Origin of the sequence: Methylophilus sp. OH31 (assembly GCF_000576615.1) — a bacterium.
Classification (GTDB): Bacteria; Pseudomonadota; Gammaproteobacteria; order Burkholderiales; family Methylophilaceae; genus Methylophilus.
On sequence record NZ_BAUS01000007.1, the window covers coordinates 1 to 112,401 of the forward strand.

Genomic DNA, 112,401 nt, shown 5'->3' on the forward strand with positions numbered 1-112,401 from the left:
GTTGGTCGTTATGCTGGCTTGGCGTGGTAATTAGGAGTTTTCCAGGCGGGAGTGACAAGCGTTGATAATCAGGTTCGATTGTTAGGTGGGCAGTGCAGGATTAGAGACTCAAAGTTAACGCCTTGGGTCTTTTTTATTTTTAGGTAAGGTCGGCTATATCAGAAAACTTGAAACTAGTGCACAGTGAATAGCCATTACTTTATGGATATGGAGTTTGCCATGATAAGCAGTACAAAAAGAATTGGTATCGTTTGCATAGTATGGACACTTAATTTATTTGTGTCTCAAGCCTTAGCCTTCGATTATCAGATAACCGAATTAGAAACATTGGGCGGTCGGGAGAGCGCAGCGTTGGATATTAATGATAATGGGCATATTGTTGGCTATGCTTATTCACCCAATGACCAACATGCCAGTATGTGGGTGGATGGAAAAATCTTTGATCTAGGTTTTAGAACGGCCAATAGCATAAATAATAACAATGAAGTTGTGGGTCTGATGGCCTCGCCATATACAGCAGTTATATGGAGAAATAATCAAATAACAGTCCTTAGTAATGAAACTCAGTCTGAGGCGATAAAAATTAACGATGCTAGTCAGGTTGTTGGTACCTCTACACCTAAAGGAAGTCGGCACTGGAATGCTACATTATGGGCTACTGGGTCTTCCAAAGACTTAAGCCCGCTACCGAATAAAAATAGCATTGCAAACAGTATTAATAAGCATGGCGTGATAGTTGGGTTTTCTAATTTAACTGAAAATAATCTTCGCCATGCTACGGTATGGACCAACGAAAAAGTTACATTACTCGAGGCCTCTGGAGATATTGAAAGTGAGGCAAAAGATATAAATAATAACGGGGACATTGTAGGGCATATGCAACCCAAACCTGATGGCTTGGATTACGCGATGTTATGGAGCAGAGGAGAAGCGATAGTTTTAGGTAGGGGCTCAGCATTAGCAATTAATGATAATGGAGATATAGTTGGTGTCGCTTTTCAAAATCAAAGAGCAATGATGTGGTCAAATGGATCAGAAATAAATCTAAATTCAGTAATAGATCCATCACTGGGTTGGAATCTAGTTATAGCAAACGCTATCAATAATGCAGGGGTTATTGTAGGTAAGGGTTATATTCATGGTCATTGGAGAGGTTTTGTCATGACTCCAAAGGAATCGACTGTTCAAAAATAGTATTAACTTTCCCACTTGCTGCTACATCTCTTATCCATAGCCGCACGCCTTGAGTCATAGCCAAACAATCACGGGCTGGATGACACGACGGTAATTCCGGCGGCAATCGTTGGTCGTTATGCTGGCTTGGCGTGGTAATTAGGAGTTTTCCAGGCGGGAGTGACAAGCGTTGATAATCAGGTTCGATTGTTAGGTGGGCAGTACATTATGAGACTTGAGGCTAACGCCTTGGGTCTTTTTTGTTTGGGGGGTAAACTAGCTCTCAAGTTAAACTACTGTTGAGCTTTTATGAATATAGACCTTCAAAAAGCAGATTCGCGTTTGCTCCATGAACCATTTGCACTACAGCTCCGTGAAAGTGGACCACAAGTTGCACTTTCGTGGTTGACTGAAGTGCTTTCCGGTCAGTCTTCTGGTTTGCGTTCATCCAACTCCTATTTAGTCGCATACACAGGATGTCCAGAAGCTATTGACTGGCTTGAGGTTACAGTAGATTCGCCGGTTTCTACGCATTGGGGAGAAGGCGCTGCTTTGTTGGGGACGCCTTGGTCACGCATAAAACTATGGTTGTCTTCTGAAGCTGCAAAACAATTGATGGCACTGGATACATTAATTGCATATCGAGCACCATCACCAAATATGTCTCCTTTAGCGCAGATAGCTGCTGCTACATTACCTGATGCACCTTCTATAATAGAGTACGAAATGGTTCTGAAGTCTGTTATTACAGAAACTAGTTCATTTCGATTAAGAAAGTCTGTAGAAAATGCTCTGGCTTATGCTGATGAAATTCTTTCGCGCCAAAATCGTGGTGTGGTAGTTGCTGATCTACCTTTATTGTTTCTTCAACCTGAACTATTTGCCAACGCATCTGAAGTTTTAAGAAAGCACGAAGTAGTTATGTCTGGTATGCGGCAATCAATCCAAAATCTGCTCAAGAGTTTCAAGCTGAAAGGATGATAATCAACTTCGATTGCTAGGAGAATAGAACATCATGAGACTTGAAGTTAACGCCTTGGGTCTTTTTTGTTTAATAGGCCTAGGATATATTAGGCTCAAATTACTGCAATAGCTTGAATTTGTCATGATCAATAGAATAACTAAATTACTCGCCTTTGCTATTACGCTTTCTTTTTCAAATTGCACACCTGCGGGTAGTTCTAGCATGCGTGAAGGTCCTTTAAAGAAGCTTCCTAATATAGTTAAGAGCGAAATTGCTGAGATGACCTCGGCTTGTCGGCAAGTGGAAGGTAAGCCTAGGACTTCGCCAGACTTTTTATTAATTGCAGATATAAATGGCGACAAAATTTCAGATTACGTTATCAATCCAATGGCATTTAATTGCATTGGTGCTGAGTCGCTTTTTTCAGGCTCTGCAGGTACTAACATAGAAATTTATATTGGTACTACCGATGGACAAGCTCGCAAAGCCTTCATGTCAACTGCTCATGATGTAGAGTTAGACATGAGTACTAAGCCAGCAAGAATTCGCATGCTGGTTGAAGGAGCCCTTTGTGGCCAAAAGCTCACCTCTGAGACGGCTCATAGTGATTATAAAGCTTGTTGGAGACCAGTCTTATGGAGTAAGAGTAAGCAAAAATTAGAGTTTGCACCCTTATCACAAGTTGATTTCAGTGATTTCGAGTAATTTTTTAGATGTACTCAACTCTGCCTAAAGTCGCACGTCTTGAACCATAACCAAGCAATCATGGTCTGGCCGATACGACGGTGATCCCGGTGAAATAATTGGCCGTTATGTTGGCTTGGCGTGGAAGTTGGGATTTTTTAGTCAGAGGGTTATCTAGGAAGAATCCGCTTAATACCATGCATGATACTTGTATAACTATTCGGCGCGAATTTTGGAATTACTGACGAACCAATTGCGTTATTTGAAGCTGCAATTAATACTTCTGTATCACCTTTAATTGATTCGCGTACTGAGGCTGATGGCAAAATCATGAGAGATCTGTCTGCTGATACGATAGCTAAAGTTTCCCAGTCTTCAGTATCGTGTAGTGTAAGTTTGACCCATAACCAATTATGGCGTTTTACTATCTGCTCAGCCCAAGTGATTGCAATTGCATATTCAAATTCCTTGCTCTCAATGCCTTCTGCTTTTGGAGGTTTGCCTTTTTGCCAGTCATATGTGACTGAATCCGCCCAAATTAATAACTCTTCGGACGAGCTGTTCTTTGTTTCAGGATTCAGTACAAGTCTAATGTCTTGTGCAAATGTGTGAAGTTTTTCGATTTGTACATTTTCGAGTAATTCTTCAGTCACGGTCGCATCTTCTTTTCCTGATATAGACGGGGATATTAACAGTATGCAGAGTAAGAGTATAAATTTCATTGAATGTAGTTATTTTAAAGTTTCATCATATTCTAAACCTTAAAACTCATAATCTGTTGGTGCTGTGTTCGACTCACAGAGGGGGCCACCATTTATAAAGAGACTCAAGGTTAACGCCTTGGGTCTTTTTTGTTTTGTGGTAATTTGGACTTCAGAGTATTGGTGAGTGTTATGCAAACATAGTTTGGCTTGGTGGTTGGTTTTTTGCCTTATTAGGTTTTATATGTGCAATCGCTAGATGGGGGTAATTTACACTGGTGATTTTATTAAGTGTTAGTAGTTAGAGACACAATAATACTTTTGCTTTATCAAATCCCCCGACGCACTCGATGACTCGTCGCCTTTCGATGCGCTATATAGCTTTCTTGCTGGCGTCGATTTAGTCAGGTCGTCGAGTCGTCGTTTTGTTTGATTACTTCAGTGGTAGATAGATATCAGTCACTAGATCTGCCTCAGCAATATCTGGTAGTAAATTCAAATATTGAAAGTAAAGTGGGAAGTCACGTAATTCTTCGCCACTATTAGGCAGCCATTCTCGGTATAAGGGATAGATTGACTCTCCCAAACGGTTATGTGATCCCAAATGTCTTACTACTGCGCAACGGCCACCTGGGATAGTTTTCATAACGATTCCATGCGTATTTTCTGGGACATCACTTTTAACTTCGCCAGCAATGTCAAAGCGAAATTGTGATGGTTCGGTTGTATCTGGATTGTCATAAGCAATACCAAACGTTTTACTTGAGTTTTTCGGGGACAATCCCGTTGCTTTCCTCCAAGCGATGAATTGACCTACCGTATTGTTGAGCTTCTCGACGGGGCCAAGATGTTCTTTTACGGCAATAAGCGTATTCTCAAAGTTAGTAATATCGACTTTCACTTCGTAATTCCTTTCAGGTAACCGAAAGTCGAATACTTTGTGCCAGGCTTCCCAATCAGGATTGTTTCTAAAAGCAGAGGGAGACTTGCCAACTGCATTTTTAAAAGCACGCGTAAACGACTCAGGGGTTTCAAAGCCGGCATTAAGTGCGATATCAATAATCTTGACTGACTCTTCGAAAGCAATCCTGTATGAAGCTTGCTTAAGACGAAGCAATAAAACATATCTAGCCACAGTAATGCCTATGTAATTGGCAAATTGCCTATGGAAATGGAATTTGGAGAAGTTAGCGATTGAACAAAGCTGATCAACAGTTAGTTCTTCATCGAGGTTGTGTTCAATATAACTTAGAACATTTTGAAGTCGGGCCGCATACAACTTTGATTTTTGCTTATTCATCATATTTTCCTTAACCACGAGCAGAAGTATGATGATTCATAGAAGGCTATACCTGACAGAAATTGCTAACTTTGACTGAATGGTTTCATTTTTATGTGATAGACAGTACAACAGATGCATGCGCGTCAGAATTTTGGGATTTGGCACTCTCGCAGCCCGAAACTCAGCCCATATTTGCACGTTTTGAGCTATAGCCAAGCAATCAGGGGCTAGTTAGACAAGCAGTCTCAATGGCAATCATTAGCCGTTATGTTGGCTTGGCGTGAAAAGCGGGGTTTGTCCAGCTGTGAGTGATCTAGCTTGATGCTCAGATTGGACTCACAGGGAGTAGTCATTTATTTATAGATTCATTTAGGGCTACTAGATGCTTCAAACATATATTGTCCAAGTGACCAACCAATTCGAAAGTTATAGACTCTTTCCGATTTGGCATCAATTTCAATGGAGCGCACAAGGTCATTGGGTTCTTTGTGAAAGTTTTGTTCTCCAGCCATGTTGACTGAAATGGTATGTATTCCAGGTTCTAACCAAATTGTGAGCATTTCACCATGATCGAGTTCAGCAAATCTTTCACCATCTATAAATAGTGACGAATAAACAGCGCTACCAACAATACCTGAGTCTCTTAAAAATGAAATTTGGGCGTAATTTGCCTTGGGTGCTAAAAGCTCTCGTTTGACTACTCTTCCGAGGGGAATACCTCTGGCACTTTCTTTTGTCATTGGGGTGGTGGAACAACCAGCAATAAAAAAAGTTGTAATTGTTAATAATGTAAGAATTCTCAGAGGGTTTTTCATAATAAAAATTATCGTTTTAGCTAAATTAATATATTTATTGCAATGATATCAGTTGGTATCATTTCTCCGTGTATAAACTATTAACCGACAGCAATCTTATTGTCAAATATGTTGCAGTCGGGCCGTGTTCGCACGCCTTGAGCCATAGTCAAGCAATCCAAGGCTGGTTGAGCCGGGCGGTAATCCCGGTTGTGATCGTTGGCCGTTATATTGGTTTTGCGTGAGAGTTGGGATTTCTTCAGACGCAGCTATCGTTATAGCTGGTTCTAATTTAAGATGAACGCGGCTAGAGTCGAATTCGGTAAAGGAGTTAGGTTGAAACTTGCAAATAGGTTAGGCATTCGAGTGATTGCATTGTTTGAGGGCGGTAAGGCCATGCTCATGTTGGTTGCCCTGCTCGTTTTTATTTTGGATTTTCATCTTAATGCCTATGATTTAGCAGAAACACTCGTCGGCAGACTCCATCTCGATCCTCAAGGTCATTACGTGAGTCTGCTGCTCAAGGTGGCTGAGAATTTTAGTGGAGGCGAACTCGCCGCTGTTTGCGTGTGCGCATTGATGTATTCTGTAATCAAATTTTCTGAGTCTATTGGGTTATGGAATCAACGCCCATGGGGAAAGACTTTGGGTATTGCCAGTATAGGTGTGCTTATACCGTATGAGGTTTACGCTTTATTCCACCAATACACTCATTTCAAGTTAATGGTTTTACTAATCAATACTTCTATTGTTTTGTATCTATTCATGTTTTTCAATAGACATACAATTCTATCTTCATCTGAACTCTAAAATCCTGCTCTAGGTGCGCATTGTGAGTCATTGGCAGGCAAGATTGACTGATGGTGTGATACCGATTGAGATTTTTGGCCGTTATGTTTGCTTGGCGTGGTAATTGCCTCTGAATCAGGCGGAAGTAACTTAGCGTTAGTACAAGATTCGATTGTTTGGTGGGCCGTACACATGAGAGACTCAAGGTTAACGCCTCGGGTCTTTTTTGTTTTGTAGACTGCAACAAATGGAAGAACGATTCATTTGCTTCATAAGCTAGCATGCAGTCAATATATTCAATAAAGCTTCACCGCCTCTCTAAAACAATTAACTATCAATACGATTATCCCTCTGTATAATTCAGCCATGCTTTCAAAAAGACTTTTTCAACTCATGCATAAAATCGCTTTTCTAGCGGTATTGTTTGCGTCGCTTGCTCCAAGCGTATCGCATGCATTGGCTGGGAAAAGTCGCACCAGTAACTATATCCAAGAGATTTGTGGTGTTGCTGGTAAAAAGCTCTTCATTCAGGTAATTACTACTCAGGGCAATGTAATTGAAACAGGCTTGAGTATTAAACCCCGCGATCATTCAAAGACAATAACTCATCAAATCGACCACTGCCCATTCTGTCACGCAGGAGTATCAGATTTAGCAGTGCTTGAATACAACCCTGCATTCATAGCTTATCTTGAAGTGCTAAAGAATGTAGTTCGTGTAGATGATATTGTTTTCGTACAACCCCAGATTCTTCACTCTGCGCATTTATCACGCGCTCCTCCCGTTCTAGCCTAAGTCTGTTTGTTCAATTATCCCTAGCTCACTCACTTGGGCATAGGAGGTTTGTGCTTGGCAGCTCTATTGCTCCGCAAAGTTACTAGATTCATTTGAAACATCATCTCAACTCTCATCGTGATGTGTTGGATGATTTAATCAACAACGGTAAATCCTAGCTGTGATGGCGTTGCAAAGCACAACACATAACTAACTATAGGTAAGAAGTCTTTATGAAAAACAATAATCCCGTTATCTTAACCCCTCGTTTGTCGATATTGAACGTAGCGATTGGTTTGGCCTTATGCTCAGGTGCTTGGGCAGAGGAGGTCATGCAACTGCCAGAAATCAAAGTCATTGGCGAAAGGCTGCCTGCGTTTGGTGTTTTATTAAATGGTGAAAGTTTGAATGCACGTCGTTTTGCTACTAATGACACGAGTACATTATTGGATGGCGTACCTGGCGTCAGTTTTTATACAGGGGGTGGTGTGTCTAGTCTGCCTGTGATCAATGGCTTGGCTGATGACCGTTTAAAAATCACCGTGGATGGCATGACCATTACCTCTGCATGTCCAAACCACATGAATCCGGCATTATCGTATATTGACCCGGCAGCATTAGGCCAAATCAAGGTGTATGCAGGGATTGTACCTGTTAGCCAAGGTGGCGATAGCATTGGCGGTTCGATTGCCGTTAAATCTGCACCTCCTGCGTTTGCACAACCAGGTGAAGGCATTAAGACATCTGGCAATGTCACTGCTTTCCATCGCAGTAATGGCAGCGTTGATGGCGTAAGTGTACAAGCCAACGCCGCTACCGAAAACTTTAGTATTGGCTATGTCGGCAACACAGTTGATGCTGGCAACTACAAAGACGGTAATGGCAATGAAGTTGTGGCTAGTCGCTACAAAGTGCGTAATAACACGCTAAAGTTTGCGGCTGTTTCAGGTTCACATTTGTGGACTGTCGCTCTAGGTTGGCAAGACATCCCATTACAAGGCTATCCTAACCAGGCCATGGATATGACCTACAACAAGAGCTTTTCTTTCAATGCTGGTTATAGTGGAAACTTTGATTGGGGTACGCTCGAAGCACGGGCTTTCCGACAGCATGTACGCCATAAGATGGACGTCCTGTCAGACAAAGCGGCTGCCGCAGGATTTGCCGTTGCTAATTCGTATATGCCCATGGACACCGATGCGGTTGATCTTGGCTACTCAATCATTGGTACAACCCAATTAAATGAAAATCAAACGGCTCGTTTAGGGCATGAGTTCCATCGCTATAGTTTGGATGATTGGTGGCCGCCATTGGCTGGGTCTATGGCGATGGGGCCTAATACTTTCTGGAATGTCAATGGAGGTCGGCGTGATCGGTTGGCGTTGTTTTCTGAGTTGGATACCAAGGTCAGCAATAAGCTATCCACGCAAGTTGGCGCTCGAGTTGAGAAAGTCACCATGAAGACAGGGGACGTTCAAGGCTATTACGATGCTAGCGCACCATTTGGCGATGCCTATGAAACGGATGCGAATGCTTTCAATGCCCGAGAGCACAAGCGAAGAGACTTGAACTGGGATCTGACTGCTTCAGCACGTTATGTAGAAAACGCAAACGAAACCTACGATATTGGATTCTCACGCAAGACGCGCTCACCCAATTTGCATGAACGTTATACATGGTCCAGCGAAGCCATGATGGCTGGCCTGATGAATAACTGGTTTGGGGACCTTAACTCCTATGTCGGGAACTTGGATTTAAAACCAGAGGTGGCTTATAGCATTAAAGCAGGTGCTGATTGGCATGACACGGAACGTCAGAATTGGCAGTTGAAGGTGACCCCTTTCTATACTTACGTTAAAGACTTTATTAACGCCACTGCAAATACCTCATCCAACCCCTATAACATGAGCGGGATATTGGGGCGTCAGTCTCTCACATTTACTAACGAAGATGCACAACTTTACGGTGTTGATATTTCCGGTAAGAAGCTGCTTGGCCAGGCCTATGGCGAATGGACAGCGCGTGCGGCTTTGAGCTATACCCGTGGCAGAACGACTAGCGGTGACAACCTTTATAACATTATGCCTTTGAACACGCGTTTGGCGATTGACCACAGCCTTGGTGAATGGTCTAACACGTTTGAAACTGTCATCGTCAGTGCCAAGGATCATTTGAGTACTGTTCGTGCTGAGCAAGGCACGGATGGTTATTCTATTGCGAACTATCGCACCGCTTATAAGATAAATAAATCTGTCAGGCTGGATGCCAGCATAGACAATGTCTTTGACCGTCAATATGACTTGCCATTGGGGGGATTGGAGTATGTCAGCGGCAACATGACGACTGCTCCTAAGGCTGTACGTGCGATGGGACGTTCAGTCAACGTTGGCGTATCTGTTAGCTTTTAAAAAATAAGTCGCCCACTTGTGCTCTCAACCCCGCTCTTGGTTGCTCGTTTTGAACCATGGTTAAGCGTCAGGAGGCTAGTGAATACGACGGTAATCCCGGTGGCAATCATTGGCCATTATGTTGGCTGGGGGGAAGTTGGCGTTTGTCGAGGCGGCAGTGGCTTAGCATTGATAATCAGATTCGATTGTTAAATGAGTAGTACCTCATGAGAGACTCAAGGTTAACGCCTTGGGTCTTTTTGTTTTGGGATTCGATCTTAGTTAAATACAATCTTACGTACGTTTGGTTGCTGCTGTTCTGAGTCTTGGGCCTTATCGTAAGCTGATTGCGCTGCCAGCACTTCCTCAATATGTGTTTCAGACCAGACCCGAATGGCGGCCAAGGGTGCCACCAGTGTGAAACCGAGCGGTGTGATGCTGTATTCCACTTTTGGTGGCACTGAGGCGTAAACAGTCCGTTGTATCAAGCCATCACGTTCCAGGCTGCGCAGTGTCTGTGTCAGCATTTTTTGCGAAATCCCGTCAGTTTCGCGCTGCAAAGTACTAAATCGCTTGGTTTCCCGCTCGAGTAATCCTAAAAGCAATACTGCCCATTTATCAGCAATTCTGTTCAACATCAGGCGGGTCGGGCATTGCTCGTTATATGCGTTCCAGCTAGTCGAAATGTTTAATTCATTTTTTTCTTGATCACTCATGATGTACTCAGAATTAAATTCATTGGTTACTTATAGGTTCCTACTTACTAATAGTAACTATTGGGAATAATATGCGCAACTCCATTTTATGATTTGTTTGAAAAGGAGTGTTTATGAAGTTATTGAAAGTGATACTGAGCGCATTTATTTTTTATTTATCGTTTATTTATGGAGCGTCTGCTATGGCCCAGGATTTATCGCAACAGAACAAACAATTACTAGCCAATTTTGCTAATGAGGTATTTGTAAAAAAAGATTTAACGAATTTGCAAGAGTACTTGCATGATAACTATATCCAGCACAACCCCATCGTGCCGCAGGGGTTGTCAGGTTTTAAACAGTTTTTTGCCGACTGGTTTAAAGCTGTGCCGGACTGGCAATATCGGCTGGAGAAAATCGTGGCTGAAGGCGATACCGTGTGGGCCTATGGTGTTTATTCCGGTACCCAGCAAGGCGACTGGTTAGGTATCCCATCTACAGGCAAGCATTACAGTATTCATGCTGTAGATATCTTTCGTATCGAGAATGGTAAGCTGGCCGAACACTGGGATGTGATTGACACCTATGGCTTGTTCAAACAGTTGGGTGTCATTCAGTAGTTACTGGTTTTGGGTATCCTTTGATCAGGTAGGCGGATTTTTAATCCGTTTGTTGTGGATTGGATCCGCGCATACCAAATATTAAAAGACGGTTCGCAGCAAGATGAGCCGTCTTTTCAATATTTCAACTTTCCGCCTGTCAGCGTTCTTGGCCGTTATGTTGGTTTGGGAGGCTGATGATTGTTAAATACACATAAAACACACGGTCACTTTTTTCGATTCAAACGCTCTAAGAAATAATCGATAGAAACCTTACCTGCACCACCAATGGCAAGCCAGGTAAATACTGCAAAGTAGGTCGCCTCTTCAAAACCCAGCAGGGTTTCCACAGAGTCAATGTCAGCCAGCCTGGCTGAAATAATCGCCACGACCATCACCGTAGCAAGTGCGCCGCCGCAGATTCTGGTCATCAGCCCCAGTATTAAGCCCAATCCGCCCAGGAATTCCCACCCTGCGACAAAGGGCGTCAGCAATTCCGGATAAGGAATGCCCCAGCTTTTGAAGTTTTCTATGATGGCGGGCAGATTCGTGAGTTTACCCCAACCGGTCAGCATAAAGGTGTATCCGACGACGATGCGCGCGATCAATGGGCCCACCCATTCAAAATGCGAGGCAATTGTTTTAGGCCACCAGATCAATATGTTCATAAGAGCGTTCATGTGTATTTCCCCTTTATAGATACTCGTAGTGATGCGATGCCAATAAGCCGTTTCGCATCCATTTTGAAAAATATGCCGTGATCTTGTGTTGCTCGGTTTCATGTACGTCAGAAAGTGTCTCACCGATGGTGGCGCCATCAAATAGTTTGGAGAGCAACCCAAACTCCTGTGCCTCCAGCTCCATACGCCAGACCACGTCCTCATGCCTGAACACGGCCAGGTAAACGGCCTCATTCACTGGCACCACAGGCCTATGGTCATCCATGACGGCCTGGTAATAGGCATTCACCTGCTGATCAAACTGCATCAGGGCCAGCGCTTGCCGAGGATAAAGTGTGAGGTCCAGAAGTGTCTCGGCAGTCAATCCTTGAATATCCGCTTCATGGAGTGCTGCGGTTTCTGTAGGATCAGTCATTTGTGCAACAGCGGTTTCCAGCTGGCACAAGGCATGCGCAAAGACATCGTTGGGCAAGGTTTTTTGAATAAATGCTGGTAGTTTCAGCGCAAAGCGGCCAATGTTAAAGTGATCCGGCAACACTTCGCCCACAAATGCCCAAATGAGTGCAGAGAATCTTTGTTCGGTCAGGTAATGCATTAATACCGGGTAGTCTTCCGCAACCACATCATACAAGCGGTAGCGGTAAGCGTTTGCGTACACCGATAGCTGCTCATGTGGCGCAAACGCATTCTTGGCCCGTATCCACTGATCAGGGACGCTATCAAAGCGGTCGCCAAGCATCACCGCCTGTTGCATATGCGTTTGTGCCTCTGGCAGAGTGACATTTTTCTCAATAAAAATTACGCTGTCAGCCTGTGCAATGTGCGGTAGGGTAAATTCGGTCGCATGTTGGGCAGCTTCCCTGGCTTTGTCCAGTTCCGCATACAACACCGGAAATTCGGGGATATGGTCGTCCCATTCAATCATGGTGTTCGGAACACGCCCGGCGCGGTTGACCGCATACTTGTACAGGTTCCACACCTCATCAATGACATGGTCATCGTGGGTATCCACAATGTAATGCCCTTTATTGCTATGCCCTGAAAGATGCATCTGTATCACCCGGCCCAAAGGCAGCGCATCCAGGTAGTTTTGCGGGTTCAGCCTGTGGTTAAAGCAGGTCACATACACATTATTTATATCCAGCAGCAAGTGGCAATCAGCCTCTTTGGCCATGGCCGCAATAAACTCTGCTTCTGGTATGGTGGAGTGCTTAAACTCTAGATAAGTCGACGGGTTTTCCAAGGCGACTCTGCGCCCCAGCCGGTCTTGTACCTGTTGAATACGGCGAACAATGTGCTTCAGCGATTCTTCGGTGTAAGGCAGCGGTAGCAAGTCGTGTGTATTCTTATGCGCGACGCCAGTCCAGCACAGATGATCTGAAATCCAAGCGGGGTTCAGCCAGTCCATCAGTGCTTTCAGTTTTGTCAGATACTCGGAATTCAGCGGATCCACACTGCCAATCGACATGGAAACCCCATGCATCACCACTGGATAAAGCTCCTTGATGCGCGCCAGGTTGCGTTTTGGTTTGCCGTCGGTATCCATAAAGTTTTCGGAAATCACCTCAAACCAGTCAAGCTTGGGCTGATGTTCAAAAATATAAGAATAATGCTGTGGCCTAAGCCCGAGCCCGAAACCGAGCGAAAATGATGAATTAACTAAGCACATTTAAGAAAAGGCCTCCTCAAGAAAGCAGGGTAACTCTCCCTGCTTTCTTGGTGCTGATTGAGATAATTGCTCAGTTATTTACTGCCGTCTGTTGCGCAGGAGCCGTGACCTTTGCATGCATTTTTGCCATCACCGCCCTGGCCTTTGCATGAATTTTTGCCCTTACACGCATGCTTCTCTTTGCCATCTGCCGTTTTGCAATTGGCTTTTTCCATCTTGGCATTATCTTTGCCGTTACAGCTAGACTTAGCATCTTCTCCTGCAAATGCTGGAGAGGCCGTCATCACTGAAGCTGTAAAAAGACCCAAAAGTGCGGCAGTAGCCAATTTGTTAGTAGTTTTCATAACATCTCCTAAAAGTAACAATCAATAAAAATGAATCAATAACCTTGTAGTGCCAGCATTAGTCAGTTGGAATAGGCAGCCCTTACATTTATTTTGAAAGTTTTTTTGATTTTGCTTATAGGACGTTAAGCAAAAAATAAAAACAATTGATTGCGCCATCTTGCCTCTTATCGCTCCTCTCGAACCATCGTTCAGAAATCAGCGATGGTATCCATTACTTGCGTTTGGGCCTTAAGGCAGAAACATGTCCCAGTTTATGAATTTGACCGAAGTGCATATGTACGACAATAAATGGTCTCGCCAGTAGCGGTGACTATGTAATATTTATAAGTGCTCATCATTGAGCACAAATCGTTTGTAAATCAAAAGGGGAAATTATGTTTTCAACTACAACACGTTCTGCGTTGGTGATGACCGTTGTGGCGATGTTATTGATTCCGTTAGCCGCGTCCTGGTTTGCTTATCCGACTACGCATCTACCGCCAGGTTTTGGCGTTTTTCCACCCCAGTTTGTTGCAGAGCCGCCGGGGTTTAATCTGATTGTTTTTATTGCGGTTGCCCTGCTCGAAGCAGCATTTGCTGCTTTTTTAATATTCCCACAATGGTTCGGTTTTAAACCGGCCGCCCCATCTCCGCGGCCTACACTGCAGGCGTTGCCTTGGTGGTTTTGGGTGGGGGCAGTTGTCACACTGTTCTTTTGGTGGTTGATGTGGACGCGTACGACACCGTTTGGTGATTTGGTGTATTACGCCTTTACGCCGATGTGGTGGGGATTTATCTTTGTGCTTGATGGCTTGGCATACCGCTATTCTGGTGGTTACTCGCTGTTTGCAAGTCGTCCTAAAACATTTCTGATTAGTGCGGTTGTATCGATCTTTGGCTGGTATTTCTTTGAATATTTCGATTATTTTGCTTTAGGTAACTGGTATTACCCTAATACTGACATCCCTGGTTTAAGCCATGCCAAGATTGTGTGGATTTTTATTTTTGCCTACACCACTGTTTGGCCTGCCATTTTTGAGTGGTATACCTTGCTGAATGCTTTTCCTAAAATTGCAGGGCGCTATGCGCAAGGCCCCAAACTGGCCCTGCCGGCAAAGCCAATGTTATATCTGAGTTTTGTGTTGTTTGCCGCCGTGCCGTTCTGGCCTTATCCGTTGTTTTGGGCCATGTGGATTGCGCCATTGATAGGTATCGCTGGCATATTGATGATGCGTGGTATCTGGACACCATTTACCGATGTCGCCAACGGCAATTGGAGTCCGGTTCTTTTGATGGCGCTCAGCTCATTGTTTAACGGATTTTTCTGGGAGGTTTGGAACTACGGCAGCGCGCATCCGGCATTACCGGTCACCAACCCGAATTACTGGGTCTACGATATTCCTTATGTGAATGTGATTCATATTTATGCTGAAATGCCACTGTTGGGATTTGCAGGCTATTTGCCTTTTGGTGTGCTGGTGTGGGTGGTATTTATCTGGGCGGGTAAGGTGCTTGGTTTTAATACCGATATTCTTCCGAGTGGTAAAGGGCATTGATGCGCCCGTCATTCACTCACCTGTAGTTTTGGGTATTGTAAGTACTCGACGCGTTAGGTAGGCAATGCATCCTAAGAGACTCAAGGTTAACGCCTTGGGTCTTTTTTGTTTCGGGGTGTTAGTATTCATGCTCATCAAAAGCCAAGGATACGCTGTGAATCAGAAAGGAACGTTAACTTTCTTTTGTGGAAAAATGGGCGCTGGAAAAACGACAAAATCCAAGACGCTTGCGCTAGAGAAAAACGCTGTATTGATATCAGAAGATGATTGGTTATCTGCACATTATCCCGATCAAATTTATTCATTTGACGACTATATGACGCACTCCGCCCGGATAAAACCTTTTGTGAAATTGCATGTTCAATCCATTCTTAAAACAGGCACGAATGTTGTGATGGACTTTCCAGCCAATACGATTCACCAAAGAGCCTGGTTTAATCAACTGTGTAGTGAGGCTGAATGCAATCATGCGCTGATCTATCTGGATTTAAGTAATGAGCAATGTCTGTTGCACATAGCCAAGCGAAGAACGGAACAGCCAGAACGCGCACAGTTTGATAATGAGGCGGTGTTCTACCATGTGACTAATTTTTTTGAGCCACCTTCACAAAATGAAGGTTTGAACATGGTGCATATTGAGTATTGATCTATTACTGAATGCTCATGGCAATACCCAACTTTTGGATGACTGGCAGTGGTCGATGTATTTGCATGGGGAAGTGAGTGCATTTTTAGACGTCTCAAATATGACCAATCAGCTGTAATGCCTGCTTTAGTTTTTCTTTATTATTCAGGCAGTCAGGACTCAGGTTCAGGAATGCCTCAATCCTTGTGCGTAGAATCGAGTATGCTTGGGTGAATGCAGCCTCTATTTCAGCGTCGGTACCAGTTGCTTTGGCGGGGTCATCAACGCCCCAATGCGCCCTTAGTACGTTACCAAGGTATGCCGGGCAGGTTTCCCCCGCCGCATTGCTGCATACGGTAATCACAATGTCTGGTGTCACTGGCAGGTTGTCCCATGACTTGCTGTAATAGCCCTCTGTGGCTATGCCCTCACGCTTGAGCAGGGCGATAGAGCGCGGATGCACTTCACCAGTAGGCTGGCTGCCTGCGCTCATGGCTTGCATGCTGTCTGGCGCTAATGCATTGAATGTTGCTTCAGCCAGGATGGAGCGGCAGGAGTTGCCTGTACATAAAAATAGGATATTCATTGCATGCTTTCGATAATTAGGCGTTCTCGTACCAATCACGGCTACGATTGACGATTGCGACCACAGACAACATGACGGGCACTTCAATGAGTACACCGACCACGGTGGCGAGCGCCGCACCTGAGTTGAACCCAAACAGCGCGATAGCCGTTGCTACCGCCAGCTCAAAGAAGTTTGACGCGCCAATCAGTGCCGATGGGGCAGCGACACAGTGAGCCACCTTCAGTTTCTTGTTTAGCCAGTACGCCAGCATAGCGTTGAAATACACCTGAATGGTAATGGGCACTGCTAACAAGGCGATCACGAAGGGCTGCGCAATAATCTGCTGACCCTGGAAACCAAACAGCAAGACCAGCGTTGCCAGCAATGCAGACAGGGAAACAGGCTGGATGCGTTTGAGTAATGTGTCCAGCGTTTGCTGACGGCCTGACAATATCACTTCACGCACAAACTGGCTGATCACCACAGGGACGACAACGAAGAGCAGCAGAGACAAAAAGAGCGTGTTCCAGGGGACGACGATACTGGATAGTCCCAACAATAATGCGACCAGTGGCGCGAAGGCAAACAGCATAATGGCATCATTAAGTGCCACCTGAGAGAGAGTGAACTTAGGCTCGCCGCCGCATAGCCCACTCCAGACAAACACCATCGCCGTGCATGGGGCTGCCGCTAACAAAATCAGGCCAGCGATGTAGCTGTCAATTTGCGCCGCGGGTAACAAGTCACCAAACAAGTGGCGAACAAATAGCCATGCAAGCAAGGCCATGGAGAAAGGCTTCACTATCCAGTTGATGAACAATGTCACGCCTATGCCCTTGCTGTGCGCCAGGACATCGCCCATGGTCTTGAAGTCAATCTTTAGTAGCATCGGGATAATCATTAGCCATATCAGGACAGCTACCGGGAGGTTCACTTCAGCGATTTTGAGACTGCCCACCGTTTGGAAGAAGCCAGGAAACACCTGACCTAATGCGATGCCGGTTACGATGCACCCAAGCACCCACCATGTCAGGTGGCGTTCAAAGTTGCTCATCGGGCTGGTTTGCGTGATCTGATTCATTAGCAGCACTTCTTACGGGTAGCCATTTCAATCTTTTGCGCAGCCGGAATGCAACAGGCAGCACCAGGCGCTGATGCTTCTTGCCCGCTAAAGGTGGGCGCACTGGCTAATGTGCGATAGGTTTCCCAGGCGATCCCAGAGGGGTCTTGCACCCAATGCTTGTCAGACTTTGCATAGCAGCAAGTCGTACCCTCTTCAGTCACCAGGCTAAGCTCGGCTTTTTCTAAGCGCGCTTTGATTTCATCAAGCTCAGATTCATGCTCAACCTGAATACCAATATGGTCTAAGCCAGCTTTGGCACCACGTTTGCTGATAGCAAAATTGACTAACGGGTCATCCAGCATCCACTTGGCATAGTCGGGTTTAGAGACGGTTGGAGACGCGCCAAAGAGCTTGCTATAGAAGCCGACACTCTGATTGATATCGTCAACGGAGACATGCAAATGCATACGTTTCATTATTCATTCCCTTTCTCGGGATTGCAGCTAGTGACATCGGGGCAGCATTCAGTGACACCGGCACAGCAATTTTCAGTGAGATACGCAAGCAAACCATTCATTGCGGCATAGTTGGCCGTGTAGTAAATGAATCTGCTGACCTGGCGCGAGTGAATCAGTCCGGCATGGCTAAGCTCTTTGAGGTGGAACGAGAGTGTGCTGGGCGGAATGTCGAGTTTCTTACCAATACTGCCCGCTGGTAGCCCCTCAATGCCTGCTTGAACAAGCAGACGAAATATCTCCAGGCGTGCCTCTTGAGCGATTGATGAAAGCTGCGTCACTGCTGATTTAATGTCCATGTATTCCATATTTCCATAAATATGGAAATAATGCAACCATCTGATAATTTAATTGCATCAGATGGGTGTGTGTCAGCTAACGATACGTATTGAGCGAATGGTTACCGCTGGCAATAAAGGTTGGGGCGGTCATTCCGGTGGAGAGTGTTGGCGTGGTGTGAGCGTTGGCATTTATCAGGGCGAGGATGGCAAGCTGTAGTGCTCGCCTCGCCTCATAGTGGCCGCTATTGATAGAAGCTGCCCTGATAGGATTTTCTATGAATGCTCTTCTATTAGGCCAAAGATTTGATGATAAATGGCCGCAGTAATATGGACTGCAAATAGCGGGTAAATCATCACCGAAATTAAATAATGAAAGCCTAATAAGGTTTGGTGAATGGGGTGCGCTTTTTCAAGTAATGGCGGCAATTCTAATATGTCGGAAAAATACAGTGTTTCGCCGCTGCTTAGCAACATCAATATCCCCAAGAAACACTGTGTCATGATGATGAGGTATATGGATCTGTGCAAGGAAATCGCCACCAGCTTTTGCCAGGTTTTGATACTGTAAGAGTGAATAGGATTTGGGTTCAGGTTTCGCCATGTCAGCCTGGCAAGCATCAATAGCAGCAGCAGAATGCCGATTGAAGCGTGCAGGGAGATTAGTGTCAGTTTGTCAGCGTTGGCGGCCTTGTCTGTGAACTGGCTAGCCACCACGATGATGGTTAACAGCATCGCTACACTGGTCCAATGCAGAATTCTGGCGATCAGACCATATTGTGTATACGAGTTCTTAAGATTGATGCCCATGGTGAGTATGCGCCCAAATGCTATTGCTTTACGCTAGCGTTAAGCTTACTTCAGAGAGTATCTAAGCGTTTTAATCGCAGCCATGCCAAACCCAAAGGTGGTTAACGATAATGTCGTATAGAGAAACACAATATAAGGCAATGAGTGAATTTTGGGGGCAATCGCTAACACGAGAAATGCCGTTGGGTTACCGATGGAACCTAATGCCATTGGCCATAGGACAAACTTGGGCAAGCTAATTTTTGAGGCATAAAAACCTAATAACAACATGGTCATCATTAAGTAGTCTAAATGGCCAGATAGCAGGTTTTCGGTGCTGGTAAATAGATTGAGCATGTAAGGAATTTTCATGCCGCGGGTCATCACCAGGCACCATGCCAGCACTAAACCCAATAGCAATGTCATGCAAGCTGTCCTCAGTAAAATCACATTGCCTGCATGTTTATCTTCATTCATCTTTATTTCCCCTTGAAGTCTTTGTTTTAATTCGCCACACCACTAAAGCTGTCTGACTAAACCTAATGCGAAACACTCAAATTAGGATAGATCCCCAGTATAGGCAGACAGGTCTGTATGTAGTGTATAAACTTTTTTGGGGTAATGCAAGAGGGGGCTGGTCAGGGGGGGGTATTGATGCGACTAATTGATGGTCATTTGGAGTTAGATCGTTGGCTGATCTGTCGGCTTGGCCTTATGGTACTTGATTTTCGCGCGCTCATTGAAGGGCTCAAGAGCGCGGCAGTGACGGTATCCATTCAGATTTCTAAACCTGATTCATCTCATTTTATAAGTGTCGGTATGAGTGACGGCGACTGATGGAGATGCTGCCCCTAAGAGTATGGCCAGCAAGTGATACAAATAAGGCACGAATGAAATCGCTGCCAGGGCTGGTGTCAGGTCGAATACAAAGGCGACAGACGGGATGAGCACCAACCAGTTTTTGCCGATAATGGTGCCTCTGATCAAGCAGATTCCCCATATTCCGACCATCGATAAAATGTAAAGTATAGAGCCATTTGCAATAGCGCCAGCATCAGCCAAATAGGTTGGCAATATCAGGACAAGATAAGTCATCACGAATAATCTGGTATTGGAAAATGCTTTATACATGGCTCAACATCCTTGTTTATGCTTCATTTTTAACCTTCATCCAAGTCGTATGTTATACATTTCTATGGATAAAATTAGTCCTTCAGATTGCATATAACTGTTTCTTATTGGGATACAATCAGCTGATGTATGATTTAAACCTGATGATCATTTTTGCGCATGTAGTCAATGAGCAAAGCTTCTCGGCTGCAGCCAGGAAGCTGGGCATGACCAAATCCTCCGTGAGCAAGGCGGTCGCGAAGTTAGAGCATGCCTTAGGCGCCAGTTTACTTAACCGCAGTACCCGGCATCTCAGCTTGACCGAAATTGGCACTGGCTTTTATGACTATTGCACCCGCATCAGTTATGAAGCCGAAGAAGCACAGCAAATGATTGAAAGCCTGAATGCACAACCGCGCGGCGTGCTTAAAGTAGCCGCTTCAGTGGCTTTTGGCACCTTGCATATTGCGCCTGCCATTGCTGAGTTTATGGATCGATATCCGCAACTGGAAATCGACATGACGATTACCGATCGCTTAGTGGATTTGACTGAAGAAGGGTATGACGTGGTGATTGCAATCACCAGGGATTTGCCGCAAAGCCTGGTGGCGAGAAAGCTGGCACCGATTCGACGAAACCTGTGCGCAACCCCCAAATACTTTGAGCGCCATGGCATTCCCGTCATCCCGCAGGATTTAGTCAATCATAATTGCCTGGATTATATTCACTCGGGAGATAAAGGCCTGTGGCGCTTTAACGGGCCACAAGGCGAGGTTGCCGTTAATGTCTCTGGCAGGTTGCGGATTAATGACGATGAGGCATTGTCGCAAGTCGTTTTAGGCGGCTTTGGTTTGGCGCTATTACCAACGTTTATTATCGGTAAGGACCTGCAAGCCAAACGTCTGAAATCGGTCTTGTCTGAATACATTCCTGTAGAGCAACATGTCTACGCATTGTATTTGCCCAAGCGGAATCTACCCTTGAAAACCCGTGCCTTTATTGACTATTTGTCTGAGCGATTTGGCGCAGAACCTTATTGGGATAAAGCGTCGCCATCCGACTTGGATTGAAAAAGCAGTTCTTTTCTGATGCTTGATCACTGCAACATAGAGTGATTGTAGTCATATAGGAAACAGTGATGTTCTATTGCACAGGCTTATTTTTTCCACCTATAGCTATTATTCTGTCCGCTTGCCCTTGGGGATGATTAGCATTTTGTATGGTTGGAAAATATGGAATCTGAAAACTTAATATTGTCGGATCAGGACTATGCGCGCTTATCGACGCTGGTGAATGATGAATTGTTACGGGATGAGCTAGGCAGGGCGATTGTCGTTGCCGCGGATCAAGTGCCTGTGGATGTCGTGAGGATGAACTCACGTGTAATTTACCTGGATAAAAGCAACGATTTAAAAAGAGAAGTTGAGTTATGCTTTCCAGACGAAGCTGATTTTAAACTGGGAAAGATTTCTGTATTTTCACCGGTGGGCACTGCTTTACTCGGGTTAAAAGTCGGCCAGGAAATTGACTGGCCATTCCCGAATGGCGAATCCAGGCGGTTGAAAGTGGTGAATGTGATTCACGCACCTTAAAGTTTTTCGCGTTGATACGAAGCGCCTTCCCGGCACATTCGGGAAAATTTCCCATATGAAAGATAGGCGCTTCCCGGCATTATTCAGTCAGGGCATGCTTTGCCACTAGGACCGTTTAAACTGAGGTGACTTATTTTAAACGGGGTAAAACATTCCCTATCCGCATTCGATTAACTGCATATTGATTCAGTGCTAGAAAAGGCATCTCTTCGGAGGTGCCTTTTTACTTTTCGAGCTTATGTGCACCTGTGCATTTATCTTTAAAAGAGAGAAGCGTACTGTCGAAAGATTTTTTGCGTTCATTAAACGCACTGGTTTTGCTATTTAATTGGTCTAACTGGTTTTTTAAGCCTTCTAAATTGTCATTAAATTGCTGCTGTTTTGCTTTTAATTGCTGTGTTTTTTCTTTTAATACGGATGAGTCAGCATTAAATTTAGCAATGTCTTTATTGAATTGGTCGACCTGTTGATTGATTTTCTTTGCTGTTGGTGCATCCACTCTCTGGCGCGTTTGCACAGAGAGCGCTTGTTTTCTTTGAGAGAGCTGATCATTCAGCGCATTCATTGCTGCAATCTCTGACTGCACCGCACTTGCCTCTTTTTCCAAAGTCAGCCTGGCATTCTGGTTTTCCTGGACACTATTCTCGGCTTTTAACACTTCTTCGTTCATCTGTTTTGTTTCAAGTTGGAAGCTATCAAATCGCTGTCTGATCGTGACATCAGAACTCATGCATTCTTCTAGTTCGTCAAAAGTAATCGAGGGCATGTCTTTTGTCTCTTTGCCCCATACATGGTAAATGCCAGGCAGTCTGATGGTCGATGGTTGCGGCATTTCTTCGGCAGCTAAACGAGCGTTTGCAATGACAGAGAGCGCAACCATGGCGGCTGCAAAAATATGAGTCAGAGAGTTATTCATTTTTTTCGACTAAGTATGAAGTGGTTTTTATGTGCTTAAAATGACCTGGCATGATGAAATGCTCGATGCGTCATGCCTTACTTTAATGCATTTCTCATGGTATTTGTTATGGCGGGATAGGATGCGTAAAGTTGATTTACCTGGCTTGGCAATCCCAGCTTTTCAACAGGTGTCTATCATATAATGCCGGGCAATTAAGTCAGTCATAGTTAGTCCATGTCTTCCAGTAGTTTGCACAATACCTCAATAGACAAGAATCGTCGCTCGTGGCACAAGAAATCTCAGTTAGTCGATAGTACGGGCTGTCAATATATCGTGTTTACGCACGATATCTCTTTGATGGGAATGAGCCTCTTCGCCGACAAGCAATATAAACCCGGGCAGATATGCAATGTGCATGTGCCGGTATTTGTCGGGTCGGCACTGCGTAATTACCGGTTTAATTGCCGGGTGACGTTCTCTTCGCTGTGTGGCATGAAGGGCTTTAGAACCAATCTGGAGTTTCTGGACGTCTCTTCAGAAAATCGAAGCTTGATTCAGTCGGTGATGGCGCAATAAGCTGCATTCACTGAGCGCGATCATCACATATTCAGCCGGGCATTCCGGTGGCCCTGATCCCTTGATTTCTCTCATCTGTTGTTTTTTTTCATCCATCATTTTGCAGCTCTCCAGAGAGGATGACTTTCTCGCCTGACACAGCAGGCACGTGCGTCACCAGGCATGCTGCCACTTTAGAGGCCTCTACAGCGCGCAGGTGTATGGGTAAGAGCGGTGCTAACAGTTTGAAAATAAAAATACCGAGTTTTTCAGCATGTCGTTGCGGCTGCTTTAACGCGTCACGGTCACCTAGCAAAAAAGAGGGGCGCGCGATCACCAAGGTTTCAAAGGGCAGCGTGGAGAGCTCAGCTTCGAGCTCGCCTTTAATGCGGTTATAAAAGAGCATTGAATCAACATCTGCCCCCATGGCGCTCACCAAGCCGAGTCGTTTTGCGCCAGCGGTGAGTCCGGCGTTTGCCACGGCCACATTTGCGTCCAGATCTATGGCTTCAAAAGCTGCCCGGCTACCAGCTTGTTTGATCGTGGTGCCTAGTGCCAGATAAATTTCATCTAGCGGCGGCAGTGGGGGTAATTGCTTGAAGTCTACTTGATGCAGGTGGAGCTTGGGGTGTTGGCGCGCGAGATCGCGTCTGGACAGCAGATGGATTTCTGAGACCGTATCGTCTTGTAACAGGCGCTGCAAGATATGCGAGCCTACCAGGCCTGTTGCACCAGCAATTAATACTCTGCGATGGGTCACTTGATTCTCCTGCGCTTAAGTCAAGGGGTGATAGACAGCCAGGCCGTCGCTACATGGCCAAAGGCTTGGCTTGACGATATTGCAAATCCTCGAGGGTGACATCCATGCCACCCACCTGGATGCCTAGTAAATTCAGTAGCGGGTCTAGCAATACACGTCCGATCTCTGCCAGCAGCGGGCTGACCAGTGTGGAAATCACATTATTCACCAATCCCAGATTCAGTACACTCAGAATGGTCACATTGAGCGCGTTCGATTTTGACAGGGCGTTTTCCAGGCTGCTGCCCACCGGGCTGGAGACTGACTGCATTTGGGGCAAGTGATTCTCCACCGGATTTGCTACTGAATATTGAAGCGTTTGGGCATTGGCCGGTTGAATAGGCAGGTTTAAGCCGATATCTGCAATAGGAATACTCAATAAGGTGGACACTCTTGCTGGCCCCGTACCGGCATTGTTGGTGAGCGTGAGCGCCGCGATGCCGGGGCTGGCGTCTATTTCAACCTCTGATACGCCATCATTTTGCTGTATGGTACGCAGCCCGGCAGAGCCTTGTGCGACTTCGGTATTCAACGCAAGGTCTATGCGTGCCAACAGTGGAATGTTGACCAGAACGCCAACCCTGGCCCTGATTTGCGCCGTTCGCGCGATAGCACATAGGTTGCCACTGCCCGCTGCCGGGCCTACACTCAGTTGGGGCGGTTCAATGACCGTCACTTGCGCGTTGATATTGGTGATAGAGGCCAGGTTGAGTGTTAAAGGCAGGCTGATCGCATTGGTGCCATTGGCAATCATGGCGGCCGTGGTAATCATGGATAATGCATTCAGGGCAACAGCCGCCGCGGCATTGGTGTCAGGTGTAGTCACCGCCAGTACGTCGCCCAGCTTGATGGGGACATTTTTGATCGCAATCGCCGCGATACTCTGCATGGCCGAGACCGCTTGCAGATTTGCCGCCCCACTCTGGCCTGCCGCACTGGCGAGCAGATCGAGTAAATCGCCAATTTGCATATTGGTATTGAGTAAATCCTCCAGCGTACCGGCTTGGCCGGACACGGCCAGGATATCGTGCAGCGTGATTTTGGTGGCTGCGATGCCTCGATAAGTCACTGCATCCAGGTTGAGTGGCCCACCCAGCATGCCTCCGAGCAGCCCGTTCAGCAGCACGGATTGCTGGCTGCTGAGGCTGGTTGTAAAGCTGCCCACACTAAACACGGCTAATGGCGGATCGGACACTGACACCGCTTCCGCCCGCAACAGCATGGTGCCACCCATCAGCCCACCGGCGACCAGGCTTTTGGCGACTTCTTTTGTCGCCCTGACATAAATCGCCTGATGACTGCCATCGGCAGTAAATTGCCGTATGCCTTGTACGGTATCCAGCCTGCCAAGCAGGACTTGGTTGGGATTGCTGGCAAGTTGTCCGCCGTAGCCATTATTTACTGCTGCTTGCTGCGCCATTTGTACGATATTTTGCAGATTGGCCTGGCAGCCAAGATAGCGTGAGGCATGGATGGCAGACATATCTGCAATCGATTGCAATTGCTTTTGCTGCATCCACAGGCGGCCACTGTCTACCACCAGGGCAGTGAATAGCAAAGCCATCAATAGCAGCAAACCGCCGGCAAGGCCGATCGCTCCGCGCTGGGATTGCGCGCTAGCGGGTGGTGGGCATTGCATGCTCATAATACTCTGGGATGGGTTTCTCAAAGCTCTTGATGTAGCGGTTATGCACTTTATCCATCACCTCGCCAGAGACCGGCTGGGCTTGGGGCGAGGCCGCTTTGCCAGAGCGTTGCAGTTCCAGCCATTGTTGGGTTGGAGATAGCTCACGTGCAGGTGTCTGTACGATGGCCTGGTTGTCTTCCGCCATGGCATGGGTGACGCTGAAAAAGCCGTAGAGGGCGAGCGTAATAAATCGTTTCATGATGCACTCCTTGCGGTTTAAGGGCCTGCTCGACGGTTTTCCGGGGTCATTTTCTTAAGTTGCTGCATTTCCTCGGCGTCGACGCCAAATTGCCTGGCAAAAGCCTCGGCCCTGGCGGTGTCGCCTTGCTGGTAAAGCAGCAGGATGAGGTTATGGGCCGCCTGCCGGTAGTCCGGTGCAAGTTCCACTGCGGTTAAAAACTCGTGCAAAGCCGGTTCCGTTGCGCCCGATTGCATCAGGACGTAGCCATGATCATTACGGATGGTATGTTCCGTTGGCAGTGCATCACTGGCTGCCTGCAAATAGCGCAGTGACTCTTGCAAATGACCGGCATTGCTGGCAATCAGCCCCAGGCCGCGATAGGCGTACCCGGAAACGCAACTGGTGGTTAACTGCTCATAAATGACCTGGGCCTGCAAGGCGCGCCCGGTTTGGCGTAAGCCATGGGCACGCAGCAAGGCCGCCTGTTCATTTTTAATGTTGGCCGCTTCCAGGTGGGCGAGTGCAGCGTGCGGTTTGCCTTCGGCCAGCATCTGCTGAATGAATCCGAGCTTTGTGGTTTCTTCAGCAGAGACTTCTGTGCAAGCTTTATTGGCTGGGACTTTGATCTGTCGCAGCGATTTTGTATCGGTATCAGCAGCGAGCGCATGTGGCAAGCCATGTAGCCAAAGCCCCGCTAATACCATCATGATGGTGATCGATTTCATAAGCCGTTTGCTCCTTTCAATGCTTTCGCCAGCCCGATAAATCCTGGTCCGGCCAGGAAAATCATCAGTGCTGGAAACAAGAACAGAATCATGACCACTGTCATTTTTGCCGAGAGTTTGCTGACATATTCGCGCAACTCCGAGACCTGGCGTTGCTCGATCAGTGCAGTATATTCAGTCAGTGAATCTCTGATATTGCCGCCATAACGCGTGACCTGCTTAAGCATGGCAATCGTGTCGTTCAACTCCATCACTTCTAATGGCGCGGCCATTTCGACCAGCGCATCCGACCGGTCTTGACCCGTTTGTATGCGTTTGATCACCAGGCCGAGCTCTTCGGCAAGGTTGGGAATCAGGTCTTTGCCCTGTTGCTCGATGACCAGCAGAATATGCTCCATGGACAGGCCTGCCTCAAACAGCATGCGCAGCAGGTGCAAAAACGGCACCACCTCTTTGCGGATGGCATCACGCCGGCTTTGCGCTTTCCAGCGCAGCGAGCGGCGAATGAGCACAAAGGTGGCTGCAAACACAAAAAGCAAATGAAACAGCACATTGATCAGGCTGTCCTGGTTCAATATGGCATACATGGCAGAAAAGGCACCAAGTACCGTGGGCAGTCCCCATGCGATTAGCAAGAACGTACATTTTGCCTTGGCCCCGGGCCAGCCTGCCTGTAGCAGCAAACGCTGCATTTCCTCCATTTCGCTGCGCGAAACCTTGTCCAGCATGTTTTGCAAGGCCTCTTCAAGATCGAGTGATCCTAATTGGGCAGAGATATGAATGCCTTCCTGGTGCAAGGCTTCGCGAAAGCGTCGCTGGATATGTCTTGGGTGGCTATTTTTTTGGGCCGTGTAAAGAAATAGCCCCGCCGCCAGTAACATCAGGATAATAGAGATCGACCAGGCCATATTCATCGTCAAACACTCCGCAACATGCGCCAAAGGATGAGTGCCCCCAGCCCTTGAAATACCATGGCGGTCACTATCATGGTTTGCCCTGAGGCATCCTCAAGTAACATGTTCAGGTAGTTGGGGTTGGTTAACATGATGTAGCCAGCGATGACCAGCGGCGTCACTCCCAGCACCCAGGCCGACATTCTGGTTTCGCCGGTCATGGCGGCCAGTTCCCGCCGCGCCAGCTCCTGCTGACGCACCATTTTTACTACGCTCTCCAGCATGTCACGCGGGCTGCTGCCGTGGTGATTGCTGATGCGCATGGCCAGCGCAATCAGGTTCAGTTCACGCAGATTATGTAGCTTGGCTGCCTCTGACAGGCTTTCGATCATATCTGCACCCAGGTCCGCTGCGCGCACCACGCGATCCACCACGTCACGTAATGGTGTCAGTGCCTCGCTTGCGGCAAAACGCATGGCGCTTTCCAGGCTGCGGCCGGTACTGAGGCTGCGCAATACCTGATCAATAAACAGGGGAATCTGGGCAACCGTTTGTGCCCGTCGCCGATGCAAGCGGCTGTATGGCAGCAGAAAACCGAACACAAAGATCGCGGCACTGAAGATCAGCACGGCGCCCACAAAACCATAGATGAGCCACCCCACCATGCCGGTGAACATGAAGGCGATCGGGATACCAACAACATGCTTCTTTTGCAGCTCGAACCCGGCATAGATAGAGGCGCGCACCTTAAGCAGGTGCCAGTAACTTTGCTGGTCGCCGGGTGCGACGCCGGAGACGGTACTGCCATACGGTAGCACCTCTCTGAAATGCAGCATCATGCGTTCGCGCAAACGTTTCTGCTTGCTGTGCCTGAGCATCCACACGGCGAGTAGCAGCATGCCTATGGCGCCGACAATGAACGAGATGGCCAGTGTATTCATCACAGCTTCCTGAACGCCAGGTCTTGTAACTTTTTATTGCAGGGGCGGACCATCGGGTGTGCAAAATACCCGGTGTTGGCGTCATAAGCATAGAGTTCATTCAGCACGAAATGACCATCCCGTACCCCCGCAATCTCGGTAATTGAGGTTACTTTGCGTTGCCCGTTGGGCATGCGGGCGATTTGCACCACCAGCTCAATCCCGGCGGCGATCATTTTGCGCAAGGTGGCTTCTGTGCCATGAAATTTGGCTAATCCCGCCAGCATTTCGAAACGCAACATGGCGTCTTCCGGACTGTTGGCATGCACGGTACTCATACATCCGTCATGGCCGGTATTCATTGCCTGTAGCACATCCATCACTTCTTCGCCGCGCACTTCGCCCAGTACGATACGGTCTGGGCGCATGCGCAAGGAGTTTTTCACCAGTTCACGTGCAGTGATTTCACCATGGTCGTCGATATTCGATGGCCGGGTTTCCAGCCTGACCACGTGTTCGTGCTCCAGTTGTAGCTCTGCGGCATCTTCAATAGTGACGATACGCTCGCTGTGGGGAATAAAGCGGCTCAGGACATTCAATAAGGTTGTTTTACCGGCGCCGGTGCCGCCACTGACAATCAGGTTGCAGCGACGCTCAACAGCGGCGGTCAGAAACGCCAGCATATCGTTGTCTAAGGTGCCGTATTGCAGCAAATCACCAGACAGCAAGGGTTGCTTGCGGAATTTACGAATAGACAGGCAAGGACCATCAAGCGCCAGTGGCGGAATAATGGCATTGACCCGGCTGCCATCCGGCAAGCGGGCATCCACCATGGGGCTGGCTTCATCAATACGACGGCCCAAATGCGCAAGAATGCGGCGAATCACACGTAATACATGTTCGTTATCAATAAAGCGCAACGAGGTGGTTTCGAGTCGCCCATCCCGTTCTACAAAAATCTTTTTAGGGCCGTTCACCAGAATATCGTTAATACGGTCATCCTTGATCAGGCTTTCCAGCGGGCCAAAGCCTGCCAGCTCATCGACGACTTCCTCGACCAGGTTATCCAGGTCGTAGCCACTGATGGGCAAGTGCCGCTCGGCGACATAGCTGATCACCTTCTCCCGCACATAGTCTGCGATGTCACTGCGGGCGAGGTCAAGCAGGCCGATATGGTCACGTTCAATTTCTGCAATCAGGTGCTGATGGAGTTGAAACTTGAGCTCCTGATAGTCTTGCGCCTGTTTCAGGCCGTAATCAAATCCACGTAGCTGCAGGTTCATCATTGCCTCTCTAGTGCTTTTCACGCAGAGGCGTGATCGCAGCAATCAGTTTGTGAAGCAGGCCGTCCTTTTTCTCTGAGGCAGAGATGGGGGCGTCCAGTAGTTTGTCAGCCAGTTTGCGTACACTGACGCTGTATGGGTCATTGGGCGACAGCTCAAACATGCTTTCCCCTGAATTCATGGTGGCCAGGCGCGCCATGCCTGACGAGGATAGGGTGGCCAGCAGCGGCAGGCCAAAAGACTGGGCAATACTCTCGGCATCAGGCGGCATTTTTGACAGGTAATGGTCTACCACGACACCTGCGCCACTCAACGCGACTTTTTCTTCTCGCAGATGTTTGATCAGTTGCATGTTTTGCCGGCAGCTAGGCACACTTTGTTCGACTAGCAGCAGTACTTGATCGACATTGCCTAATAACAGCAGCAGGAAATCCGAGCCGACCATGCCACCAAGATTGACGATGATTCTGGGGAAGTGTCGACGCAAACTCCGTAACAGCACGCAGACATCTGCCGCCGTGAATTGTGCGCCTGCCCAAGGGTCTTCCGGCATTGAGAGTACGGTGAGGCCACTTTTATGCCGGCCAAAGCCAGTCTGGATCAGTGTGGAGTCAATTCTGCGCAGGCTGCGAATCGCATCAATAAAACTATAGGATGAGGTCAGCCCCAGATATAACATGGCATCTCCGTGCGGGACGCCGAGGTCAAGCAGTAGGGTAGGTTCCGTCTCTTGCACGGCCAGGGCCAGGTGTAGGGCCAGCATCGGTGAATCACTGCCAGGTCGCGCACTGATCACAGCAGTGATTTTGCCGCCATGATCTGCTTGCGGTGCATGCAGTGCCGCATCGCGAGGTGTCAGGCGTTTGACTTCAGCCACCACTTCGCTGGCACGGGTATCGGTTTTGATAAAATCGCGCGCACCCAGGCGCATCACCGTTAATAGCAAATTCTGGTCAAAAGAGTCTGCGACGACGATCACCGGCAAGAATGGTTTGGCTGCAATAATGCCTTCAATCAGCTGCGCCTCTTGCCGATAGTCGGCGGGATTCAGCTGTATAAAAATGGTGGTAGCCCCCACCGCATCCGAGAGTTGTACCACGCGCTCTGTCGCGGGGGAGTCAGCGGGAATCACATCCCCTTCATCCTTGAGTGATTGGCTTAACCATTGCAGGCATTCCTGGGTCTGGGTGATGGCAATATAGCAGTTGCGTTCACTCATCTCGATTACCTCGAAAAACCGGTAGCAGGGATACCAGCATCTGGCTGGGGCCCTTTTTGGAAAAACAAGTCACTGAAACTGGGGTTGTAGTCACGCAGGTTGCCGCCCGGCAATACGGGCATGGCTGCATCTTTGGCAATGGGGCGCACCAGGTGTGGGGTCACGATCATCAACAATTCCTTATCTTCACGTTCGAAGCGGGTCGAGCGGAAAAAGGCACCGATAATTGGTAAATTTCCCAACCCTGGCAATTTGTCCACGTTTTGCAGCGTATTGCGGCTGACCAGCCCGCTAAGCACAAAACTTTCGCCATCACCTAAGGCAACGCTGGTGTCCGTCCTGCGCACACGCAGGCCTGGCACGGCCACGCCGCCACTTTGCACCGCATTGGAAAAGTCGATCTCACTGACTTCAGGCGACACCTTAAGGAAAATTCTGTTTGCATCCAGCACGGTGGGCGTGAGCATGAGGCGTACCCCGTATTCTTTGTAGCGTATGGTGACGGTGCTATCGCCCCCGGCGCCAGCGCGGATGGGGACCGGAAACTCGCCACCCGCCAGGAAGCTTGCACTTTGGCCAGAGAACGCGGTCAGGCTGGGTTCTGCCAGGGTGTAGGCAAAGCCATTGGACTCCAGAATGCTCAGTGCACCGAGTAAACCCCGACTGGCATTCCCAGCCACAAAATTGAAGGCACTGGCTGTAGGCAAAAAACCTGAGGCACTATTGAGGATGAAATCTTCACTAGGGTTACCACTAAAGGTCCCTGTCGGTCCCTTGTTAACACCGTTAAGATTGCCTGGGGACCCTAGGGCAAGCGTGGAGTTGCGACCATTTTTACCCAGGAAAAAACCTGCGCGCATCATATTCTGGCGGCTGACTTCTACCACCTTGATATCAATCTGTACTTGGTTGTCAAAGTTGCTCAACGTGGCGTCCATGGGCGCCTCGGCCTTTTTATCTATCGCCTGGCGTGCTAATGCGTGTTCTTCCAAGGAGTCTGCATCGCCAGCAATGGCTACCTGGCTGCCTGCTGGTAATAGTTTGATCGATTTGGAAAATTGCAGCCTTTGCTTTTCAATAGCCGTGCTAATGCTCACGCTGACCTTGATCTGCTTGGCGGGCGCTGCCGCCTGTTCGCTCTCCCAGATTGAAATCTCGGTCGCACCCGGCTGTTTACCTGTAATCATGAGATTGCGCGATGTCAGCATAGTGATATTTGCAATGTCCGGGTTACCTACCGCGACACGTTTGACCGCTTTGGCATGCACATACACCTGCTGGGTCCCGACAACCAGGCTCAGCTCATTTGGCTCCTCCGCCTGCGCAAGCAGCGCCAGGCTGCATAGGCAACTCAGCAGCATTGACCAGGCATATTTCATTGTTTGCATGATGTGTCCTTGGCTTTCTTATTGTTATTTTTTCACGTTGACAACGTCTACCTGCTCACCGCGATGAACAATAATGCGTTGCCGTTTTGTGGCAGGCGTATGCTGTTTCACGGCAACTTTGGTGGTCTCCGCTGTGGTGCTAACCGGAGTGGCGGGCGCTATCCCTGCAGGCTGGGAAACCTCGCCAAGGCGGACAAACTGGTTAGTTGTCGTCGCTGATGCATCTGTCCCAGGCAGTGGTTCGCCGCGCAGGGCTAAACGCAATATGCCCGTGCTATCTGCCAGCATCAGTTTTGACGTATCTTGTGCGTGTACCGCCAGAATGGCAGAACGACTGTCCCGGCTATTTTTGCTGTCGATCCGGCTATTGCTCAGCCCCAGCTTGTTTGGTGTTGCTTGAGCGACTTCTTCCTGTGGGATGGGTTCAGGCTCTCCCGTCTGTGTACCATAGGCCAGCACTTTCACATTGGTCAGCACCACTTGGCTGGAACTCACTTGCCCGGTTTCCTGGTCTCTGTGCAAATACAGCAGCACGTCTACACGATCTCCCGGCTTGATAAAACCACCGACACCGATCACTTCATTGACCTTGATGGCAACTGCACGCTCATCAGGCGCAAGTCCCTGGCCAAATACATTCTTGGCAGGAAAGTGGGAGGTTTTGAATGGTGTATCTTTCATGATTGTGCTGGTGGTTGCTTTACCTATCAGGTGTTGTGGATCACTGAAGGCCTGCTTGTCATGTTGCTGCGTGGTAGCTACTTTGAGGTCTTCAGCAGTCAGCACGTGCCCGGCGGCAATATCGTTTGTGGCCAACACGTGTGAGTACGAGGGCACGACAACGGTTAATGACTCCGCAGGTTTTTTGTTGCTGATCCGATAACCGAGATAGCCGGTAACGATGGCGGCGATCACCATCAATGCCGCTAATATACGCAGGAATGTACTGTTCATGATGTCATCCTCCGTGTGGTGTCTTTTTTAAAGTTCGATCACTGCTGTGCCCGCCAGATCGGCAGGTACCCTGGGGATCTGGCCAATCACAGGTAAGGTCAGCATGGGGATCAGGGGGTCATTGGCATAACTGCTATACACCACGCGAACAGTCAGCTGGTTGCCATTCATAGACAATTGCACTTTGCTGTTAGCGGAACCCAGTACTTTATCTTTTGGCTTGGCAGGCAGCCAGTTCAGTGAATTGCCAACCACCGTTCTGACTCTTGGATCTACGCCATTGCTGAGATAAGCCGAATTATTGGCATATGCCAGACGATCCACTGCAATCGCCGCCCGCGCGCCTTCTTCCACTGCATGTACAAATGCAGATTGCATGAGCATCACAATGGCGTAATTCACCATGGCGTAGAACAGCGCAAAGAAAATAAGAAACAGCATCACAAACTCAATCGCAACCGATCCTGTTTGTGTGCCCAATCGTGGCAGGCGGAAAATTTTATTGATTGGTTTTATCATTTCACCATTCCTATGACACAGAGTAGTCCCGCGCTTAAGGCTGCCCCAAAAGGCATCCACCGTTTGGGGATTGCTTGGTTTGTCCTTAATCGAATGAATAGCATGTACACCAGCCCGAATACGCTTGCCAGCATGGCTGCAATTACGAAGGTGAGCAGCATCGTGTGCCACGGGCCAAGTAAAGCAATGACCAGCAAGCATTTGACATCACCGGCGCCCAGCATGCGTGCAGCATAAGCTGGCAATGTCAGTAGCAGGCTGGCAACGACACCAAGCGCGACAGATTGCCAGTTTGCGCCAAGCATGGCTTGCCCTGTGATCAGCAACCAGCCTATGGCGATCAAGCCTAACCCAAGCGTTAAGATGTTTGGGATACGCCTTGCATACAAATCCGCCAGGCCGATCCCCAGGCACCAGACAATGATGATTGTTTCTGCGATAGGCATAGGCTGCGTTCAGTGTGCAATTGCCTGATGTTCGCAGTGATTATGGAGTGAGTGCTGTTGAAATCTGGGTAAAAATGTCGGAAATGAGGCCGTTAATCGGCTTCACGAAAGTGACCAGGGCAATGGCTACCATCGCTGCAAGCAGTGCGTACTCAATGGCGCTGGCACCCTCTTCGTCGCGCAAAAATTTTGAAATGACTACTTTAATCGTGTTGTGCATTTTGATTCCCCGAGTATTTTTTTGGGCTTGTTTTGACTTTAAGTTGTCGGCATAGACCCAAATTAATTTTACAAATGACAAAACCAACTTCTAAAGAGCGACTGAAATGATTGCTGCAGCGGGTCAGGCTTAATTGCTTTACCCAAAAAAACATTTATGTAATTTTTATAGCAACTAATGTGCCCACTTTACAACTGGTATGAGCATTATTTAAATGGTTTTTTTATAACTGTTTGATTTTTAGTGATTTTTGTTGAAAATTATTTGCGCTGTCTTGGCTGAAAATGCATTGCCCTTGTTTACAACTTTTGTCTAGGGATGACAAAATATGACAGAGATGTAAAAGTCTTTGTAACATTCGAGGGCATGAAAGCCCTTTAGACTTCTTTTGTCGGGCTTAATATTTGCCATTCGGCGCGATTACGCCCATTTTCCTTGGCGCGATAAAGGGCTTTATCCGCTTCTTCTATCAGCTGTTGCATGCTGTTTTCCATCGTTGGCACGATGGTTGCAATGCCCATCGAAATGGTGACAATTTGATGCGTTGATTGTTCGTGCCGGATATTGAGCTTCTGGACGGCAGTCAGCATGCTATCGCTGATATTGCGTGCTTCGTTCAATGGCGTGTGAAACAACACCACCGCAAACTCCTCGCCACCGTAGCGGGTGACTGAGTCGCCTGTTCTGCGCGCGCAACTATCCAGTGCTGATGCGACCTGCCTAAGGCATTCATCCCCTGCCTGGTGACCATAACTGTCGTTGAATTTCTTGAAGAAATCCACATCCACCATCATTAATGACAGCGGCACTTTGGCGCGGGAGGCTTGCGCCCAAGTGGTTGCCATGTTGGCATCAAAACTTCGACGATTGCCAATTCCCGTCAGTCTATCTTCCCAGGAGGCCTGTTCCGACGATATTTGTTTGAGCAAGACATCAATCAGAATTTTTCGTACTTCGCTTGCCGATGCCCACAGTGTTGCGCCAACCACCACCAAGATGACCAGCACCATATGCAGAGTCTCGAAATCCAGAAATGGTGTCGCCAGCAGCAAGGGCGCATAGACGCCAATCGCAAAGGCAAAGAAAATCGGCAGGAATACGACCAGACGCGGCAGTGCCACGATGACCGCGATGAGCATAATGATCAGAATAGCGGCTTTGCTAGAGCGACCCAATAGTGGCAGTGCGATAGAGAGCGCACCCCAGCCCAGCCCAGCCATGCCTGCGGCCATGACATGGCGGTTGATACGCGCTAACTCAATACTGACATTGGCCGAGAGGAAATCCAGGCGCCCCAGCCACCAGTGCCAGGCATGTGCAACCAGCAGCCAGGCGTACCATGCGCCTGCATATACGCCGCCGATGTCCCAGGCCAGCATGGCAGCAGCCACCAGACCACTGAACAATACAATCAGCTTGCCACTGTTTTTGCCGCGATAAACGTGGCGCAGCTCTTCACAGGCAAGATCATGCGGATTGAACTCCAGAGTCTTAATGGCACTTTCTCTTGTTTTATTGACCACGTTCAATCCTGTTCTAATGCGTTGATTATTTGAGTGTGGCAATCGGCAGGTACAGCACTGAACATGACCGGATGCCAACGATTTATCGCATGACGAGTGTGCTTATTATGCTGCATTTTGTAGGACTGTGCCTGTTAGCTTGCTGCAAATTGTACGGCTAGTCCGGTCTAGGTCTGGTCAGGGCAATCTATGGATATTGTGCCCTTTAATCGCTGCCAGTCAGCCTGCCTTTGATGGCTGCCTTCATCAGCCTTCTGAAGGATGGGCATTCCAAGTGTGAGGGCGCTTGACACACAGCAGCATGCTTGAGGCAGTTGCTCATGATGGTGAGTCGTTGAATGGTCTCGTCGATATGTGCCGCTTTATCCAATAGCTTATTGCGATCCACCAGGTGTTGTTGGTTTGCGGCAAACATGGTGCTGATTTCTTGCAAGGAGAAATCAGCACATTTGGCCAGGGAGATCAGGGCCAGTTGATCCATTACATCCGCTGAGAAGTATCTTTGCAGGCCTCTTCTGCCCAAGGATTTGATTAATCCTATTTCTTCGTAATACCTGAGCGTCGACGCTTTGATCCCTGTCTTTTTCACGACTTCAGAAATGTTCATTTCAGGCTTGACCTCAAGTTAACTTGAACTTGTATAGTGCTTTACACGGTATGTATTCGTCAATAAAGGGAGTGATATGACAGTGACTATTTTATACAATGGGGTGCTAGTCGGCCTGCTAGCAACCGCGTTGTTTGATGGCTGGTTATGGGGGCAGAAACAATTGGGGTTAAAAACACTCAATTTTGCCTATCTTGGCCGCTGGTTCGGACATTTCACACAGATGAAATTCGTGCATGACAATATTGGGAAATCACCAGCATTGGCTCATGAATGGGGTATGGGCGTGGCCGGGCATTATGCCATTGGCATATGGATCGCTGAGCTATTACTACTGGCTTGTGGTGAGCAGTGGATGCGCGAGCCGGAAATTGGCGCAGCGCTGGTGGTTGGAATGCTCACGGTTGTTTTCCCACTGTTGATTATGCAGCCAGGCATGGGCGCTGGCATCGCATTTAGTAAAACGCCGAAACCACTCATCAACTGCCTTAAAAGCCTGCTTAACCATACTATTTTTGGCTTATGTATGTTTTTGGCCGCAGAATTGATGAATCTATTGCATTGAATAGAACGGAGGATACGAAGATGCGTTACAAGCTAGCACGTAAATATACACCGGTTGTATTTGCTTTTTATATGTCTGCTGTCATGGCCTTTTTAATGTGTATGGTGATTGTTGCCATCAATACAGGTGTGGATGGGCATTATTTCATCAGGGTTATCAAAGCCTATGCACTGGCGATGCCGAGCGCATTTGTCTTTTTGCAATTGGTGAGGCCGCTCGTTGTGAGGCTGGTGAATGCAACAGTCGCAAGCTGATCATATAATAAATGCATATGATATTCGGGAGTGGTCATGGGTAAGCAGTTTCAAGTATTAAGTGAGGCACATACGCAGTTTATTGCCGAGCAGAAAGTGTTTTTTGTTGGCACCGCGGTGGATCAAGGGCGGGTGAATATTTCTCCCAAAGGCATGAGCACGCTTAAAGTGCTTTCGGCGCATCAGTTGGTTTGGCTGAACGTGACAGGGAGCGGTAATGAAACTGCCGCCCATGTGCAGCAGAATGCCAGAATGACGATCATGTTTATGGCGTTGTCGGGTGATCCATTAATTCTGCGTGTATACGGTCAGGCCAAGGTCATCCATAAACATGACACTGAGTGGGGTGCATGGATTAGTCGATTTGATCCCTTGCCTGGTGCACGGCAAATATTCGTATTGAATATTGAGCTGGTACAAACCTCTTGTGGCATGTCAGTGCCGTATATGGATTATGTGGGGGAGCGTGAACAGCTTAATGATTGGGCTGCGGCTAAAGGTGAGGCCGGGATTGCGGACTATTGGCAGGCAAAAAACCACACTAGCATCGATGGGTTGCCTACCTATATTCAAGGCAAAGGGCTTGATTGAGCGTTAGTGCGCCACCGCTTTTGAGAACACATTCATGATGATGACTCCAGCCAGAATAAGCGCGATGCCGATCAGGGCAGGGGTATCCAGCGTTTGGTCAAAGAATACGCGGCCCACCACGGCCAGCAGCACGATGCCCAGGCCTGCCCATACCGCGTAAGCAATGCCGATAGGGATGGCTTTTAATACCAGCGATAAAAAGTAGAAGGACAAAGCATAACCGACCACCACAATCACGGAGGGAATCGCTTTGGTAAAGCCCGCGCTGGCTTTGAGTGATGAGGTCGCGGTCACTTCGCTGAGAATCGCCGCGAACAAAAACAACCAATATTTAAACATGACTCTTTTTCCTTTATGATTTCTTTGAAGCCACAGACTTCTTCCAGGCGCCGGTTTTCTTCCAGGTAAAGGTGCCGCAAGTAATCAGGTACAAAATCGCCGAGAAAATATTCAGCACGGGCACCATGCTTCTGAACGCCAGAAAGAATGCTTTGCTCAATGCATGCCTGGGCGTATCAAATTCACAATTTTTGAATTCAATTAAGCCGCCGATTGCCGAGATCAATAGCGGTACCAGATAGAAGGCAGAAAGCACATTGAAGTCCATGGTTTTTCCTTGTGAAAATACGTCTGTATTGCATAACGATGTTCATTATAAAGCGATCGCGATGATGGCGGCGCTTCTGGTTTATTACTAGTGGTTCATGGCTGGCGGTTCATGGCTAGGCGATGTCCGATAATTCCTACAACAGATTCAGCGCGAGTGGGATAGGGCGACGCTGTGCAGTACGGCATGATGGCACCTGTATTGATTTGACCAAAATCTAAAAACCGGGAGGCTGTTCATCATGAAAAAACCCAATCCAGTGCCAGGTGCGACCAGTGCTATGTCTTTGATCGCGATCACGGCAGGAGCGGTTTCCGCCGCGCTGGTGATTATGTTTATCGGGATGTTTATGACCGTGGTCTCGATTGGATCCAATCCACCAAGCGATATGCATGCCGGGGGCCCCATGGTTGCCAGCCATGTGTTGGTGGTGGATGCGGTGAGTAACAGGGCTGGTCAGCGTGCACACAAAGCTGAAAAAGGGCATTTTATGGATGCTTTATTGCGCGAGGATATGCATAACCCCTCTGCAATGGCTGCCGAGGGGCATGGCCAGCCAGCGGCAAAAGTGACACGTATTTTCGCGAATCCGATGTCGATGCCATTTGTGTCAGCAAAATCCCGTGTGACCAGAGTTTAAGCCAGTATCCTTAAAATATTTGGACTTCTTGAATCTTGAGCATTTTTAGTGCATTGTTCGACATTGAGCGGAAGATTGGTATTAGCACACCTACAACAGTATTTATGAGAGATATGCTTCATTCTGGAAATACACATGCATCCCTCGACCAAGTGTCGCGGTCGGCGGCAGACGAAACACGCTCTGAGAAGTCGCCAGGTGCTGAGCGCGGTTCAGTCGATTTTGGCAAAGTTAATCTCATTCTCATTGGTCTGATTGTGGTGATTCTGTTCGGCCTGCTATCCAAGGAGGATGGGAATACCGCCTACTCCAGCCACGAAATGCGCATGCAGACGCAAGTGGTGTCAGAAGCTGGGCCTGAAACGAATGCCTCCGCCGCCGAAGCCTATGTGCCTGAAATTACAAGCGCAAGCGCGGCCAAAAACGAGGTGAGTGCCACGCCAGCGGCGCCAGCAAAATCCTCAGCTAAACCAAGCAGCAAGAAATCTAAAAAAACTGAAGCAGTAGAGCCTGAGCCGGTGCAAGCCCCGGTGGTAGAAATACATGCCAGCCAGGCACTGCCAGTGGTCGAGCCTGTGCAGCAAAAGGATACCTCAAGAAAAATGCTGGTTTTTAATATCTGGAGTGTTTCTGAGCTGAGATTAAGAAGTGCTTACACCACATTTATGAACGATAGTTCTATTCCTGCTGCGCAACTGGAGGCCAGGAAAAAAGATTATTTGAGTTTTGTGAATCATCGCGCCAAAAAATGTGGCGAGCTCGACAATAAATTTGCTGGCAATATCAACACGGTTGAGCGGCTCACGTTTAGCAAGGGTGATGTCGACATTTTGGAGTGTCACGCGGCAGAAAATAATAGTGAGTTGGATAAGCTGCACGCTTCCCGCGAGCAGAGCTTCTAGTCTGTTATCAGCGTACTTGTGATTGATCAAAGACTCCAGGTTCAGGCCTAGAGTCTTTTTTATTGATGGGCTTATAAATCCTCCAGATCAGATGGCCGCGCGCGGTAATAGCCTTGTGAGTACTGGCAACCCATTTCTTTCAGTATGTGTTCCTGCTCCAGTGTTTCAACGCCTTCGGCAATCAGCCTGATATTCAGCTGTTTACCCATAAAGATAATGGTTTTGCATAAGGCCTGATCATTCAGGTTCACTGTAATATTCTTGATAAATGATTGATCGATTTTGACATAATCAATTTTGAATTTATTGAGGTAGGCCAACGAAGAATAGCCAGTGCCAAAGTCGTCAATCGCCAGTTTGATGCCGTGCTCATGAATGCTGTTCAGGGTTTCAACCACGTTGCTGGAGGGTTCTAACAGCAGCCCTTCGGTGATTTCAAAGCAAAAGTGGTCGCCAGAAATACTGCGGGCGGCCAGGTTGGAGATGAAATGGTGAATGGGCGCGGACTGCGAGAATTGCAAAGGTGAAATATTGATGCAGATTTCTACCGGACCAAAGCGCTGCTTAATCTGCTCAAAGTCCCTGATTGTTTGGTGGAACACCCATTCGCCAAGCTCAATAATATAGCCGTTCTCTTCGGCGATACTGATAAAGACTTCTGGTGAAAGGGTGCCAAATTCAGGATGCTGCCAGCGTAACAGCGCTTCTACTTTTTCACAGCGTAAATCAGTTAAATTAAAAATCGGCTGATATTGCAGATGTAGCTGATTTTTCTGTACGGCATAACGCAACTCATTGCTGAGATGTGTTTTTTTGGTAAAAGCATCGTGCATGCCTTCGTTAAACAGAATGAATTTGTTCTTGCCCGTGCGCTTGGCCTGGTAAAGCGCCTGGTCCGCAAACATGATCAGTTCTTCTGCCTGCAGGCTGTTGTCTGGAAACAGCGAGACACCAATACTAATGGAAGCCACAAAAGATTTTTGCTGAATCGTAAATGGCGGTGCCATCGCCGTCATCAGCTGCGCACAAAGCTGGCGCAGCCTCTCCTCACTGGCCTCCTGTTGAATCACGATTAAGAACTCATCCCCACCAAATCGGGCTGTGAGGTTAGGCGGCAAGATAATGGACTGGATACGCGCCGCTACTTTAATCAGTACCTCATCGCCCACGGCATGGCCCGCCGTATCATTAATTTCCTTGAAATTGTCCAGGTCAATAATCATCACCCCCAGCTTGTTGGGGTGGTGTGTTGCTGCCTGTAGTGCCTGGTCAAGCTCATGCTTGAGTTGAAACCGGTTCGGCAGCTTGGTCAGAAAGTCATGGTTAGCCTGGAACCAGATGGCATGTTGTGCCGCCACGGCTTGTTTTTTGTTGGCCTGGTACAGTTTAAGTAGTTGAATCAGCAACAGTACGGCAAAAAAGGACAGGGCGGAGACCAGGTATGGTGTGAATGGATTCTCGGGTGATCTGCGCCACACTTCCAGGATGTCCGGCGGATTGGTGCCAATCTGCAGGGTCGCTTTATTCAAAATACTGCGTAACATGGGGTCGGTATCGCTGGCCGCCATAAAGACTGTGCTGGTGATAGCAGTGATGCCACTTTTTCTGATGGCCTTGATTTTGTGGAAGTCCAGATGGTAGTCAAGCACCAGTTCATTGCCGACATAGGCATCTACCAGGCCAGCGTCCAGGTATTCAAAGGCTTCATCTGCAATATCGACCAGTTTGATTTTGACGCCGGGGATCAGCTCCCTGAGCTTTTGAGATAAAGGCCCATTTCTGAAGACGGCCACGGTTTTGTGGGAAAGCTGGTCCAGTTGAATCTCGCTCTGATACAGCTTGTTGTGAGACGCGACATAAATGGCATTAGGCGTTTCCAGGTAAGGCGTGGCCAGCAGGCTGAAGCCCGTAGGCATATGCTTGCCACGGATACCGGTGACGAGCGAGACCTCATTGCTGGTGATATTGTCATGGTAATCGACGAGGGTGAATTTTAAGCCCGTGAGCTGGCTAATTTTTTGCAGATATTGAATCGAAACACCTTTGTGCTTTTGACTCTCCAACTGAAACTCAATCGGCATCCAGCCGTTTCTCACGGCAACGCGTATATTCCGATGCTGCTTTATCCACTCTGCTTCTTGGGCTGAAAGTTGCAACCGTTGCAAATTGTCTGCGGCATACAGGCTGCCAGGCAATATTTCTTGTGCTGGTAGTGACAATGACAGGCATGTTGCGATGAGTAAAAAGCATTGTTTGATCATGCTGAAACTGGATGTGGTTGAGCGATTCAGTCGCATCCGCTCTCTCCCGAAAATACATTCTTTTATGCAAATTAAATTGTAAGTGATAGTAACGCATTGCACGGTTGAATGAGAAAACTCTTTGCGTGCCTGCTGTGTTTTCGTGTGAGGGCCAGAGAGGGGCAAGTGGTGAATGGTGCGAGATTATCTCTTATTTATGTAAATGTATTTGTTTATAATTTAAAGTAAATTTACAATTATTATCAAAGTCTGTAATATCTGTCAGGTATGAGTAAGTGCAGGGTTCTTTGGCGTTATTTTTTATTATTAAACTGAGTGGAGAAACAAATGAAACAACTGAGTAAACTTGCAGTAGCCATGTCCATGGCAGTCGGATGCTCGCAGGCATTTGCGGCGGCTTCTATTTTTGTGGTTGAGCCAGGCAGTGATGGATTTAACATCCATACTGCGGCATTTAACGGGTCCAGTTACGACATTACTAAACTTGTATTCGATTTCACGACTACCGTGACTAGCGATGCGAGCCATCTGGTCATTGATGGCTCACCTAGTTCGATTGGCGCACCTGCTGGCGGTACCGCGACTTTCTTTGGCAGCGGTGCAGTGTTCGGATTTGACTTTACGAGCTTCAATTCATTTGAATCTTTTAACTTTCAATGGGATCCAGATTCTGCGATTAACGGCGCTTATGGTGCCACAGGGGCGGATTTCATCGGTGGAACCGTGACTGCGTTTACAACCAATGGCCTTTATAAGGGTACGTTTGAATTGGTTGGTACTGGGCCGGATGTGGCAGCAGGGCTTTCACCTTATACGTCATCCGTGGTGCCGGAGCCAATGACCGGTGCAAGCTTGCTGGCTGGTTTGGGCGTGTTGGGTTTGGTTGCTCGCCGCCGCCGATCATAAGCGTTGTTTGTTTTTAACGCCTAAGCCCATCGAATTTATTGGTGGGCTTTTTTATTTGAGGCCGGTATTTGGTGATTGATTGGCAAGCCGTTTTTTTCCGGATGCGGTACCATAAAGGTCATGAATGACATGGGGTCACGAAATGCTGGGTATGGAGTCTGGTGCATGAAAAATTTAGGTGTATTGTTCGCTGTAGTTTTGGTGTTATCAGGGTGCTCAGTTAATATGGTGAAGCTGGGTGTTTATAAAAATAAGGCGCAATTAATCGGTCCGGATGGAACAGTGTATGTCGGCAGTATTCTGATCAACGACATTAGCAATGATGGCGATATTGAGTTTGAAGAGTCCCCTTATGGCAAGCTGGCCGGGAAGTGGACAGCAACCAGCGCAGCAGCGCCGGTGGCAAGAACGGGTGCCGCTGACGCACAAGCTGTTGATGCCGTGGTACGCCGGGCATACTCGGGCAAGAGTTTTCTGGTTGCCAATCAGAAAGCGGTACTCAATTGCGACTTTAAAGCCAACATAGAAGGTGATGGTCTATTGGGTAGCGTGTATGTGATTGGTGATGGTATCTGCATTGATGACCAGAAGCGTATGATTCCGATTCAGTTTTTCAAGTCATAGCTGCGTGCAGCGTATGTGCTTGTGCCACCATAGCCCGCTGATAGCGGGCTTTTTTATGACAAGTCACTCGCTGAACCTTTACGCGCACAGCCTCATTCAGCGGCCGGTTCGGATGATCAGACTATTCCTACAATAAATTCAGCCGTCGTGACATGGTATTGGGCGCTGTGTGCCTGCATGATGGAGCCTCACGCATTTAATACCAACACGCTGATTGCCCGCGCAGCTGGCAATCTTTTGCTTGAGGAGCACATACGATGCTGAGAACCCTGTTGCTGGTCATTTTGATTCTGGCTTTAATCGGTGCATTGCCTGCCTGGCCTTATAGTTCTGGTTGGGGTTATTACCCAAGCGGTGGCCTTGGTTTGGTCGTACTGATATTGCTTATTCTTGCACTCACGGGCCGGTTGTAGTTTGATGGTTGTAATGTGCCCAATTCATTCTCTCTATAAAGGAAACTAATCATGATCATGGCTAAACGTTTTTTGAGTGCTTTTTTAGCAGCTTCGCTCTTATTTACTGGATCGATGCAAGCCGTACAGGCCGCCATGATTGGCACTGAGCAAGTCGCCGAGTCTACAATATCGGCCAAAGGTGCGCAGGACAGGGCCAAAATTGTGGATATGCTTTCACGCGATGAAGTGCAGTCGGAATTGGTCAAGCGAGGAATCGATCCTGTGGAAGCCAAGTCACGCGTGGCCGCATTGACTGATGACGAAGCCAGCAATATGGCTTCTCAGCTGGATAAAGCGCCTGCTGGCGGTGGCATTATTGGTGCCATTGTGCTGGTGTTTTTCGTGTTGCTGCTGACGGATATTTTAGGGTTTACAAAAATATTCCCATTCACACGTTCAGTACGTTAATACACTTTTATCTGGATATGCATTTAACTTTCATCCATTTAACGCTCATCAAAGCCAGCCTGCGCCGAATAAGCCTGCTGGCTTTTTTGTGCCTGTTGAGTGCTTGTGCGGCGACCGGGGTGCGTGAAGCCACGCACAATACGCAATTGCCCCGTCACGCTGAACTGACGAGCACGCCTTTTTTCCCGCAGGCACAATACCAGTGCGGCCCAGCCGCATTGGCAACTGCATTGAGTGCAGCCAATATTCAAGTGACACCAGACCAGCTGACACCAGAGGTATATGTGCCTAGCCGCCAAGGCAGTTTGCAGATTGAAATGATGGCGGCAGCCCGACGGCACGGCGCGGTTGCGGTAAAAATCCCGCCGCAACTGGATGCAGTGATGCAAGAAATTTCCGCTGGCAATGTGGTGGTGGTCATGCAGAATCTTGGTTTTTCATGGGTCCCCTCGTGGCACTATGCCGTGGTGGTTGGCTATGATCTGGATAAGGAATTGTTGTGGTTGCGATCCGGTACTTATGAGCGCTTTGAAATGTCCTTAAGTGCTTTTCAGCGTACCTGGGCGCGTAGCGAGCATTGGGCATTTGTGGCATTGCCACCAGGCAAATTGCCCGCCAGCGTCAGCGCAGATGAGGTCGCCAAAGCCTTGGTAGCTTACGAGAAAAATGCCTCTGCTGCGGCGCGAAAACAAGCCTATCAAGCAGCTGTCAGTCGGTGGCCAGATCATCAGGTACTGTTGATGGGCTTGGGCAACGCCGCCTATGCTGCTAATGATTTACCGCTGGCAGCAGTAACCTTTCAGCATATGATTGAGGTGCATCCGACTTCAGCGGCAGCCTATAATAATTTGGCCAATGTACTGCTGGCACAGAAGCACATTACACAGGCAGAGACGGTCGCCGAGAAAGGGCTGACTGTGGCTGGGGACGACGAAAAGTTAAAGTCTCAACTTGCACAGACGCTGGTTGAGATCAGGCAGTCTCAAAAATAACCACCTGTAGTGTGAGTGCTTGCTTACGTTAAAGGATAGGTTTAATCAACAAAAATCATTCGACTGAAGATTCTTCTGTCGGCGGATGTTTGTCCAAATAAGCGTAAAAATCTTTTCGCTTGAGTGATTTTGAGAACAACCAGCCTTGTACATATTTGACGCCACGTTCGTGCAGAATTTTCGCCTGCGCTGCTGTTTCTACGCCCTCGGCCACCATATCCAGTTGTAGCGTTTTTGCCATTTCAATAATATGAAAAGCAACATGGCTGGTGACCGCATCGGTACCCACAGAGTCCACAAAAGTCTTATCAATTTTAAGGTAGTCGAGTTGGAACTTGGTCAGGTAAGACAGGCTTGAGTAGCCGGTCCCAAAGTCATCAATAGCCACCCTTACGCCGCAATCCCGGATATCCTTGATTGTCGTCAGCGCTTCATCATCATCAAGAAACCCCCGTTCAGTGACTTCAATCAGGATTTGATTGCCCGTCGCCCCGCTGGATTTGATCAGAGTTTGAATCAGCGATAATAAGTCGCCTGACCGGATGTCGTGCGAGGAGATATTAATGCCGACATGAAAGTCCGGATGGGTATTAAAAGCGTTGCGCATATCTTTCGCTACCAGCTCAAATACGCGCTGTGTGATTTGGCAAATGACGCCAGCCGCTTCGGCAGCAGGGATAAACGTATCTGGACTGATAAATGTATTATCCGGCGTTCGCCATCGAATCAATGCTTCAGCGCCCACGCAAGTGTTGTGATGCAAATGCATGATAGGCTGATATTCCAGGTAAAACTCATCGTTCGCCAACGCGCGCAAAATAGCGGATTTAGTCGAGTACCTGGTGCGCTGCATATAGATAAATAAGCCGCCCAATAACAAGCCGACAATGATGGCTAGCGGAATCAGGATTTGAATAAAAGTCACGATATCATCGTTGATGTCCTTAAGGGGGATGGCGGCGACCACTGCCGTGACATTCAGCTGGTTGGGGGCGATATACACCAGCATCTGCCGCTCTTGGTCAATAAAAGTAAGTGCTTGCTTCCCTTGGTATCTTTCTAGCCAGGCAGTGGCGATCTCGCCCTTGCCGGTATACAGCCGGTGTGACTGGATGCTGAATACGCCGATGGCAACCTCCGAGTTGTCTAGTGCCTCGATCGCGTGACTGGGCACAAACATGATGGCCCAGCCTGATTTCTCGAAAATCACCAAATGCCGGTCTTGCCAGTCAGCGATCTTGATGTTGGACCACACCTTGGTACCATCCGGCTCGGTCCGGTAGGGCTTGCCCAGCACCATGCCATCCAGCAGTTCTGAGATGGAGGAACAGGCGATTTTATTGTCGCGGATATGTGCAACGCCTTGCAGAAAGAATCCTGATACATTGAATTCCTGCATTTTTTGTACCTGTTGCGGCAGGCAAGCATCTTTTTCAGCCACTGACGAAAAGTAATTCACGACATTGGCAAACTGCTGGCGTGTCGTACTCATGCGCATCAATACACCAGAGGTGATTTCCCGCAGGTGTTTCGTTTCTTTGGAAACCGCCTGGTTATGGGCAATGATTAAAGACAAGAAGATGGAAATCGAGGCGGTGATCGCAATCAGCAGCACCGTAATGCCAGTCACAATTTTTTTGTTACGCCAGCTTTTCTTTAATACGTGATCCATTTGATGCCTCCTCCCAAACGTCAGTTTCATCGCTATCGTGTCTATTGGCCAATCGGCATTATGGGATAGGCGTATGCAACCTGGAGGTGATCGAATGGGCGCAGAGTGCAAGAGTGATAAGCATAGTTTTTTTCGTTAGTGTTATTTGAATATCGATCTTGATGCTGTGAGAGACGCATGAAGCTGCGTTACTTTTACAACGCGAGAATAAACGTTAATCTGAAGAATGTCATTGTTACTTATCGTCGTGAATAATACTGAGCTGACCATCTGACTCTAATTGTATTTGTTTGACTGCTGAAATATGCGCAATGCCATCTTCACGTAGCTTGGCCAGGATATCGTCTTTGGTAATAAATTCGCGACGCATGGCACGTGTTTGCAGCACTCCGTTACGAACCAGCACCAATGGTGGTGCTTCCATCACGCGTCTGATCCATTGATTTTTGTAGCTGAGCCAGTCAATCAAGATATTCCAGCAAACCAATACGCTGATCAGCACCAGGCCGTCCATGATCGATTTAGCATCCCCGCTCATCGCGTTTTGAGAGGCATCGGCCACAATGACCACAAATAAGAAATCACCGACACCGACGCTGCCCATATCCCGGCGCAAGATGGATCTGAAGATAAGAAACAGGAACCAATAGACGATGGATCCTCGAATCACAATCTCCCACAAGGGAACGCTTAAGCTGAACGCCTCTGTATCCATGTCATTCACCCCATTGCATGATGTGCAAAGAGTCTACAGAAATAAAGCAATTGTCTTTATCAGCGCCAGATGTACTTGTTGTAGGAAAAACAAGCTATATCAAGGATGCAAAAAAACGTGCCTTATTCATTCCTACAGCAATTTCAGCCGCAGTGTCATGGTCAGCGTATCGCCATGACGGCATGATGAAGCCTTACTCATCTTGAGTATTACTTAGCCTGGGTATTCTTAATTTTTATATTCTGAATCTCGGTATTCAGGCCTGCTGTTGAGGCCGGTTTGAATCAATGACTGGAGCGTATGATGTTCAGCACTGTCCTGATTGTTATCCTCGTTGTGGCACTGATTGGCGCCTTGCCAGCCTGGCCGCATAGTGCAAACTGGGGCTATTTTCCAAGCGGCGGCTTTGGTTTATTACTGTTGGCATTGCTGTTACTCACATTTTCTGGAGGGTAAGCGATGCATGGAGCCACTTTAAAAAATTCTACGTACGTTGATTGCCAGTAGTTAATCATTGAGCACGCAGGCGCATTCCTACAAAAAATTCAGTATAAATCTCGTCGTTTTTCCTGATGCCATGCTGCATAATGAAGCTGGCAATAGAGTTAACTATTTCTCGCTTCAACCATTCAATATGTCTTTGCTGACTGCATGTGCTGTCAGTAAGCGTTGGATTGCAGGAGAACGACATGCTGGGTACGCTGCTGATAGTGATTTTCACGCTCGCTTTAATCCATGCTTTTCGTACCGGTTTCTACCGCGTGAGTTGGGGCATGGATCCAGGCCGTGCGCTGACTGTGTTGATCGCTGTGTTGATTATGATGGCGTTTGCGATTGGTTTCGTTGATCTTTAACGTACGATCAGCTGCGTGATAACACTTTTCGAGGAGATAGTGATCGCGTGAATCATTTTGAATGATTAAAGAGTAAACCTGTTGTTCTTTCTCAAAAAGAGTGGCATGCGCCTGGCGTAGAATGCAACATGGAACCTTTTGTGAAATGAGCCAGTGCGCCCAAAACTTAGCCAAACATTTAAAAGCCAACTGATTGCAGCATTTGCGGCAATGTTGGCTTTTTTGTTTTGGCATTTTCTGCTGGATTACCAACGCCAGAAAGCAGAGGGGGAAGCCTATCTGGAGGCAGCCTCTTATGGCAGTTTGCTGCGCGCTGAGCTGGATCGCGAATTAAATTCCCTGCTATTTATTTCTAATGGCCTGTCCAGTTTTATCAAGGTCTATCGCAATGAGCTGAAGCAGGACAAGATGCAGGCGATCTTAGCCGACCTCTGGTCCAACGCCCATCATGTCAGGAACCTGGCAGTGGCCGTGAATTACAAACTGACTTATGTCTATCCTGAAAAGGGCAATGAGCAGATCATCGGTATCGATTATCGTGAGGTTGCCTCGCAATGGCCCAAAGTGAAGCTGGCGATTGAGTCTCATGAGGGAGTGCTGGATGGCCCGCTGGATTTGATACAGGGTGGTAACGGCATGATTTATCGCTTCCCGATTTTTGTCGATGGCCATTACTGGGGCATTATGTCGACGGTGATTGATACCCATAGCTTTTTACAGGCGGCTTTTCAGACGGTGCAAAATCCTCAGTTTTCATTTGCAATCAGGACGGTAGAGCAGAAGCGCGTGTTTCATGGCGATGCGGCGTTGTTTGATCAAAAGAACATTTTTATTCAGCAAAGCGAAGTGCCCAATGGCAAATGGGAGTGGGCCATCGAGAATAAAAATAGCCATCATCTGCCTAGTCGCAGCCTTGGCATGGTGTTGAGTGTATTGTTAAGCCTGTTGGTCGGCGGTGTTGCCTATTTCTTCGCCCAGGAGCGCTATTATTTGTCGGAAGGGGCGCTCATGGACAGCCTGACCGGTTTGCCGAATCGCCGCTTGCTTGAAAGTCGTTTGAACTATGCACACTCAGAAGCCAAGCGCGATCACAAGCGATTCGGCCTCATGGCACTGGATGTGGATCATTTTAAAGCCATTAACGACCAGTATGGCCATGATGTGGGCGATGAGGTCATTAAAGCAGTGGCGGCCAGGTTGAAGTCCAATATGCGCGATATGGATACTGTGAGTCGGCTCGGTGGTGATGAGTTTGTGATTGTGGTCAAAGACCAAATGTCTGAGCAAGGGTTGGTCAGAGTCGCGACCAAATTGCGGGATATTTTCAATGTACCTATGTTGATTAATGATAGGGAAATCGCCGTGCATTTGAGTATTGGACTCACTTTGTATGATCCTGCATCCGATGTCACCTTAAAGCAATTGCTTAAGCAAGCCGACATGGCACTTTATCAGGCCAAGCATAGCGGCAGGAATACTTACAGCGTCTGGAAGTAAACCAGCATTTGTTACACGCGCCCAGCGTGTTAGTATGGTATTTTTATTGACGTAAATGTATTAATGAAATGCGCTCATACCGTTGTTGTTTTGTCGCTTCACCTCGCCATCATCCCACGGCTTAATGCTTCAGAAATCATGCCCGAGCCTGCGTTTATTGAACCTGACGCAGCGCACAGTGACCGCTTGTTAAGGATTCCCGAACCCATGGTGTATGACTTGGTGCGTCCATTGGGTGTCAGGCAGGGAGAAATGGAGATCAATGCGCTAGGTGACTATAACCCTTATAACGGTGATTTTAGCTGGGCACCAGAGTTGGAGTATGGACTGGCGGATGACCTGGCGATGGAGGTCGAGCTGCCGTTTGAGGATGCCAGCCATGAACGCTACAAAGTGGCGATCCAGCAAACACTGGGGGTCGACTATGCGCAAGGCACGGCCAATGGCTGGCAAGCATTTGTCGATGTGAACAAGCATAGCAAAGCTGTGTCTGTTGACGCGACATATATCCATGCCCGGCAGTGGGCAGACCAGTGGTCGTCGTTAAGTATGCTGGGCTTGCGTGTACACAATATTAACCGCAGTGCACAAGTAGACTATTTGCTGAACAATACGGTGTTTTATGATGTCTCACCGCGGTTGACACTAGGCCTGGAGCTTAATCAGGAAGTCAGCACTGGCGGCACCTGGCGTTATCGGCTTACACCGCAGGTGCATTACGACGCCAGCCAGTATTATACTTTGCAGATGGGGACCGCCTGGTCGACGCTGGATCATCCGGAAAAAACACAGCGGTTGTGGAGTTTTCGCCTGATCCGGGTGTTTTAATGACAGCATTGCATGGACGTCCTACAATGGTGCCGTCTGGGTCAGACTTTAGCCAACATGCCATTAAGCATAGTGTTGTCACGTGTTTTTAAACCGTATCATTGAACAGAACCACTGAATAAAGTCGTAGGGGGAAATATGAGTCGTTTGTTTGGAGAAACACACCGCAAGGTGCAGGACCAGCAAGGCACCAGAAAGCTGGCAGACCGCATTGAAGAAATCGCCTGCAAGACCGAGATTGATGAAGATGCCAAAGGATTTATAGAGTCGCTGGATATGTTCTTTTTATCCACGGTGGACCACAACGGGCGACCGACCGTGTCATATAAAGGTGGGTTTGCCGGTTTTGTGCGCGTGATCGACGACAAAACGCTGATTTTCCCGATTTATGATGGCAACGGTATGCAGCTATCTGTTGGCAATATGGTCGAGAATGCAGAGATTGGCATGCTGTTTATTTCGTTCGAGCGCCCGCACCGTATTCGCTTGCAAGGCGTGAGCAGCGTGTCTAATGAGCCTGCTTTGCTTGCCATGTATCAAGAAGCCGAGTTTGTGGTGAAAGTGACGTTGTCCGAGCTATGGCAAAACTGTCCGCGCTATATTCACCGCTATACCCGTGATAGCAGCTCGCGTTATGTGCCTGTGGCTGAGTGCCAGACGCCGTTGGCGGAGTGGAAGCGCCTGGAGTTCGTGCAGGATGTGATTTCTGACGAAGATGCCAAAAAAGCGCAAGACGCCGGATTTATTCAGGTAGAAGACTGGATTGCCAAGATTAAGGCTGGAGCGCCAGACGTTTAGAGGGCATTAAAGGCCAGGGTTGATACAAGCGCAGGCGTTTTCCTGCGCTTTTTTTATTGATCAGTATTCCTGCAAGCACCAATCTGGTGCCAATGAAAAAAGATTTTTGTGGTAAATATCGTCAGCATCACGTTGTACAAAAAGACAATTGCCGTAAATGTTTGTATTATTCTGTCGATAGTATTGTTAAGCTTTTTTTGACTCAGCCTTTTTAACTAATCTCAGGGTCTAGATCTGATTACCCATGAATAAGTTTGCAGCCATGTTTACACGACACTTCTATCGTCGCGTCATGACCTTGCTTTGCCTGCTGGGTTACAGTGCTATGCTGTTCAGCCTGCCTGCGCGCGATGCCCGGGCAGAGGCGATTACTGTGATTAGCGATGATAATTACCCGCCTTATTTGTTTAAGGATGCCAACGGTAACACGGTAGGCATCGTGGCTGATTTCTGGAAGTTGTGGGAGCAGAAAACCGGCGTGAAGGTGACGCTGGTATCGACCGCTTGGGAGCAGGCGCAGCAGCAATTGCTGAGTGGGCATGCTGATGTGATTGAGATGATTTTTCGCGACGCCGAACGCGAACAACGGTACACCTTTACCAAGGCTTATGCCACGCTGCCGGTGGGCATTTATGCGCACGAAAGTCTGAGCGGTCTGGCATCCCCTGAGGTGCTGAGTGGATTTACTGTCGGTGTACAAAAAGGCGATGGCTGCATCTTCAAATTAAAAGAAGCGGGTGTGAAATCGTTTCGCCTCTACAACAATTATGAAGAAATCATCCAGGCCACGTTAAGTGGGCAAGTCAAAATCGTCTGCATGGATGATTACCCGGCGCATTATTACCTGTATCGCATGAATGCAGATAGCCAGATTCTGCGCGCGTTTACCTTGTATCAAGGGCAATTTCACCGCGCCGTCAGAAAGGGCGATGTGCGCACACTGCGCTTGCTTGAGCGTGGTGCCGCTGCCATTAGTCCGGCTGAAATGACGGCGCTGGAATCTAAATGGAAAGGCAGTTCTCTGCAACGCGGGGTGTACTCCAAGCAGGTGATTTTGACATTAGCATTATTGCTGGTGGTCGGCTTAACGTTGCTGTTGCTGATTTTCATGTTGCGGGTCGCCGTGAAAAGAAAAACCGCCGAAATAGAAAGCAAGCGCGAAGAGCTGGAGCTTGAGCGCTTGCGCCTCACCAACATTATTGACGCCACCCGTGCCGGAACCTGGGAGTGGGATGTACAAACGGGGATGTTCCAGTTTAATGAGCGCTGGGCAGAGATACTTGGCTATACCCTGGAAGAGCTGGTGCCACATAATCTTGAAACAGCGAAACGCTTAACGCACCCCGATGACTGGCAAACCTCCATGACGCTGGTAGCGCGTCATTTACAGGGAGAGATTGAGTTTTATGAGTGCGATATCCGCATGCAGCATAAAGCCGGACATTGGATCTGGATTGTGGATCGTGGCCGCTTGATTTCACGCACGCCTGCGGGTGAGCCTGCGATGATGCGCGGGACGCATATTGATATTACCGATAAAAAACAGGCTGAAGCTGCGATCTGGCAGCAGGCGAATTATGACAGCCTGACCCAGCTGCCTAACCGCCACTATTTTCATCATCAAATCAAAGAGGCGATTGCTGCGGCTGCGACAAGGCAACAGCGGTTGAGCCTGCTATTACTGGATCTGGACAGGTTTAAGGAAGTGAATGACAGCCTTGGTCATCGGCGTGGTGACGAGCTATTGATGGAGGTTGGCCAGCGTATCCGCCAGTGCGTATCGTTGCCAGCCACCGTGGCCAGGCTGGGCGGCGATGAGTTTGCCATTATTGTGCCAGAAGGCTTGCATGCCGATCTGCAAGGCTTGGGTAATCAGCTGATGCAGGAGATTTCCAAGGCGTATATTCTGGGCGGTGAGCGCGTGTTTGTCACGGTCAGTATCGGCATTAGCCAATATCCTGAAGACGCATTGCATGCCGAAGAAATAATACAGCACGCAGACCAGGCTATGTACGACGCAAAAAGCCGCGGACGTAATAGCCTGCGCTTCTTCTCATTGGCGATTCGTGAGGCACTCTCGCAACGCGTGAATTTGGCGCGTGATTTACGCATGGCTTTGGACAATGGCGAATTGCGTGATTATTACCAGCCGATTGTCAGTTTGCATAATGGCAAAATCGTCAAAGCAGAAGCACTGATGCGCTGGCAGCACCCTGAGCGTGGCCTGATTAGCCCGGCATTGTTTATCCCGGTGGCAGAAGAAACCGGTGACATTATTGCCATGGGTGACTGGATTTTTCATCGCGCTGCGCAACACGCCATGCAATGGCAACCCTTGATGGGCGATGACTTTGCCATTAGTGTCAATAAATCGCCGGTGCAATTTGTTGAGCAACTCAACTTGCAAAGTGATTGGGTGCATGCATTGCGCGCGATGGGCGTAGAAGGTAAGCGTATCGTCGTGGAAATTACCGAGGGCTTATTGCTCAATCCGGATCCGGTGGTCGAAGAGCGCTTATTACAGTTTAGAGACATGGGCATTCAGGTGGCGATTGACGACTTTGGCACGGGCTACTCTTCGCTCTCCTATCTGAGCAAGTTCGATATCGACTATCTCAAAATAGACCAGTCATTCACGCGTAATCTCAATGCGGGCAATGAAAGCTATGTGTTGTGCGAAGCGATTATTGTAATGGCACATAAACTCGGCCTGAAAGTGATTGCTGAAGGCGTAGAGACAGCGCTACAACGTGACTTGCTGATGGATATTCATTGCGATTACGCACAAGGTTTTTTCTATTCACCCCCCGTGCCAGCGGATGCATTTGAGCAAATGCTGGTGCAGCAATCGCGCGAAGCTGCCATTACCAGGTAGCCACGTTGACTGCCGTACGGCTTAGGTTTACCCGAATGGGCTATCTGATGCGAGAGGTAAAAGTGTTATAAGTCACTTATACGATCATGAAAGATTAATTATCATGATCATTATTTGACTATCAAAGGGTGATGTATGAATTGGATGTTCAAAAGTGCGGTTATTGCCACACTTGCAATGCAAAGCATGGCAGCCTCGGCCGATGTGCTGGATTTTGGCGTAGCTGGCCAGTTTAATGTATTCGTGTTTAACAACTTTACAAGCAGCTATAGCGATGTTGAAGGTGCGGTAGCCGTGGGCGGTAACTTTAATGTGACTGGCTATGCGGTGAATGAGCTCAACAAAGCGGTCGCTGGTAATTCGCTGGTGGTTGGCAACAATCTGACCTATAACAACGGCAGCGTGAAGAACGGTAACATTGATGTGGGTGGTACTACCAGCACTTCCAGCTTTGGTTTTACTGGCGCTTATACTGATAGCGATCCTATCAATTTCACCAATGAGCGCACTTATTTGCTCAACCTGTCTGCCAGCCTGAATAACCTGGTGAATACTGGAACAGCGACTTACAACTATAGCGGCTTGCAACTCACTGCCAGCAACAATAGCAGTGCGCAGATTTTTGATATTGATGGCAGTTTTTTCAACTCCAGAAACAATACAACCTTTAGTGGTTTTTCAGCAGGCCAAACCATTATCCTGAATATTTCCGGCAGTGGCTTGACCTTTAATGGCGGCACCGGCACCGACTTTGCCAGCTATGGCTTTAATGTGGTTTATAACTTTTATGAAGCCACGGCATTGAGTACTGGTTCTGGTGCAACAGGCACCATACTGGCACCACTGGCGGACATCACTGGCGGTTTTACGGCGATCAACGGTAACGTCATTGCCAATAGCTGGAACACCAATACCCAGGTCAATGTAAAAGGCATGTTCAAGCCAACAGAAATCACCGGCCTGGTGGTAACGCCGGTGCCAGAGCCTGAGTCTTATGGCATGTTGCTGGTGGGTTTGGGCGTGGTGGGGTTGCTGGCCCGCAGACGCAAATATCACGCCTGATCCGCGTAGTGCTCATAAAAAAGCTCAAGCATAATGCTTGAGCTTTTTTTATTTCAACACTGGCTTTAGAACTTCATGCGTAAACCGGCACCGTAGCTGGTCACGTTCGTATAGTTCGAGGCGCTTGGATATTTATCGCCTGAAAAGTGGTTGGTGGTATAAGCCAGATAAGTATCGAAACGCTTATTCAGTTTATAGTCCACCATCGCCGTCCAGGTATCAATCTTACCCTGCGAGTTGGTGGATACGGTAGGGCCGTCAATAGCATCCGCCTTGGTCAGGTAATAGCCGATGGACGTTGTCAGGCCAGCCAGTGCAGGCACGCGTTGCGCAAAGTCAAAGTTGGCACCCAGGTAATATACATAGTTATCCTGTTTGTAGCCTGGTTTCAATGCCGAGTTAGCTACGCCACCAAACACGGTTTGATCATAGATAGAGTGATAATCAATCGAGCGTGAGGAGGATGGTTGTAATTGATACCATTCCACACCACCGATGATTTTCAAATCTTTCGTTGGTAACCATTTACCAGTGAGCAATACAGCTTGCGTGTTATACAGTGACACCGCAATGGTGTCATTCGCCAAAGGATTGCCAGCTCCGGCAATCCCAGACTTCACTGAATCGAAGAATCTATCGTAGGCCAACTGCACGCCGAATGCACTGCTTTCGTAGCCCAGTTGTGTAGTGTAGCCATTGCCGTGCGAGGTGCCTGCTGAGTTACCGAATTGGTTTATGACAGCATAGTTGATTTTGTCATGGCTCTCCAGCTCGTAAGTGTTCGCATATTTGAGAGAGTTTTTCATGCGTGAGTTTTCAGACACGCCACCACCGCCACCGACAGTGCCGCTTTCACCCAATGGTGAAAAACTGTCGGCCTTACCGTTAGGATCATAAGTCACTGTGATCTCAAAAAACGGGTTGTACTGCGTACCATAGGTCAATTTACCCCATGAGCCCGCATCAATCCCTGCCCAAGCCTGGCGGGTAAACAATTCACCGTTCATGGAAGAGTTCGCGCTGACGCTGGAGTTGGCGTTGGTACCTGAGTTATCTGCTAGCGTTTGTGCCGCATCATGCAATTTCATATCCAGCGTATTAAAGCCAGCTTCCAGTTGGTAGATAAATTTAAAGTCATGATCCCATGCTTGCAGCTTGGCGACTTCGCCTTTAAAGCCCAGACGTGAACCTTGCCAGCCACCATTCACCCAGTTGGTTCTGGAGGTTGTTCTGTCGGTTTTTTTTGCGCCCGAATAAGGATAAAAGTTATTCGCTAACTCATAGTTCTCTGGCAAAGAGTGATTGATATGCGTCAGGCCGATATCGACCAGACCGTAGACCTGAAAGTAGGAAGGATGATCACCCAGGTCGAAATTGATGCGGAACGGGTTGTCCTCGTTCATAAAACGTGACACCAAAGAAGGGGATTCTTGTGAGGTCGTGCTGGATTGGTCTGCCTGGGCTGCGAATGCCTGGCTAATCGCCAGCGGCAGTAATGCCAGTTTGAAAAAGTGCGCTATGGTCATCTTCTATCCTAAAAAGCGATGTTTCGGGTTGTTTCAAGACAGGCATTTTCAATCTGGTAGATGAAGTTTAAATGACAAGCGGCTTACACGAAACTTACAAGGTAAAATATGCGCTTGTAAGATGCCATGCGAGCCAGCCGTGATGCTATAAACAATCACGGCTGGATAAGGGAGTTTCCAGGCCCGGAGGGGCTTAGAACTGGTGTGTGAGTTGCAGGCTGAGAATATCAGCGCTGCCATCGTATTTGCCAGCAATCAGACCTTTACCTGGTGCAGGTGTTTGCTGGTCATCGTAAATTCTGGCTTCTTTAATGAAAAGATGCGCATAGCCCACGTCGAATTTAGTCTGCGGACTATATTGCCAGCTGGCACCCAAAGACAGCCAGATGCGGTCATTGCCAGGAATGCGCGCGGTTCTATGGTTGTTATCGATGGCCTCTTCATCATAGGCGACACCGGTACGTAGTTTTAAGGTATCGGTATAACGATAGTTGACGCCTACAGAATAGCGTAAGGTGTTATTCCAATGCTCCTCGGTAGAGCCCAGCATGGCGTTGGAGCCATTATCACGCATGATAGTGAGCGTCTTAAATTGGCTCCAGCGGGTCCAGGTCACATCCGCTAGTAAATCCCAGCGCTCATCCAGGCGACTAAAACTGCTGAAAGACAGCGTTTCTGGTAAGGTTAAATCCGCAGTGATATCTGTATTCAGGGTCCGGCCAGGAATGCCGTTTAACGTTGTAAAAGGTGAGCGTGCATCACCTTTTAAGTGTTGCTCTACTTTTGAGCGAAATGCCAGACCTAATCGCGTATCAGGTGTGACTTGATAAATCGCTCCCAAGTTATAGCCGAAGCCCCAATCTTTGCCCTTGTTGTTAATCGAGGACTCTGCCGCCCCTAAATTGACTGCGCTGGTGAGTTCTGCCTGTGCCCACATGGCCGAGACACCAAAGCCAAATGACCACTGATCATTCAGTTTCCAGGCTAATGATGGGTTAATGTTGACCGTTTTCAATTCTGATTTAATCGCCTGAAAACGGCCTAGCCAGTTTTTGTCATATTCGGTTTTTAAGCCAAAAGGTGTGCCTACACCAATGCCGACTTTGAGTTGATCGCTGATATCTTGTTTATAGTAAAAGTTAGGAATGGCAGCCAGGCTGCCAATTTCACCGCCCTCGCCCCCCAATGGTCGCGTACCTGCGCGCTCACTGGCCTTGTCATCAAAGTCGCCATTGGTCTTGATCACATGCAAGGCCCCGACGATCTGACGGCCTTCCAGATAAGTCATCCCGGCCGGGTTGAAGAAGATTGTGCTCGCATCTTCGGCGACGGCAGAAGCACCGGCGTAGGCGTTGCCCAGGCCGCTCGCGCCTTGCTCAAACAGTGCAAAGCCGGCAGCCTGGCTGGATAACTGGTAGCCTGAGAATAGCAAGCCAATGAGTAAGTAAGATGGTTTTAAACGTAGCATATATCTCCCTGATGGCTTTTTATTGTTTATTTTTATATAACGGCTAAATCCGACTATTTTTGACTGTCGATGCCTGTATTTTTTAGACTTCTGACCCTGCAATTTTACGAAAAACGCTCGGAATACTTTCCGGAAACTCGGCCATGAATGCTGTGGTCTGGCTGGCAGACAAGGCGGCGCTAAATAAATAGCCCTGCACATGGTGGCAGAGTTTGTATTGCAGGTATTCAAACTGGATCGCGCTTTCTACGCCTTCAGCAACCACTTTCAAATTAAGGCTGACAGCCAGGGCAACCAGGGCATCGACAATGGCGATATCTACTTTGTCTTGTGGGATGCCCGCCGTAAACTGCTTGTCAATTTTGAGGATATCGACCGGTAATTGCTTGAGGTAATTCATGGACGAATGGCCAATGCCGAAGTCGTCGATGGCAATGCCTATGCCCAATTGTTTGAGTGAATAAAGAATTTGCTTGGCCGACTCAATATTGCGCATCACCATAGACTCTGTGATTTCCAGGTTGAGCGTGCGTGGTGACACATGGTAAAAGTCCAGCGCATGGCGGATGGTATCCGACAAACTGTCATCATCCAGTTGGCGCGAGGAAATGTTCACGTTCATGAATAAGTCACGGTCGAACATTTCCTGCCACATTGCCAGTTGCTTGAGTGACTGGTGGATGACCCAGGCGCCAATGCTGATGATGAGGCCGGAGCCTTCTGCCAGGTGAATAAACTGGTCTGGCGTCAGCAGGCCTTTGGTCGGGTGACGCCATCTGAGCAGGGCTTCAAAACCGATGGTTTTCAGCAGTTGTGTGTGGATGATCGGCTGGTAATACAGCTCCAGCTCCTGGTTCTGCTGGGCGAAGTGCAACTCTTCACGCAGGTTGCGCAACTCGGAGGTGTTTGCCTCATCAGACTCACTGTAAAAGCGGAAGGTATTGCGTCCGGCATCTTTGGCCTGATAAAGCGCCACATCCGCATTTTTCATGACTTCCGTTTTCGAGTCAAAACCGGGCCGTAACAGCGCAATTCCGATGCTGACACCAATATGGATTTCATGGTCGTCGACGATAAACTGCGCAGAAATGGTTTGGATAATGCGTTTGCAGACCTGCTCGATCAGCGTGCGTCCGGGCGCATCCAGCAATATGGCAAATTCGTCACCGCCCAGGCGGAAAATAGCGTCTTCTTGCGACATGTTGCCGCGCAGCCTGTGAGCCACTTGTTGCAGCAGTTTGTCGCCAGTATTGTGGCCAAAGGCATCATTGACGATTTTGAAGCGATCCAGATCTAGCAGCAGCAGGTAAATATGTTTGCGGTCATCTGGCGTGGCAGTGATTTTACGTGTGATCGCTTCTTCAAACGCATGGCGGTTCAGCAGCTGGGTGTTTTTATCGTAATGGGCTAAAAACTGCAGTTTTTCTTCAATAACTTTGCGATGTTCCAGTTCGGCCTGTAACTGGGCATCACGCTGGCGAATGCTTTCCAGCATATTGTTAATATCATGGCTCAGCATGCCAATTTCATCGGCGCTGCTTACCTTGATGCGCTGGTCGTAATGGTGGTTGCGTGTGATTTTGCTGACAAAGCTTTGCAGTGCATGAATCGGGTCCACAATATTGCGGTTCAATCGCCACATAATCAGGCAGCCGACCAAGGCCGCCGCCAGTACGGCAATGGCATTCGACCAGGCAAAGCCAATTAATACATCGACAATTTGTTCTTGTTTGATGGTGGCATGCAAACTGCCCACGGTTTTTTCATTGACCACAATCGGCGTGTGCACTTCCATGTCGCCAAAGTAGGGATATAACCATTGCCAGCCCGCTGGGCTTTGGGGGTGCTGTGGGTGCAGGCTTTGCAGCGGTTGTTGTTGCTGGTTAAGAATGACGACACTGCGGATATTCTGGTTGTCTGTGAGTGGCTCTAGTGTTTTGGCGGCTGAACTTACCTCGCCAAACATGACGGCGGGGCCGATCGAGTTTGCCACCACATTCATTTGCACCAGGATATCGCGAATCAGGTGGGAGCGCAGGCTGTGGTAATGGCTACCAAACGCAAAGACAATAAACACCAGCAACATACTTAAGGTCATCACCAGTTCGGTGAGCAGCAGTTTGTGTGCAATTTTGAGGTGAGGTAATAGTCTTAACATACTCAAATTAATTAATGATATTGGTCGCCAGTTTCATCAGTCGCGTGTCAAATACAATGCCGGCCTGTTTTGCCGAGGTCAGATGCAAGGCGAACTGGTAATGCTTATCCTGCTCATTGATTTCTACATGCCCATACTCAGAAAATTTATTACCGTTATACACCACGGTCAATACGGATTCTTTCTGAATGATTTGTTGTAATTCTAGCGGCTTTTGTGAGCCATAGTCTTGAATATATAACAGATTGCAGCGCTTGACGTCGGTCGGTGCTTTTACCGTGACCAAAAATATCTGCAAATTCTGTAATTTTTGCGATTCCAGCGCGGTGGCCTTCAAATGGCCGATATCTTCTTCAAATGCACAAATCGCATAAGTGTCTTGCGGCTGGCGGTTGGGCATCTGGCTCAGTAGCGCCAGGTTAAACAGTAATTCACTCTTGGTTTCGCGGACTTGCTCAGCCCCCGCCTGGGACAGGCCGCTGGCACCCATGCCGAGCAAGGGGAGTAATAAGCATGTCCGGCGCACTGAAATCATATTGAGCTGACTCCATCAGAGTTGGTTGAGGTGACACGCGATGAGGTGTATTGCAGTGCAATCTTTCCGGATGGTTGCATCAGTTGCAACCCCTGTTTCTGTGCCGGTTTAAATAGCCATTCCTCATCAAGTATCATACCTTGCGCCATGGAATCTACAATCAGCAATTTTGATAAATTCTGTATCAGTTTGATAAGCCAGTCACAGCATCGTGGCTGTGATAAACGTTGGATATGTCTCTTGGCTCAATACTGGCTGCGTGCGGTTGGCAGGTGTGCGGCAGGTTTCAAGTCAAATGCCACGCAAATGCGCTCTGCTTCTGCGTGGAAGGGGATGGTTCTGTGAAACAGCGATGACGGAAATAACACAATATCGCCGACGGCTGGTTTGATAAAACGCGTTGGGAAATTTTCATGTAATTGCGGGTATTGGTCGCCATGTGTGCCATACTCAAAAGCACCTTCCTGCGGATCTTCCGTCTCTGGCATAGCGAGATAAACGGCGCCACTGAGCCAGCCAATTTCATGAATATGGGCATCCAGATGACCGCCTTTTTGCATGTTGACGTACCAGGAGCTGGTGAATTCCAGTGATTCTGGGAAGTGGGTGATCAAGGCACAATCAGCCTGGCTGAATTGGGCCTGGTAATGGCGGAACTCACGTTTAACCAACTCGCCCAGCGCCCTGAAGGCCGCTTCAGGGCGCTTGAATAAATTGCCGGCGGACTGTTTGCCATTGGTCAGACGCGCTTGCTTGCGCTCGGCGATATCGGCCTGGGCAATATTGGCCAGTAATTCTGCTAGTAACGGGCTGCCCGGTGCCAGTTCTGGCAGGCTGCGGTGATAAACAAACGACAGGCCATCCGGACAAAACTGGTAAGGGTCCGCCTGGTCGTGGTTGAGGCTGTAATGTGTGGAGAGTGTCGCAATAAACGGTGCGGTATGTGGCCCTTGCTTAATAATGTCATCGCGTAACTGCTTGAACGCTTCGAACTTCTCGGCACGGTATAAGCAGTAAAGTACCCTGGATTGCCAGTCATCCAATTGCGAGGCCTGAAAGTGCGGAATCGCCTCTTCAAATCGCTTGGTCAGGTATAAAAACTCGCCCATATTGTAGTTGGCACCCGGGTGTTGTGGATTGCGTTGTAGTGCCTGCTGGTAATGTTGCACCGCTTTGGTCATGTCGCCCTGGTCGCGCCAGGTTTCGCCGAGATTGTTATAGGCGTCAGTGTAGTTGGGAAATAATGCGATGGCACGTTCATAACTTTGTACGGCTGCCGGCAATTGCCCTTTGTCACGCAATACCGTGCCCAGGTTGAAATGGCCGCGCGCATCTTGTGGCTGGATGCGCAATCCCTGCTGGTAACTGGCCATCGCCTCATCTAGTTTGCCCTGTTTTTGTAGCACCGTGCCTAGGTTGCCATGCGCTTCAAAAAACTGCGGATTCAGCGCAATGGCTTTGCGGTAAGCCTGTTCGGCGGTGGCTAGTGCATCAAGCTGGGTTTGTACAATGGCATAGTTAAACCACAGTTCTGCGGCTTTCGGGTTGAGTTGCAACGCTGTTTCGTATGCACTTGCTGCCTCCGGGTACTGCTGGGTCTGATCCAGCGCCAGTGCCAGCAGGTGGTGTAAGACAAACTCTCGCGGATGCTGTGCCGCCAATGGGCGTGCCCGTTGAATGACGGCAGTAAATTGTCCGTGATTCAACTGTTGTATCAGCGTATTGATTTCTTGCGAAAGTGGGATGGCCATGGTGCAAAATTCCAAAGATAGTTACAATTTTGTAACACATATTACAATTCTGCAATGGTTGTGTGACTTGATTTAGCGCAAAACGCGGCTGATCTATGTTGTTTATTCAGGCACTGGGCTGTTTATACGGCGCTTGATGATACAAATGTGTTCTTTACCTGCGCATGATGGGAGAGTTGTTTTAGCAGGCGCACGGCAATATGCGGGTCTTCCTGCAACAGGTTCTCCATGCAGTCGGCATAAATTTCAATCACTGATGCTTCTGGCGAGACGACCACTGCGCTGGCCGTTACGGGTTGCGCCGAGAACAGGGCGATGTCACCAAAAAAATCACCGTACTGCAAGATACGCAGTATTTTCTCACTGCCGTCAGTGTGTTGTTGCGTCAAATGCAAGTTGCCATCGACCACCATATAGTAGTGATGGCTGGTATCCCCCTCTTTCAGCACATAACTGCCTTGCGCATAGGTTTTACCGTATTTGCCCATTAGCGCCTGCAAGTAGTGTTGCTGGTTGGGGATATCTTCAAACAGGCCTTTCAGCAGCAAGACGTCTTTTTGCCTCAGTGTGACCATTAACTCTATGCCCACCAGAAACACGGCAAAATTAAGATAAAGCCAGCTGATGGAGACAAACATGGCCTTCATGCTGCCGAACACGGCGCCAAAGTTTTTATTCACACTTAAAAACAAGCCAAAGGCCGGGCGCATCAGCATCCACAAGGTGGCGGTGAGCAGGGCGGATAACAGCAAGTGGCGCCAGTGCACATTGAGCGGGCAAAAGGTGTGGTAAAAACCTGCAATCAATAGCGTGGTTAAAGTAAGCGATAGTAGTGAGCCGACCACATTGATCGATGCGGATGGCAGATGGTTGGCTAAGAAAACAATAATAGACTCCAGCACAAAGCCGGCGGCGGTAAACAGGAAAAACACGAGTAATACACCCAGCACGGCGACGACATCGCGTAACTTTTTATGCCAGAAAGAAGGCACGTCATTGCGGCTGGCAATCAGGTGAAAGCTGGCGCGCATATGTGTTGCCAGTGGCGTGATAGTCCACAGCAACACAAAAAAGCCAACCGCACCCCAGGCAGCTTTGGTGCGCGTATTTTCATACACTTCTATCATGATGCGCTGGCTGAATTCTGGCAGCAGATTGCTGGTCAGAATGGCCAGTTTCACAATGGCGTAATCAGACGAATACACCAGGTGGCTGATTAAAAAGAAAATCAGCACGATCAGCGGAATCAGTGCGAACAAAGCGTAAAAGGAGAGGGCGGCAGAAAGCCCCATTAACCTGTGCTTGGCTACGCCTTGCCAGGTTGTTTTTATCACGAACAGCGGCGTGCAGTAGCTATAGGCTGATAATTGCTGCTTCAGGCCGCGCCACTGTGCTTGTAATGTCGTCCATAACGCAGGCATACACTCCGCTTTCATTGGGGATGATTGTTAGGGGCTGAGTTGCTTGTATTGTTCCGTCGCATTCAATAAAGCCTGGCACGTACCAGCTTCCATCGCTGAGTGACCGGCATCCGGCACCATGACCAAGGTCGCGTGTGGCAGTGCTTTGCTTAATTCCCAGGCAGTTTGTGGCGGACACACCATATCATAACGCCCTTGCACAATGGTTGTCGGGATGGATCGCAGTTGCTCAGCGGCTGCCTGTAACATTTGATCGCCATCGACAAAGCATAAATGTTGAATGTAATGAATTTGTACACGCGCCCGTGCCAGTTCGACGGCGCCATTGACTTCTGTGCTATCCGCTTTAGGGATCAGGCTCATAATGCTGGATTCAAACGCGTTCCAGCGAATGGCTGCTGGAATGCTGATGGCCGTGTCAGCGTCAAATACTTGTGTGGCATAGTAATCCAGGACATTTTCCCGATGGCTGGCTGGCACTGGTGCCAGCAGTGTCTGCCAGGCCTCCGGGAAGAAAAGCGCTACCTGGCCCAAAAACCAGGCTATTTCATGCTGCCTGCTCAAAAAGATACCGCGCAAAGTCAGGCTGATCACTGTGTCAGGATGGCCGTTTGCATAGGCTAATGCCAGCGTGCTCCCCCATGAGCCTCCAAACACATGCCAGCGATCAATATTCAAGTGCTGGCGTATCGCCTCTATATCTGTCACCAGGTCTTGCGTCGTATTGTCTATGGTCTCCCCAACTGGCAGGCTGCGACCACATCCGCGTTGATCAAACAAAATGATGTGGTAATGCGCAGGGTCAAAAAAGCGTCTTTGTCCCGGATTGCAGCCGCTGCCAGGGCCGCCATGTAGAAAAATAACGGGTACGCCATGCGGGTTGCCGCATTGTTCAATATAGATTGAATGTAACGGGCTGACTGCAATATGGGTATTTGTAAACGGCTGGCATTCAGGATAAAGATAGAGGGCGCTCATAAATTATTTTCTTAACTGTATGATTTTTAATGGTAATTTATTTTATGACAAGCTTGCTTAAAAATAACAAAAAATATTTCGAAATATTTGTAACCGATTTGTAACCAAACTGTTGCAATTGAAAACAAATTGTTCTATATTGCAATCCTCACATGCGGCAAGTGATAAATTCTAAGGTGTTTCAGGAGTTTTTCCCTTGTCTCTGGAGTGAAAAGTATGCGGGAGATTTGGTTTGCCAATCCTAGTGGTGGCAGAATTTAACGTGTACTTAATATTAAACCCTTAGTTCTAACTTTGGAGATCAATATGCAAGTTAACAAAATCAAACTGGCCTTGGGTCTGGTAGCAGCATTGCCATTGGTTGCTTTCGCAGCAGCTGACCAAGAAGCCGCGTTGAAAGATGCCAACAACTGGGCACATCCACGTGGTCAACACAACAACAACGGTTACAGCGCCTTGGCACAAATCAACAAGGGTAACGTTAAAAACCTGAAAGCAGCTTGGACATTCGCTACTGGTGTAAACCGTGGTCATGAAGGTTCACCAGTGGTTGTGGGCAACATGATGTACGTTCACACAGCTTTCCCAAACAACGTATACGCTCTGGATCTGAACGACAATCAAAAAATCGTTTGGTCCTATTTCCCTAAACAAGACCCAAGCGTTCAAGCAGTTCTGTGCTGTGACAACGTTTCTCGTGGTCTGGGCTACGGCGACGGCAAAATCTATCTGCAACAAAACGACGGTATGTTGGTTGCTTTAGATGCAAAAACCGGTGCTAAAGTATGGGACGTTAAGAACACTGATCCAAAAGTTGGTGCAACTAACACTAACGCTCCACACGTGATCAAAGACAAAGTATTGACCGGTTGCTCAGGTGCTGAGTTCGGCGTACGTTGCTTTATCGCTGCATACAACCTGAAAGACGGCTCTCTGGCATGGAAAGCATTCTCTACAGGTCCAGACAGCGAAGTATTGATCGGTGCTGACTTCAACAAAGAAAACCCATCCTACAATGCTCTGTCAGTTTACGAAGATGTAAACGGCGGTAACAAACAAGGTGGTTCTTTCAAAAAATTGGCTAACGACAGCCTGAAAATTGGTGAAAAAGAACTGGGTACACGTACTTGGTTGAAACCACAAGCTGTTAAAGACGGCTGGCAACATGGTGGCGGTTCCGTATGGGGCTGGTGGCCATATGATGCACGTACAAACCTGGTTTACTACGGTACTGGTAACCCATCCGTATGGAACCCAGATGTACGTCCAGGCGACAACAAATGGTCTATGACAATTTTCGCTCGTGATTTGGACACTGGTGTGGCTAAATGGGGCATGCAAATGACTCCACACGATGAGTGGGACTACGATGGTATTAACGAAGTAATCCTGTTCGACAAAGGTGGCAAAACTTACGCATGGCACCATGACCGCAACGGTTTCATCTACACATGGAACGCTCATAACGGTTCATTGGTTGCAGCTGAAAAAGTACACCCATTCGTTAACTGGGCAACTGATGTTGACCTGAAAACAGGTGTGCCAAACAAATTGGCAACTGCTTCTACTCACCAAGACTACAACGCTAAGGGTGTTTGCCCAGCTGCTTTGGGTACTAAAGACCAACAGCCTGCTGCTTACTCTCCAAAAACTGGTTTGGTGTACACGCCATTGAACCACGTATGTATGACATACGAGCCAGTTGAGTCTAAATACGTTGCTGGTCAACCATGGGTTGGTGCTACTTTGACTATGTTTGCTGGTCCTGACGGCGTAATGGGTGGTTTCGGTGCTTACGACCCAATGACCAACAAAAAAGTTTGGTACAACAAAGAGAAATTCTCTGCATGGGGCGGTGCTCTGACTACAGCTTCTAACATCGTGTTCTACGGTACTTTGGATCGTTGGTTCAAAGCTGTTGATGCACAAAACGGTAAAGAACTGTGGAAATTCCAAGTTGGTTCCGGCGTGATTGGTAATGCATTCACATACGGCAACAAGGGTAAACAATACGTTGGCGTACTGTCCGGTATCGGCGGTTGGGCTGGTGTTGCGATGAACTTGGGTATGACCAACGACACAGACGCACTGGGTGCTGCTGGTGGTTACAAAGAGTTGACTAAGTACAACGCTGCTCCTGGCGGCGGTGCACTGAACGTTTTCTCACTGTAATTTGAGCTTGTCTTAAGTTACACGTAGTAATACGTTGACTCCTCTAACACCCTGCTTCGGCAGGGTGTTTTTTTTCATGAATATCATGATTCAAAAGTATCGCAATAAAATTAAATGTGTTTTGGCTACAAATGAAAACGCATTCACGCTAAGATGATTCACTTTGTCGTTGATTGGTAGAACTTTTGAGCGAAGCCAGGCTCCAAAAACGACAGGAAACAATCACAAAAAAGGATGAAGTCAAAATGAGAATTACATGGAATATTCTGGGTGCGTTTGCGATGATGTTTGCCACACAAAGTGTGGTGTTTGCTGAAGAGATTGACATCCCCTCTCTGAATCCGGACGAAGGCCGTATAGGTGAAGTGCGCCGTGTCGCGGATGAGTCCGAATTTAAAGTCTGTTCAGACCCGGACAATATGCCTTACTCCAATATCAAACTGGAAGGCTTCGAAGACAAGATTGCCAAGGTACTGGCAGATGATCTCGGTAAAAAATTGACCTTTCAATATGCCTATAATCGCCAGGGCTTCTTGCGTAATACGATCAACGCCATGCGATGTGATGTGATTATCGGCATGACTTCTGATTTTGATGGTTTGAGAACATCCAAACCTTACTATCGTTCCGGCCATGTGTTCGTTTGGCGTAAAGACAGTAACTATGACATTAACAACTGGGATTCACCGGATTTGAAAAAAGGCATTATCGGCATTGTTGATAAAAGCCCGGCAACGATTCCTTTGAACGATTACGATTTGATGACCAATGCACGCCCTTATCGCTTGCAGCGTGATTTGAATTTGCCAACCAGCTTCATTATTGATGACCTGGTGAAAGGTGATATTGATGTTGCTGTGATGTGGGGCCCAATTGCTGGCTATTTTGCCAAGCATTCTAAAGTGCCTTTAGAAGTACGCCTGATTCCTGAATACAACAAGGTGAATCTTAAAGGTAAGGAATACTGGAATATTTCTGTAGCTGTGCGCATGAAAGATAAAGACCGCATCAAGATGATCAACGAAGCTCTGGAGCGCAACAAAGATAAGATCGATGCAATCCTGAAAGATTACGGTATTCCAACGGTGCCAGTGGTTGAAGGCGACAGTGTGTATAAAAAGTAACACACATAGTGAAAAAGTTTTAAAAACAGGCAGTTGCTAATGACAAGGTAAAAGAAACGCAGTAGAATCGTGGCCTTGTTTTGAGATGGCTAAGTGAAATATTCTGTAATTAATTTCGGAAATATTCGTCAACCGTTTCTGGAACGATTCGTTAAATGAGCATACGTTAATGTTGGTTGGGTCTTGATGTTAACGTCGCTCATTTTGTTTAGGATTAGGAGAAAACATGTTAGGCAACACATTTAAATCAGCATTGTTGATTTCCTTGATGGCATTTGCCACAGGTGCGATGGCTGATATCACTTTTTCAGCTACTCAAGACGGCTCAACCATCAGTATCGATAAAGCAATGTTTGATACAGACGCTTCAAAAGAGTTTTTAGCTACAGGTAAAAACCCTTACATCGGTAACGATGAAGCGATTAAAAAAGGCAAAAAGATTTTCAATCTGTACTCTTGCGTGGCCTGTCACGGTGGTAAAGGTGAAGGCGCAGTAGGTCCAGGCTTGATCGGTTCAAACTTCCGTTACGCGAAAAACGCAACGAACAAGGGTATGTTTGAAACTATCTGGCACGGTACTAACGGTGGTATGGGTGCTAAAGGCTTTGGCTTGATGGCTCCAGATGATGGTATCAAACCAGATGAAGTGCTGAAAGTGATTGCTTTCATTCGTAGCAATAGCAACGTAGGCATGACAGGTAACGAGTAATTCGTTACGAATAAAAACGGTCACTGAGGTGACCGTTTTTTGTTTTTGTGGCACAATAAATGCAGTCGGTTTGATTATAAAAAACAATTAAAAACCGTTTTATTTCAAAGAACATGGATCTTAGGAAAGATGGGGGTAATCATGAGAAGTATGCTTTTAACTACACTGCTCGCCGCAATGCTGGCAGCCTGTAATAACGGTGGTCAATCTGGTGCTGCAGCGGATGCTGGTGGTGACATCAAGGCGATTCAGTTTGTGGCAACACAAGATGGTCAGCCGCTGACAATTGACGTGAAAATGTTTGATACACCAGCAGCAAAAGAGTTTTTGGCAACGGGTAAAAATCCTTACATCGGCAATGAAGAGGCGATTAAAGAGGGTAAAAAAAGATTTAACCTGTATTCTTGTGTAGCTTGCCACGGTGGGCATGGTGAAGGCGCAGTTGGTCCTGGTTTGATTGGTGAAAATTTCCGTTATTCCAAAAATGCAACCAACAAAGGAATGTTTGAAACGATTTGGCATGGTACCAATGGTGGTATGGGTGCTAAAGGTTTTGGTTTGATGGCGCCAGATGATGGTTTGAAACCGGATGATGTGTTGAAAGTTATCGCGTTTATTCGTAGTCATGCCAAAATTACTGGTAACGAATAACGGTATAATTAAGTTGTTGTGCGCGCTTGGCAGTACGGCAGGCGCGCTTTTTTATTGAAGGATAGAGCGTGACAGACGAAAATGATTTACACCATGTCATCATTGTAGGTGGCGGTGCAGGTGGCCTTGAGTTGGCGACCAAACTGGGTGACTCTCTGGGCAAGAAGAAAAAGGCCAGAATTACGCTGATTGATGCCACCAGAACCCATGTATGGAAACCATTGCTGCATGAAATTGCAGCGGGCAGCATGGACCCTGACCGTCATGAGCTGGAGTATCTGGCGCAGGCGCACTGGCATCATTTTAAATTTCGTCTGGGCCGTATGGATGGCCTCAACCGTAGCACACGTGAAGTGTTGCTGGCGCCGGTGCATGATGAAGATGGTAATGAAATTATTGCGCGTCGTTCGTTCAAATACGATACCCTGATTATTGCCGTGGGTAGCACGACCAATGATTTCGGCATTAAGGGCGCACGCGAGTTTTCAATGGCGCTGGACACACAAGCACAAGCGCAGAAATTCCATCGATATTTGCATAACGCTTTATTGCGTGCGCAAACCCAGCCTGAGGCATTAAAGCCTGGCCAACTGGAAGTGGCCATTGTTGGCGCGGGTGCGACAGGTGTTGAGTTGGCGGCAGAATTACATAATACAACGCGTGAGTTGGCCGCTTATGGCCTGGACAAAATTGATGCGGACCGTGACGTCAAGATTTCCTTGATCGAAGCCAGCGATCGTATCTTGCCTGCATTACCGGCTAAACTATCTTATGCGGTAGACGTAGAGTTGCGTAAGCTGCGTGTCAATGTGTTTACCGGTGAGCGCGTGACCGAAGTGTCTGAAAAAGGCATTACTACACACAGTGGTCGCACCATTCCGGCAGAACTCGTGGTGTGGGCAGCCGGTATCAAGGCACCGGATTTCCTGAAAGATATCGATGGCCTGGAAACCAACCGTATTAACCAGTTGGTGGTCAATCAGCATCTGCAAAGTACGCGTGACGAGAACATTTTTGCTTTCGGCGACTGCGCAGCTTGTCCATGGTTAGGCCATGACACCACTGTGCCGCCACGTGCGCAGGCAGCGCACCAACAGTCCTCTTTGCTGGTGAAAACAGTCAAGGCGCGGGTGGCCGGTAAAACGCAATTGCCAGAGTTCCACTATACCGATTATGGTTCATTGGTGAACCTGGGCAAGTACTCGACTGTTGGTAGCCTGATGGGCACCGTTGCAGGCGGCAGTATGTACATTCAGGGCCTGTTTGCGCGCGTGATGTATCGCTCTTTGTATAAGATGCATTTGATGGCATTGCACGGTATTTTTGCCGTGATTGTGCATACCATCGGCCGTATTATTTCAAGACGTACTGAACCGCATGTAAAACTGCACTAGTGTTATAAAAGTGCACTAATGGCATGGCAATAAAAAAGGCGCTTCAAGCGCCTTTTTTATTGGGTGAACATTCTGCGCTGCTATTGCTGGATTTGTTTGCGATAGATCAGGGTGATCAGCGACATGCTAACGATGATAAACACGCCGAAAATGGCAACGATCGTGTTGATCTCCAGTTTCGCCCCCACCATCCAGGTGTAGGCGCCTAGTAAGAGCAATATGCCTATATTCTCGTTAAAGTTTTGCACCGCTATTGAATGGCCTGCGCCAAGCAGATGATGCCCGCGATGTTGTAGCAACGAGTTAAGCGGCACCAGGAAATAGCCGGAGAGCACGCCAATCACAAACAGCAGAATGCCGGCCAGAATAGGGCTGTGGATCACTATCATGCTGATGACCAAAATACCCATGTATATGCCAGCAGGCAAGACTTTAACGGCATTTTCCAGCTCGACATAACGCGAAGCGATGATGGAGCCAACAGCAATGCCGACGGCCAGAATTGCAATCAAATAGGTGGCTTGCTGTTGCGAGAATCCGAGCCTGACATCAGCCCATTGCAACACCACAAATTGCAGTGTTGCGCCTGCACCCCAAAACAGTGTTGTCACTGCCAGCGATACCTGGCCTTGCGGGTCTTTCCATAGCGTCACAAACGCATGCCAGAAGTCCTTGAGCAAAAAGCGCAATGTTTTTTGCGCCACTTTATGGTCGATGGGTACTTTAGGGATGTAATAGTTAAAGCCTGCGGCCAGCAAATACAGCAGCATGATGCAGGCAATGCCTATGTATGGATTGTTGATCGACAGCGTAGAGCCTAAAACCGGGCCGAGGATGATGGCAGTCACGGTTGTGCCTTCCATCCAGGCGTTGGCCTTGATCAGCAACTTCGACGGTAGCATCTCAGTCAGGATGCCGTATTTTGCTGGAGAGTAGGCCGCTGCGCCGACGCCGACCATGGCATAGGCATACAATGGCGGGACGCCGACCAGGGCCATTAAACAGCCGATAAACTTCAAGCCGTTACTCAAGAACATCACGCGGCCCTTAGGGAGCGCATCGGCAAACGGGCCGACAAAAGGTGCCAGCACGATGTAGGAAATGACAAAGAACTCTCGTAGCAGCGGTTCATGCCAGCTCGGTGCGTTGAGCTGAGCCAGCAGCGCAATCGCTGCAAACAAGAGTGCATTATCAGCGATTGCCGATAAGAACTGGGCAATCAGTAAGGTATAAAAGCCTTTAACCATCACATTCAAGCAGACTACGTCTACAGGACCTCGGCTGCAAAATCTGCCAGGCGTGAGCGTTCGCCACGAACCAGCGTGATATGGCCATTATGTGACCAGTTTTTGAAACGATCGACCACGTAAGTCAGGCCAGAGCTACCTTCAGTCAGATAAGGCGTATCGATCTGGGCGATATTGCCCAGGCACACCACTTTAGTACCAGGGCCTGCACGTGTAATCAAGGTTTTCATTTGTTTTGGCGTCAGGTTTTGCGCTTCGTCGATAATTAAAAATTTATTGAGGAAAGTACGGCCACGCATGAAATTCAATGATTTGATTTTAATGCGGGTGCGGATTAAGTCCTGGGTGGCAGCACGCCCCCATTCACCTACGTCCTCATCTGTTTTGTTCAATACATCAAGGTTGTCTTCCAGGGCGCCCATCCATGGTGCCATTTTCTCTTCTTCGGTGCCTGGCAAGAAGCCGATGTCTTCCCCCACCGGCACGGTGACGCGCGTCATGATGATCTCGGAATAGCGTTTTTTATCCAATGTTTGCGTCAGTGCCGCCGCCAGGGTCAGCAGGGTTTTACCTGTACCGGCCTGGCCTAACAGCGTGACAAAATCTATGTCAGGATCCATCAGCAAGTTCAAGGCAAAGTTTTGTTCACGATTGCGTGCCGTAATGCCCCAGACACTGTGTTTAGGGTTGGCGTGGTCATGCACCACTTCGAGCACGGCTGAATTGTCTTCAATTTTACGCACAATCGCATGGAACGGTTTGTGGTACTCATAAAACAAAAACTCGTTGATTAGTAGTGACTTGACGATAGGGCCGCTGATTTTATAAAACATGCGGCCGGCTTCTTGCCAGGAGTGCATGTCTTTGCTGTGGGCTTCCCAGAAGTCTTCCGGCAATTCGCGCAGGCCGGTATACAGCATGTCGCTGTCTTCCAGTACTTTATCGTTAAAGTAATCTTCAGCCGGCACGCCCATGGCGCGGGCTTTAATGCGGATATTGATATCCTTGCTGACCAGGATGACATTACGTTTGGAAAACTGTTTTTTCAGGGACAGGGCGACGCTGATGATCTGGTTATCCGCCTTGCTGCCTGCCAGGCCTGGCAGGTCAGTCGGCACATGCTCCATCTGGAAGAACAGCTTGCCGGTCAGGTGGCGATTACCCTGAATACCCAGTGGACAGCCTTCTTCCAGTTTGTCCGTGTCTATGCTGCCGATGATTTCTTCCAGAAAACGGCTGGCCTGACGGGCGTTACGGGCGACTTCAGTCAGCCCCTTCTTGTTATTGTCTAGTTCCTCCAATGTCACCATCGGCAAATAGACATCGTGCTCTTCAAATCTGAATAGCGACGACGGGTCGTGCATCAGAACGTTGGTATCAAGAACAAACAACTTGGTGTGTGCAGCACGGGCCATAGAAAATCACTTTTATGAGTGGGAAGACTGAATACTGGCGTATACCTCGGCGGCATGACCATCCACTTTGACACCACGCCATTCGCGCACAATGATGCCTTGTGGGTTGACCAGGAATGTACTGCGTTCAATGCCTCGTACCTGTTTGCCGTACATGTTTTTCATTTTAATTACGTTGAATGCCTGACAGGCGATTTCTTCGCTGTCAGAAATCAGCTCAAACGGAAACGTGTACTTGGCTTTGAAATTTTCGTGTGATTTCAGGCTGTCGCGTGAAATGCCAAAGACCACGGCATTGGCTGCAGCAAACTGCTCATGCATATCGCGAAACTGCATGCCCTGCGTAGTACAGCCGGGCGTGGCATCTTTGGGGTAAAAATAGAGAACGAGAAACTTACCCAAATAGTCTTTGCTATTAAATTGGAGGCCAGAAGTGGCCGGTAAGATGAGTTCTGGAACAGGTGAATTCAACATAGTAGTCATGACAATCACTTAATCACATTGTTGATAAAAATACAAAATTAAGCAAGCACAAAACGAAAATTCTCATGTCAGCCGCAGGTCTAGCCCGTTATTGCGGTAACGTGATGGTAATGTGCGTGCCTTGGCCAGGCTCGCTGTCAAAGGTCATAGCGCCGCCCAACTCCTCGCATACCTTGAACGCAAAAGGGATGCCCAGGCCGGTGCCAAAGCGTTTGGTGGTCGGGCCTGGCGTCAGCGCATGAGGCTCCGGCTTGAATGGCATGCCCGGCCCTTGATCGATAATGGTGATAGTGAGCAGGTTATTAGCCAATCTGCATGTTAACTGTATTTCTGTGCCTCGCGGTGAAGCCTCTGAGGCATTTAGAAGCAGGTTGTACAGCATTTGTTCCAGTAAATGTTCGTCTGTGAGCACCAGGCGTTTGATCGTCGTGCTGTTTTCAATGACCCTGATCTGCTTTTCATTGAGTTTTGGCTGCAAGGTGGTGATGGCACCCTGCACAATAGAGGAAAGCAGCAACTGGTTGAGCATGGGTTTGATCGGGTGCAGGTAAGACAGCAGGCTGCCTGTCCAGCGCTCCAGTCTGTCCACCGTATGGATAATGCCTTGAATCGACTCCAGCGTGTCTTTATCCAGCAAGGGGTCGTCAATGACTTGTGCGGTCGCACGTATGCTGGCCAGCGGGTTGCGGATGTTATGCGCCAGCATGGGCACCAGCAGGCCAAGTGCCGCCTGTTTTTCGCTTTTAACCAGGGCGTCACGACTGGCTGCCAGGTCTTCGGCCATTTTATTGATTTCTCTCGACAGCACCGCCAGCTCCTCTGCACCGGCCTCCGGTACCTGATGGCTCAGGTTGCCGGTACTGATGGCATTGGTGGCCTGCATGATGTCGTTAATCGGCCGGACGATGGAGTTTTTCAGAATCCGGCGTGAATACACAATCAGGATGCAGGCCAGTAGCAGTGGTAATGAGAGCACCGCAATCGAGTTGCTTCTGGCCTCGTCCAGGCGTTGCTTGATTTCACCCTGTTTCACAAACAGCAAGTTTTCGGCACGCTTGGAAACCTCTTCATAGTGCCTGAAAATGCCGGTTTCAATATCCTGGTAAATGGACTTTTGCGCTTTGCGATCAGGGTTATTCTGATAACGATAAAACAAGGCCGGTGCTTCATTGACCAGGTTGCGGTATTTCAGCTCTATGTCCATCAGCGCATCGCGCTCTTCCTGATCGATGGCGACATTTTGCAGGCGCTCCAGGTGATCCAGGATGGAGGTAGTGTATTGGTTGTATTCATGTAATGCATTCTCTTCCTGCAAGAAAAACGCATCAAATAACTCTTTGGTTTGACGATACAGGTCGCCGCGCACCAGGTAGATTTCCTGAATGACAAAGTTAATGCGTTGTGATTGCTTGGAGGCTTTGTCCCACAGATAAATACCGTAGCCGCCGCTGGCAACTGCCAACACGATCAGTGCAATAAAGTACAGGTCATGAAACAGCAGTAAGTGCCTGAGTGGCTTGTCGTGGGCTCTGGCTGAGGTGCCTAAGGATGTACGCTTGAAAAACATGGCAGCTTAACTTGCCAGCTTGAAGCTGACTGGCACATTGGTTGATTTCAGCCTGCCGCGCAATAAATCGTTAAACAGAGATTTCAACTGCGACTTCTTGATGGTGGCAATGGCAGCCTCATCGATGGCCTTGTTGCCGCTAGATTCCACCACTTCAATGCTAGTCACGTTGCCATGGTCGTCAAAGGTAATGTGCAGATTGGTCACCCCTTCAATGCCGCGCTCCAGCGCAATTCTGGGATAGCGCAGGTTCTTTTGAATTTCACGTTGAGCAGCCTCTTTAAACGCATTGCGCGCAGCCTCAATATCGCCTTCGCTCGGTCCACTGGCTTTGATCGGCTCAGGTAGCGGTGCAGGCGGCGCTGGAGGCGCAACCATCTCAGACTTTGCTTCGCTAACAGTTGGTTTGGCTGTAATCACTGCCGGGGCTGGGGACTCAACGACCTGGCGCGGTGTCTCTGTGGGAGGCTCCGGGGTTGGGGATGGTTTTTGCGGCGCGACTGGTTTTTGTTCCACCGGCTTTTGCTCAACCTGTTTGGGCTCGCTCTTTACCGGTTGCGGCTTCGGTGGTTCAGCTTTTACGGGGGTAGGCTCCGGCTCGGCGACTGGCAGCGCTGGTGCAGGTGGCTGCTCTTTCACCAACTCAATGCGGATTTCCTGCTTTTTGGGCGGTGGCAGGTCATAGTCTGGCTTGGGCATGGTAAACATGATCGCAGCATGGATAAGCAGTGAAGCAATCAAGCACCACTCTAATACATGACTGAACTGTTTAGACTCTTTTAACACGGCTTGCACGCCAACACCCTTATGATTAACCCCCGCTGCGACCCGACACTATAAGCTATTTTTTATGATTCATGCCAGCTTGTGTGGGTCGGGCGGATTAGCAAATGCCGCTGAAAGGTTGCACCTCAACCAGCGTGCCTGCTGCCAGTGTGCTGGTTTGATCATCCAGCACAATAAAGCAATTGGCCTGGCTCATGCTGCTCAAAATCCCCGAGCCTTGCTCACCGGTGGTTTTCACCTTCCAGTCTTCGCCTGCTTTAAATAAGATGCCACGCTGGAACTCGGTGCGGCCGGGCGCTTTTTTAATGGCGCTGACACATTCGACCTTGAATGAGGGCTGGCTAAAGGTATTCGAACCCATCAGGTTTTTGAGGGCTGTTTGTACAAACTGGTAAAAGGTCACCATGGTAGACACCGGATTGCCGGGTAAGCCAAAGTAATGTGATTGGCCGATTTTGCCGTAGGCCAGTGGGCGGCCCGGTTTCATATTGATTTTCCAGAATAATACCTGGCCGTGTTTTGCCAGCAATTGCTTCATAAAGTCAGCTTCGCCTACCGATACGCCGCCACTGGTAATCACCACATCATGTTCGGCAGCCGCTTGTAGCAATGTTTTTTCCAATGCATCTGGGTCATCGGCGACATTGCCCAAGTCATGCACGTCTACCCCTAGTGCTTGCAACATGCCCCATAAGCTATAACGATTACTGTCATAAATCTGGCCCGCCTGTAATGGCTGACCGACACTGACCAGCTCATCGCCGGTGCTGAAAAAAGCCACTTTCAAGCGGCGGTAAACCTGGATTTCTGCAATGCCCAGCGAGGCCAGTAGCCCCATATCGGCCGGTTGTATTTGATGGCCGCGCGCCAGCACGGTTTGACCAATCGTGATGTCTTCCCCTGTCAGGCGAATATTGGCACCTTGGGCCGGGATTTTGAGCACTGTGACCATTTTACCTTCAGTCGCGGTGTGCTCTTGCATGACAACGGTATCCACGCCAGATGGAATCACCGCACCTGTCATGATTTTGACACAACCGCCTGCGGGTAACTCACCGGTAAATGGATTACCCGCAAATGCGGTGCCCACGATTTGTAGTGGTTGCGTCGCCTCTGCATGGCGGAACGCAAAGCCGTCCATGGCCGAATTGTCATGGCCAGGCACATTGAGGCCAGATGTCACAGACGTTGATAGTGTGCGCCCCAGCGCTTGCTTGATGCTAATGGTTTCGCTGTCTTGCACGGGCGATAAAAATTGCTGGATATACTGGCGCGCTTGCGTCACAGACATGGCATTAGGGTCATAGTCATCTGCGCAGGAAGGATTGCTGGCCAGTTGTTGCAAAAGGGTTTGGTTAGTCATGATGGCTAAGGCTAAGAGGGGTGGTGGTTGATGTTAGTAAACGCTTGCTCATCTTCAAAGCTCACGAATACATGGGGATGCTGGGCTTGCCAGGCACTCACTTTGCGCTGGCCTTGTTGCAGAAAAGCATCGAGGTCGACGCTCAATTGGCGTGGCATCAGGCAAAACACTGGGTGCGTGCCACTGGCGCTGCGCGCAATGGCCAGCAGGGCGTGGGTGTGATTAATTGCCGAAGCTTCGCTGATGGCGCGACGCAGTCGACTGACTAAATCCAGTGGCAGCAGTGGTGAGTCACAAGGGACGCTGAGTATCCAGTCTGTCGTGGCATGATGCATGCCTGCTTGCATACCTGCCAGTGGGCCATCAAACTGATTGTTGGCATCGGTGACCACCGGGACGCCAAATCCCTGGTACTGCTCTAAATGGCGGTTGGCATTGATGATGACATGATCCACCTGTGGCTGTATGCGTTCCAGCACGTGTGCGACCAGGGGCTTGTCTTGATAATTCACTAAGCCTTTATCGGCACCGCCCATGCGCATGCCGCGCCCGCCGGCCAGGATGACTGCAGTAACCTGCATTAACCACCCGTATGCGACATAAAGCGGACAACCGCAGGGGCTGCACGCCGTAAATCGAAATCGTGCCCTTGAGGCTTGATACGCATGCCATGCAAAATGGCGTCTACCAAGGGTTGGTCGTCGTCAGGATGCGCGCGTAGCAATGGCAGCAAATTGACTTGATGGTCTTGCCCCAGGCACAGGAACAGTTCTCCCTGACAGGTGATGCGCACGCGGTTACAACTCTCGCAAAAATTGTGGCTATGCGGTGAGATAAAGCCAATCCTGGTTGGCTGGCCATTGACTTGCCAATAGCGCGCAGGGCCGCCTGTCCTGTGGGTGCTCGGCGTGAGTGAGAACTTACTTTTTAGCAGAGCAAGCGTTTCGGTGTTGCTGACACAGCTTTGTTCGCGATCATGCTCCACTGCCCCTAGCGGCATTTCTTCAATAAAGCTGATATCGACCTGTTTTTCAATCGCAAAGTTGACCAGGGCTTCGGCTTCATCATCGTTGATGCCACGCATCAGCACGGTGTTGATTTTAATATTGTCAAAGCCTGCAGACCTGGCTGCGTCCAGTCCGGTGAGCACTTTTGATAATTCGCCCACACGGGTGATGGTTTTAAAACGGTCTGCCTGCAGGCTATCGATGGAGATATTGATGCGTTTGACGCCAGCGGTTTTCAGCGCCGTGGCATATTTATCCAGCTGGCTGCCATTGGTGGTGAGTACACACTCATCTAGGCCGGGCAAATGACCAATTTCCTCAAACAGCCACATGGCATTTTTGCGTACCAGCGGTTCACCACCGGTGATGCGAACTTTACGCACGCCCATACGGACAAACAGTTTAACGAGGCGTGCACATTCTTCGAGTGATAACACGGCATCGCGCGGCAGAAACGTCATGTCTTCTGCCATGCAGTATTGGCAACGGAAATCACAACGATCGGTGATCGACAGGCGGATATAGTCCACGCGCCGACCAAACTGGTCGATCAATTGTGTAGGAATGGTGGCCGCTGTTTGCATGACTATATTAAGGTCTAAAGTAATTCGTATTTTATGCCCTTTTTAGGCTTTCACAAGGCATAAATAGAGGATATGATTCGAGGGTGATAGAATGTAACTAAATTGTAACCAGTTAAATGTGAGGTCGGTTTGGATAACACATTAAGCCACGAGCAACACGTGCAGATACAGGCGCATATTCAAGCACACCAGCATGTGCCGGGTGGGCTGATGCCTTTGTTGCATGCGATTCAGGACGATATTGGCTATGTGCCGGAAGCCGTATATCCGGAGATTGCCAAAGCGCTGGCCCTGTCTGTGGCCGAAGTCCACGGCGTCGTCAGTTTTTATCATCATTTCCGTACCCATCCCATCGGCAAGCACGTGCTGCAAGTGTGTCGTGCCGAGTCCTGTCAGTCCATGGGGTCTGCCAAGCTGGAAGCCGAGCTAAAAGCGAAACTAGGTGTGGATTATCACCAAACCACGGCTGACGGCGAAGTAACACTGTTGCCGGTGTATTGTCTGGGTAACTGTGGCTGTTCGCCTGCAGTGATGCTGGATGATGAAGTGTATGGTCGCATGAGTACTGACAAGGTCACCGCATTGATTAGCGAGGTGTGCCATGGTTAAGGTGTATGTACCTATAGACTCCACCGCGCTTTCCCTGGGCGCCGAGCGTACGGCTAAAAAAATAATGCAAGAGGCGCAGGCACGAGGTGTTGAGATGACACTGGTGCGCAACGGTTCACGTGGCTTGTTTTGGCTGGAGCCGCTGGTGGAAGTTGAAACCGCGCAAGGCCGCGTCGCCTTTGGCCCGGTGCAGCCCTCAGACGTGGCTGGCTTGTTTAATGCAGAGTTTACCAATGCACTCGCTGACAAAGCTAAAGCGCATCCTTTATATTTAGGGTTGACCGATGAGCTGGCCTGGCTGAAAAAACAGCAACGTTTAACTTTCGCCCGCGTGGGCATTACCGATCCGCTTTCGCTGGAAGATTACCTGGCGCATGATGGTTACAAAGGCCTCAAAAATGCTCTGGCCATGTCAGGTGCTGAGATTGTCAAAGCCGTGACGGATTCTGGGTTACGTGGCCGTGGCGGCGCGGCTTTCCCCACAGGGATCAAGTGGAATACTGTACTCAATGCCCCGGCTGAACAAAAATATGTTGTTTGTAACGCTGACGAAGGCGACTCGGGCACCTATTCTGACCGCATGATCATGGAAGATGATCCTTTTGTGCTCATTGAGGGCATGACCATTGCCGGTATTGCCGTAGGCGCTACACAGGGCTATATCTATTTGCGTAGCGAATATCCGCATGCGCTGAAAACACTAGATGAGGCCATCCGTAAAGCGAATTTAGCGGGCTACCTGGGCGAAAATATTCTGGGCTCGGGCCATACTTTTCATCTCGAAGTGCGTCGTGCCGCGGGTGCCTATGTCTGCGGCGAAGAAACCTCCTTGCTGGAAAGCCTGGAAGGCAAGCGTGGCCTGGTCAGGTTTAAACCACCGCTGCCTGCGATTGAAGGCTTGTTTGGCAAGCCGACCATTGTTAATAATGTGATTTCACTGGCGACCGTGTCAATTATTCTGGATAAGGGCGCGCAATATTATGCCGATTACGGCATGGGCCGTTCACGTGGTACTTTGCCTATTCAACTGGCCGGCAATTTAAAACAAACCGGTCTGGTCGAACTGGCTTTTGGGGCGACCTTGCGTGAGTTGCTGTATGACTATGGCGGAGGCGCTGCGTCGGGTCGGCCTATCCGTGCCGTACAAGTCGGTGGCCCATTAGGGGCTTATCTGCCCGAGAGCCAGTTTGATACGCCGCTGGACTACGAAGCATTCACCAAGATTTGGGCCGTACTGGGGCATGGAGGTATTGTGGCATTTGATGACACGGTAGACATGGCCAAGATGGCGCGCTACGCCTTTGAGTTTTGTGCCGTTGAAAGTTGCGGCAAATGTACGCCGTGCCGCATTGGTTCCACGCGCGGCGTAGAAGTGATGGACAAGATTGTACTGGGCAAAAATCACCCGCAAAATGTGCAGTTGCTGCGCGATTTGTCCGACACCATGCTGAATGGTTCCTTGTGTGCATTGGGGGGCATGACGCCTTATCCGGTGTTGAGCGCCCTGAATCATTTCCCTGAAGACTTTGGTCTAAGCAATAAAGAAGCTGCTGCCTAAGGGCGGCGAAGGATGACATTATGGATGACATCAAATACTCCTCTTCACAGCCGCAAGCACTTAAATACGATGCGGATACCGATTACGGCACGCCCAAGTCTGACAGCACCACCATGGTGACGCTGAATATTGATGGCATAGATGTGACCGTGCCTGATGGGACTTCTATCATGCATGCCGCGCAACTGGGCGGTGTGACCGTGCCTAAGTTGTGCGCGACTGACTCATTGGAGCCGTTTGGCTCTTGCCGTTTATGCCTGGTCGAGATCGAAGGCCGCCGCGGTTACCCGGCGTCTTGTACCACGCCAGTGGCGCCAGGGCTCAAGGTGAAAACGCAGACACCTAAACTGGCCGATGTGCGCCGTGGCGTCATGGAGCTCTATATTTCAGACCATCCGCTGGATTGCCTGACCTGTGCGGCTAACGGTGATTGCGAGCTGCAAGATATGGCGGGCGCGGTAGGTTTGCGCGAAGTGCGTTATGGCTATGATGGTGAGAATCACCTCGGTCAGGCCAAGGATGAGTCCAATCCCTATTTCACATTTGATGCTTCTAAATGTATTGTCTGTTCACGCTGCGTGCGTGCGTGCGAAGAAACACAAGGGACATTCGCACTGACCATCCAGGGCCGCGGCTTTGATAGCAAGGTCTCTGCCGGCGGCAAAGACTTTCTGGAGTCAGAATGCGTGTCTTGTGGCGCTTGCGTCCAAGCTTGCCCTACCGCGACGCTGATGGAAAAAACCGTGATTGACGCCGGTACGCCAGAACACAAAATCACCACCACATGCGCTTATTGCGGCGTGGGTTGCAGCTTTGACGCCGAAATGAAAGGCGAGCAAGTGGTACGTATGACGCCGACCAAAGAAGGTGGTGCCAACCACGGTCATAGCTGTGTCAAAGGCCGCTTTGCCTGGGGCTATGCAACACACGCTGACCGTATTACCACCCCCATGATCCGTAAAAGTATTCACGACCCTTGGCAAAAAGTGGGCTGGGATGAGGCGATTAATTATGCCGCCAGTGAAATCCAGCGTATTCAAAAGCAATATGGCAAAGAAGCGGTCGGGGGGATTACTTCCAGCCGTTGTACCAACGAAGAAGTCTATGTGACACAAAAGCTGATCCGGGCCGTATTTGGCAGTAATAACGTAGATACCTGCGCACGCGTCTGCCACAGCCCCACTGGATATGGCTTGAAGCAAACCCTGGGTGAGTCTGCCGGTACGCAGACCTTTGATTCAGTCATGCAGTCTGACGTGATCTTTGTCATGGGAGCGAACCCAACCGACGGTCACCCGGTCTTTGGCTCCTTGATGAAACGCCGCTTGCGTGAAGGGGCCAAGCTGATTGTGGTCGATCCACGAGAAATTGACCTGGTGTCTAACTCGGCGCATGTGCGTGCGGATTACCATTTGAAACTGCGTCCTGGCACCAATGTGGCCATGATTTCTGCCATTTCTCATGTGATTGTGACTGAAGGTCTAGTGCAGGAAGAATTCGTCAAAACACGTTGTGAGTGGGATTCGTATATTGCCTGGCGTGACTTTGCGGCCAAGCCGGAAAACTCACCAGAAGCCTTGGAAAAGGAATTGGGTGTGCCTGCCAATGAGGTGCGTGAGGCTGCACGTTTATATGCCACTGGCGGTAATGCTGCGATCTACTACGGCCTGGGTGTCACCGAGCATAGCCAGGGCTCCACCACCGTGATGGGTATTGCTAACCTCGCCATGGCAACAGCCAACATTGGCCGCGAAGGCGTAGGCGTCAACCCATTACGTGGTCAAAACAATGTGCAAGGCTCTTGTGACATGGGTTCCATGCCACATGAATTCCCTGGTTATCGTCATGTGTCTGATGACGTAACACGTGCGCAATTTGAGCAGGCCTGGGGCGTGACGCTGAGTGCAGATCCTGGCTTGCGTATCCCCAATATGCTGGATTTAGCCGCAGAAGGCAGCTTTAAAGCGGTGTATTGTGTGGGTGAAGATATTGCCCAGTCTGATCCGGATACCCAGCATGTGACCCATGCGCTGGAAAGTATGGAGTGCGTGATTGTGCAGGACTTGTTCCTCAACGAAACGGCTAAGTTTGCTCACGTATTTTTCCCTGGCGCGTCTTTCCTTGAAAAGAATGGTACCTTTACTAATGCTGAGCGTCGTATTTCGCCTGTGCGTAAAGTCATGACGCCAAAAAATGGTATGGAAGATTGGGAAATTACTGCCAAATTCTCAGAAGCCTTGGGTTACCCCATGCATTATGCGCATGCCAGCGAAATCATGGACGAGATTGCTGCGTTGACGCCGACCTTTACCGGTGTCAGCTTCAAAAAACTTGATGAACTGGGCAGCATCCAGTGGCCATGTAATGACGAAGCGCCTAGTGGTACGCCAACCATGCACGTCGATGAATTTGTGCGTGGTAAGGGCAAGTTCTTTATTACTCAATATGTGCCAACCACAGAGCGCGTGAACCAGAAATATCCGCTGATTCTGACCACTGGCCGTATTCTGTCGCAATACAATGTGGGCGCGCAAACACGCCGCACAGAAAACGTGGCCTGGCACCATGAGGATCTGATTGAAATTCATCCGCACGATGCTGAAGATCGCGGGATTGCCGAAGGCGACTGGGTAGGCATCAGCAGTCGTGCCGGACAAACGGTATTGCGTGCCAAGATTACCGAGCGCGTACAGCCTGGTGTGGTGTATACCACGTTCCATCATCCTGAATCCGGCGCGAATGTGATTACCACAGACAACTCCGACTGGGCGACCAATTGCCCGGAATACAAGGTGACGGCGGTGCAAGTGTCTAAAGTCAATCAGCTGTCGGATTGGCAGCAACATTACCGTTCGTTTAGCGACACGCAAATTGAATTGTCGGGGATGGATCCGCACACGGTTGTTTCTTGATGACAGTTGAAGTTGATGTAAAAGGTTGTCCGCTGCCTGCGAGTAGTGAATGGCAAGCCATTGCGGCTGAACAGGCGGTGAGTACATTGCATGTGACCCGCTGGCGCGAAGGGGTGTCATCTGCCCTGCCGGATGCGGTGGCAGAAGAGGTGCCGATTGCGCTGGTGTATAACGGTATTTCGCATGTGGTGATGCTGGCGACCCCGGCTGATCTTGAGGATTTTGCCTATGGTTTTTCGTTTACTGAAGGCATTATCAGTCATCGTAGCCAGATTTATGGCATAGATGCTAAAGCCTTGTTTCATGCGAACGGGCCATTGCAAGGCATAGAGTTACATATTGAATTGGCCACAGAGCAGTTTGCCCTGCTCAAGGCGCAGCGCCGTAATTTAACCGGGCGCACAGGGTGTGGTTTGTGTGGTGCAGAGAGTTTGAAGCAAGTGTTTAAACAGCCGATGTCGGCGACTGGGCGATTGGTGACGGTGTCATTGTCGGCCATTGATGCGGCGCTGGCCGGATTGAAATCACAGCAACCCTTGCAGCAACTGACGGGCGCTACGCATGCGAGTGCGATTGCTGATGCCAGTGGGCAGGTGGTGTGTGTGCGTGAAGATGTTGGCAGGCATAATGCACTGGATAAGCTGGTTGGCAGCCTGTTGCGCCAGGGCTGCGATTTTTCGACCTTCTGGGCGCAGCACTGGGTGTTGACGACCAGCCGGGCCAGCTACGAAATGGTGCAAAAAGTTGCGATGTGTGGCGGGCAAGTACTGATCGCGCTGTCTGCCCCCACTGCGTTGGCAGTCAATTTGGCGCAGGAATATGGTTTTTTGCTGGTTGGCTTTGCCAAAGCCGGGCAGTGCGTGGTGTATAGCGGCGCACTGTCAGAATCAGATGCGCGTGCGTTTCGCTAGAAAGAGTGTAAGCCTATGGAAGTGGAAAAATTAATCAAGATGGCCAACCAGATTGGCGACTTTTTTGAAGCGAATCCAGATGTGGAAGAGGCTAAGCTGGAAATTGCCAGCCACCTTAAAAAGTTCTGGAATTCAGTCATGATCAAATCGCTGGTTGCCCATGTGCAGCAACATCAAGGTCAGGGGCTGCATCCGCGAGTGATTGCCGCTATCCAGCAACACGTGCAGGCATAGTTAGCATAAGCGCGGCTGCGCGCGCATTATTGGGGGCGTTTGCCCTGTCGCTGGGCTGCTAGAAATCAGCAGCCATCTCGAGTCTTTAGTGGCGCTGCAATAGCCTGAAAGATTCCCGGTTCTGGCGGGTTTGTTCGCCTTCCCAGATCACACGCCATTCTTCACCAGGCAATATGTGGCGCTTGCCTGGCTGGTCTTCAATCAAATACAAATCGCACTGCGTAGACTTGGCTTGCTCGTGGTCTTTCAGGTGTATGCCTGCATGCAAGCGTATGCCAGAATGATAGTGCAGCAAGTCTTCTTGTGACGCACCGATATTTTGTGCGTGGATGCAGTTGTAATGCGCAGGCAGGTGTTTGCGTAGGTCTTCAAACAGTGGCTGGTAGGTACGTGCGGCTTCTATCATTGGCAGCCATAAGCTCATAAACACTGTCCAGGCACAGGTCATGCCGATGGCCCAGTTGGTGGCGCTAGAACGGTTGGAGTGCTTGGCACGCAACACAATTGACAGCCAGATCAGGGTCACCGCAACGGCAATCGCGCCGTATAACAGGCTGAAATGGATGGTTTCCAGTCCTGACAGGTAACTCAGGCGCTGGTAGAGCTTCACTGGCGAGCCGTTGAGCATGGCCCACCAGCCCAGCCAGGCCGTGGCAATCAGAATGCCAAACAAAATCAGGCCAAACCAGTTTAAAGCACCGGCGGCGCCGCGTTTAAGGGTTTCGATGCTGCCTGCGGCCAATACGGTCAATGGCACCAGTAGTGGTAATGCACTCACTTCGCTGCGGTCGCTCATGAAGCCGATCAATATAAAGGCAATGCCGAAGAAAATCAGCCCGAGCTGAAAGCGGTAAGTGGTCAGCACGGAGTGCCTGAATCGCCAAACGCCCCACATGGCGAACGGCAGGGCTGGCCAGGCATACCAGGCCAGTGTTCTTAAAAAGTAGCCATGATTGCCAGGCAGCTGGAGTTGCCATTGCGATTGCCACCACGCGTGCCACAGGCCAGGCGCCCATTGCTGGCATAACCAGCACCATAGCCAGATCCCGGGCATGGCAAGCAAAGTGCCCGCTAACATGGCCCGGTAAGTGGGTTTGTGCTGGCGAATGGCGGGGACCAATAACAGGCCAAGCACAGATAACATAATCGTGAGAGCAGGCACCACGCCACCTGCCAAAAAGGCGATTAACAGGCCGGTGCAAAGTAACCACATGGCGCGTATCGGTTTGCGCATCACCAGGGCCAGGGCGTAAAAAGCCATGGTGATACCGCTGAGAGCGGCAACGGCAGGCATCATGGTATGGGCGCTGACGACCAATCCCAGGCAGCCGATAAAAATAAAGTTGGTTTGACGACCTACGCCCAGATTCCATAATTCGCGACCACTCAGCCCGGTCATGATCAGGGTCAGCAGCATCCAGAGACCTACACTGAGCCTGGCAGCGTCGTGCGTTGGTAGCAAGGGCGCGAGTAAATGGGCAAAGCCGGTGGCTGCCCAGTAAAACAATGGTGGCGTTTCCAGTAAGGGATGTCCGGCTGAGACTGGCGCAATCCAGTGGCCGTGTGTCCAGCTGGTCGCAGACAGGAAAGGGTGATCGATCAGGCTTTGAATAATGCTGGCCGATTGCGATTCAAACGGTTTCCATGGTGAGTGGCCAATCAAACCCACGCACAGCCAGATGGCGCATAGCAAAATCAGCAGATGCGTTTTGGCGCGCTCCCCCACCTTGGCGCGTGGGGTGGCCATGTTCTCTTGCCAATCGTGATCAATATAAAACTGCATGGTTGGGTGTGGGTCGCGGGATGAACGCATGATCAGAGTGTGATATTACCCCTGAAATGCCTAGCTATAAAAACAAAAAAGGCAGCCATGCTGCCTTTCTGGACCATATTCGCCGAAATTACATGCCGTATTTTTGGCGGAATTTCTCAACGCGACCAGCAGTATCCACGATCTTCTGTTTGCCAGTGTAGAACGGGTGGCACTGTGAACATACTTCAATGTTCAGGTCTTTGCCTGTCGTAGAACGAGTTTGGAATTTGTTGCCACAGCTACATGTGACGTTGATTTCCGGGTAATTTGGGTGAATATCAGCTTTCATGCTTTCTCTCTAATCTTTAAGCAGTTGCAGTAAACGCGCGATTATCTATGATTTTTATTGATTTATCAATAGCAGATCGATAAATAATTGCATCCAGGGTGGCGTTAGCCTCTACGCATACTGTCGAAGAAGTCGTTGTTGCTCTTGGTTGCCTTGATTTTGTCGAGTAAGAACTCCATCGCCTCGAGGTCATCCATCGGGTAGAGCAGTTTGCGCAATACCCATATTTTCTGCAGTACGTCTTTGTCCAACAGCAGTTCTTCGCGGCGGGTGCCAGACTTGTTGACGTTGATCGCAGGGTAAGTACGTTTTTCGGCCATGCGTCTATCCAGGTGGATTTCCATGTTGCCGGTACCTTTAAATTCCTCGTAAATCACGTCATCCATGCGCGACCCAGTATCTACCAGCGCAGTGGCGATAATGGTCAGTGAACCACCTTCTTCGACGTTACGTGCCGCACCAAAGAAACGCTTTGGTTTTTGCAGGGCATTAGCATCCACACCACCGGTTAATACTTTGCCAGAAGAAGGAATCACCGTGTTGTAAGCACGTGCCAGGCGGGTAATCGAATCCAGCAGAATCACCACGTCTTTTTTGTGTTCTACCAGGCGTTTGGCTTTTTCCAGCACCATCTCGGCCACTTGCACGTGGCGGGTCGCTGGTTCGTCAAAGGTGGATGCCACTACTTCGCCGCGTACAGAACGTGTCATTTCTGTCACTTCTTCCGGACGCTCATCAATCAGTAACACGATCATGATACAGTCAGGATGGTTGGCGGTAATCGCATGGGCAATGTTTTGCAGCATGACGGTTTTACCGCTTTTCGGGCTGGCAACCAATAGTGCACGCTGACCTTTACCGATCGGCGCAATCATATCGATCACGCGGCTGGTAATGTTTTCTTCGCCGCGGATTTCGCGTTCCAGTGTCAGTGGTATGGTTGGGAATAGTGGCGTCAGGTTCTCAAACAGGATTTTGTGTTTGGTATTTTCCGGCGCTTCATTGTTGACGCTATCCACTTTCACCAAGGCAAAATAGCGCTCACCATCTTTAGGCGTACGAATTTCGCCTTGAATGCTGTCACCTGTGTGCAGGTTAAAGCGGCGTATTTGCGACGGAGATACGTAAATATCGTCCGGGCCCGCCAGATATGACGTATCCGGGGAGCGCAAAAAGCCGAACCCGTCTGGTAATACCTCCAGCGTGCCATCACCAAAAATGCTGTCGCCTTTTTTGGCCTTGTTTTTAAGGATCGCAAAAATAAGATCTTGCTTGCGCATGCGGCTGGCATTTTCAATGTCATTGGCAATGGCCATGTCGACCAGTTCGGTCACGGGGAGATGTTTGAGGTCGGATAAGTGCATTGAGTAACTCGCTAGACTGAGAAACGGCGGAGAGATTGAAAAGAAAACCCGGTTTCGCAGACTGGAAACCGGGTAAGTAGATTAAATGTTGCTGTCGATAAACGCGCTGAGTTGAGATTTGGACAATGCACCGACTTTAGTCGCTTCCACATTGCCATTTTTAAACAACATCAGGGTTGGGATACCGCGAATGCCGTATTTTGGCGGCGTATTCTGGTTATCATCAATGTTCAGTTTTGCCACTTTCAGGCGACCAGCATATTCTTTGCTGATGTCATCCAGAATCGGCGCAATCATTTTACAAGGGCCGCACCATTCTGCCCAATAATCAACCAATACTGGCACTGTGGATTGCAGTACTTCTTGTTCAAAGCTGGCGTCGCTTAAATGGGTAATGTTGTCGCTCATTATTGCCTCTTAAGAATGGTGAAGAATTTAAATCAAATGTAGACTGGATTTAAACAGAATTTTTTTGAAAGTGTGGCTAAATTTTGTTTGAATTAGTAATTTGCTGAAAGATGAAATTACCAAACGAGATAACAACTAGTATAGCAACAGTTTTCCCGCATAATCAAGTTTTTTCCGTCTATGCTATTCAGTATGGGGAGCGTTTTGACTAAAAACAAGGGCTGCAGCATGTTATTTCATCTATTAAAGGTTGTGTTGGGCCTGTGCCTGACAACGCAATGCCTGGCTGCAGCACCCGTGACGAACTGGCACATGCAAGATATGGCAGGTCACAGTCATCAGCTTTCGCAGTACAAAGGCCGGTGGCTGGTAGTGAATTACTGGGCGCCCTGGTGCCCGCCATGTCTTGAAGAAATGCCGCAGTTGGTGACTTTTTATGATGCCCATGCCAAAGAGGGGGTGATGGTGCTGGGGGTGGCTGTAAAGTATGAGTCCGTGCAAAGCGTGCAAAAATATGCGGACGACATGCTGATTTCTTACCCGATTGTGCTCGGGGAGGCGCAAAAGATGGCGATACCAAGCCCTGAGGTGCTGCCGACGACTTATATTTATGCACCGGATGGTTCGCTGTACAAAGTAAAACGCGGCGCCTTAAGCAGGCAATGGTTAGAAGGCTTGCTTAAGGAGGCCGCGTCAGCGCCTAAATAACGTTTACAACTAGATAGTCACCGCTTCCCCTGCCGGGTTAATCACGCTGAGCTGATTCTCTTTGGCAAACTGAATCAGTTGCTCAAAGCCTGCCGGGTTAACGTCTTTCAACTTCATGTCTACCGACAAGCTGCGCACGTTATTGACCAGTTTTGGCTTCAGGTAAGGCGAATAACGCAACTTTTTGTCGTCGCCAAACGTGGCGTAGGTACTGCACATGCGGTCCACCCAGTCACTCGGGCGAAAAGGCTTTCCGGCCAATGTAATGCCCTGAATAATAATTTCCTGATTTTCCATGCAGATTCCTTAAAGCGAAGTTAACAATTAATTGGTGTATTCAAATACTTTGACGACTTTAGTCACGCCTTCTGTCGTTCTGGCAATTTCTACGGCGTCGGTGGCTTCTTTCTCAGAGACAATGCCCATCAGGTAAACCACGCTGGCTTCAGTGACCACTTTCACCACATTGGCCGGGAACAGGCGCTCACTGACGAAGCGCGCTTTCACTTTAGTGGTGATATACGTGTCATTGCTGCGATCACCAATGGAGGAGGCCGGGGCAACGGTCAACCCGTTGTGAATGTTGCGCACATTGGAGATTTCACGCGTCAGCGTTTCTGCCTGTGTGAGCTGGGCGACATTCGGTACCTCGCCAGACAGCAGCACAATGCGGTTGTAGCTGGTGACATTGATATGCGATGCTTTGTCCATGTATTGCGACAAACGCTTCAGTGTTTTTAATTCGATATTTTCATCTTCGACATAAATGCCAGAGGTACGACGATCTGCTGCCATCGCGCCACCGGCTGCTGCGCCGCCCACGACTGCAGGAAAACAGCCACTCAACTGCGTGCTGATCAATAACAAGGCAATAGCAGAGACTTTTCTGGTGAAAATTTGTTGGGTCATGAAACTTCCTTGATCTACGAGAAAAACTTAAAGATGTTGGGTGTGACAGCAGAGGATAAATAAAATTCTACGCTTTTTATGTGTCGATTGCATTACGAATCCAATTCGGCGCGCGGTATTGGGGGTTATCAAACAGGATCGCATCGAAGCGACACGGCGTGTTGAGGTCGTTTATTTGTAAGTAATGCTGGGCAGCGCGGATGAGTTTTTGTTGTTTGCGATGGTCTATGCTGTCGGCCGCACTGGCAAATGCCTGGTGGCTGCGTAAGCGCACTTCAACAAAAACCAGGGTGTGTTGATCGCGCATGATCAAATCAATCTCACCAAAGCGGCAACTATAGTTTTGCGCCAATAGCACCAGGCCTTGCTGCTGCAAGAAATGCACAGCCGCCACCTCTGCGGCCAGTCCTTGATTATTAGCGTTGAGTTTCATGATGCCTTTGGCTTTTGTCGCATCACGCAGCCTGCTTTAGTGCTTAGCGAAACTGGCGCGATGGCATAAAATACGTGCATGAACGAGATTGGTACATTATATGTGGTGGCAACGCCCATCGGCAATCTGGGGGATATCACCCAGCGCGCACTCACCACCTTACAGCAGGTCGATGCGATTGCGGCTGAAGATACCCGCCACAGTGTCGGTTTGTTACGGCATTTTGGCATCAGCAAGCCTTTGCTGGCTGTGCATGAGCATAATGAACAGCAGTCTGCGCAAGGCCTGGTGAAGCGCTTGCTGGCAGGTGAATCCATCGCGCTAATTACTGACGCCGGTACGCCAGCAGTCAGCGATCCTGGCGCAGTAGTAGTGCAAGTGGTGCGGCAGGCTGGTGTGAAGGTGGTGCCTATCCCTGGTGTGAGTGCGATCATTACGGCGTTGTCGGCCGCAGGCATTACCCAGCCTGGTTTTTATTTTGAAGGTTTTTTGCCGGCAAGTGGTTCGCAGCGCCGCAAGCGCTTGCAGTTGCTTAAATCACTCCCTTCTACGCTGGTGTTCTACGAGGCGCCGCACCGCATTGTCGAGTGCGTGCAAGATTTGCATGATGTGTTAGGTGGTGCGCGGCAACTGACGCTGGCGCGCGAGCTGACCAAAACCTTTGAAACCATCCATACCTGCCTGTTGACAGACGCGGTAGACTGGTTAAATGCGGATACCAATCAGCAGCGCGGCGAGTTTGTGGTGCTGGTGCATCCGGATTTGCAGGAAAAGCCCGATGGCCTGGATGAAGAGACATTAAGGATATTGCAGCGTCTATTGCAGGAGTTGCCACTCAAGCAGGCGGTGGCGCTGGCAACCGATATTACAGGCCAGAAGAAAAACGAATTATACGAAGCAGCGCTTGCGCTTAAAGCGGCAAGCCCAGATTAAAAAGGTAACAGAGTATGACCACTGAAATCACCCTGACCCGCCCGGATGACTGGCATTTACACCTGAGAGACGGCGCTGGCCTGCAGTCTGTATTGCCAGACACGGCAAAACAATTTGCCCGCGCGATTGTGATGCCCAATTTGCGCCCACCGGTGACGACAGCCGACCTGGCGCTGGCTTATTATCAACGCATCAAACAGGCGCTGCCTGCCGGGCTTGCATTTGAGCCGCTGATGACTTTGTATTTAACTGACAATACACCGGCGCAAGAAATTGCGGCGGCCCGCACGAGTGGTGTGGTGCAGGCGGTGAAGTTGTATCCGGCTGGCGCGACCACCAATAGTGACTCTGGCGTGACCAGCCTGGCCAAATGTGCAGGCGCATTGGCAGAGATGGAAAAGCAGGGCATGCCTTTGCTAATCCACGGCGAAGTGACCGATGGCGATGTGGATGTGTTTGACCGTGAGAAGGTATTTATCGAGCGTCATTTGCATCCATTGTTAAAGGACTTCCCTGGCCTCAAAGTGGTGTTTGAGCATATCACCACCAAAGACGCGGCTGAATTTGTGGCCGCAGGACCGGTCAACCTGGCCGCGACCATTACTGCACACCATTTGCTGATGAACCGTAATGCCATGTTTACTGGTGGTATCCGCCCGCATCATTACTGCTTGCCAGTACTCAAGCGTGAAACACATCGTGAAGCCTTGGTGAAAGCCGCGATTTCAGGCTCATCCAGATTTTTCCTGGGCACTGACAGTGCGCCGCATCCTAAATCCGCCAAAGAGGCGAGTTGCGGTTGCGCGGGCATGTATACTGCCCATGCGGCGATTGAGTTGTATGCCGAAGCATTTGAAGAGGCGGGTGCGCTGGATAAGCTGGAAGGCTTCGCCAGTTTTTATGGGGCAGATTTTTACGGTTTGCCGCGCAACACTGACACCATCACCTTGCGCAAGGAAAGCTGGCTGGTGCCTGAAAGCATTCCGTTTGCGGATGATGTGCTAGTGCCATTGCGTGCCGGACAAACCATTGCATGGAAGTTGGACTAACACTTTAAACATTGGAGGGTAAGCGATGAACAACAAGTGGTTGATTGCAGGATTCGGTGTGATGTCTGGTGTGATATTCAGTGCGCAGGCATTTGCGGTGACGATAGACGAAATGCGCGGAGAGCAAGCGCCGTATGCACAAGCCTTTAAAGCGGTAGATGCGGATGGTAATGGCAAGTTATCCAAGAAAGAGGCTGCCAAGGATAAGGATTTCCACACCGGCTCTTTTGCCAAAGCGGATACAAACCATAATGGCAGCCTGGATCTGGACGAGTTCGCCGCTTATAAATCCAAGGTGGATAACGCTGAAAATAAACAGGCAGCGACAGACAGTGCCATCACGACCAAAATCAAGTCCAAATACCTGGTAGAAAAAAACTTCAGCAGCTTTAAAGTCAGTGTTGAAACCAAAGATAATGTGGTGATTTTGAGTGGGTTTGTCGATAACGCCGAGCAGAAAACGCGCGCTGAAAAGATTGCCGCCAGTGTCAGTGGCGTGAAATCCGTCAAAAACGCGCTGGTTGTTAAGCCTTAGTTGGCGGTGCTCTCCCGGATTTATAGTTGCCAGTTAATCGGCGCCTGCCCTTTGCTGCTTAGGTACTGGTTGATGCTGGAAAACTGGTGATTGCCAAAAAATCCCCGGTGCGCCGACAGTGGTGAAGGGTGTACGGATTTCAAAACCAGATGTTTATTGGGGTCTATCATGGCCCCTTTCTTTTGAGCATAACTGCCCCACAATACAAACACCAAGCCTTCCCTATGCTGGTTGAGCGCGGCAATGGCGGCATCGGTAAATTGCTCCCAGCCCCGGTTCTGGTGCGAGCCAGCATTGGCCAGTTGTACCGTCAGTGTAGCGTTCAATAGTAATACGCCCTGATCTGCCCAGGCAGTCAGGTCGCCGCTCCCGCTCATGCGTACGCCTAAATCCGCCTGAATCTCCTTGAAAATATTCATCAGCGAAGGCGGCAAAGCGACGTCTGGCGGTACTGAGAAACTTAGGCCATGCGCTTGTCCCGGGCCATGGTAAGGGTCTTGCCCGATAATCACCACACGCACTTTGTCGAACGGGGTATGGTTAAACGCATTGAAGATGAGTGGCCCCGGCGGAAAGATGGTTTTGCCGGCGACTTTCTCTTGTTGCAGAAAAGCTTTTAATGATTGCATATATGGCTTATCAAACTCTGCACCTATTAATGCTTGCCATGATGGATGTAGTTGGCCGGTTTTCTCTTGGGGGTTCATGTAGATTTGGAGACTTACTATTTTAAAGGTTGGATGGTTGATCCCTGTTTTGATTTGCCTTGGCAATAGCAGCTTTACGCAAGAATGCGGCCATTTGCTCAACCCAGGTCAGGCGTTGGGTAGGCGTCAATGCCTGAAATGCAGCCATGCGTTCATCACTGAGCAAATAGGTTCGGTCTTCCCGCTTGAATGTACCTTGCATGTTTGTTACCTTTTCAATCGTTTCAAGTGGTCAATGTCACTTAAATCTATTGGCCTGCCAGCAGCCTGCTTTAGCGAGATAAGGTCATCGATGGAGGCCACGGGAATATCAATCTGATCAATGTCGAAATGTGTTGCACGTTGCTGCATCTCAATAAAGTCTACGGGGGGAAACAGCAATATATCAATCGTGACGCCTGCCACTTCAGGCGTAGTTAATGCAAAAGCCAGCAGATTTCTTTCTTGCTGCCACTGTTTGAGTAATGCGATATCGCGCAAGCTTTGCAATGGAACTGGCAACACCGGCTTTAAATTCAATGACTCTGCCCACAAAATCAAGTTTTTCTGATTTTCGGGATTCATTGCAATGGTGATGTCGATGTCCATGGTGGCGCGTTCTATACCGTGCATAGAAATCGCTAGTCCGCCAATAAGCAGATACTGCACATGGTATTGATTGAGCTGTTTGAATAAATCCAGATAAAACATGCGCTTGAGTGTAATTCTTTAATGAATCCGTCGGCAAGTGTTTTTTACTTCGTGTTAAAATCCGCTTGAAGCCAACCAGACAGTCGCCGCCTGTGCAAACAGGGGGAGGAAAGTCCGGGCTGCACAGAGCGGGATGACGGCTAACGGCCGTACGCTGAAAGCTGGTAACAGTATAAGGTGAGGAATAGGGCCACAGAGACGAGCGTATTAAGTTACGGTGAAACGCGGTAACCTCCATCTGCAGCAATATCAAATAGGCTGGCATTTTACGCAAGTAATAAGGCGTGGCTCGCGCTGCCAGCGGGTAGATAGCTTGAGCGTGTGAGCAATTGCACGCCTAGATGAATGACTGTCGCCACGCAAGTGGATACAGAACCCGGCTTACCGGTTGGCTTTATTTTTCCTTCCTCATGTTGTGCTTAAGCATGGTTTGCGCCTGGCGCGCTTGCCATTGATCCAGCGCTGTGCTGATGCGCTGTTCGTTATACCCTCGCACTACTTCCCCTGCAATCAGCAACACCGGCACGCCTTTGCCTGCCAGCCGCTGGTATTGAGCCTGCGCTTCGGCAGACCTTTCAATGTTGACTTCCTGATAGGTGATCTGCCGTTGTTGCAGTAATGCCCTGGTCTTTTCGCAGTAAGGGCACCAGTCGGTGGCGTACAGCAGCACTTTGCCGTGGCTGTAGTCTGGTGTCGGCGTCAAGGTGTACCACCATGCGCGCCACTCCATGGCCAGTAAAATGCCTGCGCCTATGATTAAAAATTTCAATCTGCTGGACATATATGTATTGGATGGTTGGGTGCTGGTTGGTATGTTTTATTCGACCATGCCGGACCTTTTTTGATGCTAAAAAAGTCAGCAAAAAATAACATTTTTTAATTATTCAATATTTTCAATGAGATAGCTATTTTTATTAAACAATTTTATGTGTTAATTGCGCCAATCTCTTGATTTAAATTGCTTTGTTAAAATGCTCTAAGTCTTTGTCTTTAAAAGAGATTTTTTCTCCCAAAGTGCTTGCCAAGCACTTTTTTTTTATCTATAGTGTGCAAAAGGGTGATTTTGTGTTGAATTGTGGGAAATTTATCCCGCTTTTAATCAAAACAGGTTGGTAAGGACAATATTCCATGTTTCGCGGGGCGGTACAGTTAAGTTTGGATGCAAAGGGGCGGCTCAGTGTGCCGGCCAAGCATCGTGACGCCCTGACGGCTGGCGGGCAGGGCGAAGTTGTGCTCACGGCCCATCCGCACCGTTGTCTGATTCTGTATCCAAAAACAGCTTGGGAGCCGATTGAAACCAAGCTGACCAGTTTGTCCAGTTTTAATCCTCAGACCAGTGGTATTCAGCGCATGATCGTCGGTCAGGCAGATGTGATGCATCTGGATTCTGCCGGTCGTTTGCTGGTAAATGCCGTACTGCGCAAATTTGCCAAGCTCGATAAAGACGTGATGATGGTCGGGCAAGGCAGTCATTTTGAGTTGTGGGATCTGGCAGCATGGGATCAGCAGCTGGAGAGCCTGATGGCGACCGACCAGTTGCAGATACCGCAAGAGCTAGAAGGATTCTCGCTATGACGCGGGGCGCGAAGTCAGCGCCCGCGTCCTTGACGGAAACGTCAGTGTCACCAGTCGCCGCCAGTCATATCACCGTGTTGTTGCATGAGGCGGTAGACGCTCTGAACGTGCAGGCCGATGGCGTGTATGTCGATGGCACCTTCGGGCGTGGCGGGCATAGCCGACTTATTCTTTCCAAATTAGGTAATAAAGGGCGCTTGATCGGCTTGGATCGCGATCTGGCGGCAGTGGCGCATGGGCAAACGATTGCCGATGCGCGTTTTACGATGGTGCATGCGCATTTTTCCGCCATGGCAGCAGTGTTGGCTGAGATGGATGTGCAGGCGGTAGACGGAATATTGCTCGACCTGGGCATTTCGTCGCCGCAAATTGATGAGGGTGTGCGCGGTTTCAGTTTCCGTTTTGACGGGCCGCTGGATATGCGCATGGATCAAAGTCGGGGCAGAACCGCCGCAGAGTGGCTGGCGACGATGTCTGAAAAACAATTGGCTGAGGTGATTAGAGATTATGGTGAAGAACGGTTTGCTAAGCAGGTTGCAAGGGCGATTGTTAAAGAGCGCGAAGATGGGCATGCCATCACCACTACAGGGCAACTTGCCAAGATCGTGGCAGGCGCCATCCCCAAGAATGAGCCGGGCCAGAACCCTGCAACGCGCACATTTCAAGCTCTACGGATTTTCGTCAATCAAGAGCTTGAGGAACTCTCGCTAGTGCTGCCAGATTGCCTGCAGCTGCTGCGTCCGCAAGGTCGGTTGGCGGTGATCAGCTTTCACTCGCTGGAAGATCGTATCGTCAAGCGCTTTATCCAGTCTGAAGTGGATAGAGATAACTTGCCTGCCGGATTGCCTGTGCGCGCTAAGGATTTACCGCAGCCGCGCTTACTGGCTGTGGGTAAGGCCATCAAGCCTGGTAAGGCGGAAGTGGCGGCTAATGTGCGTTCACGCAGTGCGGTGTTGCGTGTGGCTGAACGCACGCAGGTGCAATAGGTTGTTTCATGATCCGGCTCAATTTGATTTTGTTTGCGTTGACGATTGCCATGGCTTTGGGCGTGGTGACGGCGCAATATAAGGCGCGCAAATTGTATTTTGAGCTGGACAGGCAAGAAGTGTTGACCAAGCAATATATGACGGAATATGACCAGTTGCAGATCGAGCAAAGCACCTGGGCCATGCATTCGCGGCTGGAAGATTTTGCGACCACGCGTTTGCATATGCATAGCCCGAGCATGCAGCAGACACAAGTGATCATGGTTGATGTGCCTCCTGCGCCATAACCGGAATCATTGCGAGTGAATGGTTATGCTGCTTAAAGAGAGTCAACACAAGCTGGTGAAATTGCCGGCCTGGCGCAGAAGAACGCTGCTGGTGTTGCTGCTGTTGAGTTTTGTCTTGCTGTTGGGGCGCGGGTTTTACCTGCAAACCTTGCATAAAGACTACCTGATTAAAAAAGGTGAAGCGTTTTCGCGACGCAAAGTGGTGTTGATGCCACATCGCGGCAAGATTTATGACCGTAACTTCAAGCCATTGGCGATCAGTTTGCCGGTGGAGTCAGTATGGGCAAACCCGACTGACGTGCAGGTGACGGCGGTGCAGTTAAAGCAAATGGCCAAGCTGCTGGATATGCCAGCCAAGGAATTGCAACAAAAGCTGCAAAAAAAGAAAAAAGAATTTGTTTATATCAAACGGAGAGTGGCGCCCGATGTGGCAAAACAGGTGATGGCGATGAAAGTGCCCGGCGTATTCAGTCAAAAGGAATACAAACGCTTCTACCCGGCGGCAGAAGTGACGGCGCATATCGTCGGTTTTACCGGCGTGGATGACACTGGCGTTGAGGGTATGGAGCTTTACCGTAACCACGTATTGTCTGGCAGCGCAGGCAAACGTGACTTTGTGCGTGACCGCAAAGGCCATGTGGTAGAAGACCTGGTCGCGGTAAAGTTGCCGCACGATGGCCAGGACCTGGTGCTGAGCATAGACCGTACTGTGCAATATGTGGTGCATCGAGAATTGTCACGGGCGGTTGAAAAACATAAAGCCAAAGCGGCTGCTGCTGTGGTGCTGGATGCCAAAACCGGTGAAGTGCTGGCGTTGGTAAATATTCCGACCTACAACCCGAACAATCCGGTCAATGTGGCCAGCAAGTTGCGCAACTCCGCCATCGTGAATATTTTCGAACCAGGTTCGACTATGAAGCCGGTCACTGCGGCGGCGGCGATGGAGTTTGGCCCTTACAAGCCGGATACCAAAATCCAGACGGCGCCAGGCTACCTGCGTATTGGCACGGCCACCATTCATGACGCGCACCCTAACCAGGTGTTGACTGTGTCACAAGTGATCCAGAAATCTTCCAATGTCGGCTCGGCCAAAATGGCGCTCGATTTGAACCGCGAACAATTGTGGAACACCTATGTGCAACTGGGGTTTGGTTCATCGACCAAAATCGGTTTCCCTGGCGAAGCCTCCGGCAAAGTGCGCGACTATAAAACCTGGCGCCCGATTGAGCAGGCGACGATGTCCTACGGTCACGGCATTAGCGTGACCTTGTTGCAATTGGCACGCGCCTACACGGTGTTTGCCAATGAAGGTGAGTTGTTGCCGGTGACCTTAACCAAACTGTCTGAGCCGCCGGTCGGCCGTCCAGTGTTTTCTGCCAAAGTGGCCAACGCAGTCAAGGATATGCTGGAGCTGGTGGTACAGCCAGGCGGCACAGCATTAAAAGCACAAGTGACGGGTTATCGCGTCGCGGGCAAAACCGGCACCGCGCATAAGTTGGGTGATCATGGCTACGAGCATGATAAATATGTGGGTTCTTTTGTTGGCATGGTGCCTGCCTCCAATCCGCGCCTGATTATGGCGGTGATGATAGACGAACCCAGTAATGGTGAATATTACGGCGGCAGTGTGGCTGCGCCGGTGTTTAGCGCGGTCATGAATGATGTGCTGCGTATGCTGGTGGTTCCGCAAGATGGCAATGCCATTCCAGCGACCACCCCGGCTGATGCGGCTGAAGTGAAGGAGGCGATGTGAGTAAGTATATTATTCCCGCGCCGGTACATGGCATCACCGCAGATAGCCGCCAGGTAGAAAAGCATGGCTTGTTCCTGGCTTACCCGGGCCAGCACAGCGATGGCCGCGACTATATTGAAGATGCGATTGCCAAAGGCGCCAATACCGTGATCTGGGATAGTCAGGGCTTCGACTGGAATCCATCCTGGAATGTACACAATATTGCTATTGCCGATCTCAAGTCCCAGGTTGGTCATATTGCCAGCCAGTTTTATAAAGACCCGTCCGAACAAATGTGGTGCATAGGGGTGACCGGCACCAACGGCAAAACAACGGTAACGCACTGGCTGGCCCAGGCTTACCGTTTCTTGCAACAAAAGTCTGCTGTGATTGGCACATTGGGTAATGGTGCGCTGGACGATTTGCAGCCGACGCAAAATACCACGCCTGGCCCGGTGGAGCTGCAAAAAGTGCTGGCGAATTTTGTGCTGGATGATGTGCGCACGGTGGCGATGGAAGTGTCTTCTCACGGTCTGGATCAAGGCCGTGTCAATGGCGTAGCCTTTGATGTCGCGGTGCTAACCAATATCACGCGTGATCATCTTGATTATCACCTGACCATGGAAGCCTACCAGGCGGCCAAGCGCAAGCTGTTTGACTGGCAAACCCTGTCGGCTGCTGTAGTGAATGCTGATGACGCATTTGGCCTGGCATTGATTGAAGACCTGCGTAAGCAAGGTAAAAAAGTATTGAGTTATGGCCTGCATCAGGAGGCGGATGTGTGCGCAACCGCTGTCACCATGCATGCCACCGGTTTTGAAATTCAGGTGCGTACGGCTCAAGGCAGCGGCGATATTCAGCTACATGCCTTGGGGCAGTTCAATGTCTATAACGCCTTGGCTGTGCTGGCTTGTTTATTAGCGCAGGACGTGGCCTTGCCAGCAGCGCTGCAAGCGGTATCTGGCCTGGTGCCGGTGGCAGGACGCATGCAGATGTTTGGCGGCGGTGATTTGCCATTGGTGGTGGTTGACTATGCGCATACACCAGATGCCCTGGAAAAAGCATTACATACCTTGCGTATTCAGGCACGTGGCAAATTGAGCTGCGTGTTTGGTTGCGGTGGCGACCGTGACAGCGGCAAGCGCAGCGAAATGGGGCGAATTGCCGACACGTTGGCGGATAGCGTGATGGTGACCAATGACAATCCACGCAGTGAAAATCCTTACGCGATTATTGCGGCGATTGCCGAAGGCATGGCGCGTGAAGTGACCGTGGAAACCGACAGGGCCAAAGCCATTGCTCTCGCCATTAGCCAGGCAGGCAAGGGCGATGTGGTGCTGATCGCCGGTAAAGGCCATGAAGATTATCAGGAGATCCAGGGCATACGCTATCCATTTAGCGATGCCGCTTGGGTGCAAAGCGCGTTGAAAAAAAATGTATTGAATCAGAACGCTTTGAATCAGAAGGCACAGGCATGATCGCGCTGCAAACCATTGCTGAAGTATTGCAAGGCCGTTTACAGGCGGTGAATGGGCATGGCGCGGATGTCACTGTGACCTCTGTTGATACCGATAGCCGTCGCGTGCAAGCCGGCCAGTTGTTCGTTGCCTTGCCAGGTGACAAGTTTGATGGCCATGATTTCTTGCCGCAAGTGGCGACGCAAGGTGCCGTCGCTGCGCTGGTGAGCAAGCCTGTCGATGGTGGTTTGCCAACGGTGCTGGTCAAGGATACGCGTCTGGCTTTAGGACAGTTAGCCAGCTGGTGGCGCCAGCAGTTGGCCTTACCGCTGATTGCGGTCACCGGTAGCAATGGCAAGACCACTACCAAGGAAATGATCGCCGCCATTATGCAAGTGCATGTGGGCGGCGCTGACAAAGTATTGGCCACTGCCGGTAACTTTAATAACGATATCGGTATGCCGCTGACCTTGTTGCGTTTGCGTGTAAATCATCGCTGTGCCGTGATTGAAATGGGTATGAATCATTTAGGTGAGATTGATTACCTGACCCGCCTGGCACGCCCGAATGTGGCGGTGATTAACAACGCCGGGACGGCGCATATTGGCGAATTGGGTTCGCGTGCAAACATTGCCAAAGCCAAAGGCGAGATTTTTGCAGGCTTGAGCCATGACGGTATTGCCGTGATTAATGCGGACAGTGAGTTTGCTGACGACTGGCGTGGTTTGAACGCAGGGCGTCGTCTGCTGAGTTTTGGCTTGCACGCCGCCGCCGATGTTCGTGGTGAAGTGCTGGATGCTGAGGCTGGCTTCAAGCTGCATTATCAGGGCAACAGCATCACGTTAACACTGGCGGTACCGGGTGTGCACAACATCATGAATGCATTGGCCGCTGCCGCTGCGAGTTTAGCCGCAGGCGCCAGCCTGGCCGATGTTACTCAAGGGTTGCAAGGCTTTGCCGGGGTCAAAGGGCGCTTGCAAGTGAAAACGGCTGCCAACGGCGCCAAAGTGATTGATGACACGTATAACGCCAACCCGGATTCCATGCAGGCGGCGCTGAATGTATTGAAAAATGCCGGTTCAAACACGGTGTTTGTGATGGGGGATATGGGTGAGCTGGGGGCAGATGCAGAAGCTATGCATGCGCAGATCGGTCGTTATGCCAAACAGCAAGGGATTGGCAAATTGTATGCATTGGGTCAATTCACGCAGGCGGCAGTGCAGGCGTTCGGTGCGCAAGCACACCATTTTGCTTCGATAGAAGCTTTGGTTTCTGCTTTGCAGGCAGAGACCACCGCCGATGATGTGGTGTTGGTAAAAGGCTCGCGCTTTATGCAAATGGAGCGTGTGGTGAATGCGCTAGTGGAATCGTTGGTGGAATCGCAAGCCACTGAATTAGTGGGGAAATAGGGAACATATGTTATTAGAACTGACGAAATGGCTGGCATCGGATGTACACGGGTTTCATGTATTTAATTACATCACCTTCCGTGCCGTCCTGGCGACGCTGACGGCGCTGGCGATCTCATTCCTGGTTGGCCCGGCCATGATCCGCAAGCTGACCGAGTATAAGGTCGGTCAGTCGGTACGTGATGATGGTCCTCAAACCCACCTGGTCAAGGCAGGTACACCAACCATGGGCGGTGCTCTGATTCTGGTGGCGATTTCAGTGTCGACTTTGCTATGGGGTAATTTGCATAACCGCTTTATCTGGGTGGTACTGATTACCACGTTAGGTTTTGGCGCGGTGGGCTGGGTCGATGACTACCGCAAAGTGGTCTACAAGAATCCTAAGGGCTTGTCTGCCAAAGAAAAATACTTCTGGCAAAGCCTGGTGGGTTTTGGTGTCGCCGGTTTCCTGTATGCAACGGCGACAACGCCGGTAGAAACGACGCTGATCGTGCCTTTCTTCAAGCACCTGGTGTTTCCGCTGGGCGCAGTGGGCTTCATCGTGCTGACTTACCTGGTGATTGTCGGTAGCAGCAACGCCGTGAACCTGACCGACGGCCTGGATGGCCTGGCGACCTTGCCAACCGTGATGGTCGGCAGTGCGCTGGCGATTTTCTCTTATGTGGCTGGTCACGCGGTGTTCTCCAAATACCTGGGCATTCCTTATGTCGCTGGCGCCAGTGAGTTGATGGTATTTTGCGCTGCCATGGCGGGTGCCGGCTTGGGCTTTTTGTGGTTTAACGCTTATCCGGCAGAAGTGTTTATGGGCGATGTCGGCGCGTTGGCACTGGGTGCTGCATTAGGCGTGGTGGCAGTGATTGTGCGCCAGGAAATCGTGCTGTTCATCATGGGCGGCGTGTTTGTGATTGAAACCTTCTCGGTGGCGGCACAGGTGCTGTATTTCAAATACACCAAGAAGATGACCGGTACCGGCAAGCGTATTTTTCTGATGGCGCCTTTGCATCATCACTACGAGCAAAAAGGCTGGAAAGAGACGCAAGTCGTCGTGCGTTTCTGGATTATCACCATGATGTTGGTGCTGGTGGGTTTATCCACCTTGAAATTGCGATAAGACACGGAATGCATCGTCAGGCGTGAACATGAAAAAACAGTTTGAACAACAGCGGATTGCAGTACTGGGACTGGGTGACACCGGCTTCTCGGCTTTGCGCTGGCTGCGCCATATGGGCGCAGATGTAGTGATGTTCGACTCACGCCTGCACCCGGCCGGGCAAGACCGTTTGCTTGCGGAGTTTCCGGAGGTGGAGTGCCACCTGGGACCTTTTAACCATGCCTTGTTATCCAGCATGGATTTGATTGTGGCCAGTCCTGGCGTCTCACTCAACGAGCCAGTCATTGCACAGCTGATGGCACAGGGCAAGCATGTGGTCGGCGATGTCGAGTTGTTTGCGCGCTTCCGTGCCCCTTATGCCAAGGTGATCGCGATTACCGGTTCCAACGGTAAAACGACCGTCACGTCACTGGTGGGTGAAATCTGCAAGCAGGCCGGGTTGAACACTATTGTGGCGGGCAATATCGGTTTGCCGGTGCTGGATACCTTGCAGATGACTGCGCCTGATGTTTATGTGCTGGAGTTATCCAGCTTCCAGCTGGAAGGGATCCATCAGCTGCAAATAGATGCGGCGACTATCCTCAACCTGTCTGAAGATCATATGGATCGCTATGACGGCATGGAAGGCTACGCGCAAGCCAAGGCACGTATTTACCAGCACGCGCGCATTGCTGTGGTGAATCGTGATGACCCTGCCAGTGCAGCCTTGGCCGGTCAGTTGCCACAGGTGTCGTTTGGTGTGAATCCGGCACCGTCCATTAATGATTACGGCCTCAACGACGCCGGCTGGTTATGTGCGGGCAACCGTCATTATATTGAAGCTGACAGCTTGCAGATTCGCGGTAAACATAATATTGCCAACGCGCTGGCAGCCATTGCGCTGACGCAAGCGATCGGCATCGACAAAGTCTCTATCCTGCATACGGTGCAGGCATTTGCAGGCTTGCCGCATCGCGTAGAGTGGGTGGCGAATATCGACGATGTCGATTTCTATGATGACTCTAAAGGCACCAATGTGGGCGCGACCTGCGCTGCGATTAGTGGCATGCTCAAGCAGGGCAAGCCACAGAAAGTAGTATTGATTGCCGGTGGTGATGGCAAGGGCCAGGACTTTACGCCTTTGCGTGAAGCGATTTTGCATCACGCCAGAGCCGTGGTGCTGATCGGTCGCGATGCGCCAAAAATCCAGCAAATCTTGCATAACCTGCAATTGCCAGTCGTCGATGCGGTTGATTTAACCGCCGCTGTCCATATTGCCAAAACCCTGGCCGAAGAAGGCGACGCAGTCCTGTTATCACCGGCTTGCGCCAGCTTTGATATGTTCCGCAATTACGAACATCGAGCCGAAGTATTCGTTGAGGCTGTGAAAGCCATGGAGGCCGCATGCTTGGGCCATTGATGATGAACCGCGAGCGTTATAACTCCCCCAGCTACGATGTGTCGCTGTTGTGGGTGGTGTTGTCCTTGCTGGCGTTTGGCATGGTCATGGTGTATTCCGCCTCAATTGCATACGCAGATTCAAGCAAGATGTTTGGTCATAACAGCACCTATTTCCTGATGCGTCAGGCCTTGTATATCGTGGTCGGCCTGGTGGCGGCCGTGATTGTGTTCCAGGTGCCTATGGCCTGGTGGCAAAAGATGTCGCCTTACTTGTTCATTATGGGCATCGTCTTGCTGATCATGGTGCTGATTCCAGGCATCGGCAAAGTAGTCAACGGCAGCCGTCGCTGGATCTCCTTGCTCGTCATGAATCTGCAACCTTCAGAACTCATGAAGCTGTTTATCGCCATGTATGCTTCCGATTACGCTGTACGCAAAGCCGGTAGCATGCATAGCTTTAAAAAAGGATTCTTGCCCATGCTGGGCGTGATGGTCTTTGTTGGTGTGTTGCTGCTGAAGGAGCCGGATTTCGGTGCCTTTGCCGTCACTGCTTCCATTGCTTTCTCCATCATGTGGCTGGGCGGCGTCAACCTCAAGGTGTTCCTGGCCATGCTGGGCGCGTTGCCATTGGCCGTGATCGGCCTAGTGGTGATGGAGCCCTATCGTCTGGAGCGCATGAAAGGCTTTTTGAATCCCTTTGATGACCCGTTTGATACCGGTTACCAGTTGTCACATGCGCTGATCGCGTTTGGCCGTGGCGAGTTCTGGGGTGTAGGGCTCGGTGGCAGCGTAGAAAAATTATTGTATTTGCCAGAAGCGCATACCGACTTCCTGCTGGCAGTGGTGGCTGAGGAGTTGGGGTATGTCGGCGTGCTGGTCGTGGTGTTGCTGTTTGCCTGGCTGGTCATTCGCGCCTTCAGTATCGCCAAAGAAGCGGTGGCTAACGAACGTTATTACTCTGCCTTGCTGGCGCAAGGCATTGGTGTGTGGATGGGCGTGCAAGGCTTTATCAATATGGGCGTGAACATGGGCCTGTTGCCGACCAAAGGGCTGACTTTGCCATTGTTGTCTTACGGCGGCAGCGGCATCCTGGCGAATTGCATTGCGCTGTCGGTGCTGCTGCGTATCGATTTCGAGAACCGTCGCTTGCAGAAAGGCTTGAACTGATGAGCCGTTCATACACATTGATGGTGATGGCCGGTGGCACCGGTGGACATGTCTACCCAGCAATAGCGGTGGCCGACGCGCTGCATGCGCAAGGCTGGAAAATCGTCTGGCTGGCCACTGAAGGCGGTATGGAAAATCGCCTGATTGTCGACAAACCTTATGACAAAGCCATGATGACCATGCGAGGCGTGCGTGGCAAAGGCCTGCTGGGCTGGCTGACTTTGCCGGTGAAGCTGGTGCGTGCCTTTGCACAAGCCAGACAAGCCATCCGTCAACATCAGCCGGATGTGGTGCTGGGCATGGGCGGTTTTGCTGCGTTTCCGGGCGGTGTGATGGCCAGGTTAGCTGGCGTGCCGCTGGTGATTCATGAGCAAAACTCAATTGCAGGGCTGACCAATAAAGTGCTGGCCAGAATATCCAACCGTGTGTTGACTGGTTTCCCTAATGCCTTGGGTGCTAAAGGCGAGATGGTGGGTAATCCTGTGCGTGAAGGTATTACCACCTTGCCCACCCCGGAACAGCGCTTTGCCGAGCATCATGGCGTGCTGCGTGTGCTAGTGGTGGGCGGTAGCCTGGGCGCAGTGGCGTTGAATACCTTGTTGCCACAGGCGTTTGCGCAATTATCTGTCAATGCGCGTCCGCAGATTATTCACCAGGCCGGTGAAAAACAGTTTGAAGCACTGAAAAAGGCTTATGCCGATGCTGGTGTAGCTGCAGATTGCCGTGCCTTTATCCACGATATGGCTGAAGTGTATGCCTGGGCGGATTTGGTGATTTGCCGTTCTGGGGCATTGACGGTAGCTGAACTAGCTAATGTCGGTGCCGCCAGCATCCTGGTGCCGTTCCCGTTTGCGGTGGACGACCACCAGACAACGAATGCGGCTTATTTGCAGCAGGCAGGTGCGGCGTTGCTGATACAGCAGCGTGATATGGATGTCGCGCAATTAGCGGTGACTTTGCAAACGCTGGATAGACCGACTTGCCTGGCGATGGCACAGAAAGCACGGGCGCTGGCCAGGCCGCAAGCCACGCAACAGGTTGCACAAATTTGCCAGCAACTGGCGACAGGCAATAAAAAAGGAACACCGGGTTCAGCATGAAACATAAAGTTAAAAAAATACATTTTATCGGTATCGGCGGCTCAGGCATGAGCGGCATTGCCGAGGTGTTGTTGAACCTGGACTTTGAAGTCAGTGGCTCTGACCTGGCCAGCAATGCGACCACCAAACGTTTGCAAGGCTTTGGTGCAACGGTGTTTCAGGGCCACGCGACCGAGCATCTGAATGATGCCGATGTGGTGGTGGTCTCCAGTGCCATTAATGAAGAGAACCCGGAAATCATCGCCGCACGTGCGCGTAAGGTGCCAGTGATTCCACGCGCAGTGATGCTGGCAGAACTCATGCGTTTCAAGCAAGGTATTGCTATCGCCGGTACGCATGGCAAAACCACGACCACCAGCCTGATTGCCAGCATCTTGGCAGAGGCAGATATGGACCCGACCTTTGTCATCGGCGGCAAACTGGAAGCCGCCAGCGCCAATGCGCGCCTGGGTACCGGTGAGTGGATTGTGGTGGAAGCCGACGAGTCTGATGCGTCCTTCTTGCACCTGACCCCGATCATGGCGGTGGTGACCAATATCGATCAGGACCATATGGACACCTATGAACACAGTTTTGAAAAGCTCAAAACCGCGTTTGTTGAATTTTTGCAGCAGATTCCGTTCTGGGGCATGGCAGTGTTATGTATTGATGATGCCAATGTGCGTGAAATCCTGCCGCGCGTGACCCGTCCGGTCACCACTTATGGCACACATGAAGAGGCTGCGATTCGCGCCGAGAATATTGTGGCCGATAACGGCAAGATGCATTTCACGCTAGTGCGTAAAAACGGCGTGACCGTGCGCAACGAAGTGACACTGAACTTGCCCGGCCATCATTATGTATTGAACGCACTGGCCGCGATTGCGATTGCCACTGAGTTAAATGTGCCGGATGCCGCCATTTTGAAAGCCCTGGCAGAGTTCCGCGGCGTTGGTCGCCGTTTTGAGCGCTATGGCGAGATCCCGGCCAATGGCGGTCACTTTACTCTGGTGGATGACTACGGCCATCACCCGATTGAGATGCAGGCAGTGATTGCGGCGGCGCGTGGGGCTTTTCCAGACCGCCGCCTGGTGCTGGCGTTCCAGCCGCATCGTTACACGCGTACGCGTGACTGCTTTGAAGATTTCGTCAAAGTGTTGTCCACCGTGGATGCCTTGTTGCTGACAGAAGTGTACTCGGCAGGGGAGGCACCGATTGTGGCCGCGGATACGCGTAGCCTGATTCGCGCCATTCGCGTCAATGGCAAGGTCGAGCCGCGTTTCGTCGAAACCACCGATGAATTGCCTGCCACCATCCTGGAAAGTGTACAACCGGGTGATGTAGTGGTGGTGATGGGCGCTGGCAATATTGGTAGCGTTGCAGCGAAAACCAGAGAGTTGGCTAGCGTATGAGCGCCTCAGGATTAAAAGCGACTGGCCTGCAAGTGCTGAACAAGGAGCCATTGGCCCGCTATACCAGCTGGCGTGTGGGTGGACCGGCCGATCGCTTGGTGCTGGCTGATAGCGTAGAACATTTGCAGCAGTTTTTGCAGCAATTGCCAGCCAGAGAACCACTGACCTTTATTGGCCTGGGTAGCAACTTGCTGGTGCGTGATGGCGGTGTGCGCGGCACCGTCGTGGTCATGCACCAGGCGCTGCAAGCGCTGGAGATGCAGGGGGAGCGTGTGTACGCCGATGCTGGTGTGACTTGCGCCAAATTGGCCCGTTTTGCTGCCAGTCACAATAAAGCAGGTGCAGAGTTTATGGCGGGTATTCCAGGCACGGTGGGTGGTGCGCTGGCGATGAATGCTGGTTGTTATGGTGGCGAAACCTGGCAGTGGGTGGATGAGGTGAAAACCATTAACCGTGCCGGGGTGGTGCAAGTGCGTGCAAAGGCAGAATACCAGCCTACTTATCGCCATGTGGAGCATCCGGCGGCAGATGAGTGGTTTCTGGGCGGCTGGTTTACGGTGCCCGCCGGCGATGGTAAAGCGTCTGCCGAACAGATCAAGCAGTTGCTGGCAAAACGCCTGGCGAGCCAGCCACTGAATATGCCGAGCGCAGGGTCAACGTTCAGGAATCCTGAGGGTGATTTTGCGGCGCGTTTGATAGAAGCATCAGGGCTCAAAGGCACCACCATTGGCGGCGCGCAGGTGTCTGAAAAGCATGCAAATTTTATTGTGAATGTGGGTAATGCCAGTGCTGCTGACATTGAGGCCTTGATTGAGCACGTTAAAACGACCGTGCGGGCAAAGCAGGGCGTGGCATTAATACAGGAAGTGAAAGTGATTGGGGAAGGTGTTTTAAAAGTATGAGTGTGAGTCAACAGTCATTTGGCAAGGTCGCGGTACTGTTCGGCGGCCGTTCTGGCGAGCGTGAAGTGTCGCTCAAAAGTGGTTCTGCTGTCTTGGCGGCATTGCAACGTCAGGGCGTGGATGCGCATGCGTTTGATCCGGCCAGTCAGGACCTGTCTGCCTTGAAAGCGTTTGACCGCGCCTTTATCGCCTTGCATGGCCGCTACGGTGAAGACGGCACGATTCAAGGTGCGCTGGAACTGATGGACATTCCTTACACCGGCAGCGGCGTCATGGCCTCTGCGCTAGGCATGGATAAATGGCGCACCAAATTGTTGTGGACAGCTGCTGGCGTGACCACGCCTAACTATGTGCTGATGGACGACAGCACGCACGCTGAAAATGTGGTCACCGCGCTTGGTTTACCACTGTTTGTGAAACCGGCTAACGAAGGCTCTAGCATCGGTGTGAGCAAAGTCAAACAGGCCGGCGATTTAATGGCCGCTTATCACCTGGCCAAACAGTCAGACCCGCTGGTGATTGCCGAGCAGTTTGTCGGTGGCGGCGAGTATACCGTCGGCATCCTGGGTGAGACTGCACTGCCTATCGTGCGCATTGTGCCTAAAAACGAATATTACGATTACGAAGCCAAGTATTTGCGTGATGACACCGAGTATCGCTGCCCGAGCGGCCTGTCTGCCGAGCAGGAAAAGCAAATCCAGGCCGAAGCCTTGCAGGCTTTTAACGTACTGGGTTGCCGTGGCTGGGGCCGTGTCGACTTTCTGATGGATGAAGCCGGTAAACACTACTTCCTGGAAGTGAATACCAGCCCGGGCATGACGGATCACAGCCTGGTGCCGATGGCGGCCAAGGCTGCTGGCATGGACTTTGATGCGCTGGTCATACGTATTTTGCAACAAACGTTGCGTGAAGTGTAAAGAGGACGACTGGGACGATGTGGGATAGACCAACATTGCTGAACTGGATCGCCAACCTGCTGTTTTCACTGGCAGTGGTGATGCTGCTTTACGCCATGTTGTTTGTGGTGCTGCATTTGCCTATCTTCCCGGTCAAGCAGGTACAGGTCGAAGGCAACCTGGATCACGTCAATCATGAGCAGATTCAGTTGATCGTCAGCAAGTACCTCAAAGGGAACTTCTACACACTGGATTTACAGCGTACACGCGCTGCATTTGAAAAGTTGCCCTGGGCACGCAAGGTGAGTGTGCGACGCCAGTGGCCGGACACCATTGTCGTGCAGATTGAAGAACATCAGGCCTTGGGCCGCTGGGGGGGCGTGGCACTGGTCAACCGTCATGGTGAGTTGTTCCAGGCCGCATCTGATGAACAATTACCGACTTTTTACGGCCCAGGCGATGCGATCAAAGAAGTGGCGCAAGGCTATGCCAGTTTTGCCCAGATGCTGACGGATACCCCACTGCAGATTCAGCAGTTGAGTTTGTCCTCACGCCGTGCATGGGAAATCAAGACCGTGGATGGTCGACAAATGATGCTGGGCCGTGAAGCGGCCAAGCAGCGATTACAACAGTTTGTGTCGGCGTATCGCCAGCAGGCAAGTATCGCGGAA

At 49.6% G+C, this 112,401-nt stretch carries 118 protein-coding genes and 1 other RNA gene (1 of these 119 only partly in view); 58 read left to right on the top strand and 61 right to left on the bottom strand.

The annotated features are described in order from the left end of the window. Nucleotides 1-219 precede the first annotated feature (219 nt). From OH31_RS09155 to OH31_RS09170, 3 genes are all read left to right on the top strand, one after another. Complete coding sequence (locus tag OH31_RS09155; RefSeq protein ID WP_158497427.1) at nt 220-1,194, top strand: hypothetical protein; 975 nt, start codon at nt 220-222, stop codon at nt 1,192-1,194. Nucleotides 1,195-1,482: 288 nt separating this feature from the next. Then, nucleotides 1,483-2,154, top strand: a complete 672-nt coding sequence (locus tag OH31_RS15270; RefSeq protein ID WP_242402242.1) for a hypothetical protein — start codon at nt 1,483-1,485, stop codon at nt 2,152-2,154. A 124-nt stretch (nt 2,155-2,278) separates the two neighbouring features. Beyond that, complete coding sequence (locus OH31_RS09170) at nt 2,279-2,842, top strand: hypothetical protein (protein ID WP_024930479.1); 564 nt, start codon at nt 2,279-2,281, stop codon at nt 2,840-2,842. Between the two features lie 149 nt (nt 2,843-2,991). Here the strand turns inward: OH31_RS09170 and OH31_RS09175 are convergent, their stop codons facing one another. The 3 genes from OH31_RS09175 to OH31_RS09185 form a co-directional block, all read right to left on the bottom strand. Next, nucleotides 2,992-3,474: a hypothetical protein gene (locus OH31_RS09175; protein ID WP_148296202.1), complete on the bottom strand. Its 483-nt coding sequence runs from the start codon at nt 3,472-3,474 to the stop codon at nt 2,992-2,994. 481 nt (nt 3,475-3,955) lie between these two features. Beyond that, a complete protein-coding gene (locus tag OH31_RS09180; RefSeq protein WP_024930481.1) occupies nt 3,956-4,822 on the bottom strand; it encodes a GyrI-like domain-containing protein in 867 nt (288 codons plus the stop codon). A 347-nt stretch (nt 4,823-5,169) separates the two neighbouring features. Then, the gene (locus tag OH31_RS09185; RefSeq protein ID WP_148296203.1) at nt 5,170-5,619 is read right to left on the bottom strand and encodes a hypothetical protein; all 450 of its coding nucleotides are present in this window, start codon (nt 5,617-5,619) and stop codon (nt 5,170-5,172) included. A 315-nt stretch (nt 5,620-5,934) separates the two neighbouring features. Here OH31_RS09185 and OH31_RS09190 point away from each other — a divergent pair, with 315 nt between their 5' ends. The 3 genes from OH31_RS09190 to OH31_RS09200 all read left to right on the top strand — a co-directional run bounded on the left by OH31_RS09190 (nt 5,935) and on the right by OH31_RS09200 (nt 9,569). Beyond that, nucleotides 5,935-6,408, top strand: coding sequence for a DUF2127 domain-containing protein (locus OH31_RS09190; RefSeq protein WP_232411613.1), 474 nt, complete (start codon nt 5,935-5,937; stop codon nt 6,406-6,408). Nucleotides 6,409-6,780: 372 nt separating this feature from the next. Continuing rightward, nucleotides 6,781-7,182, top strand: a complete 402-nt coding sequence (locus tag OH31_RS14415; RefSeq protein WP_158497428.1) for a DUF2946 domain-containing protein — start codon at nt 6,781-6,783, stop codon at nt 7,180-7,182. 212 nt (nt 7,183-7,394) lie between these two features. Then, nucleotides 7,395-9,569: a TonB-dependent siderophore receptor gene (locus OH31_RS09200; protein WP_024930484.1), complete on the top strand. Its 2,175-nt coding sequence runs from the start codon at nt 7,395-7,397 to the stop codon at nt 9,567-9,569. 257 nt (nt 9,570-9,826) lie between these two features. Here the strand turns inward: OH31_RS09200 and OH31_RS09205 are convergent, their stop codons facing one another. Next, nucleotides 9,827-10,264 carry a helix-turn-helix domain-containing protein gene (locus tag OH31_RS09205; RefSeq protein ID WP_024930485.1) on the bottom strand — a complete coding sequence of 146 codons (438 nt, stop codon included), beginning with the start codon at nt 10,262-10,264 and terminating at the stop codon, nt 9,827-9,829. 113 nt (nt 10,265-10,377) lie between these two features. On the opposite strand from OH31_RS09205, the gene OH31_RS09210 reads away from it, so the two are divergent. Continuing rightward, a complete protein-coding gene (locus tag OH31_RS09210; protein WP_024930486.1) occupies nt 10,378-10,863 on the top strand; it encodes an ester cyclase in 486 nt (161 codons plus the stop codon). 206 nt (nt 10,864-11,069) lie between these two features. Here OH31_RS09210 and OH31_RS09215 read toward each other — a convergent pair whose 3' ends face one another. The 3 genes from OH31_RS09215 to OH31_RS09225 form a co-directional block, all read right to left on the bottom strand. After that, on the bottom strand, nt 11,070-11,510 hold the full coding sequence (locus OH31_RS09215; RefSeq protein ID WP_019883604.1) for a DoxX family protein: 441 nt from the start codon (nt 11,508-11,510) through the stop codon (nt 11,070-11,072). Between the two features lie 25 nt (nt 11,511-11,535). Further along, entirely contained in the window at nt 11,536-13,191 is a 1,656-nt protein-coding gene (locus OH31_RS09220; protein ID WP_024930488.1) for a DUF692 family multinuclear iron-containing protein, read from the bottom strand. 74 nt (nt 13,192-13,265) lie between these two features. Continuing rightward, nucleotides 13,266-13,535, bottom strand: coding sequence for a hypothetical protein (locus OH31_RS09225; RefSeq protein WP_024930489.1), 270 nt, complete (start codon nt 13,533-13,535; stop codon nt 13,266-13,268). 377 nt (nt 13,536-13,912) lie between these two features. On the opposite strand from OH31_RS09225, the gene OH31_RS09230 reads away from it, so the two are divergent. Continuing rightward, nucleotides 13,913-15,073: a hypothetical protein gene (locus OH31_RS09230; protein WP_024930490.1), complete on the top strand. Its 1,161-nt coding sequence runs from the start codon at nt 13,913-13,915 to the stop codon at nt 15,071-15,073. Between the two features lie 154 nt (nt 15,074-15,227). Beyond that, complete coding sequence (locus OH31_RS09235) at nt 15,228-15,719, top strand: ATP-binding protein (RefSeq protein WP_024930491.1); 492 nt, start codon at nt 15,228-15,230, stop codon at nt 15,717-15,719. 94 nt (nt 15,720-15,813) lie between these two features. Here the strand turns inward: OH31_RS09235 and OH31_RS09240 are convergent, their stop codons facing one another. From OH31_RS09240 to OH31_RS09275, 7 genes are all read right to left on the bottom strand, one after another. Then, complete coding sequence (locus tag OH31_RS09240; protein WP_024930492.1) at nt 15,814-16,284, bottom strand: arsenate reductase ArsC; 471 nt, start codon at nt 16,282-16,284, stop codon at nt 15,814-15,816. Nucleotides 16,285-16,300: 16 nt separating this feature from the next. Continuing rightward, nucleotides 16,301-17,347, bottom strand: a complete 1,047-nt coding sequence (arsB, locus tag OH31_RS09245; RefSeq protein ID WP_024930493.1) for an ACR3 family arsenite efflux transporter — start codon at nt 17,345-17,347, stop codon at nt 16,301-16,303. After that, entirely contained in the window at nt 17,347-17,805 is a 459-nt protein-coding gene (locus OH31_RS09250) for an ArsI/CadI family heavy metal resistance metalloenzyme (RefSeq protein ID WP_024930494.1), read from the bottom strand. The genes arsB and OH31_RS09250 overlap by 1 nt, the downstream gene beginning before the upstream one ends. After that, a complete protein-coding gene (locus tag OH31_RS09255; RefSeq protein WP_024930495.1) occupies nt 17,805-18,143 on the bottom strand; it encodes a helix-turn-helix transcriptional regulator in 339 nt (112 codons plus the stop codon). Before OH31_RS09255 ends, OH31_RS09250 begins: the two co-directional genes overlap by 1 nt. 255 nt (nt 18,144-18,398) lie before the next feature. Continuing rightward, complete coding sequence (locus OH31_RS09265; protein ID WP_024930496.1) at nt 18,399-18,932, bottom strand: cytochrome b; 534 nt, start codon at nt 18,930-18,932, stop codon at nt 18,399-18,401. Nucleotides 18,933-18,977: 45 nt separating this feature from the next. Continuing rightward, a complete protein-coding gene (locus OH31_RS09270) occupies nt 18,978-19,388 on the bottom strand; it encodes a hypothetical protein (protein ID WP_019883593.1) in 411 nt (136 codons plus the stop codon). Between the two features lie 318 nt (nt 19,389-19,706). Next, entirely contained in the window at nt 19,707-20,042 is a 336-nt protein-coding gene (locus OH31_RS09275) for a hypothetical protein (RefSeq protein ID WP_024930497.1), read from the bottom strand. Between the two features lie 125 nt (nt 20,043-20,167). Here OH31_RS09275 and OH31_RS09280 point away from each other — a divergent pair, with 125 nt between their 5' ends. After that, nucleotides 20,168-21,091 carry a LysR family transcriptional regulator gene (locus OH31_RS09280; RefSeq protein ID WP_024930498.1) on the top strand — a complete coding sequence of 308 codons (924 nt, stop codon included), beginning with the start codon at nt 20,168-20,170 and terminating at the stop codon, nt 21,089-21,091. A 162-nt stretch (nt 21,092-21,253) separates the two neighbouring features. Next, a complete protein-coding gene (gene rnk / locus OH31_RS09285) occupies nt 21,254-21,613 on the top strand; it encodes a nucleoside diphosphate kinase regulator (protein WP_024930499.1) in 360 nt (119 codons plus the stop codon). A gap of 223 nt (nt 21,614-21,836) precedes the next feature. Here rnk and OH31_RS09290 read toward each other — a convergent pair whose 3' ends face one another. Further along, a complete protein-coding gene (locus OH31_RS09290) occupies nt 21,837-22,529 on the bottom strand; it encodes a hypothetical protein (protein ID WP_242402244.1) in 693 nt (230 codons plus the stop codon). A 216-nt stretch (nt 22,530-22,745) separates the two neighbouring features. Here OH31_RS09290 and OH31_RS15315 point away from each other — a divergent pair, with 216 nt between their 5' ends. Then, nucleotides 22,746-23,087, top strand: a complete 342-nt coding sequence (locus OH31_RS15315; RefSeq protein ID WP_081624269.1) for a PilZ domain-containing protein — start codon at nt 22,746-22,748, stop codon at nt 23,085-23,087. Between the two features lie 88 nt (nt 23,088-23,175). Here the strand turns inward: OH31_RS15315 and OH31_RS09300 are convergent, their stop codons facing one another. The 15 genes from OH31_RS09300 to OH31_RS14420 all read right to left on the bottom strand — a co-directional run bounded on the left by OH31_RS09300 (nt 23,176) and on the right by OH31_RS14420 (nt 36,430). Then, nucleotides 23,176-23,826 carry an NAD-dependent epimerase/dehydratase family protein gene (locus tag OH31_RS09300; RefSeq protein WP_024930501.1) on the bottom strand — a complete coding sequence of 217 codons (651 nt, stop codon included), beginning with the start codon at nt 23,824-23,826 and terminating at the stop codon, nt 23,176-23,178. Between the two features lie 49 nt (nt 23,827-23,875). Further along, nucleotides 23,876-25,504: a hypothetical protein gene (locus OH31_RS09305; protein WP_024930502.1), complete on the bottom strand. Its 1,629-nt coding sequence runs from the start codon at nt 25,502-25,504 to the stop codon at nt 23,876-23,878. Beyond that, nucleotides 25,482-25,751 (bottom strand): DUF3613 domain-containing protein, encoded by a 270-nt coding sequence (locus tag OH31_RS09310; RefSeq protein ID WP_024930503.1) that lies wholly within the window; start codon nt 25,749-25,751, stop codon nt 25,482-25,484. Before OH31_RS09310 ends, OH31_RS09305 begins: the two co-directional genes overlap by 23 nt. A gap of 17 nt (nt 25,752-25,768) precedes the next feature. Beyond that, complete coding sequence (locus tag OH31_RS09315) at nt 25,769-26,458, bottom strand: hypothetical protein (protein WP_024930504.1); 690 nt, start codon at nt 26,456-26,458, stop codon at nt 25,769-25,771. After that, nucleotides 26,455-27,372, bottom strand: a complete 918-nt coding sequence (locus OH31_RS09320) for a type II secretion system F family protein (protein ID WP_024930505.1) — start codon at nt 27,370-27,372, stop codon at nt 26,455-26,457. Before OH31_RS09320 ends, OH31_RS09315 begins: the two co-directional genes overlap by 4 nt. A 2-nt stretch (nt 27,373-27,374) precedes the next feature. Continuing rightward, complete coding sequence (locus OH31_RS09325) at nt 27,375-28,292, bottom strand: type II secretion system F family protein (RefSeq protein ID WP_024930506.1); 918 nt, start codon at nt 28,290-28,292, stop codon at nt 27,375-27,377. Further along, nucleotides 28,292-29,557, bottom strand: coding sequence for a CpaF family protein (locus tag OH31_RS09330; RefSeq protein ID WP_024930507.1), 1,266 nt, complete (start codon nt 29,555-29,557; stop codon nt 28,292-28,294). The genes OH31_RS09325 and OH31_RS09330 overlap by 1 nt, the downstream gene beginning before the upstream one ends. Nucleotides 29,558-29,564: 7 nt before the next feature. Next, nucleotides 29,565-30,773: a lipoprotein gene (locus tag OH31_RS09335; protein ID WP_024930508.1), complete on the bottom strand. Its 1,209-nt coding sequence runs from the start codon at nt 30,771-30,773 to the stop codon at nt 29,565-29,567. A gap of 5 nt (nt 30,774-30,778) precedes the next feature. Beyond that, complete coding sequence (locus OH31_RS09340; protein ID WP_242402245.1) at nt 30,779-32,161, bottom strand: type II and III secretion system protein family protein; 1,383 nt, start codon at nt 32,159-32,161, stop codon at nt 30,779-30,781. Nucleotides 32,162-32,185: 24 nt separating this feature from the next. Further along, nucleotides 32,186-33,115, bottom strand: coding sequence for a Flp pilus assembly protein CpaB (gene cpaB, locus OH31_RS09345; RefSeq protein ID WP_024930510.1), 930 nt, complete (start codon nt 33,113-33,115; stop codon nt 32,186-32,188). A gap of 27 nt (nt 33,116-33,142) precedes the next feature. Next, nucleotides 33,143-33,634, bottom strand: coding sequence for a TadE/TadG family type IV pilus assembly protein (locus tag OH31_RS09350; RefSeq protein ID WP_024930511.1), 492 nt, complete (start codon nt 33,632-33,634; stop codon nt 33,143-33,145). After that, on the bottom strand, nt 33,631-34,080 hold the full coding sequence (locus OH31_RS09355) for a prepilin peptidase (RefSeq protein ID WP_024930512.1): 450 nt from the start codon (nt 34,078-34,080) through the stop codon (nt 33,631-33,633). The genes OH31_RS09350 and OH31_RS09355 overlap by 4 nt, the downstream gene beginning before the upstream one ends. Before the next feature lie 40 nt (nt 34,081-34,120). Next, the gene (locus OH31_RS09360; RefSeq protein ID WP_232411604.1) at nt 34,121-34,381 is read right to left on the bottom strand and encodes a Flp family type IVb pilin; all 261 of its coding nucleotides are present in this window, start codon (nt 34,379-34,381) and stop codon (nt 34,121-34,123) included. 296 nt (nt 34,382-34,677) lie between these two features. Continuing rightward, complete coding sequence (locus tag OH31_RS09365) at nt 34,678-35,823, bottom strand: diguanylate cyclase (protein ID WP_024930513.1); 1,146 nt, start codon at nt 35,821-35,823, stop codon at nt 34,678-34,680. A 205-nt stretch (nt 35,824-36,028) separates the two neighbouring features. Beyond that, the gene (locus OH31_RS14420) at nt 36,029-36,430 is read right to left on the bottom strand and encodes a helix-turn-helix domain-containing protein (RefSeq protein ID WP_024930514.1); all 402 of its coding nucleotides are present in this window, start codon (nt 36,428-36,430) and stop codon (nt 36,029-36,031) included. Between the two features lie 76 nt (nt 36,431-36,506). Here OH31_RS14420 and OH31_RS09375 point away from each other — a divergent pair, with 76 nt between their 5' ends. Genes OH31_RS09375 through OH31_RS09385 form a run of 3 tightly spaced genes read left to right on the top strand, consistent with a single transcriptional unit; the run spans nt 36,507 to nt 37,840 of the window. Then, nucleotides 36,507-36,995, top strand: coding sequence for a DUF2938 family protein (locus OH31_RS09375; protein WP_024930515.1), 489 nt, complete (start codon nt 36,507-36,509; stop codon nt 36,993-36,995). Between the two features lie 20 nt (nt 36,996-37,015). Then, nucleotides 37,016-37,249: a DUF2798 domain-containing protein gene (locus OH31_RS09380; RefSeq protein ID WP_024930516.1), complete on the top strand. Its 234-nt coding sequence runs from the start codon at nt 37,016-37,018 to the stop codon at nt 37,247-37,249. A 36-nt stretch (nt 37,250-37,285) separates the two neighbouring features. Next, nucleotides 37,286-37,840 carry a pyridoxamine 5'-phosphate oxidase family protein gene (locus OH31_RS09385; protein ID WP_024930517.1) on the top strand — a complete coding sequence of 185 codons (555 nt, stop codon included), beginning with the start codon at nt 37,286-37,288 and terminating at the stop codon, nt 37,838-37,840. Nucleotides 37,841-37,843: 3 nt separating this feature from the next. Here the strand turns inward: OH31_RS09385 and OH31_RS09390 are convergent, their stop codons facing one another. Both OH31_RS09390 and OH31_RS09395 read right to left on the bottom strand, forming a co-directional pair. Then, nucleotides 37,844-38,179, bottom strand: coding sequence for a multidrug efflux SMR transporter (locus OH31_RS09390; RefSeq protein WP_019883567.1), 336 nt, complete (start codon nt 38,177-38,179; stop codon nt 37,844-37,846). A gap of 13 nt (nt 38,180-38,192) precedes the next feature. Then, the gene (locus OH31_RS09395; RefSeq protein WP_019883566.1) at nt 38,193-38,447 is read right to left on the bottom strand and encodes a hypothetical protein; all 255 of its coding nucleotides are present in this window, start codon (nt 38,445-38,447) and stop codon (nt 38,193-38,195) included. 241 nt (nt 38,448-38,688) lie between these two features. Between OH31_RS09395 and OH31_RS09400 the strand changes: the two genes are divergently transcribed. Together OH31_RS09400 and OH31_RS09405 are read left to right on the top strand one after the other, a co-directional pair. Further along, nucleotides 38,689-39,087: a hypothetical protein gene (locus OH31_RS09400; RefSeq protein ID WP_024930518.1), complete on the top strand. Its 399-nt coding sequence runs from the start codon at nt 38,689-38,691 to the stop codon at nt 39,085-39,087. Between the two features lie 113 nt (nt 39,088-39,200). Next, entirely contained in the window at nt 39,201-39,989 is a 789-nt protein-coding gene (locus tag OH31_RS09405) for a hypothetical protein (RefSeq protein ID WP_024930519.1), read from the top strand. Nucleotides 39,990-40,060: 71 nt separating this feature from the next. Here the strand turns inward: OH31_RS09405 and OH31_RS09410 are convergent, their stop codons facing one another. Further along, the gene (locus tag OH31_RS09410; protein WP_024930520.1) at nt 40,061-42,286 is read right to left on the bottom strand and encodes an EAL domain-containing protein; all 2,226 of its coding nucleotides are present in this window, start codon (nt 42,284-42,286) and stop codon (nt 40,061-40,063) included. A 291-nt stretch (nt 42,287-42,577) separates the two neighbouring features. On the opposite strand from OH31_RS09410, the gene OH31_RS09415 reads away from it, so the two are divergent. From OH31_RS09415 to OH31_RS09440, 5 genes are all read left to right on the top strand, one after another. After that, nucleotides 42,578-43,156: a PEP-CTERM sorting domain-containing protein gene (locus OH31_RS09415; RefSeq protein ID WP_019883561.1), complete on the top strand. Its 579-nt coding sequence runs from the start codon at nt 42,578-42,580 to the stop codon at nt 43,154-43,156. Nucleotides 43,157-43,321: 165 nt separating this feature from the next. Next, nucleotides 43,322-43,780, top strand: coding sequence for a hypothetical protein (locus OH31_RS09425; RefSeq protein ID WP_024930521.1), 459 nt, complete (start codon nt 43,322-43,324; stop codon nt 43,778-43,780). Between the two features lie 257 nt (nt 43,781-44,037). Beyond that, nucleotides 44,038-44,193: a DUF3309 family protein gene (locus OH31_RS14790; RefSeq protein WP_081755146.1), complete on the top strand. Its 156-nt coding sequence runs from the start codon at nt 44,038-44,040 to the stop codon at nt 44,191-44,193. A gap of 51 nt (nt 44,194-44,244) precedes the next feature. Then, on the top strand, nt 44,245-44,643 hold the full coding sequence (locus OH31_RS09435) for a PA2779 family protein (protein ID WP_019883556.1): 399 nt from the start codon (nt 44,245-44,247) through the stop codon (nt 44,641-44,643). Between the two features lie 17 nt (nt 44,644-44,660). Next, complete coding sequence (locus tag OH31_RS09440; protein WP_024930522.1) at nt 44,661-45,635, top strand: PA2778 family cysteine peptidase; 975 nt, start codon at nt 44,661-44,663, stop codon at nt 45,633-45,635. 55 nt (nt 45,636-45,690) lie between these two features. Here OH31_RS09440 and OH31_RS09445 read toward each other — a convergent pair whose 3' ends face one another. Together OH31_RS09445 and OH31_RS09450 are read right to left on the bottom strand one after the other, a co-directional pair. Next, nucleotides 45,691-47,307, bottom strand: coding sequence for an EAL domain-containing protein (locus OH31_RS09445; RefSeq protein WP_024930523.1), 1,617 nt, complete (start codon nt 47,305-47,307; stop codon nt 45,691-45,693). A 235-nt stretch (nt 47,308-47,542) separates the two neighbouring features. After that, nucleotides 47,543-48,022 carry a DUF421 domain-containing protein gene (locus OH31_RS09450; RefSeq protein WP_242402246.1) on the bottom strand — a complete coding sequence of 160 codons (480 nt, stop codon included), beginning with the start codon at nt 48,020-48,022 and terminating at the stop codon, nt 47,543-47,545. A gap of 303 nt (nt 48,023-48,325) precedes the next feature. Here OH31_RS09450 and OH31_RS14795 point away from each other — a divergent pair, with 303 nt between their 5' ends. The 7 genes from OH31_RS14795 to OH31_RS09485 all read left to right on the top strand — a co-directional run bounded on the left by OH31_RS14795 (nt 48,326) and on the right by OH31_RS09485 (nt 55,936). Next, on the top strand, nt 48,326-48,478 hold the full coding sequence (locus OH31_RS14795) for a DUF3309 domain-containing protein (RefSeq protein ID WP_081755147.1): 153 nt from the start codon (nt 48,326-48,328) through the stop codon (nt 48,476-48,478). Nucleotides 48,479-48,711: 233 nt separating this feature from the next. Then, on the top strand, nt 48,712-48,876 hold the full coding sequence (locus OH31_RS14800; RefSeq protein WP_019883549.1) for a DUF3309 family protein: 165 nt from the start codon (nt 48,712-48,714) through the stop codon (nt 48,874-48,876). A gap of 210 nt (nt 48,877-49,086) precedes the next feature. Then, nucleotides 49,087-50,373 carry a diguanylate cyclase domain-containing protein gene (locus OH31_RS09465; protein ID WP_242402247.1) on the top strand — a complete coding sequence of 429 codons (1,287 nt, stop codon included), beginning with the start codon at nt 49,087-49,089 and terminating at the stop codon, nt 50,371-50,373. Nucleotides 50,374-50,511: 138 nt separating this feature from the next. After that, nucleotides 50,512-51,201 carry a hypothetical protein gene (locus OH31_RS09470; protein WP_024930526.1) on the top strand — a complete coding sequence of 230 codons (690 nt, stop codon included), beginning with the start codon at nt 50,512-50,514 and terminating at the stop codon, nt 51,199-51,201. A 138-nt stretch (nt 51,202-51,339) separates the two neighbouring features. Continuing rightward, nucleotides 51,340-51,999, top strand: coding sequence for a pyridoxamine 5'-phosphate oxidase family protein (locus tag OH31_RS09475; protein WP_024930527.1), 660 nt, complete (start codon nt 51,340-51,342; stop codon nt 51,997-51,999). Nucleotides 52,000-52,243: 244 nt separating this feature from the next. Then, nucleotides 52,244-54,874 carry an EAL domain-containing protein gene (locus tag OH31_RS09480; RefSeq protein WP_242402248.1) on the top strand — a complete coding sequence of 877 codons (2,631 nt, stop codon included), beginning with the start codon at nt 52,244-52,246 and terminating at the stop codon, nt 54,872-54,874. A gap of 135 nt (nt 54,875-55,009) precedes the next feature. Beyond that, nucleotides 55,010-55,936, top strand: coding sequence for a choice-of-anchor A family protein (locus tag OH31_RS09485; protein WP_242402249.1), 927 nt, complete (start codon nt 55,010-55,012; stop codon nt 55,934-55,936). A 65-nt stretch (nt 55,937-56,001) separates the two neighbouring features. Here OH31_RS09485 and OH31_RS09490 read toward each other — a convergent pair whose 3' ends face one another. The 7 genes from OH31_RS09490 to pip form a co-directional block, all read right to left on the bottom strand. After that, nucleotides 56,002-57,462 carry a porin gene (locus OH31_RS09490; protein ID WP_024930530.1) on the bottom strand — a complete coding sequence of 487 codons (1,461 nt, stop codon included), beginning with the start codon at nt 57,460-57,462 and terminating at the stop codon, nt 56,002-56,004. A gap of 193 nt (nt 57,463-57,655) precedes the next feature. Continuing rightward, complete coding sequence (locus OH31_RS09495) at nt 57,656-58,930, bottom strand: OmpP1/FadL family transporter (RefSeq protein WP_024930531.1); 1,275 nt, start codon at nt 58,928-58,930, stop codon at nt 57,656-57,658. Between the two features lie 82 nt (nt 58,931-59,012). Beyond that, nucleotides 59,013-61,088: an EAL domain-containing protein gene (locus OH31_RS09500; protein ID WP_024930532.1), complete on the bottom strand. Its 2,076-nt coding sequence runs from the start codon at nt 61,086-61,088 to the stop codon at nt 59,013-59,015. A gap of 7 nt (nt 61,089-61,095) precedes the next feature. Then, a complete protein-coding gene (locus OH31_RS09505; protein ID WP_019883538.1) occupies nt 61,096-61,623 on the bottom strand; it encodes a YfiR family protein in 528 nt (175 codons plus the stop codon). 245 nt (nt 61,624-61,868) lie between these two features. Continuing rightward, the gene (locus OH31_RS09515; RefSeq protein WP_024930533.1) at nt 61,869-63,374 is read right to left on the bottom strand and encodes a tetratricopeptide repeat protein; all 1,506 of its coding nucleotides are present in this window, start codon (nt 63,372-63,374) and stop codon (nt 61,869-61,871) included. Between the two features lie 122 nt (nt 63,375-63,496). Further along, nucleotides 63,497-64,795: a YhjD/YihY/BrkB family envelope integrity protein gene (locus OH31_RS09520; RefSeq protein WP_242402250.1), complete on the bottom strand. Its 1,299-nt coding sequence runs from the start codon at nt 64,793-64,795 to the stop codon at nt 63,497-63,499. A 27-nt stretch (nt 64,796-64,822) separates the two neighbouring features. Then, a complete protein-coding gene (pip, locus tag OH31_RS09525) occupies nt 64,823-65,773 on the bottom strand; it encodes a prolyl aminopeptidase (protein ID WP_024930535.1) in 951 nt (316 codons plus the stop codon). 306 nt (nt 65,774-66,079) lie between these two features. On the opposite strand from pip, the gene OH31_RS09530 reads away from it, so the two are divergent. The 5 genes from OH31_RS09530 (at nt 66,080) to OH31_RS09550 (ending at nt 71,823) form a co-directional block, all read left to right on the top strand. Continuing rightward, nucleotides 66,080-67,945, top strand: coding sequence for a PQQ-dependent dehydrogenase, methanol/ethanol family (locus OH31_RS09530; RefSeq protein WP_019883532.1), 1,866 nt, complete (start codon nt 66,080-66,082; stop codon nt 67,943-67,945). 245 nt (nt 67,946-68,190) lie between these two features. Next, nucleotides 68,191-69,069 (top strand): quinoprotein dehydrogenase-associated putative ABC transporter substrate-binding protein, encoded by an 879-nt coding sequence (locus OH31_RS09535; RefSeq protein ID WP_019883531.1) that lies wholly within the window; start codon nt 68,191-68,193, stop codon nt 69,067-69,069. A 226-nt stretch (nt 69,070-69,295) separates the two neighbouring features. Beyond that, nucleotides 69,296-69,778 carry a cytochrome c gene (locus OH31_RS09540; RefSeq protein WP_024930536.1) on the top strand — a complete coding sequence of 161 codons (483 nt, stop codon included), beginning with the start codon at nt 69,296-69,298 and terminating at the stop codon, nt 69,776-69,778. Between the two features lie 177 nt (nt 69,779-69,955). Further along, nucleotides 69,956-70,429, top strand: a complete 474-nt coding sequence (locus tag OH31_RS09545; RefSeq protein ID WP_024930537.1) for a c-type cytochrome — start codon at nt 69,956-69,958, stop codon at nt 70,427-70,429. Between the two features lie 68 nt (nt 70,430-70,497). Further along, entirely contained in the window at nt 70,498-71,823 is a 1,326-nt protein-coding gene (locus tag OH31_RS09550; RefSeq protein WP_024930538.1) for an NAD(P)/FAD-dependent oxidoreductase, read from the top strand. An 80-nt stretch (nt 71,824-71,903) separates the two neighbouring features. Here OH31_RS09550 and lplT read toward each other — a convergent pair whose 3' ends face one another. From lplT to moaA, 8 genes are all read right to left on the bottom strand, one after another. Beyond that, nucleotides 71,904-73,070 carry a lysophospholipid transporter LplT gene (gene lplT / locus OH31_RS09555; protein ID WP_024930539.1) on the bottom strand — a complete coding sequence of 389 codons (1,167 nt, stop codon included), beginning with the start codon at nt 73,068-73,070 and terminating at the stop codon, nt 71,904-71,906. A gap of 20 nt (nt 73,071-73,090) precedes the next feature. Next, on the bottom strand, nt 73,091-74,485 hold the full coding sequence (locus tag OH31_RS09560) for a PhoH family protein (protein WP_019883524.1): 1,395 nt from the start codon (nt 74,483-74,485) through the stop codon (nt 73,091-73,093). A 12-nt stretch (nt 74,486-74,497) separates the two neighbouring features. After that, nucleotides 74,498-74,959 (bottom strand): peroxiredoxin, encoded by a 462-nt coding sequence (locus OH31_RS09565; RefSeq protein WP_019883523.1) that lies wholly within the window; start codon nt 74,957-74,959, stop codon nt 74,498-74,500. 97 nt (nt 74,960-75,056) lie between these two features. Beyond that, nucleotides 75,057-76,535 (bottom strand): HAMP domain-containing sensor histidine kinase, encoded by a 1,479-nt coding sequence (locus tag OH31_RS09570; protein ID WP_024930540.1) that lies wholly within the window; start codon nt 76,533-76,535, stop codon nt 75,057-75,059. A gap of 6 nt (nt 76,536-76,541) precedes the next feature. Then, the gene (locus OH31_RS09575) at nt 76,542-77,330 is read right to left on the bottom strand and encodes an energy transducer TonB (RefSeq protein ID WP_024930541.1); all 789 of its coding nucleotides are present in this window, start codon (nt 77,328-77,330) and stop codon (nt 76,542-76,544) included. Between the two features lie 88 nt (nt 77,331-77,418). Next, on the bottom strand, nt 77,419-78,684 hold the full coding sequence (gene glp, locus OH31_RS09580; protein WP_024930542.1) for a gephyrin-like molybdotransferase Glp: 1,266 nt from the start codon (nt 78,682-78,684) through the stop codon (nt 77,419-77,421). Between the two features lie 11 nt (nt 78,685-78,695). Further along, nucleotides 78,696-79,265: a molybdenum cofactor guanylyltransferase MobA gene (gene mobA / locus OH31_RS09585; RefSeq protein WP_024930543.1), complete on the bottom strand. Its 570-nt coding sequence runs from the start codon at nt 79,263-79,265 to the stop codon at nt 78,696-78,698. Next, nucleotides 79,265-80,275: a GTP 3',8-cyclase MoaA gene (gene moaA, locus OH31_RS09590; protein WP_024930544.1), complete on the bottom strand. Its 1,011-nt coding sequence runs from the start codon at nt 80,273-80,275 to the stop codon at nt 79,265-79,267. Before moaA ends, mobA begins: the two co-directional genes overlap by 1 nt. Nucleotides 80,276-80,404: 129 nt before the next feature. Between moaA and OH31_RS09595 the strand changes: the two genes are divergently transcribed. The 5 genes from OH31_RS09595 to OH31_RS09615 are packed head-to-tail and all read left to right on the top strand — an operon-like array spanning nt 80,405 to nt 86,499. Next, the gene (locus OH31_RS09595; protein WP_024930545.1) at nt 80,405-80,884 is read left to right on the top strand and encodes a formate dehydrogenase subunit gamma; all 480 of its coding nucleotides are present in this window, start codon (nt 80,405-80,407) and stop codon (nt 80,882-80,884) included. After that, nucleotides 80,877-82,442, top strand: coding sequence for an NADH-quinone oxidoreductase subunit NuoF (locus OH31_RS09600; protein WP_024930546.1), 1,566 nt, complete (start codon nt 80,877-80,879; stop codon nt 82,440-82,442). The genes OH31_RS09595 and OH31_RS09600 overlap by 8 nt, the downstream gene beginning before the upstream one ends. A 20-nt stretch (nt 82,443-82,462) precedes the next feature. Continuing rightward, the gene (gene fdhF / locus OH31_RS09605; protein WP_024930547.1) at nt 82,463-85,354 is read left to right on the top strand and encodes a formate dehydrogenase subunit alpha; all 2,892 of its coding nucleotides are present in this window, start codon (nt 82,463-82,465) and stop codon (nt 85,352-85,354) included. Continuing rightward, nucleotides 85,354-86,265, top strand: coding sequence for a formate dehydrogenase accessory sulfurtransferase FdhD (gene fdhD, locus OH31_RS09610; protein ID WP_024930548.1), 912 nt, complete (start codon nt 85,354-85,356; stop codon nt 86,263-86,265). Before fdhF ends, fdhD begins: the two co-directional genes overlap by 1 nt. 15 nt (nt 86,266-86,280) lie before the next feature. Then, nucleotides 86,281-86,499 (top strand): formate dehydrogenase subunit delta, encoded by a 219-nt coding sequence (locus tag OH31_RS09615; RefSeq protein WP_019883512.1) that lies wholly within the window; start codon nt 86,281-86,283, stop codon nt 86,497-86,499. Between the two features lie 85 nt (nt 86,500-86,584). Here the strand turns inward: OH31_RS09615 and OH31_RS09620 are convergent, their stop codons facing one another. From OH31_RS09620 to trxA, 4 genes are all read right to left on the bottom strand, one after another. Next, complete coding sequence (locus tag OH31_RS09620; protein ID WP_242402251.1) at nt 86,585-88,312, bottom strand: glycosyltransferase family 39 protein; 1,728 nt, start codon at nt 88,310-88,312, stop codon at nt 86,585-86,587. 88 nt (nt 88,313-88,400) lie between these two features. After that, on the bottom strand, nt 88,401-88,601 hold the full coding sequence (rpmE, locus tag OH31_RS09625; protein ID WP_019883509.1) for a 50S ribosomal protein L31: 201 nt from the start codon (nt 88,599-88,601) through the stop codon (nt 88,401-88,403). A gap of 104 nt (nt 88,602-88,705) precedes the next feature. Then, entirely contained in the window at nt 88,706-89,965 is a 1,260-nt protein-coding gene (gene rho, locus OH31_RS09630; RefSeq protein ID WP_019883508.1) for a transcription termination factor Rho, read from the bottom strand. Between the two features lie 81 nt (nt 89,966-90,046). Further along, a complete protein-coding gene (gene trxA / locus OH31_RS09635; RefSeq protein ID WP_019883507.1) occupies nt 90,047-90,373 on the bottom strand; it encodes a thioredoxin TrxA in 327 nt (108 codons plus the stop codon). A 228-nt stretch (nt 90,374-90,601) separates the two neighbouring features. Between trxA and OH31_RS09640 the strand changes: the two genes are divergently transcribed. Continuing rightward, nucleotides 90,602-91,081, top strand: coding sequence for a TlpA disulfide reductase family protein (locus OH31_RS09640; RefSeq protein ID WP_242402252.1), 480 nt, complete (start codon nt 90,602-90,604; stop codon nt 91,079-91,081). 9 nt (nt 91,082-91,090) lie between these two features. Here the strand turns inward: OH31_RS09640 and OH31_RS09645 are convergent, their stop codons facing one another. The 3 genes from OH31_RS09645 to OH31_RS09655 form a co-directional block, all read right to left on the bottom strand. Beyond that, nucleotides 91,091-91,378 (bottom strand): DUF3579 domain-containing protein, encoded by a 288-nt coding sequence (locus OH31_RS09645; RefSeq protein ID WP_019883505.1) that lies wholly within the window; start codon nt 91,376-91,378, stop codon nt 91,091-91,093. A gap of 27 nt (nt 91,379-91,405) precedes the next feature. After that, nucleotides 91,406-91,990, bottom strand: a complete 585-nt coding sequence (locus OH31_RS09650) for a BON domain-containing protein (protein WP_024930552.1) — start codon at nt 91,988-91,990, stop codon at nt 91,406-91,408. Nucleotides 91,991-92,066: 76 nt separating this feature from the next. Then, nucleotides 92,067-92,423 (bottom strand): YraN family protein, encoded by a 357-nt coding sequence (locus OH31_RS09655; protein ID WP_024930553.1) that lies wholly within the window; start codon nt 92,421-92,423, stop codon nt 92,067-92,069. A gap of 78 nt (nt 92,424-92,501) precedes the next feature. On the opposite strand from OH31_RS09655, the gene rsmI reads away from it, so the two are divergent. The 3 genes from rsmI to OH31_RS09670 are packed head-to-tail and all read left to right on the top strand — an operon-like array spanning nt 92,502 to nt 94,940. Beyond that, the gene (gene rsmI, locus OH31_RS09660; RefSeq protein WP_024930554.1) at nt 92,502-93,356 is read left to right on the top strand and encodes a 16S rRNA (cytidine(1402)-2'-O)-methyltransferase; all 855 of its coding nucleotides are present in this window, start codon (nt 92,502-92,504) and stop codon (nt 93,354-93,356) included. Nucleotides 93,357-93,370: 14 nt separating this feature from the next. Beyond that, nucleotides 93,371-94,405 carry a dihydroorotase gene (pyrC, locus tag OH31_RS09665; RefSeq protein ID WP_024930555.1) on the top strand — a complete coding sequence of 345 codons (1,035 nt, stop codon included), beginning with the start codon at nt 93,371-93,373 and terminating at the stop codon, nt 94,403-94,405. Between the two features lie 25 nt (nt 94,406-94,430). Further along, nucleotides 94,431-94,940 carry a BON domain-containing protein gene (locus tag OH31_RS09670; RefSeq protein WP_024930556.1) on the top strand — a complete coding sequence of 170 codons (510 nt, stop codon included), beginning with the start codon at nt 94,431-94,433 and terminating at the stop codon, nt 94,938-94,940. 20 nt (nt 94,941-94,960) lie between these two features. Here the strand turns inward: OH31_RS09670 and ung are convergent, their stop codons facing one another. The 3 genes from ung to OH31_RS09685 are packed head-to-tail and all read right to left on the bottom strand — an operon-like array spanning nt 94,961 to nt 96,337. Next, nucleotides 94,961-95,647 carry a uracil-DNA glycosylase gene (gene ung / locus OH31_RS09675; protein WP_024930557.1) on the bottom strand — a complete coding sequence of 229 codons (687 nt, stop codon included), beginning with the start codon at nt 95,645-95,647 and terminating at the stop codon, nt 94,961-94,963. A gap of 22 nt (nt 95,648-95,669) precedes the next feature. Continuing rightward, nucleotides 95,670-95,849: a hypothetical protein gene (locus OH31_RS09680; protein ID WP_024930558.1), complete on the bottom strand. Its 180-nt coding sequence runs from the start codon at nt 95,847-95,849 to the stop codon at nt 95,670-95,672. A 5-nt stretch (nt 95,850-95,854) separates the two neighbouring features. Then, nucleotides 95,855-96,337: a nucleotidyl transferase AbiEii/AbiGii toxin family protein gene (locus tag OH31_RS09685; protein ID WP_024930559.1), complete on the bottom strand. Its 483-nt coding sequence runs from the start codon at nt 96,335-96,337 to the stop codon at nt 95,855-95,857. Nucleotides 96,338-96,404: 67 nt separating this feature from the next. Here OH31_RS09685 and rnpB point away from each other — a divergent pair. Beyond that, an RNA gene (gene rnpB, locus OH31_RS14600) (RNase P RNA component class A) lies at nt 96,405-96,737 on the top strand. On the opposite strand, the gene OH31_RS09690 is transcribed toward rnpB, so the two are convergent. After that, entirely contained in the window at nt 96,732-97,118 is a 387-nt protein-coding gene (locus OH31_RS09690; protein ID WP_242402254.1) for a glutaredoxin family protein, read from the bottom strand. The two genes, rnpB and OH31_RS09690, sit on opposite strands and share 6 nt — an antisense overlap. A 347-nt stretch (nt 97,119-97,465) precedes the next feature. Here OH31_RS09690 and mraZ point away from each other — a divergent pair, with 347 nt between their 5' ends. The 14 genes in view from mraZ to OH31_RS09765 are tightly spaced (at most 28 nt apart) and all read left to right on the top strand, a layout consistent with a single transcriptional unit that may run on beyond the window. Beyond that, nucleotides 97,466-97,912, top strand: a complete 447-nt coding sequence (gene mraZ, locus OH31_RS09700) for a division/cell wall cluster transcriptional repressor MraZ (RefSeq protein ID WP_019883493.1) — start codon at nt 97,466-97,468, stop codon at nt 97,910-97,912. Then, nucleotides 97,909-98,898, top strand: a complete 990-nt coding sequence (rsmH, locus tag OH31_RS09705) for a 16S rRNA (cytosine(1402)-N(4))-methyltransferase RsmH (protein ID WP_024930561.1) — start codon at nt 97,909-97,911, stop codon at nt 98,896-98,898. Before mraZ ends, rsmH begins: the two co-directional genes overlap by 4 nt. An 8-nt stretch (nt 98,899-98,906) precedes the next feature. Further along, nucleotides 98,907-99,185: a cell division protein FtsL gene (ftsL, locus tag OH31_RS09710; protein ID WP_019883491.1), complete on the top strand. Its 279-nt coding sequence runs from the start codon at nt 98,907-98,909 to the stop codon at nt 99,183-99,185. A gap of 25 nt (nt 99,186-99,210) precedes the next feature. Then, the gene (locus tag OH31_RS09715) at nt 99,211-100,938 is read left to right on the top strand and encodes a penicillin-binding transpeptidase domain-containing protein (protein ID WP_024930562.1); all 1,728 of its coding nucleotides are present in this window, start codon (nt 99,211-99,213) and stop codon (nt 100,936-100,938) included. Then, nucleotides 100,935-102,395, top strand: coding sequence for a UDP-N-acetylmuramoyl-L-alanyl-D-glutamate--2,6-diaminopimelate ligase (locus OH31_RS09720; protein ID WP_024930563.1), 1,461 nt, complete (start codon nt 100,935-100,937; stop codon nt 102,393-102,395). The genes OH31_RS09715 and OH31_RS09720 overlap by 4 nt, the downstream gene beginning before the upstream one ends. Further along, nucleotides 102,392-103,783 carry a UDP-N-acetylmuramoyl-tripeptide--D-alanyl-D-alanine ligase gene (gene murF, locus OH31_RS09725; protein WP_024930564.1) on the top strand — a complete coding sequence of 464 codons (1,392 nt, stop codon included), beginning with the start codon at nt 102,392-102,394 and terminating at the stop codon, nt 103,781-103,783. Before OH31_RS09720 ends, murF begins: the two co-directional genes overlap by 4 nt. A gap of 7 nt (nt 103,784-103,790) precedes the next feature. Then, nucleotides 103,791-104,894 carry a phospho-N-acetylmuramoyl-pentapeptide-transferase gene (mraY, locus tag OH31_RS09730; protein WP_024930565.1) on the top strand — a complete coding sequence of 368 codons (1,104 nt, stop codon included), beginning with the start codon at nt 103,791-103,793 and terminating at the stop codon, nt 104,892-104,894. Between the two features lie 28 nt (nt 104,895-104,922). Then, nucleotides 104,923-106,293: a UDP-N-acetylmuramoyl-L-alanine--D-glutamate ligase gene (murD, locus tag OH31_RS09735; RefSeq protein WP_024930566.1), complete on the top strand. Its 1,371-nt coding sequence runs from the start codon at nt 104,923-104,925 to the stop codon at nt 106,291-106,293. Then, the gene (ftsW, locus tag OH31_RS09740; protein WP_024930567.1) at nt 106,278-107,441 is read left to right on the top strand and encodes a putative lipid II flippase FtsW; all 1,164 of its coding nucleotides are present in this window, start codon (nt 106,278-106,280) and stop codon (nt 107,439-107,441) included. Before murD ends, ftsW begins: the two co-directional genes overlap by 16 nt. Then, nucleotides 107,441-108,541, top strand: a complete 1,101-nt coding sequence (murG, locus tag OH31_RS09745; protein ID WP_024930568.1) for an undecaprenyldiphospho-muramoylpentapeptide beta-N-acetylglucosaminyltransferase — start codon at nt 107,441-107,443, stop codon at nt 108,539-108,541. Before ftsW ends, murG begins: the two co-directional genes overlap by 1 nt. Then, nucleotides 108,538-109,932, top strand: coding sequence for a UDP-N-acetylmuramate--L-alanine ligase (murC, locus tag OH31_RS09750; RefSeq protein ID WP_024930569.1), 1,395 nt, complete (start codon nt 108,538-108,540; stop codon nt 109,930-109,932). The genes murG and murC overlap by 4 nt, the downstream gene beginning before the upstream one ends. Further along, complete coding sequence (gene murB, locus OH31_RS09755) at nt 109,929-110,834, top strand: UDP-N-acetylmuramate dehydrogenase (RefSeq protein WP_024930570.1); 906 nt, start codon at nt 109,929-109,931, stop codon at nt 110,832-110,834. The genes murC and murB overlap by 4 nt, the downstream gene beginning before the upstream one ends. Then, nucleotides 110,831-111,751 (top strand): D-alanine--D-alanine ligase, encoded by a 921-nt coding sequence (locus OH31_RS09760; protein ID WP_024930571.1) that lies wholly within the window; start codon nt 110,831-110,833, stop codon nt 111,749-111,751. Before murB ends, OH31_RS09760 begins: the two co-directional genes overlap by 4 nt. Nucleotides 111,752-111,768: 17 nt before the next feature. Next, nucleotides 111,769-112,401, top strand: partial view of a cell division protein FtsQ/DivIB gene (locus OH31_RS09765; RefSeq protein WP_019883477.1) — the 5' portion only. 72 nt of this gene lie beyond the right edge of the window; 633 of the gene's 705 nt are visible here — the first part of the coding sequence; the start codon lies at nt 111,769-111,771; its stop codon lies off the right edge, out of view.

Excerpts from the sequence above, each read along its gene's own strand:
- mraZ (WP_019883493.1), top strand. The coding sequence starts at position 97,466 with ATGTTTCGCGGGGCGGTACAGTTAAGTTTGGATGCAAAGGGGCGGCTC.
- OH31_RS09670 (WP_024930556.1), top strand. The coding sequence starts at position 94,431 with ATGAACAACAAGTGGTTGATTGCAGGATTCGGTGTGATGTCTGGTGTG.
- OH31_RS09425 (WP_024930521.1), top strand. The coding sequence starts at position 43,322 with ATGAAAAATTTAGGTGTATTGTTCGCTGTAGTTTTGGTGTTATCAGGG.
- OH31_RS09185 (WP_148296203.1), bottom strand. The coding sequence starts at position 5,619 with ATGAAAAACCCTCTGAGAATTCTTACATTATTAACAATTACAACTTTT.
- OH31_RS09640 (WP_242402252.1), top strand. The coding sequence starts at position 90,602 with ATGTTATTTCATCTATTAAAGGTTGTGTTGGGCCTGTGCCTGACAACG.
- OH31_RS14795 (WP_081755147.1), top strand. The coding sequence starts at position 48,326 with ATGTTCAGCACTGTCCTGATTGTTATCCTCGTTGTGGCACTGATTGGC.
- OH31_RS09540 (WP_024930536.1), top strand. The coding sequence starts at position 69,296 with ATGTTAGGCAACACATTTAAATCAGCATTGTTGATTTCCTTGATGGCA.
- OH31_RS09445 (WP_024930523.1), bottom strand. The coding sequence starts at position 47,307 with ATGGATCACGTATTAAAGAAAAGCTGGCGTAACAAAAAAATTGTGACT.
- OH31_RS09155 (WP_158497427.1), top strand. The coding sequence starts at position 220 with ATGATAAGCAGTACAAAAAGAATTGGTATCGTTTGCATAGTATGGACA.
- OH31_RS09715 (WP_024930562.1), top strand. The coding sequence starts at position 99,211 with ATGCTGCTTAAAGAGAGTCAACACAAGCTGGTGAAATTGCCGGCCTGG.
- OH31_RS09470 (WP_024930526.1), top strand. The coding sequence starts at position 50,512 with ATGCCCGAGCCTGCGTTTATTGAACCTGACGCAGCGCACAGTGACCGC.
- murF (WP_024930564.1), top strand. The coding sequence starts at position 102,392 with ATGATCGCGCTGCAAACCATTGCTGAAGTATTGCAAGGCCGTTTACAG.
- OH31_RS09520 (WP_242402250.1), bottom strand. The coding sequence starts at position 64,795 with ATGCCTGCGTTATGGACGACATTACAAGCACAGTGGCGCGGCCTGAAG.
- ftsL (WP_019883491.1), top strand. The coding sequence starts at position 98,907 with ATGATCCGGCTCAATTTGATTTTGTTTGCGTTGACGATTGCCATGGCT.
- OH31_RS09530 (WP_019883532.1), top strand. The coding sequence starts at position 66,080 with ATGCAAGTTAACAAAATCAAACTGGCCTTGGGTCTGGTAGCAGCATTG.
- OH31_RS09390 (WP_019883567.1), bottom strand. The coding sequence starts at position 38,179 with ATGTTTAAATATTGGTTGTTTTTGTTCGCGGCGATTCTCAGCGAAGTG.
- OH31_RS09355 (WP_024930512.1), bottom strand. The coding sequence starts at position 34,080 with ATGCCTATCGCAGAAACAATCATCATTGTCTGGTGCCTGGGGATCGGC.
- OH31_RS15270 (WP_242402242.1), top strand. The coding sequence starts at position 1,483 with ATGAATATAGACCTTCAAAAAGCAGATTCGCGTTTGCTCCATGAACCA.
- pyrC (WP_024930555.1), top strand. The coding sequence starts at position 93,371 with ATGACCACTGAAATCACCCTGACCCGCCCGGATGACTGGCATTTACAC.
- rnk (WP_024930499.1), top strand. The coding sequence starts at position 21,254 with ATGGAATCTGAAAACTTAATATTGTCGGATCAGGACTATGCGCGCTTA.
- ung (WP_024930557.1), bottom strand. The coding sequence starts at position 95,647 with ATGAACCCCCAAGAGAAAACCGGCCAACTACATCCATCATGGCAAGCA.
- OH31_RS09560 (WP_019883524.1), bottom strand. The coding sequence starts at position 74,485 with ATGGCCCGTGCTGCACACACCAAGTTGTTTGTTCTTGATACCAACGTT.
- OH31_RS09310 (WP_024930503.1), bottom strand. The coding sequence starts at position 25,751 with ATGAAACGATTTATTACGCTCGCCCTCTACGGCTTTTTCAGCGTCACC.
- OH31_RS09645 (WP_019883505.1), bottom strand. The coding sequence starts at position 91,378 with ATGGAAAATCAGGAAATTATTATTCAGGGCATTACATTGGCCGGAAAG.
- OH31_RS09500 (WP_024930532.1), bottom strand. The coding sequence starts at position 61,088 with ATGTTAAGACTATTACCTCACCTCAAAATTGCACACAAACTGCTGCTC.
- OH31_RS09350 (WP_024930511.1), bottom strand. The coding sequence starts at position 33,634 with ATGATAAAACCAATCAATAAAATTTTCCGCCTGCCACGATTGGGCACA.
- OH31_RS09545 (WP_024930537.1), top strand. The coding sequence starts at position 69,956 with ATGCTGGCAGCCTGTAATAACGGTGGTCAATCTGGTGCTGCAGCGGAT.
- OH31_RS09315 (WP_024930504.1), bottom strand. The coding sequence starts at position 26,458 with ATGAAATCGATCACCATCATGATGGTATTAGCGGGGCTTTGGCTACAT.
- OH31_RS09280 (WP_024930498.1), top strand. The coding sequence starts at position 20,168 with ATGTATGATTTAAACCTGATGATCATTTTTGCGCATGTAGTCAATGAG.
- OH31_RS09290 (WP_242402244.1), bottom strand. The coding sequence starts at position 22,529 with ATGAATAACTCTCTGACTCATATTTTTGCAGCCGCCATGGTTGCGCTC.
- OH31_RS09220 (WP_024930488.1), bottom strand. The coding sequence starts at position 13,191 with ATGTGCTTAGTTAATTCATCATTTTCGCTCGGTTTCGGGCTCGGGCTT.
- OH31_RS15315 (WP_081624269.1), top strand. The coding sequence starts at position 22,746 with ATGTCTTCCAGTAGTTTGCACAATACCTCAATAGACAAGAATCGTCGC.
- OH31_RS09375 (WP_024930515.1), top strand. The coding sequence starts at position 36,507 with ATGACAGTGACTATTTTATACAATGGGGTGCTAGTCGGCCTGCTAGCA.
- OH31_RS09440 (WP_024930522.1), top strand. The coding sequence starts at position 44,661 with ATGCATTTAACTTTCATCCATTTAACGCTCATCAAAGCCAGCCTGCGC.
- fdhF (WP_024930547.1), top strand. The coding sequence starts at position 82,463 with ATGGATGACATCAAATACTCCTCTTCACAGCCGCAAGCACTTAAATAC.
- OH31_RS09320 (WP_024930505.1), bottom strand. The coding sequence starts at position 27,372 with ATGAATATGGCCTGGTCGATCTCTATTATCCTGATGTTACTGGCGGCG.
- rsmI (WP_024930554.1), top strand. The coding sequence starts at position 92,502 with ATGAACGAGATTGGTACATTATATGTGGTGGCAACGCCCATCGGCAAT.
- rsmH (WP_024930561.1), top strand. The coding sequence starts at position 97,909 with ATGACGCGGGGCGCGAAGTCAGCGCCCGCGTCCTTGACGGAAACGTCA.
- OH31_RS09180 (WP_024930481.1), bottom strand. The coding sequence starts at position 4,822 with ATGAATAAGCAAAAATCAAAGTTGTATGCGGCCCGACTTCAAAATGTT.
- mobA (WP_024930543.1), bottom strand. The coding sequence starts at position 79,265 with ATGCAGGTTACTGCAGTCATCCTGGCCGGCGGGCGCGGCATGCGCATG.
- OH31_RS09170 (WP_024930479.1), top strand. The coding sequence starts at position 2,279 with ATGATCAATAGAATAACTAAATTACTCGCCTTTGCTATTACGCTTTCT.
- murD (WP_024930566.1), top strand. The coding sequence starts at position 104,923 with ATGAAAAAACAGTTTGAACAACAGCGGATTGCAGTACTGGGACTGGGT.
- OH31_RS09380 (WP_024930516.1), top strand. The coding sequence starts at position 37,016 with ATGCGTTACAAGCTAGCACGTAAATATACACCGGTTGTATTTGCTTTT.
- OH31_RS09340 (WP_242402245.1), bottom strand. The coding sequence starts at position 32,161 with ATGCAAACAATGAAATATGCCTGGTCAATGCTGCTGAGTTGCCTATGC.
- OH31_RS09255 (WP_024930495.1), bottom strand. The coding sequence starts at position 18,143 with ATGGACATTAAATCAGCAGTGACGCAGCTTTCATCAATCGCTCAAGAG.
- OH31_RS09400 (WP_024930518.1), top strand. The coding sequence starts at position 38,689 with ATGAAAAAACCCAATCCAGTGCCAGGTGCGACCAGTGCTATGTCTTTG.
- OH31_RS09450 (WP_242402246.1), bottom strand. The coding sequence starts at position 48,022 with ATGGATACAGAGGCGTTCAGCTTAAGCGTTCCCTTGTGGGAGATTGTG.
- OH31_RS09225 (WP_024930489.1), bottom strand. The coding sequence starts at position 13,535 with ATGAAAACTACTAACAAATTGGCTACTGCCGCACTTTTGGGTCTTTTT.
- OH31_RS14415 (WP_158497428.1), top strand. The coding sequence starts at position 6,781 with ATGCATAAAATCGCTTTTCTAGCGGTATTGTTTGCGTCGCTTGCTCCA.
- OH31_RS09415 (WP_019883561.1), top strand. The coding sequence starts at position 42,578 with ATGAAACAACTGAGTAAACTTGCAGTAGCCATGTCCATGGCAGTCGGA.
- trxA (WP_019883507.1), bottom strand. The coding sequence starts at position 90,373 with ATGAGCGACAACATTACCCATTTAAGCGACGCCAGCTTTGAACAAGAA.
- OH31_RS14420 (WP_024930514.1), bottom strand. The coding sequence starts at position 36,430 with ATGAACATTTCTGAAGTCGTGAAAAAGACAGGGATCAAAGCGTCGACG.
- cpaB (WP_024930510.1), bottom strand. The coding sequence starts at position 33,115 with ATGAACAGTACATTCCTGCGTATATTAGCGGCATTGATGGTGATCGCC.
- OH31_RS09475 (WP_024930527.1), top strand. The coding sequence starts at position 51,340 with ATGAGTCGTTTGTTTGGAGAAACACACCGCAAGGTGCAGGACCAGCAA.
- lplT (WP_024930539.1), bottom strand. The coding sequence starts at position 73,070 with ATGGTTAAAGGCTTTTATACCTTACTGATTGCCCAGTTCTTATCGGCA.
- OH31_RS09200 (WP_024930484.1), top strand. The coding sequence starts at position 7,395 with ATGAAAAACAATAATCCCGTTATCTTAACCCCTCGTTTGTCGATATTG.
- OH31_RS09490 (WP_024930530.1), bottom strand. The coding sequence starts at position 57,462 with ATGACCATAGCGCACTTTTTCAAACTGGCATTACTGCCGCTGGCGATT.
- OH31_RS09305 (WP_024930502.1), bottom strand. The coding sequence starts at position 25,504 with ATGCAATGCCCACCACCCGCTAGCGCGCAATCCCAGCGCGGAGCGATC.
- rpmE (WP_019883509.1), bottom strand. The coding sequence starts at position 88,601 with ATGAAAGCTGATATTCACCCAAATTACCCGGAAATCAACGTCACATGT.
- OH31_RS09570 (WP_024930540.1), bottom strand. The coding sequence starts at position 76,535 with ATGTTTTTCAAGCGTACATCCTTAGGCACCTCAGCCAGAGCCCACGAC.
- OH31_RS09385 (WP_024930517.1), top strand. The coding sequence starts at position 37,286 with ATGGGTAAGCAGTTTCAAGTATTAAGTGAGGCACATACGCAGTTTATT.
- OH31_RS09410 (WP_024930520.1), bottom strand. The coding sequence starts at position 42,286 with ATGCGACTGAATCGCTCAACCACATCCAGTTTCAGCATGATCAAACAA.
- murB (WP_024930570.1), top strand. The coding sequence starts at position 109,929 with ATGAGCGCCTCAGGATTAAAAGCGACTGGCCTGCAAGTGCTGAACAAG.
- OH31_RS09615 (WP_019883512.1), top strand. The coding sequence starts at position 86,281 with ATGGAAGTGGAAAAATTAATCAAGATGGCCAACCAGATTGGCGACTTT.
- OH31_RS09240 (WP_024930492.1), bottom strand. The coding sequence starts at position 16,284 with ATGAATATCCTATTTTTATGTACAGGCAACTCCTGCCGCTCCATCCTG.
- OH31_RS09485 (WP_242402249.1), top strand. The coding sequence starts at position 55,010 with ATGAATTGGATGTTCAAAAGTGCGGTTATTGCCACACTTGCAATGCAA.
- OH31_RS09405 (WP_024930519.1), top strand. The coding sequence starts at position 39,201 with ATGCTTCATTCTGGAAATACACATGCATCCCTCGACCAAGTGTCGCGG.
- mraY (WP_024930565.1), top strand. The coding sequence starts at position 103,791 with ATGTTATTAGAACTGACGAAATGGCTGGCATCGGATGTACACGGGTTT.
- OH31_RS09505 (WP_019883538.1), bottom strand. The coding sequence starts at position 61,623 with ATGATTTCAGTGCGCCGGACATGCTTATTACTCCCCTTGCTCGGCATG.
- OH31_RS09600 (WP_024930546.1), top strand. The coding sequence starts at position 80,877 with ATGGTTAAGGTGTATGTACCTATAGACTCCACCGCGCTTTCCCTGGGC.
- OH31_RS09210 (WP_024930486.1), top strand. The coding sequence starts at position 10,378 with ATGAAGTTATTGAAAGTGATACTGAGCGCATTTATTTTTTATTTATCG.
- OH31_RS09685 (WP_024930559.1), bottom strand. The coding sequence starts at position 96,337 with ATGTTTTATCTGGATTTATTCAAACAGCTCAATCAATACCATGTGCAG.
- arsB (WP_024930493.1), bottom strand. The coding sequence starts at position 17,347 with ATGAATCAGATCACGCAAACCAGCCCGATGAGCAACTTTGAACGCCAC.
- OH31_RS09465 (WP_242402247.1), top strand. The coding sequence starts at position 49,087 with ATGTTGGCTTTTTTGTTTTGGCATTTTCTGCTGGATTACCAACGCCAG.
- OH31_RS09620 (WP_242402251.1), bottom strand. The coding sequence starts at position 88,312 with ATGCGTTCATCCCGCGACCCACACCCAACCATGCAGTTTTATATTGAT.
- OH31_RS09215 (WP_019883604.1), bottom strand. The coding sequence starts at position 11,510 with ATGAACATATTGATCTGGTGGCCTAAAACAATTGCCTCGCATTTTGAA.
- murG (WP_024930568.1), top strand. The coding sequence starts at position 107,441 with ATGAGCCGTTCATACACATTGATGGTGATGGCCGGTGGCACCGGTGGA.
- OH31_RS09270 (WP_019883593.1), bottom strand. The coding sequence starts at position 19,388 with ATGAATGAAGATAAACATGCAGGCAATGTGATTTTACTGAGGACAGCT.
- OH31_RS09495 (WP_024930531.1), bottom strand. The coding sequence starts at position 58,930 with ATGCTACGTTTAAAACCATCTTACTTACTCATTGGCTTGCTATTCTCA.
- OH31_RS14790 (WP_081755146.1), top strand. The coding sequence starts at position 44,038 with ATGCTGAGAACCCTGTTGCTGGTCATTTTGATTCTGGCTTTAATCGGT.
- OH31_RS09435 (WP_019883556.1), top strand. The coding sequence starts at position 44,245 with ATGATCATGGCTAAACGTTTTTTGAGTGCTTTTTTAGCAGCTTCGCTC.
- moaA (WP_024930544.1), bottom strand. The coding sequence starts at position 80,275 with ATGCAAACAGCGGCCACCATTCCTACACAATTGATCGACCAGTTTGGT.
- fdhD (WP_024930548.1), top strand. The coding sequence starts at position 85,354 with ATGACAGTTGAAGTTGATGTAAAAGGTTGTCCGCTGCCTGCGAGTAGT.
- OH31_RS09325 (WP_024930506.1), bottom strand. The coding sequence starts at position 28,292 with ATGAATACACTGGCCATCTCGTTCATTGTCGGCGCCATAGGCATGCTG.
- OH31_RS09515 (WP_024930533.1), bottom strand. The coding sequence starts at position 63,374 with ATGGCCATCCCACTTTCGCAAGAAATCAATACGCTGATACAACAGTTG.
- OH31_RS09655 (WP_024930553.1), bottom strand. The coding sequence starts at position 92,423 with ATGAAACTCAACGCTAATAATCAAGGACTGGCCGCAGAGGTGGCGGCT.
- OH31_RS09760 (WP_024930571.1), top strand. The coding sequence starts at position 110,831 with ATGAGTGTGAGTCAACAGTCATTTGGCAAGGTCGCGGTACTGTTCGGC.
- OH31_RS09395 (WP_019883566.1), bottom strand. The coding sequence starts at position 38,447 with ATGGACTTCAATGTGCTTTCTGCCTTCTATCTGGTACCGCTATTGATC.
- OH31_RS09265 (WP_024930496.1), bottom strand. The coding sequence starts at position 18,932 with ATGGGCATCAATCTTAAGAACTCGTATACACAATATGGTCTGATCGCC.
- pip (WP_024930535.1), bottom strand. The coding sequence starts at position 65,773 with ATGAGCGCCCTCTATCTTTATCCTGAATGCCAGCCGTTTACAAATACC.
- OH31_RS09230 (WP_024930490.1), top strand. The coding sequence starts at position 13,913 with ATGTTTTCAACTACAACACGTTCTGCGTTGGTGATGACCGTTGTGGCG.
- OH31_RS09330 (WP_024930507.1), bottom strand. The coding sequence starts at position 29,557 with ATGATGAACCTGCAGCTACGTGGATTTGATTACGGCCTGAAACAGGCG.
- OH31_RS09565 (WP_019883523.1), bottom strand. The coding sequence starts at position 74,959 with ATGTTGAATTCACCTGTTCCAGAACTCATCTTACCGGCCACTTCTGGC.
- ftsW (WP_024930567.1), top strand. The coding sequence starts at position 106,278 with ATGCTTGGGCCATTGATGATGAACCGCGAGCGTTATAACTCCCCCAGC.
- OH31_RS09480 (WP_242402248.1), top strand. The coding sequence starts at position 52,244 with ATGAATAAGTTTGCAGCCATGTTTACACGACACTTCTATCGTCGCGTC.
- OH31_RS09535 (WP_019883531.1), top strand. The coding sequence starts at position 68,191 with ATGAGAATTACATGGAATATTCTGGGTGCGTTTGCGATGATGTTTGCC.
- OH31_RS09205 (WP_024930485.1), bottom strand. The coding sequence starts at position 10,264 with ATGAGTGATCAAGAAAAAAATGAATTAAACATTTCGACTAGCTGGAAC.
- OH31_RS14800 (WP_019883549.1), top strand. The coding sequence starts at position 48,712 with ATGCTGGGTACGCTGCTGATAGTGATTTTCACGCTCGCTTTAATCCAT.
- murC (WP_024930569.1), top strand. The coding sequence starts at position 108,538 with ATGAAACATAAAGTTAAAAAAATACATTTTATCGGTATCGGCGGCTCA.
- OH31_RS09690 (WP_242402254.1), bottom strand. The coding sequence starts at position 97,118 with ATGTCCAGCAGATTGAAATTTTTAATCATAGGCGCAGGCATTTTACTG.
- glp (WP_024930542.1), bottom strand. The coding sequence starts at position 78,684 with ATGACTAACCAAACCCTTTTGCAACAACTGGCCAGCAATCCTTCCTGC.
- OH31_RS09680 (WP_024930558.1), bottom strand. The coding sequence starts at position 95,849 with ATGCAAGGTACATTCAAGCGGGAAGACCGAACCTATTTGCTCAGTGAT.
- rho (WP_019883508.1), bottom strand. The coding sequence starts at position 89,965 with ATGCACTTATCCGACCTCAAACATCTCCCCGTGACCGAACTGGTCGAC.
- OH31_RS09250 (WP_024930494.1), bottom strand. The coding sequence starts at position 17,805 with ATGAAACGTATGCATTTGCATGTCTCCGTTGACGATATCAATCAGAGT.
- OH31_RS09275 (WP_024930497.1), bottom strand. The coding sequence starts at position 20,042 with ATGTATAAAGCATTTTCCAATACCAGATTATTCGTGATGACTTATCTT.
- OH31_RS09335 (WP_024930508.1), bottom strand. The coding sequence starts at position 30,773 with ATGAGTGAACGCAACTGCTATATTGCCATCACCCAGACCCAGGAATGC.
- OH31_RS09650 (WP_024930552.1), bottom strand. The coding sequence starts at position 91,990 with ATGACCCAACAAATTTTCACCAGAAAAGTCTCTGCTATTGCCTTGTTA.